This window comes from Nonomuraea sp. NPDC049646 (assembly GCF_044465525.1).
Lineage (GTDB): Bacteria > Actinomycetota > Actinomycetes > Streptosporangiales > Streptosporangiaceae > Nonomuraea.
Map to the genome: position 1 here is coordinate 280,305 of NZ_JBITLU010000006.1, position 111,202 is coordinate 391,506.

The 111,202-nt window shown below is 70.9% G+C and carries 107 protein-coding genes (2 of these 107 only partly in view); 48 read left to right on the top strand and 59 right to left on the bottom strand.

The genetic code is table 11. From position 1 onward, the window contains the following. Together mtrB and mtrA are read right to left on the bottom strand one after the other, a co-directional pair. On the bottom strand, nucleotides 1-1,263 hold the 5' portion of the coding sequence (gene mtrB, locus ACIBQ8_RS19805; protein ID WP_397170228.1) for an MtrAB system histidine kinase MtrB. 474 nt of this gene lie to the left of the window's left edge; only the first 1,263 of its 1,737 coding nucleotides appear in the window; its start codon is at nucleotides 1,261-1,263; its stop codon lies beyond the left edge, outside the window. An 18-nt stretch (nucleotides 1,264-1,281) separates the two neighbouring features. Further along, nucleotides 1,282-1,959, bottom strand: coding sequence for an MtrAB system response regulator MtrA (mtrA, locus tag ACIBQ8_RS19810; protein WP_043620615.1), 678 nt, complete (start codon nucleotides 1,957-1,959; stop codon nucleotides 1,282-1,284). Nucleotides 1,960-2,539: 580 nt separating this feature from the next. Between mtrA and ACIBQ8_RS19815 the strand changes: the two genes are divergently transcribed. The 5 genes from ACIBQ8_RS19815 to ACIBQ8_RS19835 are packed head-to-tail and all read left to right on the top strand — an operon-like array spanning nucleotide 2,540 to nucleotide 7,804. After that, complete coding sequence (locus ACIBQ8_RS19815; protein ID WP_397170230.1) at nucleotides 2,540-3,565, top strand: glycerophosphoryl diester phosphodiesterase membrane domain-containing protein; 1,026 nt, start codon at nucleotides 2,540-2,542, stop codon at nucleotides 3,563-3,565. Beyond that, nucleotides 3,562-4,188, top strand: a complete 627-nt coding sequence (locus tag ACIBQ8_RS19820) for a DUF4129 domain-containing protein (RefSeq protein WP_397170232.1) — start codon at nucleotides 3,562-3,564, stop codon at nucleotides 4,186-4,188. The genes ACIBQ8_RS19815 and ACIBQ8_RS19820 overlap by 4 nt, the downstream gene beginning before the upstream one ends. After that, nucleotides 4,185-5,405 carry a DUF4350 domain-containing protein gene (locus tag ACIBQ8_RS19825; protein ID WP_397192644.1) on the top strand — a complete coding sequence of 407 codons (1,221 nt, stop codon included), beginning with the start codon at nucleotides 4,185-4,187 and terminating at the stop codon, nucleotides 5,403-5,405. Before ACIBQ8_RS19820 ends, ACIBQ8_RS19825 begins: the two co-directional genes overlap by 4 nt. A gap of 13 nt (nucleotides 5,406-5,418) precedes the next feature. Next, nucleotides 5,419-6,375 carry an AAA family ATPase gene (locus ACIBQ8_RS19830; RefSeq protein ID WP_397170236.1) on the top strand — a complete coding sequence of 319 codons (957 nt, stop codon included), beginning with the start codon at nucleotides 5,419-5,421 and terminating at the stop codon, nucleotides 6,373-6,375. A gap of 55 nt (nucleotides 6,376-6,430) precedes the next feature. Further along, a complete protein-coding gene (locus tag ACIBQ8_RS19835) occupies nucleotides 6,431-7,804 on the top strand; it encodes a DUF58 domain-containing protein (protein ID WP_397192645.1) in 1,374 nt (457 codons plus the stop codon). Between the two features lie 11 nt (nucleotides 7,805-7,815). Here ACIBQ8_RS19835 and ACIBQ8_RS19840 read toward each other — a convergent pair whose 3' ends face one another. After that, nucleotides 7,816-8,808 carry a stage II sporulation protein M gene (locus tag ACIBQ8_RS19840; RefSeq protein ID WP_397170239.1) on the bottom strand — a complete coding sequence of 331 codons (993 nt, stop codon included), beginning with the start codon at nucleotides 8,806-8,808 and terminating at the stop codon, nucleotides 7,816-7,818. A gap of 51 nt (nucleotides 8,809-8,859) precedes the next feature. On the opposite strand from ACIBQ8_RS19840, the gene ACIBQ8_RS19845 reads away from it, so the two are divergent. Further along, nucleotides 8,860-9,882, top strand: coding sequence for an RDD family protein (locus ACIBQ8_RS19845; protein WP_397192646.1), 1,023 nt, complete (start codon nucleotides 8,860-8,862; stop codon nucleotides 9,880-9,882). A 27-nt stretch (nucleotides 9,883-9,909) separates the two neighbouring features. Here the strand turns inward: ACIBQ8_RS19845 and ACIBQ8_RS19850 are convergent, their stop codons facing one another. Further along, entirely contained in the window at nucleotides 9,910-11,316 is a 1,407-nt protein-coding gene (locus ACIBQ8_RS19850) for an LVIVD repeat-containing protein (protein WP_397170242.1), read from the bottom strand. A gap of 168 nt (nucleotides 11,317-11,484) precedes the next feature. Between ACIBQ8_RS19850 and ACIBQ8_RS19855 the strand changes: the two genes are divergently transcribed. Continuing rightward, entirely contained in the window at nucleotides 11,485-12,117 is a 633-nt protein-coding gene (locus tag ACIBQ8_RS19855; RefSeq protein ID WP_397192647.1) for a DUF305 domain-containing protein, read from the top strand. A gap of 4 nt (nucleotides 12,118-12,121) precedes the next feature. On the opposite strand, the gene ACIBQ8_RS19860 is transcribed toward ACIBQ8_RS19855, so the two are convergent. Both ACIBQ8_RS19860 and ahcY read right to left on the bottom strand, forming a co-directional pair. Next, nucleotides 12,122-13,357, bottom strand: coding sequence for an adenosylhomocysteinase (locus tag ACIBQ8_RS19860; protein ID WP_397192648.1), 1,236 nt, complete (start codon nucleotides 13,355-13,357; stop codon nucleotides 12,122-12,124). A gap of 65 nt (nucleotides 13,358-13,422) precedes the next feature. After that, complete coding sequence (ahcY, locus tag ACIBQ8_RS19865; RefSeq protein ID WP_397192649.1) at nucleotides 13,423-14,850, bottom strand: adenosylhomocysteinase; 1,428 nt, start codon at nucleotides 14,848-14,850, stop codon at nucleotides 13,423-13,425. A 102-nt stretch (nucleotides 14,851-14,952) separates the two neighbouring features. Between ahcY and ACIBQ8_RS19870 the strand changes: the two genes are divergently transcribed. After that, entirely contained in the window at nucleotides 14,953-15,288 is a 336-nt protein-coding gene (locus ACIBQ8_RS19870; RefSeq protein WP_352323391.1) for a MerR family DNA-binding transcriptional regulator, read from the top strand. Nucleotides 15,289-15,410: 122 nt separating this feature from the next. Here the strand turns inward: ACIBQ8_RS19870 and ACIBQ8_RS19875 are convergent, their stop codons facing one another. From ACIBQ8_RS19875 to ACIBQ8_RS19895, 5 genes are read right to left on the bottom strand one after another with little or no spacing between them, the layout of a single operon-like run. After that, a complete protein-coding gene (locus ACIBQ8_RS19875) occupies nucleotides 15,411-16,337 on the bottom strand; it encodes a cation diffusion facilitator family transporter (protein ID WP_397170250.1) in 927 nt (308 codons plus the stop codon). A gap of 51 nt (nucleotides 16,338-16,388) precedes the next feature. Continuing rightward, the gene (locus tag ACIBQ8_RS19880) at nucleotides 16,389-17,495 is read right to left on the bottom strand and encodes an SIS domain-containing protein (RefSeq protein ID WP_397192650.1); all 1,107 of its coding nucleotides are present in this window, start codon (nucleotides 17,493-17,495) and stop codon (nucleotides 16,389-16,391) included. After that, entirely contained in the window at nucleotides 17,492-17,659 is a 168-nt protein-coding gene (locus tag ACIBQ8_RS19885) for a Trm112 family protein (RefSeq protein ID WP_352323388.1), read from the bottom strand. Before ACIBQ8_RS19885 ends, ACIBQ8_RS19880 begins: the two co-directional genes overlap by 4 nt. Next, nucleotides 17,656-19,005, bottom strand: a complete 1,350-nt coding sequence (locus ACIBQ8_RS19890; RefSeq protein WP_397170253.1) for a phosphomannomutase/phosphoglucomutase — start codon at nucleotides 19,003-19,005, stop codon at nucleotides 17,656-17,658. Before ACIBQ8_RS19890 ends, ACIBQ8_RS19885 begins: the two co-directional genes overlap by 4 nt. 42 nt (nucleotides 19,006-19,047) lie before the next feature. Continuing rightward, complete coding sequence (locus ACIBQ8_RS19895) at nucleotides 19,048-19,416, bottom strand: DUF3499 domain-containing protein (protein WP_352323386.1); 369 nt, start codon at nucleotides 19,414-19,416, stop codon at nucleotides 19,048-19,050. Nucleotides 19,417-19,786: 370 nt separating this feature from the next. Between ACIBQ8_RS19895 and ACIBQ8_RS19900 the strand changes: the two genes are divergently transcribed. Further along, nucleotides 19,787-20,146: a metallopeptidase family protein gene (locus ACIBQ8_RS19900; RefSeq protein WP_221762053.1), complete on the top strand. Its 360-nt coding sequence runs from the start codon at nucleotides 19,787-19,789 to the stop codon at nucleotides 20,144-20,146. 44 nt (nucleotides 20,147-20,190) lie between these two features. Here the strand turns inward: ACIBQ8_RS19900 and ACIBQ8_RS19905 are convergent, their stop codons facing one another. From ACIBQ8_RS19905 to ACIBQ8_RS19920, 4 genes are all read right to left on the bottom strand, one after another. Then, the gene (locus tag ACIBQ8_RS19905) at nucleotides 20,191-21,498 is read right to left on the bottom strand and encodes a DUF5719 family protein (RefSeq protein ID WP_397170254.1); all 1,308 of its coding nucleotides are present in this window, start codon (nucleotides 21,496-21,498) and stop codon (nucleotides 20,191-20,193) included. Beyond that, a complete protein-coding gene (locus ACIBQ8_RS19910; protein ID WP_397192651.1) occupies nucleotides 21,495-24,305 on the bottom strand; it encodes a glycosyltransferase family 2 protein in 2,811 nt (936 codons plus the stop codon). The genes ACIBQ8_RS19905 and ACIBQ8_RS19910 overlap by 4 nt, the downstream gene beginning before the upstream one ends. Before the next feature lie 104 nt (nucleotides 24,306-24,409). Then, a complete protein-coding gene (locus ACIBQ8_RS19915; RefSeq protein WP_020546325.1) occupies nucleotides 24,410-24,670 on the bottom strand; it encodes a WhiB family transcriptional regulator in 261 nt (86 codons plus the stop codon). Nucleotides 24,671-24,991: 321 nt separating this feature from the next. Next, on the bottom strand, nucleotides 24,992-27,559 hold the full coding sequence (locus tag ACIBQ8_RS19920) for a hypothetical protein (protein WP_397192652.1): 2,568 nt from the start codon (nucleotides 27,557-27,559) through the stop codon (nucleotides 24,992-24,994). A gap of 182 nt (nucleotides 27,560-27,741) precedes the next feature. On the opposite strand from ACIBQ8_RS19920, the gene cofD reads away from it, so the two are divergent. The 4 genes from cofD (at nucleotide 27,742) to ACIBQ8_RS19940 (ending at nucleotide 31,222) form a co-directional block, all read left to right on the top strand. Then, nucleotides 27,742-28,680: a 2-phospho-L-lactate transferase gene (cofD, locus tag ACIBQ8_RS19925; protein WP_397170259.1), complete on the top strand. Its 939-nt coding sequence runs from the start codon at nucleotides 27,742-27,744 to the stop codon at nucleotides 28,678-28,680. Beyond that, complete coding sequence (locus ACIBQ8_RS19930; protein WP_397170261.1) at nucleotides 28,677-29,948, top strand: coenzyme F420-0:L-glutamate ligase; 1,272 nt, start codon at nucleotides 28,677-28,679, stop codon at nucleotides 29,946-29,948. The genes cofD and ACIBQ8_RS19930 overlap by 4 nt, the downstream gene beginning before the upstream one ends. Before the next feature lie 100 nt (nucleotides 29,949-30,048). After that, nucleotides 30,049-30,780 carry a lytic polysaccharide monooxygenase gene (locus tag ACIBQ8_RS19935; protein ID WP_397170263.1) on the top strand — a complete coding sequence of 244 codons (732 nt, stop codon included), beginning with the start codon at nucleotides 30,049-30,051 and terminating at the stop codon, nucleotides 30,778-30,780. 16 nt (nucleotides 30,781-30,796) lie between these two features. Further along, nucleotides 30,797-31,222: a DoxX family protein gene (locus ACIBQ8_RS19940; RefSeq protein ID WP_397170264.1), complete on the top strand. Its 426-nt coding sequence runs from the start codon at nucleotides 30,797-30,799 to the stop codon at nucleotides 31,220-31,222. 44 nt (nucleotides 31,223-31,266) lie between these two features. Here ACIBQ8_RS19940 and ACIBQ8_RS19945 read toward each other — a convergent pair whose 3' ends face one another. The 7 genes from ACIBQ8_RS19945 to ACIBQ8_RS19975 form a co-directional block, all read right to left on the bottom strand. After that, nucleotides 31,267-32,979 carry a substrate-binding and VWA domain-containing protein gene (locus ACIBQ8_RS19945; protein WP_397192653.1) on the bottom strand — a complete coding sequence of 571 codons (1,713 nt, stop codon included), beginning with the start codon at nucleotides 32,977-32,979 and terminating at the stop codon, nucleotides 31,267-31,269. Between the two features lie 116 nt (nucleotides 32,980-33,095). Then, complete coding sequence (locus tag ACIBQ8_RS19950; RefSeq protein WP_397170268.1) at nucleotides 33,096-35,648, bottom strand: bifunctional FO biosynthesis protein CofGH; 2,553 nt, start codon at nucleotides 35,646-35,648, stop codon at nucleotides 33,096-33,098. Between the two features lie 51 nt (nucleotides 35,649-35,699). After that, nucleotides 35,700-36,593, bottom strand: a complete 894-nt coding sequence (locus ACIBQ8_RS19955; protein ID WP_397170717.1) for a DNA-3-methyladenine glycosylase family protein — start codon at nucleotides 36,591-36,593, stop codon at nucleotides 35,700-35,702. Between the two features lie 60 nt (nucleotides 36,594-36,653). Then, a complete protein-coding gene (locus tag ACIBQ8_RS19960; RefSeq protein WP_397170270.1) occupies nucleotides 36,654-37,745 on the bottom strand; it encodes a sugar phosphate nucleotidyltransferase in 1,092 nt (363 codons plus the stop codon). Between the two features lie 20 nt (nucleotides 37,746-37,765). Continuing rightward, nucleotides 37,766-38,884: a glycosyltransferase family 4 protein gene (locus ACIBQ8_RS19965; RefSeq protein WP_397170272.1), complete on the bottom strand. Its 1,119-nt coding sequence runs from the start codon at nucleotides 38,882-38,884 to the stop codon at nucleotides 37,766-37,768. A 97-nt stretch (nucleotides 38,885-38,981) separates the two neighbouring features. Continuing rightward, nucleotides 38,982-39,890, bottom strand: a complete 909-nt coding sequence (locus ACIBQ8_RS19970; RefSeq protein ID WP_397170274.1) for a lysylphosphatidylglycerol synthase domain-containing protein — start codon at nucleotides 39,888-39,890, stop codon at nucleotides 38,982-38,984. Further along, the gene (locus tag ACIBQ8_RS19975; protein ID WP_352323373.1) at nucleotides 39,887-40,714 is read right to left on the bottom strand and encodes a class I SAM-dependent methyltransferase; all 828 of its coding nucleotides are present in this window, start codon (nucleotides 40,712-40,714) and stop codon (nucleotides 39,887-39,889) included. Before ACIBQ8_RS19975 ends, ACIBQ8_RS19970 begins: the two co-directional genes overlap by 4 nt. Before the next feature lie 91 nt (nucleotides 40,715-40,805). Between ACIBQ8_RS19975 and ACIBQ8_RS19980 the strand changes: the two genes are divergently transcribed. Further along, the gene (locus ACIBQ8_RS19980; RefSeq protein WP_397170276.1) at nucleotides 40,806-41,765 is read left to right on the top strand and encodes a YbhN family protein; all 960 of its coding nucleotides are present in this window, start codon (nucleotides 40,806-40,808) and stop codon (nucleotides 41,763-41,765) included. Here the strand turns inward: ACIBQ8_RS19980 and ACIBQ8_RS19985 are convergent. The 4 genes from ACIBQ8_RS19985 to ACIBQ8_RS20000 are packed head-to-tail and all read right to left on the bottom strand — an operon-like array spanning nucleotide 41,666 to nucleotide 46,607. Then, nucleotides 41,666-42,730, bottom strand: coding sequence for a glycosyltransferase family 4 protein (locus ACIBQ8_RS19985; RefSeq protein ID WP_397170278.1), 1,065 nt, complete (start codon nucleotides 42,728-42,730; stop codon nucleotides 41,666-41,668). The two genes, ACIBQ8_RS19980 and ACIBQ8_RS19985, sit on opposite strands and share 100 nt — an antisense overlap. A gap of 3 nt (nucleotides 42,731-42,733) precedes the next feature. Then, a complete protein-coding gene (locus ACIBQ8_RS19990) occupies nucleotides 42,734-43,663 on the bottom strand; it encodes a glycosyltransferase family 2 protein (protein ID WP_397192654.1) in 930 nt (309 codons plus the stop codon). 58 nt (nucleotides 43,664-43,721) lie between these two features. Next, the gene (locus ACIBQ8_RS19995) at nucleotides 43,722-44,549 is read right to left on the bottom strand and encodes a hypothetical protein (RefSeq protein WP_397192655.1); all 828 of its coding nucleotides are present in this window, start codon (nucleotides 44,547-44,549) and stop codon (nucleotides 43,722-43,724) included. Between the two features lie 33 nt (nucleotides 44,550-44,582). Beyond that, nucleotides 44,583-46,607 carry a glycosyltransferase family 39 protein gene (locus ACIBQ8_RS20000; RefSeq protein ID WP_397192656.1) on the bottom strand — a complete coding sequence of 675 codons (2,025 nt, stop codon included), beginning with the start codon at nucleotides 46,605-46,607 and terminating at the stop codon, nucleotides 44,583-44,585. 2 nt (nucleotides 46,608-46,609) lie between these two features. On the opposite strand from ACIBQ8_RS20000, the gene ACIBQ8_RS20005 reads away from it, so the two are divergent. The 5 genes from ACIBQ8_RS20005 (at nucleotide 46,610) to ACIBQ8_RS20025 (ending at nucleotide 53,104) form a co-directional block, all read left to right on the top strand. Beyond that, nucleotides 46,610-48,193, top strand: coding sequence for a hypothetical protein (locus tag ACIBQ8_RS20005; RefSeq protein ID WP_397192657.1), 1,584 nt, complete (start codon nucleotides 46,610-46,612; stop codon nucleotides 48,191-48,193). 143 nt (nucleotides 48,194-48,336) lie between these two features. Continuing rightward, nucleotides 48,337-49,968 (top strand): LCP family protein, encoded by a 1,632-nt coding sequence (locus ACIBQ8_RS20010; RefSeq protein ID WP_397170284.1) that lies wholly within the window; start codon nucleotides 48,337-48,339, stop codon nucleotides 49,966-49,968. Between the two features lie 171 nt (nucleotides 49,969-50,139). Next, nucleotides 50,140-51,339 carry an acyltransferase family protein gene (locus ACIBQ8_RS20015; protein WP_397170286.1) on the top strand — a complete coding sequence of 400 codons (1,200 nt, stop codon included), beginning with the start codon at nucleotides 50,140-50,142 and terminating at the stop codon, nucleotides 51,337-51,339. Nucleotides 51,340-51,395: 56 nt separating this feature from the next. After that, complete coding sequence (locus ACIBQ8_RS20020; RefSeq protein ID WP_397192658.1) at nucleotides 51,396-52,358, top strand: glycosyltransferase; 963 nt, start codon at nucleotides 51,396-51,398, stop codon at nucleotides 52,356-52,358. Nucleotides 52,359-52,396: 38 nt separating this feature from the next. Next, nucleotides 52,397-53,104 (top strand): acetoacetate decarboxylase family protein, encoded by a 708-nt coding sequence (locus tag ACIBQ8_RS20025; RefSeq protein WP_397192659.1) that lies wholly within the window; start codon nucleotides 52,397-52,399, stop codon nucleotides 53,102-53,104. Here ACIBQ8_RS20025 and ACIBQ8_RS20030 read toward each other — a convergent pair. The 6 genes from ACIBQ8_RS20030 to ACIBQ8_RS20055 form a co-directional block, all read right to left on the bottom strand. Then, on the bottom strand, nucleotides 53,101-53,985 hold the full coding sequence (locus ACIBQ8_RS20030) for a glycosyltransferase family 2 protein (protein ID WP_397170292.1): 885 nt from the start codon (nucleotides 53,983-53,985) through the stop codon (nucleotides 53,101-53,103). The genes ACIBQ8_RS20025 and ACIBQ8_RS20030 overlap by 4 nt on opposite strands. Before the next feature lie 186 nt (nucleotides 53,986-54,171). Beyond that, nucleotides 54,172-54,939 carry a CDP-alcohol phosphatidyltransferase family protein gene (locus tag ACIBQ8_RS20035; RefSeq protein WP_397170294.1) on the bottom strand — a complete coding sequence of 256 codons (768 nt, stop codon included), beginning with the start codon at nucleotides 54,937-54,939 and terminating at the stop codon, nucleotides 54,172-54,174. Beyond that, on the bottom strand, nucleotides 54,917-55,957 hold the full coding sequence (locus tag ACIBQ8_RS20040) for an iron-containing alcohol dehydrogenase family protein (RefSeq protein WP_397170719.1): 1,041 nt from the start codon (nucleotides 55,955-55,957) through the stop codon (nucleotides 54,917-54,919). Before ACIBQ8_RS20040 ends, ACIBQ8_RS20035 begins: the two co-directional genes overlap by 23 nt. A gap of 29 nt (nucleotides 55,958-55,986) precedes the next feature. Next, on the bottom strand, nucleotides 55,987-56,721 hold the full coding sequence (locus tag ACIBQ8_RS20045) for a phosphocholine cytidylyltransferase family protein (RefSeq protein WP_352321581.1): 735 nt from the start codon (nucleotides 56,719-56,721) through the stop codon (nucleotides 55,987-55,989). Nucleotides 56,722-56,798: 77 nt separating this feature from the next. Beyond that, nucleotides 56,799-57,422 (bottom strand): DUF5941 domain-containing protein, encoded by a 624-nt coding sequence (locus tag ACIBQ8_RS20050; protein ID WP_364325840.1) that lies wholly within the window; start codon nucleotides 57,420-57,422, stop codon nucleotides 56,799-56,801. Nucleotides 57,423-57,474: 52 nt separating this feature from the next. Continuing rightward, the gene (locus ACIBQ8_RS20055) at nucleotides 57,475-58,890 is read right to left on the bottom strand and encodes a CDP-alcohol phosphatidyltransferase family protein (RefSeq protein ID WP_397192660.1); all 1,416 of its coding nucleotides are present in this window, start codon (nucleotides 58,888-58,890) and stop codon (nucleotides 57,475-57,477) included. A gap of 91 nt (nucleotides 58,891-58,981) precedes the next feature. Between ACIBQ8_RS20055 and ACIBQ8_RS20060 the strand changes: the two genes are divergently transcribed. Then, nucleotides 58,982-59,716: a 2-C-methyl-D-erythritol 4-phosphate cytidylyltransferase gene (locus tag ACIBQ8_RS20060; protein ID WP_397192661.1), complete on the top strand. Its 735-nt coding sequence runs from the start codon at nucleotides 58,982-58,984 to the stop codon at nucleotides 59,714-59,716. A gap of 69 nt (nucleotides 59,717-59,785) precedes the next feature. After that, complete coding sequence (locus ACIBQ8_RS20065) at nucleotides 59,786-61,519, top strand: CDP-glycerol glycerophosphotransferase family protein (RefSeq protein WP_397192662.1); 1,734 nt, start codon at nucleotides 59,786-59,788, stop codon at nucleotides 61,517-61,519. Here ACIBQ8_RS20065 and ACIBQ8_RS20070 read toward each other — a convergent pair whose 3' ends face one another. Continuing rightward, the gene (locus tag ACIBQ8_RS20070) at nucleotides 61,520-62,536 is read right to left on the bottom strand and encodes a glycosyltransferase family 2 protein (RefSeq protein WP_397170302.1); all 1,017 of its coding nucleotides are present in this window, start codon (nucleotides 62,534-62,536) and stop codon (nucleotides 61,520-61,522) included. Nucleotides 62,537-62,618: 82 nt separating this feature from the next. Between ACIBQ8_RS20070 and ACIBQ8_RS20075 the strand changes: the two genes are divergently transcribed. The 5 genes from ACIBQ8_RS20075 (at nucleotide 62,619) to ACIBQ8_RS20095 (ending at nucleotide 66,672) form a co-directional block, all read left to right on the top strand. After that, complete coding sequence (locus ACIBQ8_RS20075; RefSeq protein WP_397170304.1) at nucleotides 62,619-64,064, top strand: LCP family protein; 1,446 nt, start codon at nucleotides 62,619-62,621, stop codon at nucleotides 64,062-64,064. Between the two features lie 34 nt (nucleotides 64,065-64,098). Continuing rightward, on the top strand, nucleotides 64,099-64,446 hold the full coding sequence (locus tag ACIBQ8_RS20080) for an STAS domain-containing protein (RefSeq protein WP_397170306.1): 348 nt from the start codon (nucleotides 64,099-64,101) through the stop codon (nucleotides 64,444-64,446). 109 nt (nucleotides 64,447-64,555) lie between these two features. After that, entirely contained in the window at nucleotides 64,556-65,002 is a 447-nt protein-coding gene (locus tag ACIBQ8_RS20085) for a hypothetical protein (protein ID WP_397192663.1), read from the top strand. After that, a complete protein-coding gene (locus ACIBQ8_RS20090) occupies nucleotides 64,999-65,838 on the top strand; it encodes an LLM class flavin-dependent oxidoreductase (protein ID WP_397170310.1) in 840 nt (279 codons plus the stop codon). The genes ACIBQ8_RS20085 and ACIBQ8_RS20090 overlap by 4 nt, the downstream gene beginning before the upstream one ends. Before the next feature lie 141 nt (nucleotides 65,839-65,979). Further along, complete coding sequence (locus tag ACIBQ8_RS20095; protein WP_397192664.1) at nucleotides 65,980-66,672, top strand: DUF4097 family beta strand repeat-containing protein; 693 nt, start codon at nucleotides 65,980-65,982, stop codon at nucleotides 66,670-66,672. A gap of 251 nt (nucleotides 66,673-66,923) precedes the next feature. Here the strand turns inward: ACIBQ8_RS20095 and ACIBQ8_RS20100 are convergent, their stop codons facing one another. Further along, nucleotides 66,924-67,586, bottom strand: coding sequence for a hypothetical protein (locus tag ACIBQ8_RS20100; RefSeq protein WP_397170314.1), 663 nt, complete (start codon nucleotides 67,584-67,586; stop codon nucleotides 66,924-66,926). A gap of 473 nt (nucleotides 67,587-68,059) precedes the next feature. Here ACIBQ8_RS20100 and ACIBQ8_RS20105 point away from each other — a divergent pair, with 473 nt between their 5' ends. Next, on the top strand, nucleotides 68,060-68,296 hold the full coding sequence (locus ACIBQ8_RS20105) for a hypothetical protein (RefSeq protein ID WP_397170316.1): 237 nt from the start codon (nucleotides 68,060-68,062) through the stop codon (nucleotides 68,294-68,296). Nucleotides 68,297-68,746: 450 nt separating this feature from the next. Here ACIBQ8_RS20105 and ACIBQ8_RS20110 read toward each other — a convergent pair whose 3' ends face one another. Both ACIBQ8_RS20110 and ACIBQ8_RS20115 read right to left on the bottom strand, forming a co-directional pair. Further along, nucleotides 68,747-69,778, bottom strand: a complete 1,032-nt coding sequence (locus ACIBQ8_RS20110; RefSeq protein WP_397192665.1) for a DUF4240 domain-containing protein — start codon at nucleotides 69,776-69,778, stop codon at nucleotides 68,747-68,749. 75 nt (nucleotides 69,779-69,853) lie between these two features. After that, on the bottom strand, nucleotides 69,854-70,510 hold the full coding sequence (locus tag ACIBQ8_RS20115; RefSeq protein ID WP_397192759.1) for a DNA alkylation repair protein: 657 nt from the start codon (nucleotides 70,508-70,510) through the stop codon (nucleotides 69,854-69,856). Nucleotides 70,511-70,615: 105 nt separating this feature from the next. Between ACIBQ8_RS20115 and ACIBQ8_RS20120 the strand changes: the two genes are divergently transcribed. From ACIBQ8_RS20120 to ACIBQ8_RS20130, 3 genes are all read left to right on the top strand, one after another. Further along, complete coding sequence (locus tag ACIBQ8_RS20120) at nucleotides 70,616-71,275, top strand: hypothetical protein (protein ID WP_397192666.1); 660 nt, start codon at nucleotides 70,616-70,618, stop codon at nucleotides 71,273-71,275. A gap of 1,072 nt (nucleotides 71,276-72,347) precedes the next feature. After that, on the top strand, nucleotides 72,348-73,877 hold the full coding sequence (locus ACIBQ8_RS20125) for a hypothetical protein (RefSeq protein WP_397192667.1): 1,530 nt from the start codon (nucleotides 72,348-72,350) through the stop codon (nucleotides 73,875-73,877). After that, on the top strand, nucleotides 73,874-74,764 hold the full coding sequence (locus tag ACIBQ8_RS20130; protein ID WP_397192668.1) for a DNA adenine methylase: 891 nt from the start codon (nucleotides 73,874-73,876) through the stop codon (nucleotides 74,762-74,764). The genes ACIBQ8_RS20125 and ACIBQ8_RS20130 overlap by 4 nt, the downstream gene beginning before the upstream one ends. A gap of 198 nt (nucleotides 74,765-74,962) precedes the next feature. Here the strand turns inward: ACIBQ8_RS20130 and ACIBQ8_RS20135 are convergent, their stop codons facing one another. After that, complete coding sequence (locus ACIBQ8_RS20135; RefSeq protein WP_397192669.1) at nucleotides 74,963-75,697, bottom strand: helix-turn-helix domain-containing protein; 735 nt, start codon at nucleotides 75,695-75,697, stop codon at nucleotides 74,963-74,965. A gap of 145 nt (nucleotides 75,698-75,842) precedes the next feature. Here ACIBQ8_RS20135 and ACIBQ8_RS20140 point away from each other — a divergent pair, with 145 nt between their 5' ends. The 3 genes from ACIBQ8_RS20140 to ACIBQ8_RS20150 all read left to right on the top strand — a co-directional run bounded on the left by ACIBQ8_RS20140 (nucleotide 75,843) and on the right by ACIBQ8_RS20150 (nucleotide 77,286). Further along, the gene (locus ACIBQ8_RS20140) at nucleotides 75,843-76,190 is read left to right on the top strand and encodes a hypothetical protein (protein WP_397192670.1); all 348 of its coding nucleotides are present in this window, start codon (nucleotides 75,843-75,845) and stop codon (nucleotides 76,188-76,190) included. After that, nucleotides 76,171-76,653, top strand: a complete 483-nt coding sequence (locus ACIBQ8_RS20145) for a GntR family transcriptional regulator (RefSeq protein WP_397192671.1) — start codon at nucleotides 76,171-76,173, stop codon at nucleotides 76,651-76,653. Before ACIBQ8_RS20140 ends, ACIBQ8_RS20145 begins: the two co-directional genes overlap by 20 nt. Before the next feature lie 66 nt (nucleotides 76,654-76,719). Further along, entirely contained in the window at nucleotides 76,720-77,286 is a 567-nt protein-coding gene (locus tag ACIBQ8_RS20150) for an HD domain-containing protein (protein ID WP_397192672.1), read from the top strand. Here the strand turns inward: ACIBQ8_RS20150 and ACIBQ8_RS20155 are convergent. Both ACIBQ8_RS20155 and ACIBQ8_RS20160 read right to left on the bottom strand, forming a co-directional pair. Continuing rightward, nucleotides 77,254-77,730: an NUDIX hydrolase gene (locus ACIBQ8_RS20155; protein ID WP_397192673.1), complete on the bottom strand. Its 477-nt coding sequence runs from the start codon at nucleotides 77,728-77,730 to the stop codon at nucleotides 77,254-77,256. The genes ACIBQ8_RS20150 and ACIBQ8_RS20155 overlap by 33 nt on opposite strands. Nucleotides 77,731-77,732: 2 nt before the next feature. After that, entirely contained in the window at nucleotides 77,733-78,473 is a 741-nt protein-coding gene (locus ACIBQ8_RS20160; RefSeq protein ID WP_397192674.1) for a helix-turn-helix domain-containing protein, read from the bottom strand. Between the two features lie 152 nt (nucleotides 78,474-78,625). Here ACIBQ8_RS20160 and ACIBQ8_RS20165 point away from each other — a divergent pair, with 152 nt between their 5' ends. Then, nucleotides 78,626-78,841 (top strand): hypothetical protein, encoded by a 216-nt coding sequence (locus ACIBQ8_RS20165; RefSeq protein ID WP_397192675.1) that lies wholly within the window; start codon nucleotides 78,626-78,628, stop codon nucleotides 78,839-78,841. Beyond that, nucleotides 78,838-79,029: a hypothetical protein gene (locus ACIBQ8_RS20170; protein ID WP_397192676.1), complete on the top strand. Its 192-nt coding sequence runs from the start codon at nucleotides 78,838-78,840 to the stop codon at nucleotides 79,027-79,029. Before ACIBQ8_RS20165 ends, ACIBQ8_RS20170 begins: the two co-directional genes overlap by 4 nt. Here the strand turns inward: ACIBQ8_RS20170 and ACIBQ8_RS20175 are convergent. Beyond that, the gene (locus tag ACIBQ8_RS20175) at nucleotides 78,989-79,354 is read right to left on the bottom strand and encodes a GntR family transcriptional regulator (protein ID WP_397192677.1); all 366 of its coding nucleotides are present in this window, start codon (nucleotides 79,352-79,354) and stop codon (nucleotides 78,989-78,991) included. The genes ACIBQ8_RS20170 and ACIBQ8_RS20175 overlap by 41 nt on opposite strands. Before the next feature lie 110 nt (nucleotides 79,355-79,464). Between ACIBQ8_RS20175 and ACIBQ8_RS20180 the strand changes: the two genes are divergently transcribed. The 8 genes from ACIBQ8_RS20180 to ACIBQ8_RS20215 all read left to right on the top strand — a co-directional run bounded on the left by ACIBQ8_RS20180 (nucleotide 79,465) and on the right by ACIBQ8_RS20215 (nucleotide 85,336). Further along, entirely contained in the window at nucleotides 79,465-79,794 is a 330-nt protein-coding gene (locus ACIBQ8_RS20180) for a hypothetical protein (RefSeq protein WP_189651149.1), read from the top strand. Continuing rightward, nucleotides 79,787-81,106, top strand: coding sequence for an FtsK/SpoIIIE domain-containing protein (locus ACIBQ8_RS20185; protein WP_397192678.1), 1,320 nt, complete (start codon nucleotides 79,787-79,789; stop codon nucleotides 81,104-81,106). The genes ACIBQ8_RS20180 and ACIBQ8_RS20185 overlap by 8 nt, the downstream gene beginning before the upstream one ends. 18 nt (nucleotides 81,107-81,124) lie before the next feature. Next, the gene (locus tag ACIBQ8_RS20190) at nucleotides 81,125-81,766 is read left to right on the top strand and encodes a DUF2637 domain-containing protein (protein WP_397192679.1); all 642 of its coding nucleotides are present in this window, start codon (nucleotides 81,125-81,127) and stop codon (nucleotides 81,764-81,766) included. A 15-nt stretch (nucleotides 81,767-81,781) separates the two neighbouring features. Then, complete coding sequence (locus tag ACIBQ8_RS20195) at nucleotides 81,782-82,123, top strand: hypothetical protein (RefSeq protein WP_397192680.1); 342 nt, start codon at nucleotides 81,782-81,784, stop codon at nucleotides 82,121-82,123. A 19-nt stretch (nucleotides 82,124-82,142) separates the two neighbouring features. After that, nucleotides 82,143-82,301, top strand: coding sequence for a hypothetical protein (locus tag ACIBQ8_RS20200; protein WP_357706255.1), 159 nt, complete (start codon nucleotides 82,143-82,145; stop codon nucleotides 82,299-82,301). Between the two features lie 252 nt (nucleotides 82,302-82,553). Further along, nucleotides 82,554-83,873, top strand: a complete 1,320-nt coding sequence (locus ACIBQ8_RS20205) for a replication initiator (RefSeq protein ID WP_397192760.1) — start codon at nucleotides 82,554-82,556, stop codon at nucleotides 83,871-83,873. A gap of 23 nt (nucleotides 83,874-83,896) precedes the next feature. Further along, nucleotides 83,897-84,046: a helix-turn-helix transcriptional regulator gene (locus tag ACIBQ8_RS20210; RefSeq protein ID WP_397192681.1), complete on the top strand. Its 150-nt coding sequence runs from the start codon at nucleotides 83,897-83,899 to the stop codon at nucleotides 84,044-84,046. 3 nt (nucleotides 84,047-84,049) lie between these two features. Beyond that, on the top strand, nucleotides 84,050-85,336 hold the full coding sequence (locus tag ACIBQ8_RS20215; protein WP_397192682.1) for a tyrosine-type recombinase/integrase: 1,287 nt from the start codon (nucleotides 84,050-84,052) through the stop codon (nucleotides 85,334-85,336). Nucleotides 85,337-85,422: 86 nt separating this feature from the next. Here the strand turns inward: ACIBQ8_RS20215 and ACIBQ8_RS20220 are convergent, their stop codons facing one another. Beyond that, a complete protein-coding gene (locus ACIBQ8_RS20220; protein WP_397192683.1) occupies nucleotides 85,423-86,484 on the bottom strand; it encodes a hypothetical protein in 1,062 nt (353 codons plus the stop codon). A gap of 203 nt (nucleotides 86,485-86,687) precedes the next feature. Continuing rightward, a complete protein-coding gene (locus ACIBQ8_RS20225) occupies nucleotides 86,688-87,851 on the bottom strand; it encodes an acyl-CoA dehydrogenase family protein (RefSeq protein WP_352321609.1) in 1,164 nt (387 codons plus the stop codon). A 123-nt stretch (nucleotides 87,852-87,974) separates the two neighbouring features. On the opposite strand from ACIBQ8_RS20225, the gene ACIBQ8_RS20230 reads away from it, so the two are divergent. Then, nucleotides 87,975-89,288 (top strand): UDP-glucose dehydrogenase family protein, encoded by a 1,314-nt coding sequence (locus tag ACIBQ8_RS20230; protein WP_397170324.1) that lies wholly within the window; start codon nucleotides 87,975-87,977, stop codon nucleotides 89,286-89,288. 101 nt (nucleotides 89,289-89,389) lie between these two features. On the opposite strand, the gene purE is transcribed toward ACIBQ8_RS20230, so the two are convergent. From purE to ACIBQ8_RS20245, 3 genes are read right to left on the bottom strand one after another with little or no spacing between them, the layout of a single operon-like run. Continuing rightward, nucleotides 89,390-89,866 (bottom strand): 5-(carboxyamino)imidazole ribonucleotide mutase, encoded by a 477-nt coding sequence (purE, locus tag ACIBQ8_RS20235; protein ID WP_357702729.1) that lies wholly within the window; start codon nucleotides 89,864-89,866, stop codon nucleotides 89,390-89,392. A gap of 20 nt (nucleotides 89,867-89,886) precedes the next feature. Then, nucleotides 89,887-91,035, bottom strand: a complete 1,149-nt coding sequence (locus ACIBQ8_RS20240) for a 5-(carboxyamino)imidazole ribonucleotide synthase (protein WP_397170326.1) — start codon at nucleotides 91,033-91,035, stop codon at nucleotides 89,887-89,889. A gap of 42 nt (nucleotides 91,036-91,077) precedes the next feature. Continuing rightward, a complete protein-coding gene (locus ACIBQ8_RS20245; protein WP_397192684.1) occupies nucleotides 91,078-91,851 on the bottom strand; it encodes a hypothetical protein in 774 nt (257 codons plus the stop codon). A 227-nt stretch (nucleotides 91,852-92,078) separates the two neighbouring features. On the opposite strand from ACIBQ8_RS20245, the gene ACIBQ8_RS20250 reads away from it, so the two are divergent. Then, on the top strand, nucleotides 92,079-92,555 hold the full coding sequence (locus ACIBQ8_RS20250) for a GtrA family protein (protein WP_397170330.1): 477 nt from the start codon (nucleotides 92,079-92,081) through the stop codon (nucleotides 92,553-92,555). Here ACIBQ8_RS20250 and ACIBQ8_RS20255 read toward each other — a convergent pair. The 10 genes from ACIBQ8_RS20255 to ACIBQ8_RS20300 all read right to left on the bottom strand — a co-directional run bounded on the left by ACIBQ8_RS20255 (nucleotide 92,539) and on the right by ACIBQ8_RS20300 (nucleotide 100,341). After that, on the bottom strand, nucleotides 92,539-93,816 hold the full coding sequence (locus ACIBQ8_RS20255; RefSeq protein WP_352361812.1) for an ATP-binding protein: 1,278 nt from the start codon (nucleotides 93,814-93,816) through the stop codon (nucleotides 92,539-92,541). The two genes, ACIBQ8_RS20250 and ACIBQ8_RS20255, sit on opposite strands and share 17 nt — an antisense overlap. A gap of 4 nt (nucleotides 93,817-93,820) precedes the next feature. Continuing rightward, nucleotides 93,821-94,489, bottom strand: coding sequence for a response regulator transcription factor (locus ACIBQ8_RS20260; RefSeq protein ID WP_043620820.1), 669 nt, complete (start codon nucleotides 94,487-94,489; stop codon nucleotides 93,821-93,823). A 267-nt stretch (nucleotides 94,490-94,756) separates the two neighbouring features. Further along, nucleotides 94,757-95,296 (bottom strand): hypothetical protein, encoded by a 540-nt coding sequence (locus tag ACIBQ8_RS20265; RefSeq protein WP_397170332.1) that lies wholly within the window; start codon nucleotides 95,294-95,296, stop codon nucleotides 94,757-94,759. Between the two features lie 127 nt (nucleotides 95,297-95,423). After that, nucleotides 95,424-95,909 carry a bacterioferritin gene (gene bfr, locus ACIBQ8_RS20270; RefSeq protein ID WP_357970057.1) on the bottom strand — a complete coding sequence of 162 codons (486 nt, stop codon included), beginning with the start codon at nucleotides 95,907-95,909 and terminating at the stop codon, nucleotides 95,424-95,426. 25 nt (nucleotides 95,910-95,934) lie between these two features. Further along, the gene (locus tag ACIBQ8_RS20275; RefSeq protein WP_125632481.1) at nucleotides 95,935-96,111 is read right to left on the bottom strand and encodes a bacterioferritin-associated ferredoxin; all 177 of its coding nucleotides are present in this window, start codon (nucleotides 96,109-96,111) and stop codon (nucleotides 95,935-95,937) included. Nucleotides 96,112-96,232: 121 nt separating this feature from the next. Beyond that, entirely contained in the window at nucleotides 96,233-96,853 is a 621-nt protein-coding gene (locus ACIBQ8_RS20280; RefSeq protein ID WP_397170334.1) for an MBL fold metallo-hydrolase, read from the bottom strand. After that, nucleotides 96,853-97,938: an S-(hydroxymethyl)mycothiol dehydrogenase gene (locus ACIBQ8_RS20285; protein WP_397192685.1), complete on the bottom strand. Its 1,086-nt coding sequence runs from the start codon at nucleotides 97,936-97,938 to the stop codon at nucleotides 96,853-96,855. Before ACIBQ8_RS20285 ends, ACIBQ8_RS20280 begins: the two co-directional genes overlap by 1 nt. A 15-nt stretch (nucleotides 97,939-97,953) precedes the next feature. Continuing rightward, the gene (locus tag ACIBQ8_RS20290) at nucleotides 97,954-98,934 is read right to left on the bottom strand and encodes an adenylate/guanylate cyclase domain-containing protein (protein WP_397192686.1); all 981 of its coding nucleotides are present in this window, start codon (nucleotides 98,932-98,934) and stop codon (nucleotides 97,954-97,956) included. Between the two features lie 21 nt (nucleotides 98,935-98,955). Continuing rightward, nucleotides 98,956-99,474, bottom strand: coding sequence for a PH domain-containing protein (locus ACIBQ8_RS20295; protein ID WP_397170340.1), 519 nt, complete (start codon nucleotides 99,472-99,474; stop codon nucleotides 98,956-98,958). A 45-nt stretch (nucleotides 99,475-99,519) separates the two neighbouring features. Next, nucleotides 99,520-100,341, bottom strand: coding sequence for a biotin--[acetyl-CoA-carboxylase] ligase (locus ACIBQ8_RS20300; RefSeq protein ID WP_397170341.1), 822 nt, complete (start codon nucleotides 100,339-100,341; stop codon nucleotides 99,520-99,522). A gap of 85 nt (nucleotides 100,342-100,426) precedes the next feature. Between ACIBQ8_RS20300 and ACIBQ8_RS20305 the strand changes: the two genes are divergently transcribed. Both ACIBQ8_RS20305 and fdhD read left to right on the top strand, forming a co-directional pair. Further along, complete coding sequence (locus ACIBQ8_RS20305; RefSeq protein ID WP_397170343.1) at nucleotides 100,427-102,631, top strand: FdhF/YdeP family oxidoreductase; 2,205 nt, start codon at nucleotides 100,427-100,429, stop codon at nucleotides 102,629-102,631. Beyond that, nucleotides 102,628-103,470: a formate dehydrogenase accessory sulfurtransferase FdhD gene (fdhD, locus tag ACIBQ8_RS20310; RefSeq protein WP_397192687.1), complete on the top strand. Its 843-nt coding sequence runs from the start codon at nucleotides 102,628-102,630 to the stop codon at nucleotides 103,468-103,470. The genes ACIBQ8_RS20305 and fdhD overlap by 4 nt, the downstream gene beginning before the upstream one ends. Before the next feature lie 103 nt (nucleotides 103,471-103,573). On the opposite strand, the gene ACIBQ8_RS20315 is transcribed toward fdhD, so the two are convergent. Further along, complete coding sequence (locus tag ACIBQ8_RS20315; protein ID WP_397170346.1) at nucleotides 103,574-105,373, bottom strand: hypothetical protein; 1,800 nt, start codon at nucleotides 105,371-105,373, stop codon at nucleotides 103,574-103,576. 159 nt (nucleotides 105,374-105,532) lie between these two features. Between ACIBQ8_RS20315 and ACIBQ8_RS20320 the strand changes: the two genes are divergently transcribed. Next, nucleotides 105,533-106,612 carry an epoxide hydrolase family protein gene (locus ACIBQ8_RS20320; protein ID WP_397170348.1) on the top strand — a complete coding sequence of 360 codons (1,080 nt, stop codon included), beginning with the start codon at nucleotides 105,533-105,535 and terminating at the stop codon, nucleotides 106,610-106,612. A 54-nt stretch (nucleotides 106,613-106,666) separates the two neighbouring features. On the opposite strand, the gene ACIBQ8_RS20325 is transcribed toward ACIBQ8_RS20320, so the two are convergent. From ACIBQ8_RS20325 to ACIBQ8_RS20335, 3 genes are all read right to left on the bottom strand, one after another. Then, nucleotides 106,667-109,288 carry a phosphoenolpyruvate carboxylase gene (locus ACIBQ8_RS20325; protein WP_397192688.1) on the bottom strand — a complete coding sequence of 874 codons (2,622 nt, stop codon included), beginning with the start codon at nucleotides 109,286-109,288 and terminating at the stop codon, nucleotides 106,667-106,669. 68 nt (nucleotides 109,289-109,356) lie between these two features. After that, complete coding sequence (locus tag ACIBQ8_RS20330; RefSeq protein WP_397192689.1) at nucleotides 109,357-111,009, bottom strand: hypothetical protein; 1,653 nt, start codon at nucleotides 111,007-111,009, stop codon at nucleotides 109,357-109,359. Then, a protein-coding gene (locus ACIBQ8_RS20335; RefSeq protein ID WP_397192690.1) for an ABC transporter ATP-binding protein crosses the window boundary here: on the bottom strand, nucleotides 111,006-111,202 show its end. It continues 697 nt past the right edge of the window; the window shows 197 of its 894 coding nt (coding positions 698-894); the start codon falls outside the window, past its right edge; the stop codon is at nucleotides 111,006-111,008. The genes ACIBQ8_RS20330 and ACIBQ8_RS20335 overlap by 4 nt, the downstream gene beginning before the upstream one ends.

Here is a 111,202-nt window from a genome sequence, read left to right on the forward strand (position 1 = left end):
CATGCACGGCTCGTGCGGCAGGCGGATGTCGAAGCGGGTGGAGTGGCGCTCGGCCAGCGCCTCGGAGTCGGCGATGGCCCGGTGGACGACGTCGCGCATGTCCACCGAGTCGACGTCGAGCGTGGCGGCGCCGGCGTCGTAGCGGCTGATCTCCAGCAGGTCGGCCAGCATCGACTCGAACCGTTCGAGCTGGGCCTGCATCAGCTCGGCCGAGCGGGCGGCCATGGGGTCGAAGTCCTCGCGGGCGTCGTACAGCAGGTCGGCGGCCATGCGGACGGTGGTCAGCGGCGTGCGCAGCTCGTGGGAGACGTCGGAGACGAACTGGCGCTGGACCTGCGACAGCTCCTCAAGCTGGTGGATCTTGAGCGCCAGGTTGGCGGCCATCTCGTTGAACGAGTTCGCCAGGCGGGCCAGGTCGTCCTCGCCGCGCACCTTGAGGCGTTCGTCCAGCTTGCCGGCGGCCAGGCGCTCGGCGGCCTGGCGGGCCAGCCGCACGGGCGTGACGACCTGCCGCGCGACCAGGTACGCGATGGCGGCCAGCAGCAGCACGAGCCCGAGCCCCACCACGACGATGGCCAGCCGCACGTTGGACAGCAGCTCCTCTTCCTCGCTGAACGGGAAGAAGTGGTAGACCTGGTAGTCCTCGCCGGTCTGGGGCTCGTGCACGACGCCGCCGACCACGTACGTCAACGTGGCCTGGCTCTGCCCGGAAAACCTGATCGACTCGATCTGGGCCTCGGTCTTGCCGTACTCGGCCCGGTTCATGTTCTTCTGCAGGCGCTGCCGGAGCGAGGGGGGCACGTCGGCCTGCACCACCCGGCCCGAGGCCCGCGACAAGCCTGGCTTGGCCTCGTTGAGTATGAGGACGTCGTAGCGCTTCTTGGAGCCGTCCTCGCCCGACCCGGTGACGGTGTCCATGACCTCGTCGAGCGGGTTGACCTTCTGGTCGGTGTCGGGGGCCTTGGCGCCGTCGTCGGAGGGCGGGATCAGCGCGTCGGCGATCTGCAGCCGGTCGGCGTACGCCTCGTTGAGCGACGACTGCTGGCTGCTCGCGACCACGGACCTGTTGATCTCGTCGGACAGGAACGTGCCGAGGACGACCACGACGGTCACGGAGATCACCAGCGTGCTGGTGACCACCTGGAGCTGGAGCGAGCGCCGCCACACGCTGCGCACCCGGCCCGCCGCACGGCGCACCCTCCGGCGGACGCCGCCGAGAATCTGGCGGATCGTCCGTCGGCGAGCTTTTCTGGTCGGGGGCATGGCGGGGCGGGGCGAAGGCTAGGCGGGGCCGGCTTTGTAGCCCACGCCGCGGACCGTCACGACGATCTCGGGGTGCTCGGGGTCCTTCTCGATCTTGGCGCGGAGTCGCTGCACGTGCACGTTCACCAGCCGGGTGTCGGCGGCGTGCCGGTAGCCCCAGACCTGCTCGAGCAGGACCTCGCGGGTGAAGACCTGGCGCGGCTTGCGGGCCAGGGCGACGAGCAGGTCGAACTCCAGCGGCGTGAGGTTGATCGTCTCCTCGCCGCGCTTGACCGAGTGGCCGGCCACGTCGATGGTGATGTCGCCGATCTGCAGGATCTCGGGCGTCGGCTCGTCGGTGCGGCGCAGCCGCGCCCGCACCCGCGCCACGAGCTCCTTGGGCTTGAACGGCTTGACGATGTAGTCGTCGGCGCCGGACTCCAGCCCGAGCACCACGTCGATCGTGTCGCTCTTGGCGGTGAGCATCACGATCGGCACCCCCGACTCCGCCCTGATCCTGCGCGCCACGTCGATGCCGTCGGCGCCCGGCAGCATCAGATCGAGCAGGACAAGGTCCGGGCGTGTATCCCGGAACGCGTCGAGGGCCTTGTCGCCGTCGGAGACGAAGGACGGCTCGAAGCCTTCTCCGCGCAACACGATGCCGAGCATCTCGGCGAGAGCGGCGTCGTCGTCGACGACCAGCACGCGACCTTTCATGGCCCCTCATTCGTTCTACGCATTGTGGGACATACCCGCACGATCGCTGAAGGTTACCCTTGGTCGGCCCATGTGTGGGACATGAGCCCTACGAAAGGCGAATTTCAGGTTCCCCCCGCAACCACAAACCCAGTCTGCGGTAACGGAGCGACTTTCGGCCATCCCCGGCTGCCTTCCTTGCCCCGTTTCGCCGATAAATGCGGGCAAGATGAGCCGGCGAATCACCTCGGTGACACCAGCCACCCGCCCAGCGTGCCAGGATTGGGATATGTCAGACGGTCACGGACGCACGCCCGAGACGCCCCCAGGCTGGTCTGCCGAACAGCCCCCGCCCTACAGCGCCCCGCAGGCTTCACCGTGGACCGCGCCGGGATCGCCCACGCAGACGCCGTACGGCCAACCGTACGAGCCGCAGGGCGAAGCCCCCCAGCCGCCGCCCTACGGCCCGCCGGGGCCTCAGCCACCCTACCCCCAGCCGGGCCACCCGCAGTCCGGTCCTCAGCAACCGGGCCACCCTCAGCCCGGATATCAGCACCCCGGACATCAGCAAGCCGGATATCAGCAGCCCGGCTACGGCTACATGCCGCCGCCCGCGCTGCGGCCCGGCATCATCCCGCTGCGGCCGCTGGGGCTCGGCGACATCCTCGACGGCACGATCAAGCTGATCAGGTCCAACCCCAAGGCCGTGCTCGGCCTGTCCGCCGTCGCCGCCCTGCTCGGCGCGGTGCCGCTGGCCGTGGGGCAGGCGGTCATGTTCGGCTCTATGGGCGACGTCTTCGCCGACCCGGAGGCCGCCTCCGCCGGTCTCGACAGCTTCTACGGCCTCGTCGCCCAGTACGGCGGCATGCTGGTCTCGTACGCGATCCAGTTCGTCGTGGTCACGGTGCTGACCGGCGTGCTGACGCGCATCCTCGGCCGGGCCGTCTTCGGCGGCAACATCACCGCCGCCGAGGCCTGGCACCTGAGCAAGGGCCGGCTCCCGGCGCTGTTCGGGGTCGTCGGGCTGATGGCCCTCATGATGATCGTGCCCCTGATCGTCCTCACGCTGGTCGTGGTGGCGCTGGCGATGAACGTCTCCTCCTCCGACGGCGTCGGGCTGATCCTCGGCGTGATGCTGCTGTTCGTCCTGCTGTTCATCCCGTACTACCTGTTCATCACCACGCGCTTCGCGTTCGCCGCGCCCGCCGTGGTGCTGGAGGGCAGGGGGCCGATCGACGCGATGCGGCGCTCGTGGCACCTGGTGACCGGTGACTTCTGGCGGGTGCTCGGCATCCTGCTGCTGACGTCGCTGCTGGTCGGGCTGGTGTCGGGGGTGCTGTCGGTGCCGTTCTCGTTCGGCGGGACGCTGATCGGCATGCTCGGCGCCGGATCGCCGGGCTCTGCCGTGGTCGCGGCGGTGTTCATCGCCATGGGCGCGACGCTGAGCGCGATGTTCTCCTACCCGTTCCAGGCCGGCGTCTCCGGCCTGCTCTACGCCGACCGGCGCATGCGCGGCGAGGCGTTCGACCTCGTGCTTCAGACGGCGGCGATCGAGCAGCAGCGCCAGGGATGGGTGCACGCCTCGGCCGACGACCTCTGGCACCCGTCCAACTCAGCCAGGTCGTGAGCCCGGTCGGCCGGGAGGAGGCGGCGCGCAAGGCGGCCGAGGAGCTCCTCAAGCCCGGATACGAGAAGGAATCCCTGTTCGACCAGCTCTACCGGCGTCTCGTCCAGTTCATCGGCGACCTGACCGACGCCGCGACGGGCGGCGGCCCGGCCGGCGGGATCATCGCGGCCGTCCTGATCACGCTCATCATCCTGGGCGTGATCCTGCTGGTCGCCTGGCGGCTGCGCAGGACCGCCCGCAGGAACGCCATGGCCGTCGGCGGGCTCTACGGCGAGCGCGTGCTCAACGCCGCCGAGCACCGCAGGGCCGCCGAACGCCTGGCCGCCGAGGGCGACTGGACGCAGGCCATCCGCGAACGCCTCCGCGCCATCGCCCGCGACCTGGAGGAACGCGCGCTGGTGGACGGCATGCCGGGCCGCACGGCCGACGAGCTGGCCGCCGAGGCGGGCAGGGCGCTGCCCGGCTTCGCCGCCGAGCTGGCCGCCGCCGCGCGCTCGTTCGACGACGTCAGCTACGGCGGCGTGCCCGGCACGCAAGCCGCGTACCAGGCGATGAGCGACCTGGACGAGCGGCTGCGCCAGGCGCGGCCCGTCCCGCTCGCCGTGGGAGGCGGGCCGTCGTGAGCGTCACCACCTCCGCGCCGGGGCCCGCCGGGTCCTCGGCCTCCGCCGCCGCGCCGGGGGCCGCCGGGCCCTCCGCCTCCACCTCTCCCACCGCCCGCTCCACCTGGCGGGCGAGCCGCATGATCGTCGTGCTGGGCCTGGTCGTCGTCCTGGTCGCGGTGGCCGCGGTGCTGCTCGGCCCTGAGCGGGGCCCCTCCCGTTTCCTCGACCCCGCCGACACCTCGCTCGACGGGTCGAAGGCGCTGGCGGAGCTGCTGCGGGCGCGGGGCGTCCAGGTGGACCGGGTCGACTCGGTCGAGGCGGCCGCCGCCAAGGCCGCGGGCGGCGGCCGGCTGCTGCTGGTCACCGACCTGACCTACCTCGACGAGCACCGGCTCGCCGAGATCCCCGGCGACCGGCTGATCGTCGGCGACCTGCGCGGCCTCGACGTGCTGGCCCCCGGCACGAGCACCGAGCGCGAGCCGTCACGGGTGCGCTCCCGCGAGCCCGGCTGCGCGCTGCCCGCCGCCACGCGGGCCGGCAGCGCGTACGTCGGCGGCCTGGTGCTGAACGGCCCGCCCGGCGCCGCCGCCTGCTACCCGGCGGGCGAGGGCCACTCCCTGGTCAGCTACCGCACCCCCGACGGCGCCGTCATCACGGTCGTCGGCGACGGCGCGTTCATGACCAACCTGCGCCTGCCCGAGGACGGCAACGCGGCCCTCGCGCTCAACCTCGTCGGCACCGGCAGGCCGGTCACCTGGCTGGTCCGCCCGGACAATCCGCCCCCGCTCGACCTGCCCGGCTCCGAAGGCAGGTCGATGTACGAGCTGATGCCCCCGAGCGTGCCGTGGGCGATCCTGATGACCTGCCTGACCGTGGCGCTCGTCGCGTTCTGGCGGGGACGCCGCCTCGGGCCGGTGGTGACCGAGAAGCTGCCCGTCGTCGTGCGGGCCGCCGAGACGGTCGAGGGCCGCGGCCGGCTCTACCGCGCCAGGAGGGCCAGGCAGCGGGCCGCCGACTCGCTGCGCGCCGGCACCGTCGACCGGCTCACGCCCCGCCTGGGCCTGGCCCCGGGCGCCGGGCCGCACGAGCTGGTCGCGGCCCTGGCGGCGCGGATCGCCGACGACCCGCAGGTGGTCGGCGCCGCACTGTACGGCCCGCCGCCGGCCGACGACGCCGGGCTCGTCGCGCTGGCCGGGTACTTGGACTCCATCGAAAGGCAGGTCAGTGAACTCTGAGGAGACTTTCCGCGTGGCCCCCTCGGGCGAGGCGGCCAGGGAGGCGCTCGGCGCGCTGCGGGCCGAGGTGTCCAAGGCCGTGGTCGGCCAGGACGCCGTGGTCACCGGGCTCGTCATCGCCCTGCTGTGCCGGGGGCACGTGCTGCTCGAAGGCGTGCCCGGCGTGGCCAAGACGTTGATGGTGCGCACTCTCTCAGCGGCCCTGTCGCTCGACTTCAAGCGCGTGCAGTTCACGCCCGACCTGATGCCGGGCGACGTGACCGGCTCGCTGATCTACGACGCGAAGACCAGCGAGTTCGAGTTCAGGGAGGGGCCGGTCTTCACGAACCTGCTGCTCGCCGACGAGATCAACCGCACCCCGCCCAAGACGCAGGCGGCGCTGCTGGAGGCCATGGAGGAGCGGCAGGTGAGCGTGGAGGGCGCGGCCCGTCCGCTGCCCGACCCGTTCGTGGTCTGCGCGACCCAGAACCCGGTCGAGTACGAGGGCACCTACCAGCTCCCCGAGGCCCAGCTCGACCGGTTCCTGCTCAAGCTGACCGTGCCGCTGCCGCCGCGCGACCACGAGATCTCGGTGCTCGAACGGCACGCGCGCGGCTTCGACCCGCGCGACCTGTCCGACGTCAAGGCCGTGGCCACGGCCGAGGACCTGGCGGCCGGCCGCGAGGCGGTCTCCCAGGTGCACGTGGCCCCCGAGGTGCTCGGCTACATCGTCGACGTGGCCCGCGCGACCAGGAGCTCGGCGTCGCTGCAGCTCGGCGTCTCGCCGCGCGGCGCGACCGCGCTGCTGGCCGCCTCCAGGGCGTGGGCGTGGCTGTCCGGGCGCCCCTACGTGACGCCCGACGACGTGAAGGCGCTGGCCAGGCCGGCGCTGCGGCACCGCGTCCAGCTCCGGCCCGAGGCCGAGCTGGAGGGCGCGACCGCCGACGGCCTGCTCGACGGCATCCTGGCCTCGGTCCCGGTCCCGCGCTGATGGCCCGCTCCGAGGCACGCGAGAGGTCCGCGGCGGGCTCGGCCGGGAGACGCCGATGGCTCTGACGGGACGCACCGGGCTGCTCGCCGCGGCCGGGATCGTGGTCGTGCTGCTCGCGCCGCAGCCCGGCGCCGCGCTGGCCGGGGTCTGCCTGCTGCTGGCCGCCGCGATCATCGTGGACCTGGTGTTCGCGGGCGCCGTGCGGCCCCTGCGGTTCCACCGTTCGGGCGACACGCTCGTCCGGCTGGGGCAGACGGCCACGGTCGAGCTGATCGTGGAGAACCCGGGCCGCCGGCGGGTGCGCGGGCGGATCAGGGACGCCTGGCCGCCCTCGGCCGGGGCCGTCCCCCGGGTGGCCGGGCTCGACGTGCCGGGCGGCGAGCGGCGCAGGATCGTGGTCACGCTCAACCCGACCAGGCGCGGCGACCGGTCGTCGGTGGCGGTGACCGTGCGCTCGGTCGGGCCGCTCGGCCTGGCCGCCCGCCAGGGGAGCCACCGTTCGCCCTGGTCGGTGCGGGTGCTGCCGCCGTTCCTGTCGCGCAAGCACCTGCCGTCCAGGCTGGCCCGGCTGCGCGAGCTCGACGGCCGGCACCCGGCGCTGGTGCGCGGGCAGGGCACCGAGTTCGACTCGCTGCGCGAGTACGTGGTGGGCGACGACGTGCGGTCCATCGACTGGCGGGCCACGGCGCGCCGCAACGACGTGGTCGTGCGCACGTGGCGGCCGGAGCGCGACCGGCGCGTGCTGATCGTGCTCGACACCGGCCGCACGTCGGCGGGCCGGGTGGGCGACGCGCCGCTGCCCCTGGCCGGGGCCGCCGCGCAGGGGCCTGGGCTGCTGGTACGTCCCGACCCGCGGCCCGCCCCCGGCTGGCCGCGGCTCGACTGGTCGATGGACGCGGCCCTGCTGCTGGCCGCGCTCGCCGCCAGGGCCGGCGACCAGGTCGACTTCCTGGCCTACGACCGGGCGGTGCGCGCGTGGGTGAGCGGCGCGTCCCGTACCGAGCTGCTGTCGTCGCTGGTCAACGTGATGGCGCCGATCGAGGCCGAGCTGGTCGAGGCCGACGGGCAGGGCATGGTGGCCGCCGTCCTGTCCCGGGCCAAGCGGCGCTGCCTGGTCGTGCTGCTCACCGATCTCAACGCGGCGGCGCTCGACGAGGGCCTGATGCCGGTGTTGCCGCAGCTGTCCTCGCGGCACCTGGTGCTGGTCGCGGGCGTGTCCGACCCGCGGGTGGCGGCCATGGCGGCCAGGCGCGGCAGCACCGAGGAGGTCTACGACGCGGCGGCGGCCGAGCAGGCCCAGCTCGCGCGCAGGCGCATCACGGCCAGGCTGCGCCGGCACGGCGTCGAGGTCGTGGACGCGCCGCCCGAGGACATCGCGCCCGCGCTGGCGGACGCCTACCTGGCGCTGAAGGCCGCGGGCCGGCTCTGAGTCGTGGGCTCCTAGGCCGTGGGGGCGACGTCGGGGGCGCGTTCGACGTCGCCGGTCTCGTTCTCGCGCAGGGCTCTGCGGCCGAAGACGATCACGTACGCCAGGAAGGCCGCCTCGGCGAGCACGCCGATGCCCACCCGCACGGCCGTGGGCAGCCCGGACGGCGTCACGAACGCCTCGATCAGGCCCGACACGAACAGCACCACGACCAGCCCGAGCGCCACGCTCATCACCGCCCGGCCCTGCTCGGCCAGCGCCTCCAGCCGCCTGCGCGGCCCGGGATCGATCACCGTCCAGCCCAGGCGCAGGCCGACGGCGGCGGCCAGGAAGACGCCGGTCAGCTCCAGCAGGCCGTGCGGCGTGATCAGGCCGAAGAAGATGTCCAGCTTGCCCCTGGAGGCCATCAGCCCGGCCGAGACGCCGACGTTCTCGGCGTTGCTGTAGAGGATGAACGGGATGGGGATGCCGAGCAGGATGGCGTAGATGATGACCTGGGCCGACACCCAGGCGTTGTTGACCCACACGTGGCTGGCGAAGGAGGCGGCGGGGTGCTCGGAGTAGTAGTCGGCGAAGTCGTGGTCGACGAGCTGGGCGATCTCGTCCGGCGAGGCGATCGACGCCTGCACGTCGGGGTTGGCGGCCACCCACGCCCCCAGCACCCACGCGACCGCGATGCTGGCCAGCGCCGCGGCCAGCCACCACCACCGCGCCCGGTAGGCCACCACGGGGAAGGTGACGGTGAAGAAGCGGGCCAGCTCCCGCCAGGCCGGCGTGTGCGCGCCGGTCACCGCCGACCTGGCCCTGGCGACCAGCGCCGACAGCCGTCCGGCCAGCACCGCGTCGCGGGAGGAGGAGCGCACGATGGACAGGTGCGTGGACACCCGCTGATAGAGGTCGACCAGTTCGTCCACTTCCGCGCCGGTCAGCGAGGAGCGGTTCTTGACCAGGTGGTCGAGCCGGTCCCAGACGGGGCGGTGTGCTGTGACGAACGCGTCGATGTCCACCCGACCATTGTGGCCGCTCGTTCAGTGCGGCATTGCCGTTAGGCTCCACATATGTCAGAGGTTGTGACCGGGGACGCCGTCGTCGTCGAGGTGCGGGTGGCCCAGATGCCCTCGCGCGCGCTGGCGTTCGTCATCGACATGACGGTGCAGCTCGTCGTGCTGATCGGCGCGTACATGCTTCTGGGCGCGTTCGCGGTCGTCACGGACGACGCCATGCTCGGCGCGGCCATGATCGTACTGCTGGTGCTGGTCATGATCGGCTACCCGGTGCTCTTCGAGACGCTCAGCAGGGGGCGCAGCCTCGGCAAGCTGGCCCTCGGCCTGCGGGTGGTCGCCGACGACGGCAGCCCGGAACGCTTCCGGCAGGCGCTGTTCCGCGGGCTGGCCGGGCTGGTGGAGTTCTGGATGTTCTCCGGCGCGCCCGCGCTGATCTCCTCGCTGGTCTCCCAGCGCGGCAAGCGGCTCGGCGACATCTTCGCCGGAACCATCGTGATCTCCGACCGGGGGCCGCGCGAGAGCGGGCAGGCCATCCTCATGCCGCCGCCACTGGCCGCGTGGGCCGCCACGCTGGAGCTCTCCCAGCTTCCCGAGGAGGTGGCGCAGGCCGCCCGCCAGTACCTGATGCGCTGGCACGACCTCACGCCGCAGGTCCAGCACGACATGGGGGTGCGCATCGCGACGCAGACCGCGGCCTTCGTGTCGCCGGCCGCGCCCGCGGGGGTGCCGCCGCACGCGTACCTGAGCGCGGTGCTGGCCGAGCGCCGGCGGCGGGAGGAGGCCCGCTTCGCCCGCCAGGCCGCCCTGGCAGCCGGCGGCGCGCCGCGGCCCACACCGTACGCGCCGTACCCGCAGCCGGGACCGTACGCGCAGTCTGGACCGTATGCGCAGCCTGGACCGTACGCGCCGCAGGGGCCGTACCAGCAGCCCGGGCCGTATGCGCCGCAGGGGCCGTACCAGCAGCAGGGGCCGCAACCGCAGATGCCCGCTCCGGGGCAGATGCCTCACCGGCCTCAGCCGGAGCCCGCGCCGGAGCCGCCGAAGGCGACTCCGGGCGGGTTCGCGCCGCCGCAGTGAGCCGGCGGCGCGGATCGTTCGGCGGGGTCAGTTGCCGCCGGGGACGCCGCGCCCGTGCTCGGGGTACGAGCCCTGGGTCTGCGCGTTCAGCAGGCCCATCTTGACGCTGTTGGCCTGGTTCGTCCGCGGGTCGTTGAGCTTGAGCACGTCCAGGCCCAGGTTGAAGTCCGAGCCGTAGATGTAGCCGTTGTAGTAGTACGCCGACCAGAAGCCGCCGTCGAGCGGCGGAGCGGTCTCGTCCGGCCCGCGCTCGAAGTAGGCGATCTCCTGCGGGTGGGCGGAGTCGGTGAAGTCCACCACCGAGATGCCGCCCTGGTACCACGCCTGGACCATGACGTCGCGGCCCTTGACCGGGATCAGCGAGCCGTTGTGCGCGACGCAGTTCTCGGTGTCGGCCTGGTGACGGGCGATCTTGAAGTAGCCCTTGAACACGAGCTGCCCGCCGACGATGTCGTAGTAGGCGTTGGCGCCCTTGTTCGGGCCGATGGCCGCGTTGCAGGTGGCCCGGCTGCCGCCGCCCAGCTCGTCGGTGAAGACGACCTTCGTGCCCTCGTTGTTGAACGTGGCCGAGTGCCAGAACGCGAAGTTCACGTCATCGCGCACCTTCGCGGTGACCTTGGGCTGCTCGGGGTCGGAGATGTCGAGCAGGATGCCCTCGCCCATGCAGGCGCCCGCCGCGATGCCCTTCTCGGGGTAGGCGGTGATGTCGTGGCAGCCGGTGGTGGCCGACTTGCCGTTCGGGTACGGCAGCGGCAGGCCGGGGTTGCCGCCGTCGGGGAACAGGTTCGGCGTCGCGACGACGGCCGCGGCGGCCGGGTTGTCCAGCGGGACCTTGATGATCGAGATCAGGTCGTGCGGGGGCTTGCAGTCCGGGTAGTTCGCGTTGGGGCCGTAGGAGGAGACGTAGATGTAGACGTTCTTGCCGTCGCGGCCGGGCACCAGCGTGTTGGTGTGCGAGCCGCAGTTGGTCTCGACCGACTTGACGTACTTGGGGTTGGACTTGTCGCTCACGTCGAAGATGCGCATGCCCTCCCACGACTCCTTGACGGAGGCGCTCTGGGAGGTGCTGCTGCACGAGTCGTCGTTGCGCGAGGAGTCGACGGACCCGAACAGCAGGTTGCCGTAGACGGACATGTCCATCTGGCCGCCGGGGCACACGACCGAGCTCACCAGCGACGTCTTCTTCGGCTGCTTGATGTCGTAGATCGAGAAGCCGTAGTAGTTGCCGACGAAGGCGTAGTCGCCCTGGAAGGCCATGTCGGTGTGGATGTCGGACAGCGCCTGTGGCTTGGGCACGTTCGTGACGTGCGTGATGTTCGAGCTCATGACGATCTCGCCGGGAGCCGGGATGTCCGCAGCCTGGGCGGGCAGTGTGGCGCCCGTTGCCGCCACGAGGGCGGCGACCAGGATGAGGGCCCTGCGGGGGGTGAACACTCCGTGGTCCTCCTATAAAGGGGGCATAAATCTCCGTCATCGTCGCTCACGCCGCCACGACCTGGCCAGTGTCCAATGTGTCAAATCTTGTTCCGTTTCAACCTCTTTCGCTTGAGCGATACATGGCCTAGAGTCCGCATTCTCGTCCCGAGCCAGTCAGGAGGCCGAGTGCGCGGCGCGCTCATCGTCATCGCGGGCACGCTGATTGCCCTGTCCGGCTGCTCCTCCGGCGCGTCCTCCGCGCCGCGGGCCGACTCCACCGCGCCGGTGCTCGCCCCCGGCCGGCCGGGCGAGCAGGCCCGCACGCTGGCCCCGGGCGAGGCGGCCACCGCCGTCCCCGGGCCCACGGCCAACGCCGCCGACATCACGTACGTGCAGGACATGATCGTCCATCACCGACAGGCCCTCGACATGGCGATCCTGGCTCCCACCAGGGCGGACTCCGTCAAGCTCAAGGGCCTGGCCGACCGGATCAAGACGGCCCAGGGCCCGGAGATCCAGTACATGACCACCTGGCTCAAGAAGCAGGACCAGAAGGTGCCCGACCACCACGCCGCGCACGGCGACATGCCCGGCATGGCCACGCCCGAGCAGATGGCGGCGCTGAAGGCGGCCACGGGCAAGGACTTCGACCGGCTGTTCCTGGAGCTGATGATCAAACACCATCTGGGCGCCCTGGAGATGTCCGAGCGGGTCCTGACCGCCGGTTCGCACATCAAGATCGAGGAGCTGGCCACGGACGTCAGCGTCACCCAGACGGCCGAGATCGGCCGCATGCAGGAGATGCAGGCGGCGCTCTAGCCTCCTAGGAGCCGACCCGCCAGGAGTGGAGGTAGTCCTCCTGCTCCGGGGTCAGCGTGTCGATCCCGATGCCGGCGGCGGCCAGCTTGAGCTTGGCCACCTCGTGGTCGATCTCCTCCGGCACGTCGTACACGCCGGGCGCCAGGCCCGCCCGCTGCCCCGCCAGCCAGGCCACGGCCAGCGCCTGCGCGGAGAACGACATGTCCATGACGGCCGCCGGATGGCCCTCGGCGGCGGTCAGGTTGACCAGGCGGCCCTCGGCCAGCAGCAGCAGGCGGTTGCCGTCGGGCATGACGTACTCGTCGGTGTTCGGGCGCACCCCGCGGTGCACCTCGCGGGCCATCTCGTCGAGGGCCCGCACGTCGATCTCGACGTCGAAGTGGCCGGCGTTGGCCAGGGTCGCGCCGTCCCTCATCACGGACAGGTGCTCGGCCCTGATGACGTCCCGGTTGCCCGTCACGGTGATGAACAGGTCGCCGACCATCGCCGCCTGGGCCATGGGACGCACCTCGTAGCCCTGAAGGGTGGCGTCGAGGGCCTTGACGGCATCGATCTCGGTGACGACGACCCGCGCGCCGAGCCCCTTGGCCCGCTCGGCCACGCCGCGCCCGCAGAACCCGAACCCGGCCACCACGACCGTGCGGCCCGCCAGCATGGTGTTGGTGGCGCGCATGATCCCGTCGAGGGTGGACTGGCCGGTGCCGTACCGGTTGTCGAACATGCGCTTCGTACGGGTGTCGTTGACCGCCACGACCGGGAAGCGCAACGCCTGCTCGGCCGCCATCTGCCGCAGCCGGATGATGCCGGTCGTGGTCTCCTCGCACCCTCCGCTCACGCCTTCGAGCAGGTCGGTGCGCTCGGTGTGCAGGATGTTCACCAGGTCGCAGCCGTCGTCGAGCACGAGGTCGGGGCCGAGGTCGAGGGCCTGGTGGATGTGCAGGTAGTAGGTGGCGCGATCGACCCCGGCGCGGGCGTGCACGGCGATCCCGTACGCGCGCAGGGCCTCGGCCACGTCGTCCTGGGTGGACAGCGGGTTGGAGGCGGCCAGCGCGATCTCGGCGCCGCCCGCCTTCAACGCGCCCATGAGCACGGCCGTCTCGGCGGTGACGTGCAGGCAGGCCGCGATCTTGAGCCCGTCGAGCGGGCGTTCGAGCGCGAACCGCTCGCCGATGGCGGTCAGCACCGGCATCGAGCGCGCGGCCCAGGAGATCTGCCGCTCGCCGCTTTCCCAGAGATCCATGCCCAGCCCCTCGCGAAAAAGGAACGGCTCCGGGAGGGACTTCCCTCCCGGAGCCGCCCGGCCGATCAGTAGCGGTAGTGGTCGGACTTGTACGGGCCCTCGACGTGCACGCCGATGTAGGACGCCTGCTCCTTGGTCAGCTCGGTGAGCTTGACGCCGAGCGCGTCGAGGTGGAGGCGGGCGACCTTCTCGTCGAGGTGCTTGGGCAGCGTGTAGACGCCGATCGGGTATTCGGCCGTCTTGGTGAACAGCTCGATCTGCGCGATCACCTGGTTGGTGAAGGAGTTGGACATGACGAAGCTGGGGTGGCCGGTGGCGCAGCCCAGGTTCATCAGGCGGCCCTCGGCCAGCACGATGATGGAGTGGCCGTCGGCGAAGACCCACTCGTCGACCTGCGGCTTGATGGTGATGCGCTCGATGCCGGGCAGCTTGGCCAGGCCGGCCATGTCGATCTCGTTGTCGAAGTGGCCGATGTTGGAGACGATCGCCTGGTGCTTCATCTTCGCCATGTGCTCGGCGGTGATGATGTTGAAGTTGCCGGTGGCGGTCACGAAGATGTCGGCGATGCCGACGACGTCCTCCAGCGTGGTGACCTGGAAGCCGTCCATGGCCGCCTGGAGGGCGCAGATCGGGTCGATCTCGGTGACGATGACCCGGGCGCCCTGGCCGCGCAGCGCGTCGGCGCAGCCCTTGCCGACGTCGCCGTATCCGCAGACCACGGCCACCTTGCCGCCGATGAGCACGTCGGTGGCGCGGTTGAGGCCGTCGATGACGGAGTGGCGGCAGCCGTACTTGTTGTCGAACTTGGACTTGGTGACCGAGTCGTTGACGTTGATCGCCGGGAAGAGGAGCTGGCCGTTCTTGTGCATCTCGTAGAGACGGTGCACGCCGGTGGTGGTCTCCTCGGTCACGCCCTTGATGCTCTCGGCGATGCGCGTCCAGCGCTTGTCCTCGCCGACCGTGCGGGTGAGCAGGTCGATGATGACGTGCCACTCCTCCGGGTCGTCGGCGCCGGCGGGGGGCACGGCCCCGGCCTTCTCGTACTCGGCGCCCTTGTGCACGAGGAGCGTGGCGTCGCCGCCGTCGTCGAGGATCATGTTGGGGGCGTCACCGCCGGGCCAGGTGAGTGCCTGCTCGGTGCACCACCAGTACTCCTCCAGCGTCTCGCCCTTCCAGGCGAACACGGGGACGCCCTTCGGGTCTTCGACGGTGCCCTCGGGGCCGACGACGACCGCGGCGGCGGCGTGGTCCTGGGTGGAGAAGATGTTGCAGCTGACCCAGCGGACCTCGGCGCCGAGCGCGACCAGCGTCTCGATGAGCACGGCCGTCTGGATCGTCATGTGCAGCGAGCCCATGATCTTCGCGCCGCGGAGGGGCTGGGAGGCCGCGTATTCCTTGCGGATCGCCATGAGGCCGGGCATCTCGTGCTCGGCGAGCCGGATCTCCTTACGGCCGAAGTCGGCAAGTGAAAGGTCGGCGACCTTGAAGTCCATCGGGATTCCCCTCGCGTCACGATTGCTGTCGCGGACGAGTTTAGGCGGCGCTCGGGCGGCCCCGCATCTCCGAGACAGCGAAACTGACGTAAGAATGTAAGGATGCGCATCACGGAAGCGGCCAAGCGGCTCGGCATGTCCCCACGAATGCTCCGATACCGGGAGGCGCTGGGCCTGCTGCCGCCGGTCCGGGAGCGGGGTGCGCACCGCAGGTTCGGGCCGGAGGAGCTGGCCGCCGTGGCGCAGGGCGTGGAGCTGGAGAAACGGTTCGACGTCTCGCCCGCCGAGCTGGCCTTCGCGTTGCGCGTGCTGAGCGAGCCGCAGGTCGCCGCGGCCGTGCGCGACCTGGGCGTGCGCATCGGCCGCATCCAGGTGCCGCGCCGCGCCCTGGACTTCGAGAAGGAGAAGGCCCTGAGGCTCCTACGCCCCCAGGGCTGAGCGTCAGCCGGCCGTCGTGCGCGGCCGGCTCCAGGATTGGGCGTGAGCCGGCCGTCGTGCGGGCCGGCTCCAGGATCGAGCGTCGGCCGGCCGTCGTGCGCGGCCGGCCTTCGGGACGGGCGTCAGCTCGTCGTCGTGCGCAGGCGGTCGAGGTCGGGTTCGAGGTAGATCACCCGCGCGATCGGCACGGCGTCGCGGATGCGCCGCTCGGCCTCGTCGATGCCGCGGGCCACCTCGCCGGCCGTGTCGTCGTGCTCGACCGCGATCTTGGCGGCCACCAGCAGCTCCTCGGGGCCGAGGTGCAGCGTGCGCATGTGGATGATCCTGGCCACCTCGGGCGAACCCTCCAGCGCGACCCGGATCTGCTCCTCGACCTCGGGCGAGGCGCCCTCACCGAGCAGCAGCGACTTGGTCTCGACGGCCAGCACGACCGCGATGACCGCCAGCAGCACGCCGATCATGAGGGTGCCGATGCCGTCCCAGACGCCGTCGCCGGTGATGACGGCCATCGTCACGCCGAACAGCGCGAAGATCAGGCCGAGCAGCGCGCCCAGGTCCTCCAGCAGGATGACGGGCAGCTCGGGCGACTTCGACCGGCGGATGAAGGCGAACCACGACTGCTTGCCGCGCAGCGGGTTGGACTCCTTGATCGCCGTACGGAAGGAGAAGCCCTCGGCGATGATCGCGAAGATCAGCACCGCGAACGCCCAGATGGGCGACTCGACCTTGGCCGGCTCGACGATCTTGTGCCAGCCCTCGTAGAGGGAGAAGACCGCGCCGATCGTGAACAGCACGACGGCGACCACGAACGCGTAGAAGTACCGCTCGCGCCCGTAGCCGAAGGGGTGTGTCTTGTCGCTGGCCCGCTGGGCCCGTTTCCCGCCGATCAGCAGCAGGAGCTGGTTGCCCGAGTCGGCGACCGAGTGGATGCCCTCGGCCAGCATCGAGGACGACCCGGTGAAGAACGCCGCCACGAACTTCGACACCGCGATCGCCAGGTTGGCGCTCAGCGCCGCAATGATTGCCTTCGTGCCACCACTCGCGCTCACCGGACGTCTCCGCTCATAAAGATCACCTAAAAAAGACCCTGACATGGGATCCTATTGCGAAATCCTGGCCCGAAGCTCAGTGATCGTGGCCACAGGCGTCGGATCGACCCCGTGGCCGATGGCCAGGTAGGTGGCGGCGTAGTCGGCCGGGCCGACGAGCGTGGCCAGCCGTTCGAGCGGATGCACGCCCTCCGCGGTCAGCTCGGTGACCGGCACGTCACGGTCGTGCGCGAGCCGCAGCGACGCCTCGCGCTGCCGCGTGACCTGCGGATGTTCCTCGACGTCGCGCAGCATGACGAGCCTGACCGTCGGCCCGGCCTCGTCGGCGAAGATGTCCCGCTCGGCCAGCGGCCCCTCCAGGGCCGCCACCTGGTTGTATCCGGCCTCCGGCAGCTGGCCGAAGACCGCGGGGTACTTGCCGGTCTCGTTGAGCTGGCAGGCCAGCCGGTACGCCGCCGCGCAGGCCACCGGCGAGGAACCCCAGATCATCGGGATGCCCTCGGCCAGGTCAGCGGCGAGGGACTTGCCCGGATTGACGAAGGACTCGCTGGAGGGACGGCAGCGGTTGGCGATGTCCTCCAGGATCGCGGCCACCCGCTCGAACACCTCGGGCTCGGCCGTGACCAGCCCGAGCGCGGACGCGGCCACGATCACCGGGACCGTCATCAGCCACAGCCCGGACCTCGGCTGCCCCTCGACCCGCACCGGGACGTGGATCGCCGACGCCTGCACGGCCACGGCCTCCAGCGGCGAGCCCGGCGGGCACACGGCCAGCAGCCCGCACCCCCGCCGGACGGCCTGGACGGCGACGGAGACCGTCTCGTCGTCGTCGCCGGTGGCGGAGACGGCGATGACCAGGTCGGTCGCGCCGACCCAGCCCGGAAGCTGGTAGGACCGCAACGTCACGATCGGCAGCGGCACGCCGTTGCCGCACACCGCCGCGAGGATGTCGCCGGTCAGGCCCGCCGTGCCCATGCCCGCGACCACGACGGCCCGCGGGCGGCCCTGGGCGGACAGCCGGTCGACGCCGGCCTCCACCGCGGCACGGTGACCCGTGCGCACCTGGGCGGCCGAGGCCGCGACCGCGAGCAGCATGCCGCCCGGATCGGCCGCGGTGAGGTGTTGCTGGTCATCGAGCCGCCCGGGCTCCCAGGTCACGGCTTCCTTGCCTCATCGACCAGCAGGACGGGGATGTCGTCGCGCACGGGGTAGATCAGACCGCAGTCCGTGCAGACCAGCTCCTCGGTCTCGGCCTCGGCGCGCAGGGGCGCCTTGCAGGCCGGGCAGGCCAGGATCTCCAGCAGCCAGTCGTCGATCTTCACAGTGACACCCTTCCCACGATGGCGAGGACCTCGTCCTTGATCGCCTTCATCTTGCTCTCGTCGGCCGCCTCGGCGTTCAGCCTGAGGAGCGGCTCGGTGTTGGACGCGCGCAGGTTGAACCACCAGTCGGGGCCGGTGATCGTCAGGCCGTCGAGCTCGTCGACCTCGCCGCGGCCCGCGAAGGCCGCGCGGACGAGCGCCAGCGCCTCATCCTGGTCGGCGACCGCGCTGTTGAGCTCGCCGGAGGCGTGGTAGCGCGAGTAGGCCGCCACCACCTGGGACAACGGGCGGTCCTGCTCGCCGAGCGCGGCCAGCACGTGCATCGCGGCGAGCAGGCCCGAGTCGGCGAACCAGAAGTCGCGGAAGTAGTAGTGGGCGGAGTGCTCGCCGCCGAAGATCGCGCCGGTGCGGGCCATCTCCGCCTTGATGAAGGAGTGGCCGACACGCGTGCGCACGGGCGTGCCGCCGTGCTCGCGGACGATCTCCGGCACGCCGAGCGAGGTGATCACGTTGTGGATGATCGTGCCGCCGGGGTCTTTGGCCAGCTCGCGGGTGGCGACCAGGGCGGTGACCGCCGACGGCGAGACGGACGCGCCCCGCTCGTCGACCACCCAGCAGCGGTCGGCGTCGCCGTCGAAGGCAAGGCCCAGGTCGGCGCCGTTCTCGACGACGGCCCGCTGCACGTCGAGGAGGTTCTGCGGCTCCAGCGGGTTGGCCTCGTGGTTGGGGAAGCTGCCGTCGAGCTCGAAGTAGAGCGGGACCAGCTCCAGCGGCAGGCCCTCGAACACGGCCGGGACGGTGTGGCCGGCCATGCCGTTGCCGGCGTCGGCGACGACCTTGAGCGGCCGGATCGCCGACAGGTCGACCAGCCCGCGCAGGTGGGCGGCATAGCCGGACAACAGGTCCTTCTCGATCAGCGACCCGGTCGGGGCGGCGGGGGCGCCCAGCAGCTCGGCCGCGCGGTCGCGGATCTCGGTCAGGCCGGTCTCGCCGCCGATCGGCACCGCGCCGCCGCGGCACATCTTCATCCCGTTGTAGCGGGCCGGGTTGTGGCTGGCGGTGAACATCACGCCGGGCAGGCCCAGGCTGCCGCTGGCGTAGTAGAGCAGGTCGGTGGAGCCGAGCCCGGCGAACACGACGTCGGCGCCGCGCGAGCGGGCGCCCGCGACGAACGCCTCGGCCAGCGGCACGGAGGACTCTCGCATGTCATGGGCGACCACGACGGACGCGGCTCCGGTCACCTCGACGAACGCCGCACCCACGGCCTCGGCGATCGGCTCGTCGAGCTCGTCGGGAACCACCCCGCGAACGTCGTACGCTTTGAAGATCTTGGCGAGGTCGCCCACTCTCCAGCTCCGCCCCTAGGTCGTCTGTCGTGTGAAACGAGCCTACCGGTCGCGGTGCTGCTGGGCCGACCGAAGAACGCGCAGGTGGCCCCTGCGCCCGACCTCGACCCCTTGGCCGACCGGCTCGCCGCTGCCGGACGGGGTGGGCCTGGCGGCTTCCCTGACCGCGTTGGCCAGCGCCTCCAGGTCGTCTGAGCTGGGGGAGTTGCCGTCGGTGGGGAGCCGGACGACCTCCCAGCCGCGGGGAGCGGTCAGCCGCTCGGCGTGTTCGGCGCACAGGTCGTAACAGTGTGGCTCGGCGTACGTCGCCAGAGGGCCGAGAACTGCGGTCGAGTCGGCGTATACGTACGTGAGCGTGAAGACGGCAGGCTGGCTGCAAGCGGTGCGGGAACAGCGGCGGACGGGGCTCACGGAGGGACCGTATCTGGTAAGAGTGCGAGGCGCCACTATCTGAGCGCTCTTAACGAGCGTGTCGCCACAATTCGGACACCTGTCGCAGGCTTTCCACCCACATGCGCCGTTGCGCGCGCCTGAGGGACAACCTTGCCCTCTCACCGTTGACGCCACACCGGCCGCGCCGTACTTTCCGAGCCGTTCGGCCTCACGCTGCCGGGCGCTACTTCCCGCTCTCGCTCCCTGACGGCGGCGACGCGGGCGGGGGTTCCGGGGGTTCGCCGGCACGTGCCCTTACACTTGGTCGGTGACTCCAAAGCGCGGTCCCAGACGGCGCGATCGCCACGGTCGTGGCCTGCGCGGCCCCCTCGCCCCCTCCCACGTCCCCATGGCCCGTTCCCGCAGCGAGCGCTTCGACGACCTCGTCCTCGACGCCGTCGACCGGCTGCGGCCGCGGTGGGACAAGCAGCTGTCCGCCGTGGAGTTCGCGGTCGAGGAGGTGCCGCCGCTCAACGAGCTGGGCGACGGCCCGAGCATGGGCACCGAGCCGATCCCGTTCGGCCGGGCCGACGCGGCCAGCGGCCAGTCACCGGCCGCGGTGGTGATCTACCGCCGTCCGCTGGAGGCGCGCGCCCGCGACCGCGACACGTTGGGCGCGATGGTGCACGACACGGTGGTCGAGCAGGTCGCCACGCTGCTCGGCCTCGCCCCCGAGACCGTCGACCCGGGCTACGACGACCGCCGCTGACCCCGCCGCCGACCCCGCCGCCGACCTAGCGGCTCAGCCGGGGCTCAGCCGGGCAGCACCACGCGGGCGCTGTCGGTCAGCGCGGGCAGCACGGTCCACACGCGCGCGGGCGCGAGCGGCTGGGCGGTGAGGAGCAGGCCGTCCTTCTCCCGCTCCTCGATGACCCGGCCGCCGTAGACCCGGCCCGAGACGGGTGTGACGACCACGGCGAACTCGCCCTTGCCGCGCAGCCGCACCTCCTTGGTCCGCCCGGCCGGCACCGCCACGTCGTACGGCCTGCCCGCCGCGCCCTTGGCCGGCACCTCCTGCACCCTGACCTCGCCGGGCCCGTCCGGCGCGGTGAACAGCAGCCGCGCGCCCGGCCCGTTGCCCGCGACCGCGCTGCCCAGGTCGAGCGGGGGCGTGCCCGCGGTGAACGCCACGTCCAGCCGCTGCCCGGTGCCGGTGGCGACCAGCCCGGCCACGATCGGCGCGGGCGCGGTGAGCACGAGCGCGGCCGGCTCGCCGCCGATCCCGGTGGTCACGTCCAGCGCGACCACGCTGCCGGCGGGCACGTCGACGCTCTCGCGGCCCCTCATCGCGTACGCGGCGTCCTCGCTGACCGCCTTGACCTGCACGGACACGTCGTTCTCGCCGGGGGCGGCGACCAGCAGCTCGCGCCGCCCGCCGCCGCCGGGGATGCCGGGCACCACCACGCGGGTGGCCGGGGGCGCGGCGAGCGGCAGCCAGTCCACGCCGCCGCCGCGCATCGACGCCCTGGCCGCGACCGCGAGCCGGCCGAAGACGGTGGTCACGCCGACCGCCATGACGTCGGCCGAGGGCGCGAGCGTCCTGAGGTCGATCTCCTTGTGCTCGCCGGGCGCGATCTCCAGGCCGCGGCCCGCGTCGCCGGAGACCAGGCCCTCGGCCGCGTACACCTCGACGTCGGCCTGGGCCGGGGCCTTGTCGGCGTTGGTCAGGTGCAGGATCACGTCGGCCGCCGCGGGGCCGGGGCCGGTCAGCCAGGCCGACTGCGCCGGCTCGGTGCAGCGCACCCCGGACAGCCCGCGGCCCGCGCCCGAGGTCACCCGGGTGGTGTATCCGGCTTCGAGGGCTCCCGGGCCGTTCGTCACGTACGGCTCGGCGTTCTTCATGACCTCGTGGGACAGGCGTCCGGGCAGGTAGACGTTCATGCGCGCGCCCCTGGCGCCGGGGCAGACGGCGGTCACCGACTCGACGGCGACCTTCCGCGCCCCCTCGGCCCTGGCCGGTACGGGCGCCGGACGGGTGACGAGGGCGACGCCGTACAGGGCGGACAGGGCCACCACGACCAGCGCCAGCAGGCCGAACCTGTTCTCCACGAACGCCTTCATCGCGCCCCCGCCGGCACGGGGGCGGCCGCCTCGACGCCCTCGACCGCGCCGCTTGCCCGGCGTCCCGGCGTGGCCAGGACCAGCACGACCAGGGCCAACGCGCCCTGGGTCCACAACCAGGGCGCGTGCAGGACGTCCGCCGGCTCGGCGGGCACGCGGGTGAACGGCTCGGTCAGCCGCCACAGGCCGCCCGCCTCCGACAGGCTCATGCGTTCCAGCGACGGCTGGGAGTCCAGCGACCTGGCGAGCTGCGGCGGCACCGGCGCGGCCACGGCCAGCATGGCGATCCCGTGCCGGGCCAGCGTCGCGGCGTCCGTCCCGCCACGCCCGCCGACCAGGCCGCGCGCCGCGTCCGCCACCTTCGCCCGTCCCTCGGACGCGACCGGCAGCTCGGCCTCGCCGATCAGCGGGGTACGGCCGTGCAGCACGGTGAAGGCGTCCCCCTTGACGACCAGCGTGCGCTCGCCGTGCCGGGTGCTCCAGGCGGCCAGCGCGGGCAGCACGTCGGGCGCGTGGCCGGTCAGCGGGCCGCGCACCCCGTACGCCACCCAGTGGACGGCGGCCAGGATCGGCGTGCTCACGGCCGCGGCCACCACCAGGGACGCGCCGATCCTGCGCAGCCCGCCGCCGGCCCGCAGCTCGGCCAGCCGGTGCGCGGTCAGGCCGACGAGCACCAGCAGCCCGGTCCCCGCGAACGCCAGCGGCACGCCGGGCCAGGCCCGCGCTCCTTCGACGCTGATCCGGCTGACCAGGACGGCCGCCAGCACGCCGTACAGCGTGACGCCCCAGCCGATCGCGACGATCAGCCGCTGGCGGCGCATGAGCAGCGCGGCCAGCGCGGTCACCATCAGCCCGGCCGTCACCCAGAACGGCGGCAGCCCCGGCCCTCCCGGGCTGAGCGCGAGCAGCGACTCCGGCGCGAGCCCCGCCGCCACCAGGGCCGGATCGTGCAGGCCCGCCTCCAGGAGGATCCGGCCCGGGTCGGCGACCAGCCCGGCCAGCCACGGGAGCAGCAGCGCGACGGGCACCGCGAGCGCGATCACCATGGAGGTCGCCACGCCGCGCCGCACGCCGCCGTACGCGACCGCGGCCAGCACGCCGAGCACCGCGAAGAGCGGGTACACCAGCGGGACGAACGCCGTCCCCACGGCCAGCAGCAGCCCGAGCGCCCAGGCCGCGCGCCGCGCGCGGCGGCGTTCGGCGGACAGCAGCGTGGTGCCGAGCGCGGCGTACATCGGGACCAGCACGAACACCACCGCCGTGCCGAGCCGTCCGGACGCGATCGCGCCGGTCGCGACGGGCAGCAGCGCGTACGTGCCCGCCGCCCACGCCCGCGCGGGCACCGCCGGGATGACGTGCCTGGTCGCCAGGTACGCCGACGCCCCGGCCAGCGGCACCGAGCCGAGCAGCAGCACGGACACCGCGAGCCACGTCTTGCCGAGCGCGAGCGTCGAGGCCAGCGCCAGCAGCGCCACGTACGGCGGCGCCCAGGCGGTGGTGCCGAGCCCGATGTCGTGGAAGCCCTCGGTGTAGAACCGCCACAGGTCCCCCGCGCCGCCCGTGACCGGCACCAGCGCGCCGCCGCCCAGCCGGTCGCCGCCGAGCAGCGACCGTTCGGCGGCCAGCGAGATCACTGCCAAGGCGATCATGAGGACGACGCCGGGCCGCCGGAGGAAGCCCTTGACCGCGCCGGTGTCGGCGGGCGCGGTGACCTCGTCGTCCTCCTCGGGGGTGGAGTGGTGGTGGCGGCCGGCGGATTCGACGGGGCCCGCGCCGGCGAGGAAGCTCTGCACCATGTCGGTCAGCCGCCGGTAGGCCGCCCCCGGCGGCGTCAACAACCGCTTTATACGGATAAATCCCTTTTTACGGCCTTCGCGGCGGGCCTTGCGGGCCTTCAGCAGCCGGGCCGGATGCGCCAGGATCGACCCCAGCGCCACCATCTCGTCCAGCGCGTTCGCCGGCTGCTTGCCCACCAGGAACAGCAGCGTGCGCAGGGCCGACCCGGCCAGGTTCCGCAGCAGCGCCCACACCATCACGCCGAACGGCAGGTTCGCCATGACGACGAACATCGCGTTGCGCCGGTCGAGCCTGCGCGGATGGTCGCCGCTGACCGTGATCCGCCGCCGCCTGCGCGCCGCCGCCTCGGCGTGCCAGGCCACCGCCGCGGTGACGGCCAGCACCCTGTGACCGGCGTTGCGCACCCGCCAGCACAGGTCGAGGTCGTCGCGGAAGAGCGGGAACAGCGGGTCGAGGCCGCCGAGCCGCTCCCAGACGTCGCGGCGGACCAGCATGCCCGCCGTGGAGACCGAGAGCACCTCCCGGGTGCCGTCGTGCTGCCCCTGGTCGAACTCGCGCGGCTCCAGCCCGGTGTCCCTGCGCCCGGTCAGGCCGACGGTCACGCCCAGTTCGAGCAGGCGCCTGCGGTCGAGCCAGTCGCGCAGCTTCGGGCCGAGCACCGCCGCCTTGGGATCCTGCTCGGCCGCCATGAGCAGGGCCTCCAGCGCCCGCCGGTCGGGGGCGCAGTCGTCGTGCAGCAGCCAGAGCCACTCGTCCTGGCCGCACGGCGGCAGCCGGTCCAGCACCTCCGCCACCGCGTCGCCGAAGGAGGCCGAGCGCGGGAGCGTGAGCACGTTGGACGCGCCGAGCGTCTGCGCGAGCAGGTCGGCCGAGCCGTCCCTGCTGCCGTTGTCGACCCCGGCGACGCGCTCCGGCCTGCGGCTCTGACCCGCCAGCGCGCGCAGGGTCTCCCCCAGCCAGCGACCGCCGTCATGGGCGACGACGATCGCGGTGACGAGGGGGCGTGACATGGGCGGGCGACTCCAGCATTGATCAGGCGCGCCCACCCTACAGGTGACATCACACGCGAAAAAGGGCCACGCGGGCTACCGCGTGACCCTTTCGCTCATATCCCCTAAACGGCCTGGCGCTTGATCCGTCTGCGCTCCCGCTCCGACAACCCACCCCAGATGCCGAAGCGCTCATCGTGTTCGAGCGCGTACTCCAAGCACTCGGCACGGACCTCGCACGATCGACAAACCTTCTTGGCTTCTCGGGTGGAGCCGCCTTTTTCCGGGAAGAACGCCTCCGGATCGGTCTGCGCGCACAACGCACGCTCCTGCCATCCGAGTTCTTCAGCGTCAAGCTGATCCTGTGCGATGACCGGATCGGTCACTGCACACCTCCCTGCCGCCCGCCCGCAATGGAGCCCCCCATGGACGCCTTCCTCCTACCCACCCACGGGAAGGCGTAACAACATGGTTGTAATTACACGCGCGTGCCGTACGTGACGTCAAGCGGCATGACGGTATCCGGGGAAAGACCGACTCTCGCCCCGGTGTGCTCGGCATGTGGTGTTCGCACCGGGCCGAGACCCCCTGCACAGCAAGGCTTCGACCCGGTTCGTTCAACGCTGTCAGCGGTCGGAACCGTACCAGGGCGGGGTAGACGCCCGCCCTTTGGGCCACCTTCTCTCTAGCCGTCGTTTGCCGGTCCGTTACCTGCGTGGCTCGTTGGGCGTGTATATGGCCGTTGGGTCGATTGGGTCGTCACCCGGGCGGTTCTGGGCGCCCAGGGCGTCCCCGAACTGCGAGGGGTCGAGCCGCATCGTCGACTCGCCCTGCGCCTCGCTCCACCCGGCCGCCGGGGCCTGGTGGGTGGGGCGGTAGGTCTGGGGCTGCTCGTACTGGCCCTGCTGGGGTTCGTACGCGTTCTGCTGCTGCTGGTACGGCTGGGCCTGCTGCGGGTGGCCGAACGGGTCGTCGTACGGCCTGGGCGGCTGGCCGGCGTAGTCGGGCACCCGCAGGTCGGGCTGGGTGCCGGAGGCGGCCGTCGAGCTCTGGTAGGTCTCGGCCTGCTGGTAGGCGTCCAGGAGCTGCTGGGAGCGCGGGTCCACGGGCGGGTCCGGCTCCTGGAAGGCGGGGGTGGCGTACTCGTGGCCGGAGTAGCCGGTGAACGGCTGGCCGCCCTGCTGGTCGAACGCGCTCTGCCGGTCCTGGTACGGCTGCTGCTGCTCCGTCTGCGGGTACGGGACGCTCGGGCTGGTCTCGCCGCTCGGGTACGCCTGCTCGGCGAAGGCGTTCGGGGAGCTGTTGCTCGGGGCGTACGGGTTCTCGGGGGTGGGGTAGCCGGACTGGCCGTACGCGCTGGGCTGGCTGTCGGCCGGGACGTACGGCGCGGGGGTGTACTCGCCGGCCGGCGGCTGGTAGCCGGAGTCGGGAAGCGTCTCGGACGGGGTGTAGGCGGGCGGGGCGTACCCCTGGTCCTGGCCGAAGCCCTGCGGCGGGAAGCCCGGGTCCGGCTGCGCGAACGGCTGACCGGCCGGTCCCTGGGGGTGACCGAAGGGCTGGTCGCCGGACGCGGCGGGAAGCGCGGCCCTGGCCGGCTGGTAGGGCTGCTGCTGGTACGGCTCCGACTGCTGCCCGTGCGAGGGCTGCCCGAAGGGAGCCTGGTCCGGCTGCTGACCGAACGGCGACTGGTCGGGCTGCTGGCCGTGCGAGGGCTGCCCGAAGGGGGCCTGATCGGGCTGCTGACCGAACGGCGACTGGTCAGGCTGCTGGCCGGGGGCGGGCTGGCCGAACGGGGGCTGCTCGGGCTGGCCGTAGGCGGGCTGCTGGCCGTGTCCCTGGCCCTGCCCCTGGCCGTAGGCGGGCTGGGCGTCGGGGGTCTGGGGGGCGTAGGGGGACTGCGTGTCGGCCGCGTGTGGGACGGGGGTCTCCTGCTGGTGGCCGTAGCCGGGGGCGTCGGACTGGCCGAAGCCGGGCGCGGAGGGCGCGGGCTGGCCGTAACCGGCGGGGTCGGGCTGGCCGAAGGCGGGGGCGGGCTGGCCGTAGCCGGGGGTGGACGGCTCGGGCTGGCCGTAACCGGAGGTGGAGGGGTCGGGGTGGCCGCCGTGGCTCGGGGGCTGCTGGCCGTAGCCTGGCTGCGCGCCGGGGCTCGGCGCCTGTCCGCCGCCGTAACCCGGCTGCTGCCCGAAGGCGGCCTGCTGGTCCTGCTGGCCATAAGGGGCCTGCTCGTCCTGCTGGCCGAAGGAAGCCTGGGAGTCCTGCTGGCCGTACGGAGCCTGCGGGTTCTGCTGGCCGAAGGCGACGGTGGCGTGCTGGCCGGACGGGGGCTGGGGGGCGTACCCGGCGGAGGCCGGCTGAGGCTCGTAGCCGGAGGACGGCGGCTGGGGCGCGTAGGCCGGGGCCTGCTGGCCCGACGGCGGCTGAGGGGTGTAGCCCGGCGACTGCTGGCCCGACGGGGGCTGGGGGGTGTAGCCCGAGGCTGGGGGGATCTGGCCCGACGGCGGTTGCGGGGCGTAGCCGGAGGAGGCGGGCCGGCCGTCGGAGGCCGGGGGCTGCGCGTCCTGACCAGGGGGGAGCTGGGCGAGCGCGGCCTGCTGGCCGTAGGGGGTCGGCGCCGCGTGCGGCTGCGCGTACGCGGGCTGGGGCGCGGCGTCGGGCCGGCCCTGGGAAGCGCCCTGGGACGGGCCCTGGGCAGGCTGGTCGGACTGGCCGTAGGCGGGCTGGTCCTGCTGGCCGAACTGCTGGGGGCGGCCGTACGGGGGCTGGTCCTGCTGGCCGAACTGCTGGGGCTGGCCGTAGTGGGTGGTCGGGCGGCCGTATCCGTCGAGGGTGGGGATGGGGGCCCGGCCGGGCATGACCTCGGGGAGCAGGTAGGCCAGCCCGACGGCGGTCAGCGCGAGCAAGGGCACGCCCGTGAGCACGTACTCCACCACGCCGCGGAAGCCGCCACCGGCGAACAGCCCGACGATCAGCGCCAGCGCGCCGAACACCGCGGCGAGCAGCAGGCCGGCGGCCGAGCCGTAGGCGATGAGCCGGGCCTTGGACGAGCGCTCACCCGTCCTGGTGACGAGCAGCACGGCGCCCACGAGCAGCGCGGTCACGACCGGGCTGGTCAGGCCGGTCAGGTTCGCGGCGGCCCGGGTGGCGAACCCGCCGCCGAGCGGGCTGCCCGAGCCGATCAGGATGTGGCCGATCGTCAGGACGACGTCCACCAGCCCGGTGACGAGCATGATCCAGGCAGCCGGCTCCCGTAGTCGGGCGGCATTGAGTTTGCTCATGAGTAACCCCCATCGGACCCTTTGGCCCGAAGGGAGTTTGCCACATTGCCGACTTTCGCGGCGGGTGTCCCAAGAACCTCTTCCATCCCATTTACCCCTATACCTGGAGCTTCATTGCTCTGAAGTGGGGCAGAACCACTCCCCCCACGGGGATGTCGGACGCCGATGGAAGACTGGGACGCATGCACATCGTGTCACTCGCCGGCGGCATCGGCGGCGCCCGTTTCCTGCGCGGCCTGCGCGCCACCGCACCCGACGCCTCGATCACCGTCATCGGCAACACGGGCGACGACATCACCCTGTTCGGCCTGCGTGTCTGCCCCGACCTCGACACCGTCATGTACACCCTGGGCGGCGGCATCGACGAGGAGCAGGGCTGGGGCCGGGCCAAGGAGTCCCACGTCGTCAAGGAGGAGCTGGCCGCCTACGGGGTCGAGCCGCAGTGGTTCGGGCTCGGCGACCGCGACTTCGCCACCCACATCGTCCGCTCGCAGATGCTGGAGGCCGGCTATCCGCTCTCGCAGATCACCGAGGCCCTGTGCGTGCGCTGGCAGCCGGGCGTGCGGCTGCTGCCGATGACCGACGACCGCTGCGAGACGCACGTCGTGATCTCCGACGAGCGCGGCAGGCGGGCCGTGCACTTCCAGGAGTGGTGGGTGCGCCTGCGCGCCTCGGTCCCGGCCGAGTCGTTCGCGCTGGTGGGGGTCGAGACCGCCAAGCCCGCGCCGGGCGTGCTGGAGGCGATCGAGCAGGCCGACGTGGTCATCCTGCCGCCGTCCAACCCGGTGGTGAGCATCGGCACGATCCTGCAGGTCCCCGGCATCCGCGAGGCGGTCGCGGCCAAGACCGTGGTCGGCGTCTCCCCCATCATCGGCGGCGCGCCCGTGCGCGGCATGGCCGACGCCTGCCTGACGGCCATCGGGGTGGAGACCACGGCACAGGCCGTGCTCGACCTCTACGGCGCCGGCCTGGTCGACGGCTGGCTGGTGGCCGAGGAGGACTCCGGGGTGGCGCTCGACGGCGTGCGCGTGGTGTCCCGTCCGATCCTCATGCACGACGCCGAGGCGGCCGCCGACATCGCCCGCACGGCGCTCGACCTGGCGCTGGAGCTGGCCCGATGAGCTCGCGACGGGTCGAGGTGATCGCCGTCACCGGCATCGGCGAGGTCCGGCCGGGCGACGACGTGGCCGCCCTGCTCAAGGACGCCGACCTGCGCGACGGCGACATCGTGGTGGTCACCTCCAAGATCGTCAGTAAGGCCGAGGGGCGCCTGCGCCGGGCGCCTGACCGTGCGAGCGCGATCGAGGAGGAGACCGAGCGGGTCGTCGCCAGGCGCGGCGACACGGTGATCGTCCAGACCCGCCACGGATTCGTCATGGCCGCGGCCGGGGTCGACGCCTCCAACACCGAGCCGGGCACCGTCCTGCTGCTGCCCGAGGACCCCGACGCCTCGGCGGCGCGGATCAGGGCCGGGCTGGGCGCGCGGGTGGGGGTGATCGTCTCCGACACGTTCGGGCGTCCGTGGCGCAACGGGCTGACCGACGTGGCGATCGGCGCCGCCGGGGTGCGCCCGCTCGACGACTTCCGCGGTTCCTCCGACCCCTACGGCAACGCGCTCGGCGCCACCGTCACCGCGCTGGCCGACGAGATCGCGAGCGCGGCCGAGCTGGTCAAGGGCAAGCTCGACGGCGTGCCCGCGGCGATCGTGCGCGGCCTGGCCCACCTGGTGACCGACGACGACGGGCCGGGGGTCAGGCCGCTCGTCCGGCCGGCCGACGAGGACATGTTCCGCTTCGGCGCCCGCGACGTCGTGTTCGCCCGCCGTACGATCAGGGAGTTCTCCGACCGGCCGGTCGACGGCGAGGCGGTGCGCAGGGCGGTGGCCGCGGGCATCGCGGCGCCGGCGCCGCACCACACGACCCCGTGGCGGTTCGTGCTGGTCGAGTCGGCGCAGGCGCGCACCGAGCTGCTCGACGCCATGCGCGCGGCGTGGATCGACGACCTGCGCGGCGACGGGTTCACCGAGGAGTCGATCGCCAAGCGGGTCAGACGCGGCGACGTCCTGCGCAACGCCCCCTACCTGGTCGTGCCGTGCCTGGTGATGGAGGGCTCGCACACCTACCGCGACGACCGGCGCAACGCCTCCGAGCGGGAGATGTTCGTCGTGGCGACGGGCGCCGGCGTGGAGAACTTCCTGATCCAGCTCGCGGTCGAGGGGCTTGGCTCGGCGTGGGTGTCCTCCACGATGTTCTGCCGGCCGGTGGTCCGGCGGGTGCTCGACCTGCCGGAGTCATGGGACCCGATGGGCTGCGTGGCGATCGGGCACGCCGCCGCGCCGCCGCGCGACCGCGCCCCCCGTGACCCGCGCGATTTCATCGTGACGCGCTGAGCCTCTGACGAGAGTCTGGAAATCTGGTAAGCCAACCGTTTACCGTTAGGAAACTTTCCTTTACATTTGGACTATCCCCCCATGTAAAGGAGCCACTTCAATGCGAAGGACTCTCACGTTAGTCGCCGTGGCGGTGATCACCATCGCCACGGCGGTGTTCAACACCTCTCCCGCGTTCGCCCACGGTTATGTGAACTCGCCGCCCAGCAGGCAGGCGTTCTGCGCCCAGGGCAAGGTGCCCGACTGCGGGCAGATCGTCTACGAGCCACAGAGCGTGGAGGGCCCGAAGGGCCTGCGGAGCTGCAACGCCGGTCTTGGACAGTTCGCCCAGCTCGCCGACGAGAGCAAGCCCTGGCCGGCCACCTCGGTGGGCAACTCGGTGACCTTCACCTGGACGTTCACCGCCAGGCACGCCACGCTCAACTACGAGTACTACATCGGCGGCACCCGGGTCGCGGTCTTCAACGGCAACGGCCAGCAGCCGCCGTCGACGATCTCCCACACCGTCAACCTCTCCGGTTACTCCGGCCGCCAGAAGGTCCTGGCGATCTGGAACATCTCCGACACCTCCAACGCCTTCTACTCCTGCATCGACCTGCAGATCGGCGGCGGCGGCCAGCCGACCCCCACCGCCACCCCCACTGTGACCCCGACCCAGACCGCGACCCCGACGCCGACCACGACGGCCTCGGGCACCTGGAAGGCCGGCACGGCCTACACCACGGGCAGCACGGTCACCTACAACGGCGTCTCCTACCGGTGCCTGCAGCCCCACACGGCCATCGCGGGCTGGGAGCCGCCGAACGTCCCGGCGCTCTGGCAGCGGATCTGACGGTCTGGACAGACCGATGACCAAGCTTCGTGACGCCGCGCTGTCGCTGTTCCGCATCGTGGTGGGCCTGCTGTTCGCCTGCCACGGGGCCGCCACTCTGTTCGGCGTACTCGGCGGCCCGTACGGCGGAACGACCCCGTCCGTAGGCCAATGGCCCGACTGGTGGGCGGGGGTGATCGAGCTCGGCGCGGGCGGCCTCGTCCTCATAGGGCTCGCCACCCGCGTCGCCGCACTGATCTGCTCGGGCACGATGGCCTACGCCTACTTCACCGTCCACCTGCCCAAGGGCCTGTTCCCGTTGCAGAACGGGGGCGAGGCCGCGGCCATGTTCTCGTGGTCGTTCCTGATGCTGGCGCTGCTCGGCAGCGGCGCGTGGTCGCTGGACAAGCTGGTGTCCCGCCTCCACCACCGCGGCGAGAACGCCACCGTGCACCAGATGTAGCAACCCGTCGCAGGGCGAGGGGGTGCCGGGCGACCGGCATCCCCTCAGGCGGCCGGCTTGCAGGTGGGATGGCAGAGCCGGCGGGCCAGCGCGCCGAGGAAGACGTCGATGATCTCCCCGGGCTCGTGCGCCTCGTGCAGCGAGCCGTTCGTGGCCGCCGCGATCTGCGACAGGCTGCCGCGGTCCACGTCCTTGCCGAACGCGATGATGACGATCTGGACGGGCTTGTCCGGGTCCCATTCCTTGTGCAGGGCGTCGAGAAGCCGCGGGAGCTTGACGCCCTTGCCGTCGTCCTTGCCGGCGGTGATCACCAGCAGCGTGTTGTTCATGTCGTCGCGGTAGTCGCCGCTCATCCTGCGGAACCCGGCCAGTATCGCGTCGTAGAGCGAGCTGTCCAGGTCGGGGTGGGGGGCGATCGTGCTGGTCAGCTCGTCGAGAACGCTGCGCCGCAGCACCTGGCCCGACTCCGGCTCGCTGATCGGGCCGAGGCTGACCCGCTGCCGGTAGCTGCGGATGTCACCCACCTTGTCGGCGAACTCCCACATGCCCATGTGCGTGGAGTTCGGGAAGAGCTGCAACCCGATCTTGGCCGCGGCCAGCGCGATGCGTACCTTGGTGCTGCCGTTCAGCGGCTCGGCCATGTGCTTGGAGGTGTCGGCCAGCACGAGGACGTTGGTCGGCGGCGCCAGCCTGCTCCAGGCGCGCAGCGCCTCGTCGATGTCCTGCTGCGACACCGACGGCCTGGTCTTCGGCGCCTGCGACGGGAGCTGCGGCCCCGGCGAGAGCGGCCCCAGCCGGCCGTCGCCCGACCTGAACCCGGCCCGCCGGACGATCTCCTGGGCCTGTCCGCCCTTCAGCCAGTCGGCGAAGGCGGTGGACGCCTCCGCGACGTCGGGATCGGCCGCCGTGACGACGTAGGGATAGTCGAGGTCGATCGTGCCCTCGCGCGGGTGCAGCGCGACGACCGGGTCGGGCGAGGGCACCCGGTTGTGGTTCCACACCGACTGCTCGGGGACGATGACCACCGGCCGCTGCCAGAACCCGCGGTCGTCCACGGCGTCGAGCATGCTGCGGTAGTCGGGCGCCGACCCGGCCTGCGCCCAGCGGACGAACGCGGTCAGCGCCTTGTCGGCGGCCGGCCCGGTGCCCACGACGTCCCTGGCCGCGGCGACGGTCGCGATCCCCGCGCCCACCAGCGACGGGTCGGGCACCCGTACGACGTCGGGCTCGCCCGAACTGGGCGTCAGCCGCCCGCGCACGGTCGGCGGGAAGACCATCCGCCAGTTCATCTCGGTCCCGCCGACCGAGAAGCGCCGGGCCAGCGACGAGCGCGTGGCGAACACCAGCGGCGAGGTGGCCACCACGGTCTCCCCCGCGGGCAGCGAGCTCGCGCCCTGGCTGCGGGCCAGCCTGATCCAGGCCGAGGAGTCGGCGATCCAGCCGTCGGGACGTTCGCGCAGCACGCCGGCCCGGTCGCCGATCAGCGTGCGCAGCACGGTGGCCGACGGCTGCTCGGTCACCTGGACCAGCACGCACCGCCCGCCGACCGACGCCTTGGTCTCGTTGAAGCGCCCGGCGGCCTCCATGACCGCCGGCGCCACGTCCACGGCGGCGGCCACGCTGACCAGAACAGGATCTCGTGACACGCACAGGGCGGGACCGCCGCCGAGCACCACGTACAGGCTGCCGGCGGCGACGGCCACGGCGGCGAGGCCGGCCAGCATGCCCCGTTGGAGCGCCTTCCTGCGTCGCTGCACGGGAGGCAGCGCGGCACGGTGTCGACCCAACCGCACGATGAACCTCTCTCCAGTGGAGTGATGATTCTTCCAGTGCCTCCCATACCGGGCGCAACCCTTGTTAGAACTTGTTACAACTATGCCATCGGCAAGATTCTTCTCACGCTCTGGCACACCCCGTCGCTCGCCTGCGCGGCGGCCAGCCGTTCGGCCGTGGGGCTGCCGTACTCGGTGGTGCGCTGGCGTACCGGCCGGCCGGTGACCTCGACCATCTCGCGCAGCTCGCTGATCGTCTTGTACGAGCCGTTCTCCGAGCCCGCCATCCGGCTGATCGTCTCCTCCATGAGGGTGCCGCCGAGGTCGTTCACGCCGCCCCGGAGCACCTGGCGGCACAGGTCGTCCTGGAGCTTGACCCACGAGCACTGGATGTTGGGGATCGCGCCGTGCAGCAGGATCCTGGCCAGGGCGTGCACCGCGCGGTTCTCCTGGGCCGTGGGGCCGGGACGGGCGATGCCGGCCAGGTAGATCGGGGCGCTGGTGTGCACGAACGGCAGCAGCACGAACTCCGAGAACCCGCCGGTCTGCTCCTGCAGCCGCCTGATCAGCTTGATGTGCCTGACCCAGTGCAGGTGGTGGTCCACGTGGCCGTACATCATCGTGGACGTCGTCGGGATGCCGACCTCGTGGGCGGTGGTGATGACCTCGATCCACTCCTTGGCCGGCAGCTTGCCCTTGGTCAGCACCCAGCGCACGTCGTCGTCGAGGATCTCGGCCGCCGTGCCGGGCAGCGAGTCCACCCCGGCCTCCTTGGCGGCCTCCAGCCAGTCGCGTATCGACAGGTTCGTCCGGGAGGCTCCGTTGATGACCTCCATCGGGGAGAACGCGTGCACGTGCATGCCGGGCGTCCTGGCCTTGACCGCCCTGGCGATGTCGAAGTACGCGGTTCCCGGCAGGTCGGGATGGATGCCGCCCTGCATGCACACCTCGGTCGCGCCCGCCGCCCATGCCTCCTCGGCCCGGTCGGCCACCTGGTCCAGGCTCAGCGTGTACGCGTCGGCGTCGGTCCTGCGCTGGGCGAAGGCGCAGAAGCGGCAGCCGGTGTAGCAGACGTTGGTGAAGTTGATGTTCCGGTTGACGACGTAGGTGACCTCGTCGCCGACGGCCTGCGCGCGCAGCGCGTCGGCGATGGCCGCCAGCTCCTCCAGCGCCTCGCCCTCCGCGCCCAGCAGCGCGACGGCCTCGGCGTCGGTCAGCCCGGCGGGGTCGGCCTCGGCCCGCCGCAGCGCCTGCCGCACGTCGCTCGGCGTCGAGGCGGCGATCGGGCCGAGGCGTTCGCGCAGCGCCGTCCAGTCGCCGTAGACGTGGTCGAAGTCGTCGCGCCGGTCGCTCGCCCGGCCGGTGGTGTCCACCTCGACGTGCAGGTCCACCCGGCCGGCCGCGGTGAACCCGCCGTCGGGCTCCTGCCAGGGACGGCCCTGCGGCACGGCGTCCGCGCGGGCGAGCCCGGTGCCGGGGTCGGCCAGGGCCTCGACGTGCGCGAACAGCCGCGGGTCCAGCCAGGGCTCGCCGGCCCGCACGTACTCGGGGTAGATGGTCAGGCGTTCGCGCAGGTCGAAGCCGGATTCGGCGGTACGCGCCGCCAGGTCGTCGATCTGCGGCCAGGGGCGTTCGGGGTTCACGTGGTCGGGGGTCAGGGGCGAGACGCCGCCCCAGTCGTCGATGCCGGCGCGGATCATGAGCGCGTACTCGGAGTCGACCAGGTTGGGCGGGGCCTGGAGGCGGACGCGGGGGCCGAGGACCAGTCGCGCGACGGCGATCGTGGCGGCGAGCTCGTGCAGGTCGGCGTCCGGCAGGCCGCGCATGGCCGTGTCCGGCTTGGCGCGGAAGTTCTGGACGATGACCTCCTGGATGCCGCCGTACTCGCGGGCGACCTTCCGGACGGCGAAGATCGACTCGGCCCGGTCCTCGACGGTCTCGCCGATGCCGATGAGGATCCCGGTCGTGAACGGCACGTTGCTGCGGCCGGCGTCCTCCAGCACGCGCAGCCGTACCGCCGGGTCCTTGTCGGGCGAGCCGTAGTGCGGCTGCCCCTTCTCCTCGAACAGCCGCCGCGAGGTGGTCTCCAGCATCATGCCCATCGACGGCGCGACCGGCTTGAGCCGCTGGAGGTCACGCCAGCTCAGCACACCGGGGTTGAGGTGCGGCAGCAGCCCGGTCTCCTCCAGCACCAGGATGGCCATGGCCCGCACGTAGGACAACGTGTCGTCATAGCCGTGCGCGTCCAGCCACTCGCGGGCCTGATGCCAGCGGTCCTCCGGCCGGTCCCCCAGCGTGAACAGCGCCTCCTTGCAGCCCATCGCCGCGCCCTGCCGGGCGATCTCCAGCACCTCGTCCGGGCTCAGGAAGGCCGACTCCAGCTTGTGCGGCGCGGTCGCGAACGTGCAGTAGCCGCAACGGTCCCGGCACAACCTGGTCAGCGGGATGAACACCTTCCTGCTGTAGGTGATCACCCCTTCCCGGCCGGCGGCCTTCAACCCGGCGTCGCGCACGCGGGAGGCGTGGTCGAGCAGCGCGTCGAGCTGCTCGCCGCGCGCGTGCAGCAGCACGACGGCCTCGGTGAGGTCGAGCGCCTTGCCGTCACGGGCACGGGCGAGGGCACGGCGAAGCGCGGAATCACTGACAAGACTCATAGAGGCACAGTACGCACCCCTGAGTTCGTGACGCGCACTCAGGGCGGGATGTCAGAAGGACCGGTAGTCGCGCGCGGCCATCCGCGGCCCCCGCGCGGGCGGACGCAGACCGCTGAGCCAGACGAGCACCGTCGCCCGGTGCCGATGCCCCCGATACGGCTCCAGCAGCCGCATCATCCCCTCATCGTCGGTCTTCTCCCCGGTCAGCGCGTAGCCGACCAGCTTGGCCAGGTGGAAGTCGCCCACGCTGACCGCGTCGGCGTCGCCGAAGACCCGCTGGCGCACCTCGGCCGACGTCCACACGCCGATGCCGGGCAGGGCCCGCAGCAGCCGGTCGAGCTCCTCCGTGGTGGCCGCGGCCTCCAGCTTGGCGGCGTGCCAGGCGGCGTTGGCGATCGTCCGGGCCCGGACGGCCTCCGCGCCCGCCCGGTGCCAGTGCCAGCTCGGGATCTGCCGCCACACGACCGGCTCGGGCGGCACCCGCATGCCGTCGGGGGCGGGGCCGGGGGCGGGCTCGCCGTAGTGGCGCAGCAGGTGGCGCCAGGCCCGCCACGCCTCCCGGCCGACGACCTTCTGCTCCAGCACCGCGGGCACCAGCGCCTCCATGACCCGCCCGGTACGCCCGATGCGCAGCCCCGCGTGCTTGCGCGCCACGTCCGCCAGCACGTCGTGCCGGACGCGGAAGCCGGAGACGTCGTCGAGCGCGCCGAGCAGGGCGGGCAGGGTCTCCAGCGACCACTCGGCGCCGGGCCCCCACGCCTGGGCCCGCACAGCCGTGGCCGTCACGGTCACCCGCAGCGTGCTCGGGCCGTCGGGGGTGCGGCAGGCGCGCCAGATCGAGCCGTCGGGGGTGCGCCGCCAGGCGGGATCGCCGGTGCCGCGCCGGTGGGGGCCGAGGGCCAGCTCCACGTCGAGCGGCCCGTCGGGCTCCCACCTGCGTTCCATCACCTGTCCAGTCTGCCGCGCGGCGGCGGGTGGTCGCTCACCCGCGCGGCCCCGGCGGGGTCACACGTCGCTGGAGTAGCGGACCGCGCGCTCGGGCAGCTCGACGCCCGGCCAGACGCGGACCCCGCCCTGCAGCTCGTTGCCCGGCCCGACCACCGCGCCGTCACCGATCACCGCGTCGCGCACGACCGTGCCGGCGCAGATCCGGGCGCCCTTGCCCACGACCGAGTCGCTCACCGTGGCGCCTGCCTCGATGACGCTGTCGTCGCACAACACCGAGCCCACCACGGACGCGCCCGCCTCGACGACGGCCCGCGCGCCGACGGCCGTGCCGCCCTGGACCTTGGCCTCGGCCGAGATCTTCGCCCCTTCGAGGGCGAGGTGCTCGCCCTGCGGGCCGGGCAGCGCCGGCGAGTCGAGCCGGCCGAGCACCAGGTCGCGCGAGCCCTTCACGAACGCGGCCGGCGTGCCCACGTCGAGCCAGTACGTGCGGTCGGCGTAGCCCAGCACCAGCTCGCCGGAGTCGATCAGCCCGGGGAACGTCTCGCGCTCCACGGAGACGACCTCGCCGCGCGGGATCGAGTCGATCACCGAGCGGGTGAAGACGTAGCAGCCGGCGTTGATGCGGTTGGTGACCGGGTTGGGGGTCTTCTCCAGGAACGCGGTCACCCGTCCGGACTCGTCGGTCGGCACGCAGCCGAACCGCGTCGGGTCGTCGACCTCCGTCAGGTGCAGCGTCACGGCGGCCTCGCGCTCGCAGTGGGTGCGCACCTGGTCGCCGATGTCGTGGCCGGACAGGATGTCGCCGTTGAGAATGAGCACCGGGTCGGAGGGCCCGCAGGTGAGCGCCTCGGCGGCGTTGCGGATGGCCCCGCCGGTGCCGAGCGGCGTCTCCTCGGTGATGTATTCGAGCGAGAGCCCGAGCGCCGACCCGTCACCGAAGGCCGGCTCGAACATCGCCGCCTTGTACGAGGTCGCGAACACGATCCGGCGTACGCCGAAGGACCGGGCACGGGCGAGTTGGTGGGCCAGGAACGGCACTCCGGCGGTCGGCAGCAGCGGCTTGGGCGTGCCCAGTGTCAGCGGACGCAGGCGTGTGCCCTGCCCCCCGACCAGGAGGATCGCCTCGAGGTCTGGCAAAGAGCTCTCCATCACTCCGTGAGAGTAGCGAACTATTCGATTGCGCGTTGATAAGAGTTGAGATGCGCCTCCGCCGAGGCCTCCCAGGTGAATTCGCGGGCCCGCGCCCGCCCGGCCTCCTGCAACTGCCTCCGCCGGTCGGCGGAGGCGAGCAGCTCGCCCAGGGCGTCGGCGATGCTGTCGGCGTCCGGCTCAGTGTAGGCGACGGCGTCGCCGCCCACCTCGGGCAGCGAGGTGCGATGGCTGGTGAGGACGGCCGCGCCGCAGGCCATGGCCTCCAGCACCGGCATGCCGAAGCCCTCGCCCCGGGAGGGGAACGCCACGACGAGCGCCCCGCCCAGGAACCCCGGCAGGTCGGGCGCGCGCAGGTATCCCGGCCTGATCACCCGGACGGTGGCCTCGACCTCGCGGCAGGCGGCGTCGACGTCGTCCTCGTGCACGCCGCCGCCGAGCACCAGCGCGGGCGGCGTCTCCAGCCGCTTGACGGCGGCGGCGAAGCCGCGGATGAGGTTGGGCACGTTCTTGCGGGGGTCGAGGTTGCCGAGGAAGGCCACGTACGGCTGGCCGTGCAGCCCGCACCTGATGGCCGCCCGGCGGATCTCGTCCTCGCTCGGCGGGTGGAACTGGGCGAGGTCGACGCCGTGGTAGGCGACGTCGATGCGGGTGGGGTCGGCCGACAGCACGCGGACCAGCTCGTCCCTGGTCGCCTTGGACGGCACGATGACGCGCCGGGCGTGCCGGACGGCGGTGCGCGTGGCCGAGCGGAAGAAGGCGGCCCTGGCCGGGCTGTGCTGCTCGGGCTCGGTGAACCAGGTCACGTCGTGCACCGTCACGACGGTCGGCAGGCCGGAGCGCAGCGGCATGGAGTAGTAGGGGGCGTGGATGACCTCGGCCCCCGTCTGGCGGGCGAGCAGCGGCACGCCGGTCTGCTCCCAGGCGAGCCGGGCGGCCCGGTTGGTGATGGCGACGGGGCCGGGGACGACACGGGCCGAAGGCGCCAGCCGCTGGTACCTTTCCGCATCCGCACGCTGGCAGACCACGACCAGATCGGTCCCTGCCTGGTGGAGCGCGGCCACGAGCCCGTCCACGTACCGGATCAACGCACCACGGTCGGCGGGGACCGCGGCGGCATCGACGAGCACTCGAGGCATTACGTGGATCTTCTCCCCTCAAGATCGACGTGGGACCTGGCAAGTCCCCCCTCTGTGATTCAGCTTATGACCACCCTCCCCCAAATCGTGGGCCAAATCACACCGAGTCGCGCCGCGCCGCAAGCCCCGCCAAACCCGCGCAGATCAGGTCACCGACAATGATGACGATGCGGGAGCAAAGGGCCACCGCGATGGCCGCGCCGCTGTCGAGAACGGGGGCGAGCACCGCCACCATCGCCAGCTCGCGCACCCCGGCCCCGGCCGGCACGACGAAGGTCACGATGCCCAGGCACCACGACAGCGCGAACGCCCCGACGGCGAACAGCAGGCCGCCCTGCGGCGCGACGAAGTAGAAGTGCACGCCGTAGGCCGTCCAGCCGGCCAGCGCCCAGCCGAGCGCGGTGAGCATGCCGCGACGGGTGAGCGGGCGTTCCAGGGGCTCGCGCTTCAGCTTGCGCAGGCCGAAGCCGATCACGCCGTTGACGACCCTGGGCTCCAGCAGCACCAGCAGCAGCGGGATGAACAGCAGCACCCAGCCGAACCGGTGCCAGCCGAGAGTGACCAGCGTGACGAGCAGGCCGCTGGCGATCTGGACCGGCATCATCAGGAAGAACGCCGCGGCGCTGCGCGGACGCGGCACGCCGAGGTCGCGGCCCATCTCCATCTGGGCCAGCACCGGCCAGACCGCGCCGGGGATGTACTTGCCGAGCTGGCCGACGAAGAACACCTTGGCGGCCGGCCGCAGCGGCAGCGGCGAGCCCAGGTCGGCCAGCAGCGTGCGCCAGGTGAGCATGGCCCCGAGCAGCGCGGCCACCACGGCGACGAGCGACCCGGCCAGCGCCGGCCACGACAGCCGGGCGAACCCGGCCACCACGGCGTCCCACTGCCTGGCCACCGCCCACGCGCCGAAGGCGAGCGCGACGGCGAGGAAGCCGAAGCGCAGCAGCCGGCGCGGCAGCGACCGCTTGGGGATCGCGCTCGCGCCGGTCTCGTCCACGAGGCTCACAGCGGCCGGACCCGCTCGGGCGGCTGCGGCAGCGCGGGCCCGGCGGGCCTGCGCGGGGTCTTGGTCGCCACCCACAGGTACGTCGGCACGACGGGCAGCAGCAGCCGCAGCACCTCGCGCGGCGCGCGGGCCAGCACCGCCTTGACCAGCCGGCCCGGCAGGCCGGGGAACAGCTCCGACCCGGCGAACCTGGTCGGCGTGGCCAGCACCGGGAACGTGTAGTCCCACACGTGGAAGGCGCGCAGCATCCGGCGCAGCCCCCGCCGGGTCCTGAACCGCTCGTAGTAGTGGTCGGCCCGGCCGAACGCGCGCACGTAACGGTCGGCCAGCGCGGGCGGCAGGTACGACAGGAACGGCAGCTTGTAGTGGGGCTCGACGACCCCGAGCCGGTTGCCGAGCCCGAGGTAGAGCACCCCGGTGTCGGACAGCACGCGGTGCATCTCGGCCACCACGGCGTCGGGGTCGACCACGTGCTCGTAGATGTGGTTGAAGACCAGCACGTCGATCGACCCGTCGGGGAAGGGCAGCGCCGTGCCGTCGCCGCAGACGAACGCCACCCGCTCGCCGAACCGGTCGGCGGCCTTGCGCAGCCCCGGCACGTCGATGTCGATGCCCAGCGTGTGCTTGGCCCCGGCCTGGGCCAGCTCGTCGGCGATGAACCCGGCCGAGCAGCCGACGTCGCCCACGGTCAGCCCGCCGAGCGGCCCCTGGAAGTGCTCCAGCACGGCGATGATCTTCGCGGCCTTGCGGCGGCGTTTGTCCTCGTCGAGCATGGCCGACTGGAATTCGGAGTACTCGAGCTGCGCGACCCGTTGCTTGCCCACGTCGCCCAACAGTACCCGCGCCGCGGGCCTCGGCAGGCTGACCTGCCCCACATGCTGGCTCTCCGCCCGGGCTCCCGCGTAGCCTGGGCTGATGTTGCGCCGCCTGCTGCGCGTCCTGCTCGCGCTGGTCGCCCTCGCCTTCCTCGGTTACGGCCTGGCGCGGAACTGGCACGACACCACGCAGGCCCTGGCCAGGCTGTCGCCGTGGGCGGTGCTCGGGGCGTTCGGCGCGGTGCTGGCCGGGCAGGTCTGCATGCTGGCGGCCTGGCGGCAGATCATGGCGGGGCTCGGCACGCGGCTGCCGCTGCGGGTGGCCGGACGGATCATGTTCGTGGGCCAGCTCGGCAAGTACATCCCGGGCGCGGTGTGGGCGTACGCGGCCATGATCGACCTCGGGCGCGACCACGGGAGCCCGCCGCGGCGCACGTTCGCCACGATCTCGCTCGGGCTGGTGGTCAACCTGGGCGTCGGCATCTCGATCGCCGCCGCCACGCTGAGCTCGCACGAGGCCGTCCGCCGGGCCTGGTACGTGGTGCTGCTGGTGCCGGTGATCATCGTGTGCCTGCATCCCAGGGTGCTCACCTGGGGGCTCAACCTGGCGCTGCGCATCGCCCGCAAGGAGCCGCTGGAGAGCGTGCTGCCCGGCCGCACGGTCGTCGTCGCGGTGGCCTGGACGGCGCTCGGCTGGTTCGTCTACGGCCTGCACACCTGGCTGCTGTCCGGCCGTCCGGATCTCTACCTGGTGGCGACCGGCGCGTACGCGTTCGCCTGGTGCACCGGCATCCTGACCTTCGTGGTGCCGGCCGGGGTGGGCGTGCGGGAGGGCGCGCTCGTGCTGGTGCTCGGGCCGGTCATCGGCACCGCTCCGGCCATCGCGGTGGCGATCGTGTCGCGGCTGGCGTTCACGCTGGCCGACGCGGTCGCCGCGGGGGCGGCGTTCCTGCTGGGCCGTCAGAGGCCGAGCAGCGCGCCCGCGTACGCGGCCCAGAACGGCTCGGGATCGACCGCCTTGACCCCCGACCGCAACCTCTCCGGCTCGCCCGAGGCGTAGAAGCGCTCGATCGCCGCGCGCAGCGCCCCGGCGTCGCCCGGCTCGACCAGCAGGCCGTCGACGCCGTCGGTCACGTGGTCGGCCAGCGCGCCCACCCGGGTGGCGATCACCGGCACGCCGTGCTCGTGGCCGAGCCAGACGTTCTGGCTGGCGGTGGCGCTGCGGTACGGCAGCACCAGCGCGTCGGCCGCGGCGAACAGCTTCGGCACGTCGGCGGCGGGGACGTACCCGGGCCGCAGCTCCACCCGGCCGGCCAGGCCCAGCTCGTCGATCAGCGCCTTGGTCTCGTCGAGGCCGCCCCAGAACTCGCCCGCCACGGTCAGCGAGATGCCCTCGGGCAACGCCCGCAGCAGCAGGTCGAGCCCCTTGTACGGGCGCACCATCCCGAAGAACAGCAACCGCCGGCGCACCCCGCCGGACTGCTCGGCCGACGTGGACGGCAGGTGCGGCGGCAGCCCCGCCACCCCGACCGGCTTGCCCGGCGCGAGCCCCCTGGCCAGCTCGGCCTGCTGCTCGGAGTGGGCCAGCACGCCGTCGACCCGCCGCAGCAGCGCCCTCATCAGCGGCTGGTCGTACGGCTTGCGCTCGTGCGGCAGCACGTTGTGGCAGAGCGCGACCGTCCGGGCCTTACCCCCGATCCCGGACAGGATCCCCAGGTACGGAGGAACCTGGACGGAGCTCAGCACCGCCAGCACCACCAGGTCGGCCGTGCGCAGCCGGCGTCCCGCCGCGTACCAGCCGTCGGGCCGCCGCCAGTCGAGCCGCCGCGCGGTCCGCGGGTACGGCGTGCCCTCGGGCTCGGAGATCGTCTGCTGCCCGGGGTAGAGGAACGACGGGTACTGGGCCCGCCACGACTCGATCACCACGTCGTGGCCCTGGGCCGCCAGCCGGTGCGCCAGCTCGGTGGTGTGCTGCGCCCCGCCCCCCTTGTACGGATGGGTCGGGCCGACGATCGCGATCCGCACGCGCTATTCCCCCCGCGACCGCACGATCAGGTCGGCCAGCAGCGCCACCGAGCCGATCAGCAGGCCCGACAGGAAGATCATGACGGTGTTGGCCGGGAAGTAGAACGGCTGCCGGATCATGTCCCAGACGCCCTTGCCGAACCCGATCGCCACCAGCCAGAGCGCGGGCGGCATGAGCACCTTGAGCGGATTGAAGTACATGATCATCCGCAGCACCTGCAGGATGTAGCGGTAGGCGTCGGAGACGAAGCTGAACTTCGACTTGCCGGCCCGCTTGGCGTACTCGATGGGCAGGTAGTAGACGTCGTGCTGGTTGGACAGGAACGACAGCGTGATCGTCGTGACGCAGGAGAACCCGGGCGGCAGCAGCCGCAGGTAGGGGCGGGCCACCGACTTGCGGAAGGCGCGCAGCCCCGAGTTGAGGTCGGGGATCTTCTGCCCGGCGAGCTTCTCGGCCACCTTGCGGATCACCCACTTGGCCGGCACCCGCAGGATCTTGTGCGACCCCTCCTCCGTGGTGCGCGCGCCGACGACCTGGTCGATCGTCTGGTCCTTCTCCAGGATCTGGACCAGCTCGGGGATGCGCTCGTTGGGGTAGGTCATGTCGGCGTCGGTCCAGACGACGATCTCGCCCCTGGCCTCCTGCGTGCCGATGCGGCGCACGGTGCCCGAGCCGCCGTTGCGGTGGAAGGCGCGGATGCGCAGGTGGGGGTAGTCGGGCGCGGCCTCTTCGAGCCGGGCCAGGGTCTGGTCGGTCGAGCAGTCGTCGACGGCGACCAGCTCGTAGGTGTAGCCGCTGGAGTCCATCGCCCGCGTGATGCGCTCGACCTCGTCGATGACGTGGTCCTGCTCGTTGTAGCAGGGCAGGACGATCGTGACGTACGGCGCTTCTTCCACGGCAGGTCCACTCTTGGGGGTCTCAAGCGTGCTCACGGGGGTCGAGGGTACTCTGCCCCGCTGGAAGCCGAGTCCACATCGACGGGCTTTACGCTCACTTGATCAGCTGTGACCATCCTACGCCTGGCATCCTGAGCATCTCCTGACCCACCGCCCTGACCCTTGCGGGGTCGTCGAAGCGCACGTACAGCACCTCCGAGACGGCGTCGATCGTGAGCGGCGGCACGTCGCCCTGGTAGAGCCGGGAAAGCCGCAGCCCGAATGGCTTGTCCTGGAGGAACACCTCGGTGACGCCGTCCAGCTCGCGCAGCCGGGCCACGACGGCGTCGCGCTGCGCCTCGGTCGCCGGGATCCGGCAGGTGCCGGCATTCCCCCACTGCGCGCACATCGCGACGCTCAGGTCCGCCTTGCCCCGCCAGAAGTCCGGAATCCGGGGCAGGAGCAGGACGCCCTTCTCCTCGGCCAGCCCCCGCCGGACGGCGTCGTAATCGGCCGGGCCGCGCACCCCGCCCTCGATCTGGGGGACCCAGCTCCCGGCGCGGAGCCCCGTCAGCCCCTCGGTGATAATCACCTGCTGGGCCCAGCGCCGCTCGACCTCGTCGGCGGGCACCAGCGTGGGCGCGACCGCCTCGGGGATCCGCCGGACCAGCGCCAGCACCCGCTCGGCGGTGCCCTCCGGGCAGCCCTGGGTGCCCTCGGTGCACAGCGTGACGGTGAAGCCGTCCACGACGGGCAGCGCGCCGACGGGCGGCGGCGCGGGCCGGAGCGAGCGCAGGTGCAGGTACCAGCCGCCCCCGCCGAGCGCGGCCACCAGCAGGACGACCGCCACGACTATCGCGGCCATCCGCTGGTGGGCTCTGATCCAGGGCCCTAACCAGGGCTCCCGGTCGTCGCCGAACGACAGCTCGTCGGTGTCAGACATGTCCAGAACTATCGCGATACGTCTGGAGTGGGGTCAACCCACCGCCATCCACACGTTCACCCGCAACGTCCAGGTGCCGTTGGGCGGGTCGACGAGTGAGCGCTCGTCCTGGCGCGTGACCAGGCCCATGATCTGGCGCGGCGTCCCGTAGGGGGCCACCTGGGCGGGGTCGGCGGCCAGCACGACCGGCACCCGGCCGGCCGCCCTGACCCTCTCGACGGCGGCCCGGACCTGCGGCTCCGCCGCCAGGTCGGAATCCGGGGGCCGCTTCACCTGCGCCGCCGGACGTCCGCACATCCCGCGGACGAGCTGGGTGAAACGGTCGCCGGTCACCCGCTCGACGAACAGCACCGACGCCTCGGCCGGGAGCGCCGCGCACATCGACCGGACCGCCGCCGCCTCCCCCCGCTCGACCGGCGTGAACGCGGTGCCGATCGAGGTGACCACCGGTGGCGCGAGCACCAGCAGCACCCCCGCGACCGTCGCCCACCGCCGGACCTGCTCGCGCGGCCACGACCGCTCGCGCAGCCAGCCGAGGCCCCACACCGCCAGCACGATCAGCCCCGGGATCACGACCGGGACCAGCCGCCGGGAGGCCCACGGCTGGTCGGGGGTGATCTCGGGGCGCAGCAGCGTGGTGACCGTCGTCCAGCCGATCATCGCCAGCGGCAGCAGCCAGACGAACGGCCTGCCGTCGCGCAGCAGCCTGCGCAGCAGCACGGCCGCCGCGACCGTGGCCAGCACGACGGCCGGGATGCCGATGTACCAGGTCACCCAGTGGAGCGAGAGCTCGAAGTAGAGCCGGTCCGCCTGCACGGGCAGGCCGTTGGCCTGCTGGATCTGGGCGATGAACTCGGCCGTGCGGGCGTCCTCGACGTTCGTGGCCTTCCTGGTCACGGTCTGGAACCAGGGGCGGGCGTACAGACCGGCCATCACCAGCACGACCAGCGCCGCCCCCGCCGTCGGCAACCACCGCGGCGGCCGGAACCCGGCCAGCGCGGGCGCGGCGGCCACGCCGACCGGCGTGAGCACGAGCACGACCGCGCAGATGAGCAGCAACGGCCGCACGGACCCGGACAGATACTCCAGATACGGCCGGGCCAGCACGTACGCCGCCAGCAGCCCGAGCCCCGCCCCCGCCACCAGCCCCGCCAGCAGCGGCGCCCCCACCGCGCCCTGCGGCCGGCCGGAGCGCCGCATCGCGATCAGCAGCCCCGCGTAGGCCAGCACCGGCAGCACGTCGCGCAGCCCGTCGACCCTGACCAGCACCGCCAGCCCCAGGACCAGCCCGGCGGGCAGCCCCTGCCGCCAGCCGGGCCGCTCGGCCTCGATCGCGTCCTGGGCCAGCGCCAGCCCGCCGAACAGCAGGATCAGCGAGGGGATCTCGCTGAACGTCGTGCGCGAGGTGTACAGGATCGGCAGGCTCACCGCGAACGCCGCCGCCGCGAGCACCGCCCACCGCCCACCAGCCAGCCGCGCCGCCACCCCCGCCACCGTCAGCACGGCCAGCGCCCCCAGCACGGCCGGCACCGCGAACGGCGCCCCCAGCCAGTCGCCGATCGCGAACACCAAGGGCGGCCCCGGCATGAACTGCGGCACCACCCCGCCGTCCACCGGGTACGTGCCGACGCTGTCGAAGTACAGGGAGGGATGGTGGCCGCCGAACGCCGCCGCCTGGTCCGGGATCGGCAGCGAGCCGTGCCCGGCGATCCAGGCGGCGTACTGGGCGTAGGTGGCCGGGTCGCGCCGGACCAGGAGCTGCTCGGCATGCATGACGACGTTGAACACGCCCGACCCGGCGGCCACCGCCACGACCCCGGCCACCTGCCAGGGCGTGGCCTGGACGCCCTGGCCCGCGCCCCGCCTGCCGCGCAGGACGCCGCGCGTGCCCGCCCAGCACAGCAGCGCCGCCGCGGGCACCCCGAGCAGCAGCGCGGGCAGCGGCGCGAACCGGCCGGCCAGCAGCAGCGGCAGGCCCGCTAGCAGCCAGCCCGCCAGGGCCAGCGCGGGCGACACCGACAACGCGGCCAGTACGCGGCCCGATCGATCACGTTCCATCGGTGAGCGAGCGTATCCAACGCCGCGGTCACGGCGTCCCCGGAAACGCGGGTAGCGTACGCGAGGTGCAGGAGGAGCGGGATGACCAGCGGGTGAAGCCTGAGCCGCGCGCGGGGAGCCCCGCCCGCGTCCAGGAGCCCGGCCGGTGGCGGCGTGGCCGGTTCGCCCGCCTCCGGGAGCCCGGGTGGTGGCGGCGGCACGGCTGGTTCGCCGGGGTCCTGGCGGTCGGCGCGGCCCTGCGCGCGCTCGCCATGCTCGGCTACCGCCCGGCCCTGTGGTTCCCCGACTCCTACACCTACATCGTCACCGTCTTCCGGCCGCGCCCCGACCTGGTGCGCCCGGCGGGCTACTCGATGTTCATCAAGCTCCTGGAGCCCTTCCACGGCTTCTGGGCGGTCACCGCCGCGCAGCACCTGCTCGGCCTGGCCACCGGCGTCCTCGTCTACGTGGCCGCGCGCCGGGCCCCGCGCTGGGCGCGCACGCTGGCGGCCGTGCCCGTGCTGCTCGACGCGTACCAGGTCGAGCTGGAGCACCTGCTGGTCTCCGACACGCTGTTCCTGTTCCTGGTCGTAGCCGCCGTGGCGCTGAGCCTTACCGAGAGGCGCGCCACCGTCGTCGCCGTCGGCCTGCTGCTGGCCGCCGCCACCCTCACCAGGACGGTCGGGCAGCCGCTCATCGTCGTCCTGGCCGCGTGGTTCGTGCTGCGCAGGCGCGCGGGCCTGGCCGGGGTGCTGGTGGCCGCCGCGCTGGTCCCGGTCGTCGCCTACGGCGGCTGGTTCTACGCCACCTACCACCGCGTCGGCCTGGTGGGCGCGAACGGCGTCTTCCTCTACGCCCGCACGATGTCCTTCGCCGACTGCGCCGAGATGGACCCGCCGGCCGACCTGCGGGTGTTGTGCGACCCCCGTCCGCCGGAGCAGCGCCCGCCGTCGCAGGAGTACATCTGGAGCAAGGACTCCCCGCTGGTGAAGCTGCCGGGGATCACGTTCTCCAAGGAGAACGACGACCTGGCCTCCAGGTTCGCGACGCTCGCCGTCACCAGCCAGCCGCTCGACTACGCGGGCTCGGTGCTGACCGAGCTGGCCCGCACGTTCGCGTGGGGACGGCCGGTCTACCCCGACGCGGAGGTCTACGCCTACTACGAGTTCCCGGTGACCCCGCCCGGACCGCCTGGCCGCTATCCCGCGCAGGTCGGCGCCGACTATGCCAAGCTCTATGAGCAGGGTGCGATCGGTACGGAGATCGTCGAGCCCTACGCAGGATGGCTGCGGGGCTACCAGAGCGTGGTGCGCCTGCCCGGCCCGGTGCTGCTGGCGCTCCTGCTCGCGCCGCCCGTCGCGGCCGCCGTGCGCCGGGCGCGCGGCCTGCGGCACGCCGGTCCGCCGGCGTGGGCGGTGCCCTGGGCGGCAGCCGTTGTGCTGCTCGTCACACCGCCCGCCGTGGCCGAGTTCGACTACCGGTACGTGCTCCCGGCCGTGCCTCTGGCCTGCCTCGCGGCGGCCCTGAGCGTCCGGCCTGACCTGCGGGGACGGTCAGAAAGCGGGAAAGACTTTGGCAATGATATTCCACGAAATGTCCGGCTCTGAGTATGCTGTGCCGCGGAAACATCACGCCCGGGTCACGGTCGTTTCCGGCGGTCATGGCACCGGGCACGCCGTACGTGACCTAATCTCGTGGCGCGGAGCGACCAAGCCGGCGCGTTGGCGCAGGGAACGAGGCTAGGGGGCGTATGAGTGACTACAGGAGCGCGTCCGTCCAGGACGCCAGGGTCGCCCCCAGCGCTCCGGGCAGCCGGATGGCGCGAAGGGCCGCCGGCTCCCCGCCTCCCCCGCCCGACGACCGGCCCACGCGCGGCCACCGCGGCGGCGACGGCGGCGGCGGTCAGGGCAAGATGCGGGTGCTGGCCTGGGTCAGCATCGCCGCCACCACGGTCATGGTCGCCGGCGCGCTGACCGGTTACACCGTCTACCGGGACGCCTTCGGCAACATCACCCAGAAGAGCGTCAAAGAGGACATCATCAACCCGCGTCCGCGCGACACGGGCGCGCTCAACGTGCTGCTCGTCGGCTCCGACACCCGCGCGGGCAAGGGCAACGCCAAATACGGCCAGCAGCTCGCCAGGACGGCCGACGCCGGCGGCAAGCGCACCGACACGATCATCGTCATGCACATCTCCCCCAACCGGGACAAGGCGCGCCTGATCAGCTTCCCGCGCGACTCGATGGTGCAGATCCCCAAGTGCAAGAACGAGACCACCAAGGCCGAGATGCCGCCCCGCCGGGACATGATCAACTCGGCGTACAACTCCGGCGGCATCGCCTGCACGATCTCCACGATCGAGACGCTCACCCAGATCCGCATCAACCACTTCGTCGAGGTCGACTTCAGCGGCTTCAAGAACATCGTCGACGCCCTCGGCGGCATCGAGATCTGCCTCAAGTCCGGCGTCAACGACAAGGCGTCCCATCTCGTCCTGCCGCCGGGCAAGAGCCTGCTCAACGGCGAGAAGGCGCTCGGTTACGTACGTCTGCGCCACTACGGCGACGGCAGCGACATCCAGCGCATCAAGCGCCAGCAGATCTTCCTGAGCAAGGTCATCGCCAAGGCCACGAGCAGCGAGCTGCTCACCGACATCGGCAAGCTGACCGGCTTCATCAAGGCGGCGGCGGGCTCGGTCACCATGGACCCCGAGCTGGCCAACGACACCCAGCAGCTCATCGACATCGCCACCAGCGCCAAGGAGCTGACCGCGGGCGGCGTGCAGCTCACCACGATCCCGTGGCTGCCCGACCCGCAGGACCCCAACCGGGTGATCTGGAAGGAGCCCGACGCCTCAGCGCTGTGGGCCTCGATCATCAGCGACACCGAGCTCCCCGACCCCGCCCCGAGCGCCAGCGCGAGCACCAAGCCCAAGGTCACGCCGAAGCCCGAGCAGGTGAAGGTCCAGGTGCTCAACGGCACCACCACGCCGGGCAAGGCCCGCCTGGTGGCCGACGAGCTGGCCAAGCAGGGCTTCAACGTCGTCGGCGTGGGCAACTACCAGGCCGCCGACGGCGCGAGCCTGCCCTCCAGCGAGATCCACTACGCCAAGGGCGCCGCCACCGGCGCCGACTACGCGGCCGTGCTGTCCGGCGCGGTGCTGCCCAAGCCGGCTCCCTCGGCGGGCAAGGTCGCCGCGACCAACCCGCAGCCCTACACCTCCGGCACCACCGGCACGGCCGCCGGGGCCGGCGGCAAGGGCGCCCCGGTGATCCAGCTCGTGGTCGGCTCCGACTTCAAGTCGGTCAAGGTGACCAAGCTTCCTGACAGCGTGAACAACAGCACCATCACGGCCTCCGACCAGAAGAACGTGTGCACCTGAGGCTCCAAGTTCCCTGTGGAACCGGACTTCTCGTGAGACAGGGAGCACTAGATCGGGATAATGTTTGCGGGTCGGCGACGCAGCGCGGCACGACCGCTGTAAGGCGGTTGTAAGTGTGAAATGTCAGAGTTGCGTCGTGCACCCCGGCCCCTAGCGAAGCTGAGCTCCCCAGTGTCTGACACAAAGTTCTCCCCACCGGTCACGCCCCCGCGGAGCCCTGGCGGCCCCGTCGAGGAAGGCGGGCCGGCGAACACTGGAGCTCGCTGGCCCCTGCCTCAGGAGTCCGTCTGGGGCAACCAGACCGACCCCCACGGCCTCCCCACGGCCGAGCGCCCCGAGGAGCGGCAGGAGCCCGCCGAGGAGCCCGAGCCGCCCAAGCGCAGGCGCGATCCCTACCTCGACAACGTCAAGTTCATCCTGATCGCGCTCGTGCCGCTGGGCCACTCGCTGGTGCCCACGCTCTCGGCCCATTCCTCCAGGGCCCTTTACATCTATATCTACATGTTCCACATGCCGCTGTTCGTGCTGATCAGTGGCTACCTGTCCAGGAACTTCTGGAACTCCAACGCGAAGACGAACAAGCTCGTCGACACGTTCGTCGTGCCGTACGTGATCGTGGAGATCGGCTACGCCGCCGTCCGCTACGGGCTCGGCCAGAAGTGGAGCCTCACGATCATCGATCCGGCGTGGCTCAACTGGTACCTGCTGGCGCTGCTGTTCTGGCGGTTGTCCACACCGGTGTGGAAGCGGATGAAGCACCCGGTCCCGGTGGCCATCGTGATCTACATGTTCGCCGGCTTCTCGCAGATCACCGGCGACTTCAGCATGGACCGCTTCTTCGGCCTGCTGCCGTTCTTCGTGATCGGCCTGGTGATGCAGCCCGAGCACTTCGAGATGCTCAACAAGCTGTGGGTCAAGATCGCCTCAGGGGTCACGCTGCTCTGCGCGGCGGCCGTGGCCATCGTCATCGCGCCCAAGGCGCCGCTCGACCCGTTCTACTTCAAGCACAGCTTCCAGGACATGGACCTGTCCTGGTGGATGGGCCTGCTGCTCAAGGCCGGGCTGCTGGTCTGCGCCCTGGCGATGTCCTTCGCGGTGCTGGCGCTGGTGCCGCGCGGCGAGACCTGGTACTCCGACCTCGGCACCCGCACGCTCTACTGCTACCTGCTCCACGGCATCCCCGTCCTGATCGCCAAAGACCAGGGCTGGCTGGCGCTGCCGTGGCTGCACGGGCCGCTCGGCGTGCTCGCCATCGCGTGCAGCTCGTTCGCGCTGGCGATCGTGCTGTGCCTGCCGGAGACGCGCACGGTCTTCAAGTGGGTGCTCGAACCACGCCTGACCTGGCTCTATCGCCGCCCCTCTGGAAGTTAAGCGGCCCTTCCACCTGAGTTAACGCCTTTGACCTGGTAGGCGCGGAGCATCGACACATGCGCGCATGTGTCGCCACCACCGTCCATCATCCCGAGGACGCCCGGATCATGCACCGGCAGATCAGGGCGCTGCTCGACGCGGGCCACGAGGTGACCTACGTCGCGCCGTTCACCTATTACAACGTCACCCCGGCCGTCGGGCTCACCGCCGTCGACGTCGCCCGGCAGGCGCCGTACGGGAAGGCCCGCGCGGCGCTCAGGCGCGGCGTGCGGGACGCCGACCTGTTGATCGTGCACGACCAACGGCTGCTGCGCGCGCTGCCCCACCGGCGCCCTCCGGTCGTCTGGGACGTCCGCGAGGAGGTCTCGCCCAGGCGGCGGGACCGCGCGGAGAGACGGCACCACGTGATCACCTCCGCGGTGGTGCCCGAAGCGACCCTGGTGTCGTCCAGCCCGCCCCCTCCCGGCGACACCAGGGTCGTGCACATCGGCCGCCTGTCGGCCGAGCGCGGCGTGGCCGAGCTGATCGCGCTGGCCGAGCGCCTGGCGCCGCACGGCATCCGGATGGACCTCATCGGCGCCGCCGACCGCGACGTGCGCCCGCTGCTGCGCGACGCCCAGCGCGTCGGCCTGCTCGACTGGTTCGGGTACGTGCCCAACCGGCACGCCCTGCGCATGTCCGAGGGCGCGCTGGCCGGGCTGTCCCTGGCCCCCGACACCGTGACCGAGCCGCCCACGAAGATCCTCGACTACATGGGCCGCGGCCTGCCGGTGATCGCCACCCCGCAGGCCGCCCCGCTGGTACGGGCCGTCGGCTGCGGCCTGGTGGTGCCCCGGGACGTGGACGCGCTGCTGGACGCCGTCCTGGACCTCAAGGAGGACCCCGTGCGGCGGGCCGACCTGGGAGCGGTCGGGCACGCCGAGGCCCGGCTGCGCCACCACTGGCCCGATCAGGCGGCGGACTTCGTCAAGCTGGCCGAGTCGTGGGCGGCCCTGCCGGAACACGCGCTGGCGGTGTAGGAATGGCCAGCGGGCTCCCGGGTTGATGTACTGGACCCATGGCATCGCATCTGATCCAGGGCCGGACGGTGGGCATGCCTGTGCGAGTGGAGGACGCGGAGATCAGCAGCGCCTTCTACGCGGTGCGGGCCGACGCGGCGCGGGCGGTGATCGCCTATTCCGGCCTCGACGTGGCCGAGGTGTTCCCCGGCAAGGCCGTGTGCGTGCTGCTGTTCGTCGACTACCGCGACGGCGACCTCGACACCTACCACGAGTTCGGGATGGCCTTCCTGATCAGGCGGCCGGGGGCGGCGAGCTCGGTCGGGCTCGGCGACCTGCGCGGCGCGGGCGTCTTCGTCCACTGGCTGCCGGTCGACCAGCGGTTCACGCTGGAGGCGGGGCGGACGATCTGGGGCTTCCCCAAGGAGCTGGCCGACATCGAGCTGCGGCTCGGGTCGCCGTACAAGCGGTGTGTGCTGCGCAAGGACGGCAGGCTCGTGCTCGACCTGCTGATCAGGCCCGGCGTGCCGGCCCCGGCCGCCATGGCGCCGCTGGACGCCTTCACCCATCTGGAGGGCGTCACGCGGCGCATCCCCTGGTCCGTACGGGCCAGGGGCACGCGCGTGCGGCCGGGCGGCGCGCTGATCCGCCTGGGCAACCACCCCATCGCCAAGGAGCTCAGCGAGCTGGGGCTGCCCAAGCGGGCGCTGTTCGCCTCGACCGTCTCCCATGCCTCGATGACCTTCGGCGAGGCGGAGGCGGTCTAGACGATCGGCGGACGGCCGAGCTTGACCATGCGCCAGGCGGTGCGCCAGGCCATGGGACGACGCTCGCCCGCCGGCGTGCGCAGCCCCTCGAAGAAGCCGGCGAACCACGCCTTGATCGCGACCCCGGAACGGCGCTCGCGGATCAGGGTGAGCACCACCCAGTTGGTCAGGTAGAGGAACGCCAGCGGCCACGGCAGGTTGCGCCGCGCCAGCCAGACCCGGTTACGGGCGTTGAGCTGGTAGAACTGCGCGTGCCGGGTCGGCGGGACCTGCGGGTGGTACATGACGGTCTCGGCGTCGTACTCGATCCGGTAGCCCTCGCCCAGCAGGCGCCAGGCCAGGTCGGTCTCCTCGTGCGCGTAGAAGAACTTCTCCGGCAGGCCGCCGACCTGGAGGAAGGCCGAACGCCGCACCGCCGAGGCGCCGCCGAGGAACGTGGTGACCGGCGAGGAGCGCTGCGGGTCGCCCGCGCGCAGCCGGGGCACGTGCCGCCGCTGGCCGACGCCGCCCTCGGGGTCCATCACCCGGAAGGAGATCACCGCGAGGTCGGGCTCGGTGGCGAACCGGTCGCGCACGTGGGCGACGACCTTCTGGTTGGCGTACCAGCCGTCGTCGTCGAGGAACAGCACGACGTCGCCGGAGCACTCCTCGACGCCGCGGTTACGGCCGGCGGGAATGCCGGTGTTGTGGTCGAGCCGGATCGTCTTCACGACCGCGGCCGAGCCCTCGGGTGGCGTGGCCGACACCTGGGGCACGTCGGCGCCGTTGCCCACGATCACCACTTCGACGTCGCCGTCGACCTGGTTGAGCGCGGACTCGACGGCCCGGTTCAGCTCCGCGACCCGGTTGCCCATGGTGAGGATGACGCACGAGATCTTCAACGGGTCATCGTCCTGACGCGTTGAGGACACGAGCGGAGCATTCTTTCATGATCACCGAGTCTGCTGGTCTGCATCTTGTTGACAATGGTGGAGCTAAGCGTATCGGAACCGATGGTGAACCCCCACCGAACGGCGGACGTCCGATCAATACGACGGACGGGAAGCTCCTCCGGTTCCGACATGAGATCACCCAAGCCGCCTCGACGCCATAATGCTGATCAGATGGAGCACGGTCTGCAGCGCGGCGGCGATCGCGCAGGCCACGATGAGCACGCGGGAGGCCCCGAGCGTGCCGGTCGCCAGGTCGATCACCGCGGCCGCCACCGCGAGCAGCGACAGCTCGATCGGCTGCATGATCCGATGGAACTTGGTCGCCGCCAGCACCCTCCTGCCCAGACCGAGCAGCCCCGAACGGAACTGCACCGCCGACGCCTCGGAGGACGCGCCCAGCCCGCCCTTGGCCCGCGCCACCTCCACCAGGTCGGTCTCGGCCTTGATGAGGATGGCGCCGAGCGCGGCGGCGAAGCCGAGCACGGTGTACCAGTCGGGCAGGACGGCCGAGGCCCGCCAGCCGAGCCCGGCCAGCACGGCGGCCTCGGTGAAGTAGGCCCCGACGCGGTCGAGGTAGACCCCGGCCAGCGACGTCTTGCCCGTCCAGCGGGCCAGCTCGCCGTCGGAGCAGTCGAGCAGCAGGTAGACCTGGACGAGCAGGGCGGCCAGCACGGCCGCCCACAGCCCCGGCAGGGCCAGCGCGAAGCCCGCCGCGACCCCGGCGACCGTCATCACCCAGGTGAGCTGGTTGGGCGTGATCGACGTCTTGCTCGTCAGCCACGTGACGTAGATGGACAGCCGGCGCATGTAGAGCACGCCCGCCCAGTGCTCGCCGTTCCTGCGGTCGAGATGGCCCTCGGGCTGGGCGACCCGCCGCAGCTCAGCTACCGAAGGCCCGGACATAGTCCCCCACCCGATCGCGGATCTCGGAGTCCTGCATGCGCAGGTGCTCCAGGATCGTGTAACGGCCGGGACGGGTCGACGGCGCCAGCGCGACCACGTCGGCGAACTGCTCGCCGGTCAGCCCGATGTCGGCGGGCACGACCGGCAGCTCGTGCCGGCGCAGGCAGTCGACGACCTGCGCCACCCTGGCGGCGTCGTCCCGCAGGAAGAAGCAGAAGGCGGCGCCTATGCCGGCGAGCTCGCCGTGGTTGGAGGTGCCGGGGAAGAGCTGATCCACGGCATGAAGGATCTCATGATCTCCACCGCTCGCGGGCCGCGACGACCCGGCAACGACCATCGACATGCCGGACAGGATGAGCGACTCGGCCAGGACGGTCAGGAACGCGTCGGACTCGATGCCGTCGCTCCGGCCGACCAGCGCCTCGGCCGCGGTGCGGGACATCGAGCAGGCCAGGCCGTCGATGGGCTCGCCGCGCTCGACGCTGCCGAGCTGCCAGTCCTCGATCGCCGACAGGTTGCTGACGACGTCGCCGATGCCGGCCCGCACCAGCGACTTCGGCGCGTTGTGCACGAAGTCGAGGTCGACCAGGATCGCCAGCGGCATCGGCACGCCGAAGGTGCCCTTGCCGCCCTCGTAGGTGAGGGAGGCGGTGGGCGAGCAGATGCCGTCGTGGGAGAGGTTGGTGGCCACGGCCACCATGGGGATGCCGGCGAGGGAGGCGGCGTACTTCGTGGCGTCGATCGTCTTGCCGCCGCCGACCCCGACGACGACCTCGTAGGCGCCCTTGCGCAGGTCGGCGCCGAGTGAGACGGCCGCCTCGACCGACCCGTCGCTCACCCTGAACACCTCGGCCTGGTCGAGGGTGGGGGCGATCAGGCGCTCGATGTGGTCGCCCTGGCCGGGCCCGACGGCCACGGCCACGCGGCCGGAGGTGGCCACGCGGCTGTCGGCCAGCAGGGCGCCGAGCTCGGCGACGGCGCCGCGCCTGACCTCCATGGTCAGGGGCGCCGGCAGCATCCTCGCTAGAAGCGGCATGCGCGCTCCCTCTAGTAGCGAACGGCTATGGTGCGAGCCTTGGCCAGGTCGTCGTGGTTGTCCACCTCGACCCAGTCGACCTCGCCGATGGGCGCGACGTGGATCGCCTCGCCGCGCTCGACCATCTCCTGGTAACCGTCCTCGTAGTAGAGCTGGGGGTCGCGCTCGAACGTCGCCTTGAGCGCGTCGGCCAGCCGCTCGGCCGCGCCGGGCCTGATGAGCGTGGCGCCGATGTACTCGCCGTACGCCTCGGCCGGGTCCATCAGCTTGGTGATGCGGCGCAGCGAGCCCTCCGGGGAGAGGGTCACCTTCATCTCCTCGTCGGCCAGCTTCTTGACGTCGTCGACCGCGAGCAGGACGTCGCTCGTCTCGGGGGCGGCCAGCAGCGTCTTCTCGACCGAGACGGGGTGGACGGTGTCGCCGTTGACCAGCAGCACGCCCTGGGCGAAGTAGTCGCGGGCGCACCACAGGGAGTAGGCGTTGTTCCACTCCTCGGCCTTGTCGTTGTGCACGAGGGTGAGCTTGACGCCGTGGCGCCTCTCCAGCTCCTCCTTGCGGTCGTGCACGGCCTGCGCCGCGTAACCGACGACGACCACGACCTCCCGCAGGTCCACCTCGGCGAGGTTGCGCAGCGAGATGTCCATGATCGTGGTTTCGCCGTCAACCGGCACGAGCGCCTTGGGCAGCGTGTCGGTGTACGGCCGCAGGCGTCGTCCGGCCCCGGCGGCCAGAACCATTCCCAGCAACGTGCACTCCTCGGTCGAGCATGACTACGTGTGCCCAAAGGTTAGTTGCCTTTGGCCCCTTCGCGGGTAATCCGGCGTTAGTCTTGCGTTCCCATCTCGCTCGCCTCGACGCCCGATCGGGGCGCGGCCAGCCAGCACGTGACACTCTCCCAGCCGAACAGCGCCCACAGGTACAGGGTCAGCAGCACGTAGCCCGCGGTCATCCAACCGGCCAGGGCGGCCAGCGAGACCGCCATCATCCGGCCGTCCCAGCCGAGGCCGAGCGTCGAGAGCCAGGCCGGCGGGTAGACGCGCTGGCGCAGCCGGTAGACCAGGTCGTAGTGGTGGAAGGCGAGCGCGCCGAGCAGCAGGAAGGTCAGCACCGGCGGCAGGCCGTGGGCGAAGCCGCAGGCGGCGACGAAGCTGTACTCGATGAGCCGCAGGATCGGCGGCACCAGCCAGTCGAAGCGGCCGTCGTGCGGGTGGGTGCTGCCCGGCCCGGCCAGCAGCAGCGTCACGGCGGGCGCGAACACCGCGAGCCCGTCGGAGCCGGCCACGCCGATCAGCAGCAGCACGCCGGTGACGAACGTGCCGGCGATCACCGGCGGCAGCGGCGGGAGCTGCCCGGCCACGAGCAGGCCCATCGCGCGCGAGAGCGGCCCGTCGTCGCGGTAGGCGACGACCTTGCTCTCTGGCACGGGGGTCATGTGCACGGAGATCACGCTGCCCACCTCCCGATCCGGCGAACCGCCGCCGCGCCCGCCCCGGCGGCCCTCACCGGGCCGACCTGGCCAGGCGCCCGGCGAGCTGGTAGAGGGCGGCGACCCCGCCCCAGCACAGCAGGGACACGAACGTCACCCTGGCGTCCCACACGGCGGCCGTGACGGCGATCAGCACCGTCCGCTCGCCGATGGGCAGCACGACGATCTTCCTGAGCCAGCGGGCGAGCGAGTCGCGCTCCAGCCGCTGGGCGAGCCCGAGCATCCCGTGGGCGTGCCGGGCGTCGGCCGGCTCCAGCAGCGACCGGGCGGGCCTGGCCCACAGCGCGCCGACGCGGCCGGCGTCGGCCACCGCCCCGGCGTAGGAGTAGTCGACGGAGTGGCGGACGACCTGCGTGATCATCGCGGCGGCGGCCAGGTACCAGATCGTGATCCCGCCATGGCCGAAGGCGAGCCCGGCGTAGACCAGGTACTCCTTCAGCCGGTCGGCCATGCCGTCGGCCCAGGCGCCGAGCGGGGAGAACGTGCGGGTGTAGCGGGCGAGCTGCCCGTCGAGGCAGTCGAGCGCGAACGACATCAGGAACAGCGCGCCCCCGGCCGCCCGCCCCGCCTGGGTGCCGGCCGAGAACCAGACGGCGGCCAGCGCGGCCAGGCCGATCGAGACGCCGGTGACGGCGTTGGGCGTGAGCTTGAGCCGGACGGCCGGCCTGATCAGGTGGCGCGACCAGGTCGAGACGAAGAACGTGGCGAAGAAGCCGTCGTCCACCTTGACCGAGGTGTCGAGCCGGACCCTGGCCTCGTCGACCTCGGCGAGCCTGGTCAGGGCGCTGTCGGCGGCGTGCTGGCCGGTCACGCGGTCGGCGTGCAGCGGGCCGATCGAGGCGGCGCGCACCCGTACGCCGGCCCTGACCAGGCCCACCAGCAGCAGGTCGACCGCCTCGACGGGGGTGACGGGGCCGAGCTTGCCCAGGTCGGCCAGCTCGGCCAGCTCCTCGGCGATGTCGGCCAGGGACGCCAGGTCGGCCTCGCCGGTCTGGAGCACGCCCCTGAAGGTGGCGTTGGCCTCCGGGACGGTGTGGAACGAGCTGCCGGCGGCCACCACCCGGCCGGACTCGACGCGTACGGGCGGCCGCATCGGCGCGGCGGCGGCGTCGTGCGAGACCAGCGCCCCGGTGTCGCGCGCGGGATGTTCGAGCAGCAGCGCCAGCGCCTCGGTGTGGGCGACGAGGTCGGCGGGCAGCACCACGACCGTGCCCGAGGAGACCCGGGCGATCTTGGCCACCCCGCGCAGGTCGGCCCCGAGCCCGCCGCCGGGGGTCACCACCTGGACGTCACGGACGGGAAGCGCGGCGAACTGGTCGCTCAGCCGGTCGAGGAGCGTGCCGTCGGCGCAGGAGAGCCGGCACGCCGGGGTCGTGGCGAGCAGCACCACCGAGGTGGTCGTGCCCTCGCGGGTGAGTGAGTCGGGCAAAGCGCAGGTCTCCTCCCGGTAGGGAGTGCGTGGACACAGCGTAGCGACAGGGGCGCGCAATATCACGGAACAGGACCGTTACGCTGCCGACATGGATGCAGCGCTGCGGTCGGTCGGAGTGCTCCTCGCGGGAGGCGTGGGGCAGCGGGTCGGACATGAGATACCCAAACAGCTCATCGAAGTAGCCGGGCGGACGATTCTGGAGCACTCGCTCACGGTGTTCGAGCAGGCGGCGGAGATCGACGAGATCGTGGTGCTGATGACGCCCGGCTTCACCGACCGGGTGAAGGAGATCGTGGCGAACGGCGGCCACCGCAAGGTCACCCGGATCGTGGAGGGCGGCCGGAGCCGTACGGAGAGCACGTGGCGGGCGTTGCGGGCGCTGGGCACGCAGGAGTGCGACGTGCTGCTGCACGACGCCGTACGGCCCCTTCTGGAGCCGCGGATCATCACCGAGTGCGTGGCGGCGCTGCGTGCCCACCGGGCCGTCAACGTGGCGATCCCGAGCTCCGACACGGTCCTGGTGGCCGTGCCCGGCCCGGACGGCGAGGTGATCGGCGAGGTACTCGACCGCTCGCGGCTGCGCCGGAGCCAGACGCCGCAGTGCTTCCGGCTCTCGGTGATCCGCGAGGCGTACGAGCGGGCCATGGCCGACCCGGGCTTCGCCGAGCGCCCGGCCACCGACGACTGCGGCGTGGTGCTGCGCTACCTGCCCGAGGTGCCCATCCACCTGGTCCCCGGCAGCGAGCGCAACATCAAGGTCACCCACCCCGACGACCTGCGGATCGCCGAGCAGCTCTTCGCGCTCAGGGGGTCCATCTCCTGACGTGTCCGGGCATGTCGTAGACGTTCGCGTGGAAGGCCCTTGACCTGCGGGTTGTTACCGTGCGGTCGCATGAGAAGACTGCTGGCGATCGGCGCGCTGCTCGGCTGCTACCCCGTCCTGCTGGCGTCGGCGCTGTGGCCGGCGCCGCTGCTGTTCGGGCTGGTCGCCGTGGTCTCCTACGCCGTCGAGTTCGCCGCGGGACGCCTGGCCGGCGGGCTGACCGAGCTGCTCGGCCGGATGCACCTCGGCACCACCCTGCGGTTCGCGGCCAGGGAGACGGCCGCGCTGCTGCTGGTGGCGCGGGTGTCGGGGGCCGGCTCGGCGTGGTTCGTGGCGCTGGCCGCCGGGCTGTTCGCGCTGCACGGCACCCGGGCCGCGCACTCGGGGCTGGCCATCCGCCTGCGGCAGACGCTCAGCAGCATGCCGGTGACCACCCGCAACCTCGACGTGTCCGCGCTGCGCATCCCCAAGATGCCGCCCCCGTTCCTGGGCGGCCACCGCGGCGTGCGCTTCCTCGGGCTCGACGCCCTGCCGGTGCTCGGCGCGACGTTCGGCGCGGCGGCCGGGGCGGCCGGCGCGGGCGTGGCGCTGCTGCTCGGCCTGGCCGGCGTGCTGGCGCTGCTGCCGTACGTGCGCCGCACCCGGCCGCTCGGCGACCGGGCGAGGGTGCTGGAGGTCGTGGGCGAGCAGGTCAGGGCCTACGACCCGGAGGTCATCCTGTACTTCTCCGGCGCGACGGCCGCCGCCTACCAGGCCAGGATGTGGCTGCCCACCCTCGAACGCATCAACCGGCGCGCCATCGTCGTGCTGCGCGAGCGCGGCATGGCCAGGCACCTGGAGTCGACCACGCTGCCGATGGTCTGCATCCCGTCCTCGGCCGACCTGATGAGCTTCCGCGCCCTGTTCAGCGCCAAGCTCTGCCTGTACGTCTCCAACGTCGGCCGCAACGTCCACATGCTGCGCATCCCGACGCTGCGCAGCGTGTTCCTCAACCACGGCGACAGCGACAAGGAGGCGTCGTTCAACCCGTTCTCGCGGGTGTACGACGAGGTGTGGGTGGCCGGGCCGGCCGGCCGCGACCGCTACCGGCGCGCCCGCGTGGGCGTCCGGGACGAGAGCATCCACGAGGTCGGCCGGCCGCAGCTCGAAGGCATCTCGACCGAGGGCCCCGGGCTGCCGTACCGGACCGTCCTGTACGCCCCCACCTGGGAGGGCTGGAACGACGACCTGTTCCACACGTCGCTGATCACCATGGGCCCGCGCATCGTGCGCGCCCTGCTGGACCACGACCCGCAGCTGCGGATCATCTACAAGCCGCACCCGCTGACCGGCCACCGCGACAAGAGCGCCGCGCGGGCGCACCGCAGGATCGTGTCGATGATCGAGGCGGCCGAGCTGGCCAAATCGAAGGCCAGGCATCCGTCGGGCCCCGGCGGGGCGCCGGAGATCAGGCACCTGATCGTCACCGGCGACAGCCCGCACCTGTACGACTGCTTCAACGCGTGCGACCTGCTGATCAGCGACATCTCCAGCGTCGTGGCCGACTTCCTGGCCAGCGAGAAGCCGTACGCCGTGACGAACGTCGCGGGGCTGCCCGAGCGCGCCTTCCACGAGCGCTACCCGAGCACCGAGGCGGGGGTGCTCCTCGGCGAGGACCTGGCGGCCCTCGCCGGTTTCCTGGACGGTGAGGACACCCTGGCCCGAGCCAGGATCAAGCTCAGGAGCTACCTGCTCGGACCGGAGTACCCGGATGCGCTGACCCGCTTCGACGCGGCCGTCGAGCGGGTCTTCTCGGGGTCGTGATCAGCGTGGCGGCCTGGACAACCTCCGCGGGCTGGTGAGGAAGCCCCATCCCCACGAGACGTGCATGGCTGCGTAGACGAGGGGCAGGCGCAGCTTGGCCGCGCCCGGCAGCCCGCTGCCGGTGACCGCCGAGCCGGCCACGATGGCCAGCGCGTAGCCCCCGGGGACGACGAGCGCGAGCGGGAAGAACGGCGACAGCACCAGCCCCAGCGCCATGGCCAGCACCGCGGCGGGCGGCGCCAGGTAACGCAGGTTGATCGTGCCCTCGTGGGTGCGCGCGACCACGCGCCGCCAGCGGCCGTAGTGGAAGTACTGCTTGGCCAGCGCCCTGACGTTGGGCCGCGGACGGTAGGAGACCCGCATGCGCGGCTGGAACCAGACCAGCCCGCCGGTCTGGCGGATGCGGTGGTTCATCTCCCAGTCCTGGGCCCGCTGGAAGTGCTCGTCGTAGCCGCCGACCCGGTCGAGCGCCGAGCGGCGGAACACGCCGAGGTAGACGGTGTCGGCCGGGCCCGCGGTGCCGCCCACGTGGAAGGCCGCGGCGCCGACGCCGATCTTGGAGGTCATGGCGCAGGCCACGGCCTGCTCGAACGGTGTGACGCCCTCGGCCGCCATGACGCCGCCCACGTTGTCGGCGCCGGTCTCGGCCAGCGTCTCGACGGCGACGCGCAGGTAGTCGGAGGGCAGCATGGCGTGCCCGTCGACCCTGGCGATGATGCCGTTGCGTGAGGCGGCGATGGCGGCGTTGAGCGCGTTGGGCGTGCGACCGGTCGGGTTGGGCACCACGGTCACCCGGCGGTCGGCCGCCGCGATGGCGTCGGCGACCTCCTGGGTGCGGTCTTGGGACGGACCCACGGCGAGGACGACCTCGATCTCACCGGGGTAGCTCTGGGCGAGGACCTGGTCGACGGCCTCGCGAAGGTGCCGCTCCTCGTTGAGGACCGGCATGACGACGGAGATGGGGGGCCAGCCGCGCGTCTCCGCGGGCGCGTGCGGCGAGTCGGGGAACTGCTTCATGGCGGGGCTCACGCTACTGTACGACCAGGGGAGAAGGGCAATCGAAAGCCCCGGTGTCCCCGGCGGATCCGAGGAGGAGGGCATGCGCGAAGCGGGCGAGGAGGACGGCGGCGTGCTGGTGGGCGGCGACGCCTACGGCGGCGTCAGGCTCACTCCTGCCAGCCGTCCACGCAGGCCCGTGCGGAGCGCCAAGGCCCGCCGCCGCAACGTGATCGTCGCCGGCCTGCTGTCCACGGGCATCCTGGTCACCACCGGCGTGGTGTGGGCGACCCCGCGCCAGATCGGCACGGTCGACGCGGGCGTGACCGCCCCCAAGTCCCAGGGGGCCGAGAACATCCTGCTGGTCGGCGTCGACAAGCGCGACGACCTGACCCGGCAGCAGCAGAACCAGCTCAAGCTGGGCCGCGAGTCCGGCCAGCGCACCGACACGATGATGGTCATCCACCTGTCGGAGGACCACCAGCGCGTCACCGTGGTGAGCCTGCCCCGCGACACCTGGACGACGATCCCCGGCAAGGGCGACCACAAGATCAACTCGGCCTACCAGTTCGGCGGGCCGAAGCTCACCATGCAGACCGTCAAGGCCGCCACCGGGCTGGAGATCAACCGCTACATCGAGGTGAACATCCTCGGGTTCATCGACGTGGTCGACTCGCTCGGCGGCGTCACCGTCTGCACGCCGATCCCGATCAACGACCCCAAGACGGGCCTCAACCTGCTCGCCGGCACCCACCAGCTCCAGGGCGCCCAGGCGCTCGGCTACGCCCGCACCCGCGCCACCGCCCGTTCCGACCTCGACCGCATCGACCGGCAGCAGCAGGTCATCTCCGCGCTGCTCAACCGGGCGCTGAGCGCCGACACGCTGGCCAACCCGGCCAAGCTCGCCGCGTTCGTCAACTCCACGCTGAGCACGGTGAAGGTCGACCCCGACGACGGGCTGATCGGGCTGGCCACCCAGTTGCGCGACGTGTCGCTGGAGGACGTCCGCTTCGCCGACGTGCCGCTCGCGAACGTCGACTTCAAGGCCCCGACCGGCGAGTCGGCGGTGCTGTGGGACCGTCCGGCGGCCCGCGACATGTTCCGCCGCATCGACGCCGACCAGGACCTCGCCAAGCCCGTCCCCACCAAGACGGCCACGCCGTCGCCGGTCAAGACCGTGGTCCCGCCGGAGAGCGTCACGGTCAAGGTCATGAACGGCACGCTCATCACGGGGCTGGGGGCGCGTACCAAGTCGGCGCTGGTGGCCTCCGGGTTCAAGGTGCCCGGCGAGCCGGGCAACACCGGCAAGAAGGACCACAAGCAGACCCTCGTGCGTTACGCCGCGGGCCAGGAGGCGGCCGCGCGCCTGGTGGCGTCCGTCATCCCGGGCGCGGAGCTGAAGCAGGCCGCCGACGTCGAGGGCGTCGAGGTGATCGCCGGCAGCGACCAGCCGAAGATCAAGAAGCTCAAGCAGCCGGACACCCCGGCGAGCAAGCCGAGCTCAACGCCGACGACCAAGACCGCCATGGAGAACATATGCAAGAAATAGGCATAACCAGGTAAAGCCAGGGCACGTGATTGCCATGGTGGTCAATTCATGGCAGGAGGACCCCTGTACCGTCCTGCACGTCGTGGGGGATCTCGACGTGGCGGGCGCGCCTCGGCTTCGCGCCGAGCTCGATCAGGCGCTGGCGGCGGCCGATCCGCTCAACCTGGTGATGGACCTGACCGAGGTGCCCTTCTGCGACTCGGTGGGCCTCGGCGTCCTGGTGGCGACGCTCAGCCACGTCCAGGACATGAGAGGACGCATGATCCTCGTCCTCGGGCCCGGCATGATCCGTCACCTGCTGACGATCACCAACCTCGACCGGCACTTCGAGACCAGCGCCTCGCTCGGCGAGGCCCGTGCCGCCCTCGATCCGGCCGCCTGACCGCCTCCGGCCGGGATCATGGACGTGATGTCATCGAGGGCACATCTCCCCGGAGCCGCCGGCTCGTAGGCTCGCGGGAAGATCCCTCTCACGTCCGGAGGCCCGTGCGTTGTTCGATGAGTTCCCCGAGCCTGCCCGCTCCCAGCTCGCCGCGGCCTTCGCCGAGGGCAGCACCCGGCCGGAGTGGTGTCTCGCGGAAGGACGCGCGCGCCTGGCGTTCCGGGCCCCCTTCGCGGGCGCCGACCTGCCGCCGGATCCGGGCCGGCTGACGTACCGGCCGGCCCGCGACCTGCGCCCCGACGAGGTGCTCGCCCTGCCCATGCGCGTCTCCGAAGGCTCGCTCGACCACGACACGCAGGTCGAGCCGGCCACCGCGGGCGCCGCGCAGGAGGCCCGCTGGATGTACGACGACCTGCTCAACCGCAAGGCCAAGCCCGGCGTCCGGCGCATCGTCGCCGGGACCGACGTGGGCGACACGCCTACCGCGAACGCCTTCCTGCATGCCGGATACTCGGAGGTCGGCCGGCTGTGCCGCTACTACTGGAGGGCTTCGTGAGACTTGGCGTGATGTTCGACCGGGATCTGCCGCCCGAGGAGCTGATCCCGTTCGCCCGGGCGCTCGACGAGACCGCCGCCGACGACCTGTGGGTGGTGGAGGACCTGGGCTGGACCGGCGGCGTCTCCGCGGCGGCCACCGCGCTGGCCGTCACGTCCCGGCTGCGCGTCGGGATCGGCATCACCCCCGCGCCGCTGCGCAACCCGATGCTGCTGGCGATGGAGATCGGCAACCTGGCCCGGATGCATCCCGGCCGGCTGGCCGCGGGCATCGGGCACGGCGTGCAGGAATGGATGCGCCAGGCGGGCGCCGCCGTGCCGTCGCCGCTCGCGCTGCTGGAGGAGACGATCACGGCCGTACGCGCCCTGCTGCGCGGCGAGACCGTCACCCTGCACGGCAAGGCGGTGCACCTCGACGGCGTGTCGCTGGTGCATCCGCCGGCCGTGCCGCCGCCCGTCCTGGCGGGTGTGAAGGGGCCGCGCTCGCTGGCGCTGTCAGGACGCCTCGCGCAGGGCACGATCGTGCCGGAGGGCGTCGGCCCGGCGCAGCTTCCCGGCGTCGTCGAGCGGATCGCCGGGGGCGACGACCACGAGCTGGCCGTGTTCACCTTCCTGCACATCGGCGAGGAGGCGGACCGGCTCGCCCATCCGGTGGTCCGGGACCAGGCGGCCTACCTGGGCGTGCCGCCGCACGAGGTCGTCATGGCGGCCGGGACCCCCGAGCAGGCGGCGGAGCAGGTCAGAAGCATGTGGGCGGCGGGTGCGCGGACGGTGGTCGTCCGGCCGCTGGGGCGCGACCCACTGCCGCACGTGCACGCCCTGCTGTCGGCGCTGTAGCCCCACCGTCTCTTCCCCGGCGCCCTGGCGTCGGGGCTGTGGTTCCTATGGCCGAATGGCGGAGGGCCATCGGTCGAACGGCCGATGGGCCTCCGCCGCCGGTTCGCCACGATCGTTTTCATGAGGCTTTTGCTGGTAATCGTGGCAATTGTGGCGGTCACCGGGTGCAGCGTGCGCTTCGACAGCGACGAGGTTCCCGCCGTCCGGACGTTCCCGTTCACGGGGGCCGAACTGAAGATCTCGTCGTCGCTGGGCGGGGTGCGGGTGCTGCCCGCCACCAGCCCGGCCGTCGAGGTGCGGCGCTGGACCCGCGGCAAGGCGTCCACCAGCCCCTCCTGGTCGCTGCGCGACGGCGTGCTGCGGCTCAGCGCCGACTGCACGCTCATCGTCGGCGACTGCGGCGCGCGCTACCACGTGAAGGTCCCGGCCGGGGTGCGGCTGACGATCGACTCCCCCGACGGCGTCATCCTGAACGGCCTCACCCAGGACGTCGACGTCTCCAGCGGTGACCGCATCGAGGTCAAGGACACCTCGGGCAAGCTGCGTCTGCTGACCGACTCCGGCACCATCGAGGGGGACGGGCTGCGGTCGTCCAGCGTGCGCGGACGCACCCTGGACGGCTCGATCTCCCTGGCCTTCGCCGCGCCGCCCGCCGACCTGGACCTGAAGTCGCGGGAGGGCGGCGTGACCGTCCGCGTGCCGAAGGACTCCTACCAGGTGAAGGTCGAGAGCCAGGACGGCTCCGAGCACTCCGACATCAAGAGCACGAAGTCCAGCTCCAGGAGCATCCTCGCCCGCAGCACGTACGGCAACGTACGCGTCCTGACCCGCTGACCCCGTCCGGCCACGCCGGTGTTTCGGAGGCGCGCCGGTGTTTCGGAGGCGTGCCTCCAACCTGTAGGGGCGCGCCGGTGTTTCGGAGGCGTGCCTCCAACCTGTAGGGGCGCGCCGGTGTTTCGGAGGCGTACCTCCAACCTGTAGGGGCGCGCCGGTGTTTCGGAGGCGTACCTCCAACCTGTAGGGGCGCGCCGGTGTTTCGGAGGCGTGCCTCCAACCTGTAGGGGCGCGCCGGTGTTTCGGAGGCGTCAGCCGACCTCCGCCTCCTGCCGCGCCTCCACCGTCCGCACGGACGTCTCCGCCTGCCGCACGGCCTTCCAGAAGTACGTCGAGCTGGGCTTGCCCGCCTCGGCGTACTTCTCGGCCAGCGCCCTGGCCATCACCACCAGCCGGCGGCCGCGGAGCTGGAAGCCCGCCGCCTCCGGCACCGCGCCGAGCGCCCGGTGGTTCCAGTACGTGGCCAGCCGCCGCCAATGCTCGGCCTCCTTCCCACCCGCGCCACAGGCCTCGCACGCCAGCAGGACGGCCAGCTCGTGGGCGGCCCTGGCGTCACCTCTCTCCGCCGACCGCAGCCGGAACATGCCCAGACGTCCCCAATGCAGCGGAACCCGCAGATCCGTGGGCGAAGGCCGCCAGGACGACTGCTCGCCGGGCGCGGGCTCCAGGACGTCCCCGCCGGTCAGGGCGGCGGCCGGCGATCCGTTGCGGCGTCGCGCGGCCTCCCCCGCCTCGGCCTTGGCGGCCTGCCACAGGGCGCTGAACTCGGCGGTCAGCTCCTCCACGGACTCGATGGGCATGCCGGACTTCACCGCGATCACCTGGCACACCTCGACGATGGTCCGCATCAGCATGAAATCCGGCACTTTCTGCGACCTGCCGTTCAGCAGGTCGGAGACGGTCGACTTCGGCAACGGCCGGCGCCATCTGTTTCGTTCGGGGTCTTCGGCCAAAAGGGCGAGCGCGACTTTTTCGATCCGTTTCAGCGAGGGGTTTCCGCATTCGATTTCACGCAATCTGTTCAGACGTGTCACGAGCAGAGCAAGGTGATCTTCGCCTTGATCGACATCCTTCATGAGCCGCCCCGGTTCGGACACCGTTGTCCGGTTTAAGAGTGGAAGTGGCATTTCGAGAAGGCGGGCAGGCGCCACCCTCTCGTTGCGTTGAGATAAGCAGCCATAGTGCCATAAGTCGGTCTTGTGGGGGTGCCATGCTCATCACACACATCCGCCCCTCTAGACCTTCTCGGCCGAATCCATCCGATGTCGTCCGAATACGTCCGAGGCAAGCGCGATCATGGCCGGAATGATCAATTGCGCGGACGCGCCCCCGAGTCCCGCTGGTACTCCTACGTCAACGAACAAGCCCGTACGGCAAGGGGACACGAATGAGCAAGGCAACCCTCATCTGGTCGGCGGTCAGCGGCGCCCTGCTCGCGCTGCTCGTGGGTGTCGTCGCCGGCCTGCTCGCCACCGGGAACGGCAGCACGGTCGCGGGCGCCATCATGGCGGGCGCGACGGCCTCCGGCGGCTTCGCGGCACTCTGGATCACCGGCACCTCGGCCGTCCACACCTGGCTGAACTCCCAGAAGCCCGAAACCCCGTCACAAGACACCAGCAACTGACCGCCCCCGCCCCCCGGCACGTCCAGCACCCGCACACCCCCGCACCCGCACGGACGGCGAACGCACCGAGGACCGGTCGGAGACCCCGCACCGGTCCCACACCTCCGCCTGACCGCACCTCCCCTGACCGCACCTTCCCGGACGGGCCCCGCCTGACCGCGCCTTTCCCGGACCGCACCTCCCCCGAGCCCGTCCCACACCTGCCGTTCCGCTCCTGCCCGCGGACGGCGGCGGGCTACGCTGGCGACCGTCCGCACGCACTTGTCGCGAAGGCAGCACCCGGAGGCGCCCATGGCGATGCCCAGGAAGGGCTCGCGGCTCATCACGGTCGACGGCACCGCCTTCCGCTGGCGGGTCAGCCACAGACCCTCCTTCGACGACGGCGGATCCGCGGCCCCGCTCACCTTCGTCGTCGAACGCGACGAGGCCCCCGGCCGCGTCCTGCTCGTGTCACTCCCCTGCGCCCGGCCGGACAACTGGCGAGGAGCCCGGACGATCGCGGTCCGCCCGCCGCTCGTCGCCGCATGCGTCCGCCGCGCACTCGAACACGGCTGGACCCCCGCCCGACCAGGCCCCCGCTTCACCCTCGCCGTCACCGAGGACGAACTGACCGAACTCCTGGGCGGCCCGCCCGCCTACCTGGTCCCCTTCCTCTGGGGCATGATCCCGGAAGGCGGCACCATCAGGGACCTCCCCCGCGCCAGGCAGATCTGGAGCCGCGAAAGCATCGACACCGACCACACGCCGTAACACGCCCCACCGTCGACGGGCAAGGTCGAACCACGCATCACGATTCGCGGGCCTCCAACTCCCGGACCCGCGCGAATTCCGAGCGATGGCGAAATCCTTCCCGTCCTTCACACCGCCGATGACGCACAATTCGCGGCAACCTCCGCCGAAATTCCCGCGGGTCTTCGAAATCCCATTGCTCACCATCCGGGACGCCCCGAGCGCCGGAATCAAAGGGAAACCGCTGAAAACCCCGCGCCCATGAACGGCCTCGTACAACGCCGCGGACTCCGAACCGGTGACCCTCTCAAAGGCTTCGTGCGCGACGTAGGCCAGCAGCTCGAAATCCGGCCCCTCCTCCTCAAGGCGACGCACCATGTCCCGCGAGCGGGCCTTCTTCGAGGCGGAATATGCCCTCTTGAGATCCAGGTAACGTAACACCTGAGGCAGTTCGATGAGCAGGTCCGGGCAGTCGGCGACCCCCTCGAACGATTCTCGCCCGAGGCTGATGAGCCAGCTCACGAAGTATTCGAACCCGTCCAGCGAACCACTGCTGAACACGAACCAATGGGCGGCGTACAAATCCATGGTGCAACCGCGCGCCTGAACACCCGTCCACAGGCATTGATAGTCGATCAGCTCTTCCGGAGAACGGCCGGAAAGCTCCTCCAGCATCCACGCGAGCCGCGCGTCCTTGGTCTCAGCCGCACGGCCGGACCGCTCGATCAGTTCCCAGAAGCCGTCGATGTCCATGGCCGGACATGCTGACATCGCGAACGAAGCAGCGTAAAGAAACCCCTGAGCCCCTGAAACCATCAGGGCCGCCACCTAGGAAGCCGCCGCCCCGCCCTGCTCCCGGCGTACCATCTCCGTGATCCACACCGGCGCGAACGGCGAGGTGCACCCCGGGGACGTCGGATAGTCCTTGAGCACCTCCAGGCGCTCACCGATGCCGATCGCACGGGCGCGGTGCTCGGCGTGCTCGATCCCGATGTGAGCCAGGCAGTTGTTCATCTCCCACTGCAGGCGGTCGGGGGCGTCCTTCATCTCCGCCTCGATGACGTCGAGCAACCCCACCAGGTCGAGCCCCTCGGGCTTCTTCGCCACGCGCTCGACGGTCAACGCCCACCCGGCGCTCGCGACCAGCGGATCGGGATCGGCCGACCAGGCCACGCGCAGCTCCTCGGAGTGCGGGCTCTTCTTCACCACGTAGTTCACGAGCCAGTCGCGCACCTTCGGCGTACGCGCCTGGCGCACCATGGTGTCCAGTTCGTCCCGCTCGAACGCCTTCGGACGGCAGACCAGCGTCGCCAGCAACCTCGCCGCGGTGTCCCCCGTCGCCCAGAGCTCGCGTGCGAGTTCCTGCTGCGTCTTCAGCCGCTTGGCGAGGGCGCGCAGCTTGCCGAGGTTCACGCCGTGATCGTCGCCGTGCCTCTCGTTCACCTCGCGCGCCTTGGGATCCTCCAGCTCGGCCAGCTCGGCCATCACCTCGGTCAACGTCACCCCGGCCACCTCCTCAGAAGCAGCTCCAGCCTAAACGCGTCGTAACGTACTTTGGTGTGTCTCCGTGACCGACCGGACAGGGACTGCATGGAACAGGGCAAGGCTTCGAGGTGGGACGGCGTCACTCTGCGGTCCAGCTACAGGGACCACCTGATCGAAGGACGCGACAAACTGGCCGACGCCGCACGTGACGGCGCCTGGCCCACAGTCTTCGAGCTGCTCGAAGAGCATCCCGAATGGGTCAACGGCGGCAGAGTCGGCGGCACCAGCGGATACGCCCCGCTCCACCAGGCCGCCTGGCACGGCGCCGACGTCAGCGTCGTGCACCGGCTGGCCGCCCGCGGCGCTTGGCGCACGCTCCGTACGGCTCAAGGAGAGCGGCCGATCGACATCGCCACGCGCCGCGGACACCACCACCTCCTGGCACCGCTCGCCCCGGTCATCCACCACCACCTGCCGGCCGCAACCCTGAGCTCGATCCAGCGCCACTTCCACGCACTGATCCACGAACGCGCCGACGACCTGGTCACCGAGCACCAGCTACGCCTCCCCGAACTGGAACCTCTGACCGAGCAACGGCACCCGGCCTGCTGGTTCGCCGTCCCCGGCATGTACGGCGGCTTCAGCTACCGGCTGGAGCGAACCCAGCTGACCGTGGAAAGCTGGTGCCGCGTCGTCGGCGGTTCGGGCCAACGCCACCTCATCGACGAACACGGCACCCGCCTGACCGCCGAAGGCTTCGTCTGACCGCCGCACCGGCACCGCCCCAAGCCGCGAACGCTGCTTCTCCGGTACGTTGCCCCATCAAGCTCCGGACAGAAACCGCCGAACAGGCCACGAAGAACCATGGCGGGAAAGATCCTCACGCCATGAGCGCCCCCCCTGCAGCACAGGTTCGAGAACGGCCTCAGCACGCAAGCCATCCGAACGGCCCGACTGATCCGCGAACCCCGAGGCCGCACCCCGCGGTCTCGGGTTCCGCACGTCAGGGGCTACTTGAGGAGCTGCCTGGCCATCACCATGCGCTGGATCTGGTTGGTGCCCTCGTAGATCTGGGTGATCTCCGGTCTCCTCCGTGTACACCTGCCAAAACCTGTCGATCAGGAGCCTGGCCAGGAATTATTGTTGCGACTGGCTCTCGTCGTTTCTCGCTGTTCTCGGCCCTTCCACGGAACAGTGACGGAACAAGGGTAGGAGGTTGCTCATGGCGATCCAGAAGAGAGGTACGCAGGCCATCACCGTCAACGGCATCGTGTACCGCTGGCGCGTCCGTCGTAAGTCCGCGTACTGCTAGGGAAACGATCGGGGCCACATGACGTTCGCGGCGGAACGGGCCGGCGCACCAGGCCGCGTCCTTCCGGTGTCGCTCCCCTGCTCACGCCCAGACGTCCGGTGGCGAGTCCCGACGAAGGAGGGACTCGGCGTCGATCGCCCCGACCACGACAGACCCGTACCGAAGTGTGCGATCGTCACGGCCTCGGGCAATCGATCCCGGGGTAGGAGAACGCGGAGACAGGGTGAGCTCGTCTGGTATACCGGAGCATCCAGGTATGTTCCGCAACGTCTGGAGACAAGGTCTACACGTGATCCAATGGCAGGCCCCCGGTGCGCGGGGCTGCTAGCCGGGCCCGACCGCTGGAGCCAGACATCGATGCCACAATCACACCAAACCGTCTGACGGGGCATAAAACGGGACAGGCGGGCGTAGGGCAATCTATATGCCCTGCCTATAGCAGGCGAAACGCCATCTCGAACTCATGGTCCACAGGTACTAGCATTCTCTAAAGGCTGAATCGTAGGGTGACGAGGTGGAGACTCAGTGCTGAACACAGCCCAATGGCCGCAGCTCGAGTTGCCGGTGCTCACGGGCGTCCGCCTCGACCCCAAAAATGTGCGCCTGGAGACTACGGACGCCCAGGTCGAAGCAGACATCCTCGAAGATCTGTTCGCCAACGAGGATGCGTTGGGGCTGGTGGACGGGATCTCAAAGGTTGGATATCTGACGCACGAGACGCCCATCGTCGTCAAGCGCCGTAGTCAGTACGTGGTGGTGGAGGGCAACCGACGGGTTGCTGCACTTAAGGCCATCCAGAATCCGATGCTTGTCCCTAAATACCAAGCACGCGTAGTTGCATTATCGGCGAATATTCAAGACATCAGCATGCTCGCTAACATCCGCGTGATGGTTGCCCCCAATCAGAGCCTCGCAGATCAACTTATTGCCGCCATTCATACAGGTAACATCCGACGTCCCTGGTCTCCGGCACGTCAAGCCGCCTTCTTTCAGGCACAAATCGATGCTGGGCGAAAGCTCGCGGATCTTCAGCGGCGGTATCCCACAATCGACGTCCGATACTTCGTATTTCGCAGCCATATCGTCAATCTGTTCAAGAATATGGATTACGACGATCCCGGCCTAAAAGACTTCGTAGCCACCAAGGAGTGGCGGCGAGGCCTGTCGACACTGTCTCGCATCTATGAGTCCAAGGGCTTTCTTGATCTAACAGGGCTCGTGATGGACGATAAGGGCGTCGTGGGTAAGGCGATTTCTGATGAAGGCCTAAAAGCTGTGGCGACAATCATAGTCGAGGGCATCAAAGACGGCGATCTAAACACTCGCAGCCTTAATACCGTCGGAAGTCCTCGTTTTACCCGGCTCATCAAGGAGCTACAGGAGGCTGCCGAAAATGCGCCTCAAACATCAGTAGTGACGCCTGGCGGTAACCCCGGTCGTGCAGGGGGTGCTGGTTCGGGGGCTACGGGTAGCCCGGGTTCCAACCCGCGTCCCACGACTGGATCTGGGGCGGGGCCTACGCAGCCCACTTCCCCTCCAGCAGCAGGGCAGCAGCAGCCGAATCCTCAGGGACCAAAGCCGAAACAGCCTGTTTCCAAGAAGGGCAAAACGCGCTACCTGGCTCTAGGGCATCTTGTTGTTCCGTCGCAATACCCAGTCGCCGTTCGGCTTCACATTGAGGAGCTATCGGCCCTCAACATCCAAAAGTTTCCAAATACCGCCTTCTTGGCATTTCGGGCACTACTCGAGAAAAGCATAAAGGCATATGCTGACGCCAAAGGGGTTAGCATTCAGGCGAGCGGCAACAATTCTCACGGTTATGTCCAACTGCATCACGCCTTGAAGTGGCTTAGTGAGTACGTGGCCCAGAACGGTCCAAGGGGTCTGAACCAACCGATCTCGCAGCTTCGAACCGGTAAAGTCATCAATTATACTGCGACAAACGATGCCCTCAACGCAGTAAATCATAATCATCATTTCAATGTTGACCCCGACGAAGCGATCAACTGCTGGAACTCTATCGAGCCAATCATGCGGGAGCTGATGAGACCGTGACTGCTGCCGTAACCATAGGCGTCCGCCCAAGAATCTCGCCCCTGCGCTATCCTGGGGGTAAATCGGCCCTGTATATGCGCCTGAGGCATATGATTCGTAACAACGGCCTCACAGAATGCACCTATGTCGAGCCTTATGCGGGAGGAGCCGGAGCCGGGCTAGGACTGCTGGTCACCGGACAGGTTAAGCGTGTCGTTATAAACGACCTCGACCCGGCAATTTTTGCCTTCTGGACCCTGCTTGTGAATGATCCGGACTATCTACGAAGGCGGATCATGGAGGCCAGGCTTGATGCAGTCGAATGGGCAAAGCAGCGCGAGATCTACCTAAATAGGGATAATTATGATATTGATGCACTCGGATATGCAACTTTCTATCTGAATAGAACAAGCAGGTCGGGAGTGCTTAATGCAGGACCCATCGGTGGCCACGATCAAACGGGCCCCTACAAGATTGATGCTCGTTTTAATCGAGACAATCTAGCTGAGCGAATACGCATCCTGGCGCTATACGCAGACCGAATCGTCGTAACCTCTATTGACGGCAAGGATGTAATTAAGAAGTACGCCCGCAGATCCAATGTTCTTATATATGCCGACCCGCCCTACTTCGACAAGGCTCGGGGTCTGTATATGAATGCGTTCGCGCCGGCTGATCACGAATCATTGGCTGCAGTTCTGAATGCCCGCGCCATGCGAAACTGGGTGCTGACTTACGATAATGTCCCACAAGTTGCTGATCTATACCGGGATAGAAGGCGCCACGAATTCGAGCTTAGCTACTCGGCACACCGGGCCCGCAAGGCCAAGGAGATTGTAGTGCTGTCTGATTCGCTGCTTGACGTCGGGGCCGGATGGCCTCTCACGGACCCTCCTGCCATGACCTGATGCGTTAGAACCAGCTCGATGGCGCTTCGAATTGTAAGCGCCTGTGTTCTGTGTCGTTGATGCGTGGGCGGTGCTGGCCGCGACCGGCCGGAGAGCCGCAGCGCGGCCAGCGACCGCCCGACACGCGGCAGGCCGCCGCAGGCGGGCTGCCCTTGATGACGTGTAGAGAAGTTGCTTTCAGGGCTGCCCTGTGTCTGGTTATATCTCGTCGTGATGCGGCGCGGCGGCGGTCCAGATGCGTACGAAGCTGGTGAGGTAGACCGCGGCTGCGCCTTGTTCCTCCTTGTGGTGGAGGTGCATGACGGGGGCGTCGGCGGCTGGGGTGGCGTAGGCGTGGAGGTTGACCAGAAGTTCGTTGTCTGCGCGGAAGATGGAGTTGTAGAGGACGGTTCGGTGGAGGCGGATCTCTACGTTGGGGACGTCGTGTAGTCGGCGGTAAAGGGTTAGGGCGTTCTTGATGCGCGCGGCCATGACTTCGGGGCCGATGCCTTCGTCGGTGCCGCGTCTGGCGACCTGGAGGCTGTCGGGGTCGCCGAGGAGGATTCGAAGTTTTACGCCTGCGCGGGCTCTGGCGGTGAGGGTGTCGAGAATTTTGCCGTCTTCCGGGAGGAACAGGCCGCTGTAGGTGAGAATGTCGATCTCCTCGGTGGCTCCCTGGAAGAGGGCGTGCCAGACGCTCTGCGGGACTGCCCAACGGTGGGGGTAGATGGCGCGTACGTCGCCGGCGAGGACGAGGTGTTGTCGCGTGATCTGCGGCCAAAGGTCGGCTTCGTGGACCTGGAGGAGGTCGGCGATCGCCCAGCGGTGGCGTGGGTAGGGGATGCGGCCTTGAAGCCAGCGGTGGACGGTCTTGGGGTCCACGGTGAGGGCTGCCGCGACGTCTGTCGGGGTGATGCGGGCTGCGAGCATCGCGCTGCGCAAGTGGTCGTTCATGGGGCCGCCGCTCCTGTGAGGGAACCGTCGTTGCCTGCGACGTTAACATGAGACGTCCCTAGACGTCCCCTAGTCGCGGTGTAGAGGTTCCTGGTGCCTGGCCGATGCTCGTGAGGCCGGAAGAGCCACCGAAGGGACGGAACACATGCAAAGCGGCCGAGCACAGAGCCTCGCCTATCAGCAGCGTCTGCTGACGGAGCTGGGGAACGGGCTACGACCTCGGGGTATCGCGGCCGTCTTGATGGCGGCTGAGGATGGGCGTCCTGAGTTGAGCGTCCAGGATCGTCGCTCTCGGATCCGCAAGGTCTACGTCAACGTCCCGTTCTACTGGTTCTATTGGGGTGATCAGCCCGACGAGCGGACCAGTTGCCTCAATCTGGAGGCTGCCATCGACAGGGTTGAGCAGGTCGCCCGGAACGGCTGGCGCGCGGGTGAGCAGGCCGAGCTGCGCATCGATCTGGGTCTGATCTCTGATGCGTATCGGCGTGCCTGACGGCATGGCTGTGGACGAATCTCCGTGGCTGACGGGCGGTGCTGTCTACATCCAGATCGCAGAGCGGCTGCGGGCGCGGGTCGTTGCCGGTCGGTATCCGGCGGGCGGTTCGCTGCCGTCCGAGGCTGAGTTGTGCGCGGAGTTCCGTGTGGCCAGGAACACGCTCAGGCGTGGCCTGGCCATCCTGGAGCAGGAGGGGGTCATCGTCACGGTTCCCTCGAAAGGCCGCGTGGTGCCGGGGCCGCGGGCGGACACCGCGTACCGCTATGAGGTGATCGCCTCTGAGCTCCGCGCTCAGATCGAGAGCGGCGCCCTCGCGGCGGGGGCTGTGTTGCCGAGCGAGAAGGAGCTGCGGCAGCGGTACGAGGCTTCGCGGGATACGGTGCGGCGGGCGCTCGACCTTCTGGAGCGTGAAGGGTTGGTCGTGGTCGAGCATGGGCGGGGCCGATTCGTTCGAGGATGAGACGTCCTGGGACGTCCGCATCTGCCCCTAGATCAGCCCATATGCGGTCTGTCTAAGGTGAACAACGTGGAGCATGTCGATTGGGCCTATGGCCTGGCAAAAGAGCTGCTGGAGACGACCTTGCCTCGCCGCTGGGCGCATACCCGGGGAGTCGCTGAGCGCGCTGCATCTCTGACGCAACTCCTCGGGGAAGAGGCCGACACCCTAATCGCTGCTGCACTGCTGCATGACATCGGTTACGCCCCAGACCTGGTCGACACGGGCATGCATCAGCTCGACGGCGCTCGCTACCTGCGCGACGTCGCCGGTGCGGATCGGCGGCTGTGCCGCCTGGTGGCCTACCACTCGTGTGCGGACAACGAGGCCCGGCAGCGGGACCTGTTCGACGTGTTGGCCAAGGAGTTCGACCAGGAAGCACCGGACTTGGCCAGGGCGCTTACCTACTGCGACATGACGACCAGCCCGGACGGCCGGCATGTGGACGTTACCGACCGGCTGGCCGAGATCCATTCGCGGTACGGCCCTGAGCATGTGGTCAGCCGGTCGATCACGGACGCCACCCCGTGCATCGTGTCCTCGGTGCGGTCGGTGGAGGCTGCGCTATCCGATGTGCGGCAGGCCGACGCCGGCTAGGTAGTGCTCGATCCGCATGCGCATCGACCGGTCCATCGGCAGTGACGTGATCTCGTTCCGGGGCACCCAGCGGACCTCTCGGGACTCCTCGCTCGGAGTCGGCTCGCCCTCGACCGCGCGGCCGGTCAGGACGATGGAGAACTCCTGTCGGGCCTCGCCGTTGGAGGTGTAGAGGATCACGTGCCGGGGGTCGCTGTAGGTGCCGACCAGGCCGGTGATCTCGCAGGTGATGCCGGTCTCCTCGTGCGTCTCGCGGACGGCTGCCGCGGGGATGGACTCGCCGAGGTCGATCGCGCCGCCGGGCACGGCCCAGTTGTCGTTGTCACTGCGCCGGATCATCAGGACGTCCCCGGCCGTGTTGGTGACGATGACGTTGACGGACGGAACGAGGCTGTTCGGCTCGGGCGCGTCGGGGTCGTCGTAGAAGTCGATCCGCTTGGCCATGGTCAGGACTCCACCGGGGTCGCTTGTGCCCATACCTTCTCGAAGCTGTTGGCGTAGGTGGTGACCATCTCGCCGCCGGCCACCCTGCGCAGGTGGAGTACGGGTGCGTTCCCGGCGCGGGTGCCGTACACGTGCATGTTGACCAGGTAGTCGCCGTCAGCCTGATAGATCGAGTTGTACAGGATCGTCTGATGGAGGCGGAGCTCGAAGTTCTCCAGGGGCAGGAGCGGCCGGTAGAAGATCAGCGCGCTACGGATCTGCGCGGCCATGCTGTCGCCGACGCCCTCGTCCTCTCCCCGCTGAGCGACTTCGGCACAGCCGGGGTCGCCGAGCAGGACACGGACCCGCACGCCCGCCTGCGCCTTCTCCCCCAGCAGACGCACCATCGCGGCGTCGTCGGCGAGGAACAACCCGCTGTAGACCAGGACGCCGATGTCCTGGGACGCGGCGGTGAACAGACGTCCCCACGCGTCCCGAGGTACGGCCCAGCGATGCGGATAGATCGCCAGGACCTCGCTCTCGGACGCGGCGACCACCTGTTCCCGCGAGAGGGCCTGCGGCCACAGGTACGTCTCGTCCACACCCAGGTACGAAGCTGTAGCAAACCGGTGCTTACGGTACGGCTCGCGCCCCTTGGTGATCCACCGCTCCACGGTCTTGGGATCGACCTCGATCGCCTCAGCCAGGTCCGCGACGCTCACGCCCTTCTGCAACAGCGCAGCGCGTAGCCGTTCGTTCGCCATCTCACCTGCTCCCAAGGACGTCCGGGGACCTGGACATCGTAGGCCGGACGTCTTGAACATGTCCCGTCGTGTAGTGATCTCGTCCTAACACTGCGTCGCATCCTCGGTTGCACAACGCCACAACGGCAGCGACCGAAGGAGGAGATGCACCCATGAACAATGAGATCACCATCCCCGCCGAGACGCCCTCGTGCGACTGCGGCAACGCCCTGACCGAGGGCCAGACCCAGTGCTCCAAGTGCCTGGCGCGGAGCCGGTGGGCGCGTAAGGAGCGGGCCCGGAACCGGCGCAACCGGCGACGGACGGAGACCAGGCGTCCCCCGCGCGGCCCCCGCGGCGCGATTGCGATGGGGGTGAGCTGGACGTGAGCTGGCTTCCGCTGATCATCGCCGCTCTGCTGAGCACGACCCTGCTCGTCGGCTACGTCATGGTCCTGGCCGGCATCCGCCGCCAGGACAAGGCCCTGAGCCTGCGCCGGCACCCCGGAGGGGCCTCGGCCTCGCTGGCTCGGAAGGTCACTGGCTGCTACGTCCGGGACGGCGTGACGTGGACGTAGCCAACTGCTCCTCGACCTTGGCGAGGCGTACCGACAAGTCCCGCACGGCGGCGCGCAGCTCGGCCACGTCGGCCTGCTCGTCGCCGACGGGGCGCTCCTCCGCATCCCGGACGAACACGCCCTTGCCTTGCTGGCCGATCACCAGGCCCTCGTTGCGCAGGATGCCGACGGCCATCTTCACCACCGACAGCGAGGCGTCGTACTGCTCGGCGAGTTGCGCGGTGGACGGCAGCGGGGCACCGGGCGCGAGAGAGCCGCCGTTGATCTGCGCGCGGAGATCGTCGGCGATCTGGAGGTAGCCGGGGCGCCCGGTGTTCTTGACCATCGCCGTCCATCACACCACGAAACATCGACCAAGCCAACCGAGAGGACGTTGACAACCAAGCCAACTAGGTTAACTATGTTGAATGAACGAGAAAGAGGAGGTCACAGCCCATGCGTTCCATCCCGATTCCTGTGGATGTCGGCAAGCTCGCCATCACCTGCGTCAAGGCACCGCGACCGCGGGTGCTCAACAGGGACACCGGCGAGATCAAGACCGACAAGAACGGCAACACCGTCTACGAGGTCACCGTCTCCGTCGAGGACGAGTTCGGCCGGATCGAACTCGTCAAGATCGGCATCACCGGCGAACCCCCCATCAGCGTCGGCGACCAGGTCAACGCCGTCGGCCTGCTCGGCTACGTCTGGGAGATCGCCGGCCGATGGGGCATCGCCTACCGCGCCTCGGCGCTGCTCCCTGCCAGGGAGGCCGTCGATGCCTGACGCGCCGTACCTGCTCGCAGTCCTGGCCGCCGTCGCGGCCGGGCTGTGGGCCTGGCGCCGCTTCCACTACCCGTCTTTCTGGCTCGTCCTCGGCTTCCCGCTTGTCGGTCTGTCGGTACGGGCCTCGTGGCGGCGGGTCGCCCTCGGCTGTGGGCTGACCAAGAAGCGGCAGCGCTTCTGGTTCACCACCGTCCCCGGCCTGGTCGCCTCGACGGGCATCGTCCGCGTCCGGCGAAGGTGGCAACGCATCGCCGTGGACACCAAACCGTTCATGTGGCTCCCGCTGCCGACCCGGCACGGCTGGCGTGTCACCCTGCACACCCTGGAGGGCCAGACGCCCGGCGATTTCGCCGACGTCGCCGAACGCCTGGCCCACTCCTGGGGCGTCCACGCCATCCGCGTCTCCTCACCCGGTCCCGGCCGCGTCGTCCTCATGGCCACCATGCGCGACCCGCTGGTCAAGGTCGACGAGCTTCCGCCCTCGCCGGAACTGCTCAAGGTCACGGTGGGACGTCTGGAGACGGGCAAGCCCTGGACCATCGACTTCCGTACCGTGCCGCACTGGCTGAACGCGGGGGCGACGCAGTCCGGGAAGTCGAACCTCGCCAACGCCCTGATTGTCGGGCTGGCTCCGCAACCCGTGGCCCTGGTCGGCTTCGACCTCAAGGGCGGGGTGGAGTTCACGCCCTACAGGCCACGTCTGTCCGCGCTGGCCACGTCGCGCGCCGAGTCAGGTGGGCTGCTGGATGACCTGGTCGGTCTGATGGTCGATCGCATGGGGCTGTGCCGCCAGGCCGGCGCCCGCAACATCTGGCAGCTTCCACCCGGTGTGCGGCCGGTCCCGGTCGTGGCCCTGGTCGACGAGCTGGCTGAGCTGTACCTGATGGCCGACAAGTCGGAGAAGGACGAGATCGCCAAGACCTCGACGGCACTGCTGCGGGTCGCCCAGCTCGGGCGGGCGTTCGGCATCTACCTGTTCTGCTGCGGCCAGCGCATCGGCTCCGACCTCGGCCCCGGCGTCACCGCTCTGCGCGCCCAGTGCTCCGGACGGATCTGCCACCGCGTCAACGATCCCGAGACCGCCACCATGACGCTCGGCGACCTCGATCCGGCGGCCCTTGCCTCAGCTCGTGCCATCCCCGCCGAAACGCCGGGCGTCGCCATCGTCGCCGGTCAGGACGGCCAATGGTACCGCGCCCGATCCTTTTACGTCACCGAGCAGGCCGCCGAACACGCTGCCCGTACTCACGCCCACCTCGCCCCAGCCTGGGATGAGGTCACCGCCCACCTGCCCCAACCCATCAACGCCTGAACCACGAAGGGAGGAACGATGCGACGCTTCGCCTGCTGGCTGCTCGACACCGGCCCGGTCCTCGTCCTGGCCGCCATCGCGGGTGCCGGATCGTTCACCCACATTCGCGACACCGCCACCGAGCACGGCCAGACCGGCTGGATGTCCTGGGCGGTCGCCGTCTGCATCGACCTGACCTGCGTCATGGCCGCCCGCGAACGCCAGCGCGACAAGAGGAACGGCAACCGCCGGCGGGGTCGGCTCTCGTGGCCCGTCCTTGTCCTGACCGGCGGGATCGTCCTGTCCCTGGCCGCCAACCTAGCCCAAGCCGACCCGACCGCCTGGGGCTGGATCACCGCCGCGACCCCGGCCGCCGCCTTCCTGATCGCCGTCTCGATGCTGGAACGCCGCGCCACCCGCCCGGAACCATCCACTGCTGTGGTGTCCTCGCCCGTCCTGGCTTCGTCCTCGGCTCCGGAACTCGTCCCGTCCAACGCCCAGGACGAGGACGACGAGCGGGACAGCGACCTCGCGCCCGCCCTGATCGACTACGCCCGCCGTGTAGCCGACGAACACCACAGCCGGCACGGCAAGCCCATCACCCGAGATGCCCTACGCGCCCACCTGGGCGTGTCCAACCAACTCGCCGCCGATCTGCTGCGCACTCTGCGCACCGCCTGAAGGGAGAACCGACCCATGACAAACGACCGCCGCATCGCCCTCATCAACGGCCTGCTCGACCTGGCCGCCTTCTTGGAAGCCCATCCCGACGTACCCGTCTCCTCCAGCGTCACCGTCCACCACTTCACCGACCAGGCCAGCGACGCCGACCAACGCGCCGAAATCGACCAGATCGCCGCCCTCGTCGGCTCGCAGATCGACTACGAGGACTCCCCGTACGGCCACTACGCCACCTCGCGCCTGTTCGGCCCGGTGGAGTACCGCGCCGTCGCCATCCTGGCCGCCGCCCGCGCCCGCCACGCCGCCGAAGCCAGCTACCGCGGCTGCATCCAATCCGACCCCACGCCTGCCACCTGACCGGAGAAGGGACCCGAGCATGCGCATCCGCATCGACGGCACCCGAGCCGAGATCGTCGACGCCCTGTTCCGCCTACGCCTGCACTTCACCGTCATTGGCGTCTCACGCGTCTACCCCGACCGCACCCGCCCGCATCACTGGCGCATCTACCTCACCACCGCCCGTGACAGGAAGTGACCTGATGGACGAGGTGATCCACTACCGCTGCTGCACCTGCAATGGCACCGGAATCGACTCCGACGACGCCCGCTGCCTCGACTGCGACGGCACCGGCATCGACAACCACGGCGCATAACGCGCAGCGCCCCCGGCCTGGCCGCACATCCGCCAAGACGACTGCCAGGTCGAGGGCCATCCCTTCACCCGAACGAGCGAAAGGAGGTCTCCATCTTGCCCACAACCCACGCCACCGCGCACGCCAAAGCGGGCATGATCGCGCGACTCAACCACCCTCATTACGACCGCTGGGCCAATCAGATCCGCGCCACGGGCGGCTGCCGTCAGCCCATCCACCTCCGCGGCAAGGTCGACCACTACGACCGCGCCACCGGCCAACTCCTGCACCGCTACACCACGCGCACCGAGCCCGACGAGATCCTGCGCGTCCCGTGCAAGACCCGCCGCGCCTCCCGCTGCCCGTCCTGCGCCGACACCTACCGCGCCGACACCTACCACCTCATCCGCGCCGGCCTTGTTGGCGGCAAGGGCGTCCCCGAGACCGTCACCACCCACCCAACCCTGTTCATCACCCTGACCGCCCCGTCCTTCGGCTTGGTCCACGCCCGCCGCGAACACCACGGCAAGGCCCAGCCCTGCCACGCCCGACGCAACGCCACCACTTGCCCACACGGCCAAGTCATGTCCTGCACCCAACGCCACAGCAAGGACGACCCACGCCTGGGCGAACCGCTCTGCCCCGACTGCTACGACTACACCGGCTCCGTCCTGTTCAACGCCCTGGCCCCGCTGCTGTGGAAGCGCTTCGCCGACTCCGTACGCCGCCACCTGGCCAAACTCGGCGGCCTACTTCTCAAGGACCTCCGCCACCACCTCACCCTCTCCTTCGCCAAAGTCGCCGAATACCAGCGCCGCGGCGTCGTCCACTTCCACGCCGTCATCCGCCTCGACGGCCCCGGCGGTCCCGCCACGCCGCCACCTACCTGGGCCACCGCCGACGTCCTGACCCAAGCCATCCAGCACGCCGCCAAGGCCGTCACCGCCAAGGCTCCCGCCTACGCCGACCAGCCCGAACGAGTCCTACGCTGGGGCACCCAACTCGACATCCGCCCCATCACCCTGAACGGCGACCTCACCGACCAAGCCGTCGCCGGCTACATCGCCAAGTACGCCACCAAAGCCGCCGAATGCGTTGGCACCCTGGACCGCCGCATCAACCCTCTCGACGACCTGACCCTGTACAACCTCCGCGATCACGCCCGCCGCCTCATCACCACCTGCATGGAACTCGGCACGGAACCAGACCTCGCCGAACTCCGCCTCGCCGACTGGGCTCACATGCTCGGCTTCCGCGGCCACTTCTCCACCCGCTCCCGCCGCTACTCCACCACCCTTGGCGACATCCGAGCCGACCGCGAACACCACGCCCGAGAAAGCGAGATCACGACTGGCCGCCTCCCCCTCTTCGACGAGGACGCCGTCCTCGTGATCAGCGAATGGGAGTACGCGGGCAAGGGCCACTCTCTAGGCGATCAACTTCTCGCCGCCGCCATCACCGGAGGGTGCCTATGAGCACTCTCAGCAAGCTCTGGACTGTGCAGGACGTAGCCACGTTCCTCGGTGTTCCGATCGCCACGCTCTACCAATGGCGACACCACCGCACCGGCCCCAGAGGCCACAGGATCGGCCGCCATCTGCGCTACGTGCCCGAGGACGTCATGTCCTGGGTCCAGGACCAGGAGTAAGCCATGGCCTTCGTCAAGGACCTGTGGACCAAGACGGTGCGCGACCAGGACGGCAAACCCCGAAAGGTCAGGACCACCCGGTACGGCAAGGGCAAGCGCTGGCTCGCCGTCTGGGTGGACCCCGAAGGCAAGGAGTGCTCGACCGCCTATGACCGCAAGGCCGACGCCGAGCGCAAGATCGCGACCATGGGCGCCGACATCGCCCGCGGCGACTACATCGACCCGAACGCCGGCAAGGTGCTCTTCGGCGACCTCGCCGAACGCTGGCTCGCCTCCCGCATCGTGGACCCCTCGACCAAGATCCGATACGAGTACATCCACCGCCTCCACGTCGCACCGACCTACGCCAAACGCCAGGTGAAGAGCATCAAGCCATCCCAGATCCAGTCGTGGATCAGTAACCTGAGCAGCCGCTTCGAGACCTCGACCGTACAGACGGCCTTTTTGGTTCTCCAGGGCATCCTTGACCTTGCCGTCGCGGACGAGGCCATCAAACGAAGTCCCGCCAAGTCCCCCATCGTCCAAGTGCCGAAGCGCGTGTCCGAAGAGATAACGGCCTGGTCGGACGAACGGGTCCACGCTCTGATCGACGCTCACCCTGCCCTCTTCCGCCTACTGCCGATGCTCGGCGCCGCATGCGGACTGCGGCAGGGCGAGCTGTTCGGCCTGGCCCTCGAAGACGTCGACTTCGAGGACCGTCTTCTCCGCGTACGACGACAGATCAAGAAGCTAGGAACGGACCACGTCTTCGCCCTGCCCAAGAACGACCGCGAGAGGGTCGTACCGCTGCCTGAGTGGGCCGCTGAAGCCATCAAGCGGCACGTCTCGACTCATCCCCCGCTGACCTGCTCCCTGCCCTGGGAGAAGACAGACGGCAAGCTTCATACACACAACCTGTTGTTCCGCTGGACGGACGACCGCTTCATCAAGGCCAGAAGCTACAGCGAAACGATCTGGAAGCCCGCCCTGGTCCGAGCAGGCGTGATCCCTGCACCGGACAGGGACGGACGCCAGCGGAGCCGCTACGCAACCTCTCGCAAGGAGGGGCTGCACCAACTTCGGCACTACTACGCGAGCGTCATGCTGGCCGGCGGCGTCTCGGTCAAGGAGCTCGCCGAATACCTCGGCCACGCCGACCCCGGCTTCACTCTCCGCGTGTACGCCCACATGATGCCCGGCTCCTACGGCCGCGCACGAAAGGCCATCGATGATCGGTTTTTCCACGTCCGCGTTGTCTCCGGCAATCAGGAAACCGAAGGAAACCCGAAGGACATCACCAGTTGCCTTTAACGCTTATGCCGCGAGGTACGGCTTGGGGGCATTGAGGCTTTCCAGCCCGACCATGCCCCCCTCAGAACATAGCCGAGGAAGGCCGATCATTCAGCTGGCTTAACAAGAATCGTCGTCGCAGGATCCACATCATCGGCCCAGGCCAATGTGGGCAGATCGGCGCCGGACAGTCCCGCGAGTTGGAGTGCCGCTTGGGCCGATAGGTGGGAAGAGTTGATGGATTGCCCGTTCGCGACGGCGGCATAGAACTGGGCGGCGTATGTAATGGCGTCGCCGTCATCAACCTCGTCCGCCATCCCGATCGCAAAGGGGGTGACTTCCTCTACGAGGCGATCGATCTGGGCAGCAGAGTTGCACGAGTTCAAGAGCACCAGCAGCGGAGGATCGTCCGTAGCCTTTACCGCGGCAGCGAAAGCGCGTGCGCTGACTACGACTCCATCATGGCGCTCATCGCGTTCATCCTCGAACTCGATGAGGTCATCGTCACTGTGACCAGAGAAGTGGACAACATGGGGGCGGAAGCCGGTGATTCCGTCGAGAAGATCAGCGGTCGTCGCGGCCGGCCGCACATCAAGCTCGATGAGGTCCCGGTGCAGTGCAGAGTTGACAGCACTACGGATGCGCTTCTGCTCCCGGCCGACGCGCAGGTCCCCCCGAGACGCGGCCCCCAAGATCAAAACTCGAAGCTTCTCAGGCTTGGGCGCCCGTAGTTCTCGGATGGCTCTTTGCATGATCGACTCCGTGTGGCTGATCCGATGTTGGAGGGATGCGCTCTCAGCTGCACGCTGACGCTGCGCTTGCTGCTGCTCGCGCTGACGCTTGCGCTCAGCCGCGTCTCGCTCGGCTTGCTCAGCCGTGGCGAGCTTGCTTTGCAAGCTGGCCTCCTCTTTGGCGTAACCAACCGCCTTGCCCCCCCAACGGCCCGCCTCCTTACCAGCTGTGGCCGCGTCCTTGTCGAAGCGTTCAGCCTCGCGGAGCTTACTGGTCATCATGCTGCTACTCCCGGCCTTGGCTGCTGCCGTACGTGCCTTGGCCGCCGCCGTGCGTTTCGCGGTCTCCTTACTTCGGTACTCCCCAGCCTTCTTCTCTGCCTCGATGCGCTGTTTGCGTTTGCGCTCCAGTTGGCTTCGGTACTGGTTCGCGCTCATTGCCGACCCCCTCGTCAGCTCGCGGTCACAGCCATGTCGCAGCAGAGACTACAGAGACCTACCGACACTTCACTCATAGTCGGATCTCTTGCACGCGAGCTCCACGGAACAGCCACGGAACCTGGCCCTCTAAGGAATGTCGAGCCTCACATAAGGAACCCTGCTTCCCAGAGGATGGGAGCAGGGTTCTCGCAGGTCAACGCCTACTTGAGGAGCTGGCGGGCCATCACCATGCGCTGGATCTGGTTGGTGCCCTCGTAGATCTGGGTGATCTTGGCGTCGCGCATCATGCGTTCCACCGGGAAGTCCTTCGTGTACCCGTACCCGCCCAAAAGCTGCACCGCATCTGTGGTGATCTCCATGGCGGCGTCCGAGGCGGCGCACTTGGCGGCGCTCGACAGGAACGTCAGGTCCTTCTGCGGCTGTCCGTGCATCGCCAGCTCGCTCTTGGCGGCGGCGCGGTACGTCAGCTGCCTGGCCGCCTCCAGCTTCATCGCCATGTCGGCGATCATGAACTGCAGGCCCTGGAAGTCGCCGATCGGACGGCCGAACTGCTTGCGCTCCTTGACGTAGCCGATCGCGTAGTCGAGGGCGCCCTGGGCGATGCCCAGCGCCTGGGCGGCGATGGTGACGCGGGTGTGGTCGAGGGTGGCGAGGGCCGTCTTGAAGCCGGTGCCTGGCTCGCCGATCATGCGGGACGCCGGGATGCGCACGTTCTCCAGGATCACCTGGCGGGTGGGCGAAGCCTTGATGCCGAGCTTCTTCTCCTTCGGCCCGAAGGAGACGCCTTCGTCGGACTTCTCCACCACGAAGGCGGAGATGCCCCGGGCGCCGGCGGACGGGTCGGTCACGGCCATCAGCGTGTAGTACTCGGAGACGCCGGCGTTGGTGATCCACATCTTGGTGCCGTTGAGCACGTAGTGGTCGCCGTCGAGGACGGCGCGGGTCTTCATGGCGGCGGCGTCGGAGCCCGCCTCCGGCTCGGACAGCGCGTACGAGAACATGGCCTCGCCCCTCGCCACCGGCGCGAGGTAACGCTGCTTGAGCTCCTCGGACGCCGAGAGCAGGAGCGGCACGGTGCCCAGCTTGTTCACGGCCGGGATGAGCGAGGACGACGCGCAGGCCCGCGCGACCTCCTCGATGACGATCACCGCGGCCAGCGCGTCCGCCCCGGCGCCCCCGTACTCCTCGGGAACGTGGACGGCGTGCAGGTCGGCGGCGACGAGGGCCTTGTAGACGTCCCAGGGGAACTCTTCGGACTCGTCGGCCGCCGCGGCCTGCGGCGCGATCTTCTCGTCGGCCAGGGCGCGGACCGTCTCCCTGAGCATGTCGTGCTCTTCGGCGGGCGCATAGAGAGGGAAGCTCATGCATAGATACTAGGACGTCCGAGCACTTTGTTACCAGCTAGTACGGTTTGCGAACAGACGCAGGTGGCACGAAGGAGGTAGCGAAGGCCGGTAGCATGCCTGGCGATCGAAAGGAGCTCGCTCGTGCCATATCGCCTCACGGTGATCGGGACCGGATACCTGGGCATCACGCATGCGGCCTGCATGGCGGATCTCGGATTCGAAGTCCTTGGCCTCGACATTGACGCGGACAAGATCCGCCGGCTGAACGACGGTGAGCTCCCCATCCACGAGCCCGGGCTGGAACCCGTGCTCCGCCGTGGGCTCGACTCCGGGCGTCTTCGCTTCACCAGCTCCTACGAAGAGGTCGCCGCCTTCGGCGACGTGCACTTCGTCTGCGTCGGCACGCCGCAGAAGAAGGGCGAGTACGCCGCGGACGTGTCGTACATGGACAGCGCCATCGAGTCGCTCGCGCCGCTTCTCGACCGCGAGTGCCTGGTCGTCGGCAAGTCCACCGTGCCGGTCGGCACCGCCGAGCGCATGGCCGACAAGCTCGCCCGCCTGTCGCCGGCGGGCGTGGGCGTCGAGCTGGCCTGGAACCCCGAGTTCCTGCGCGAGGGCTTCGCGGTGGAGGACACCCTGCACCCCGACCGCATCGTGCTCGGCGTGCGCTCGGAGCGGGCCGAGAAGGTGCTGCGCGACGTGTACGCGCCGCTCGGGGACGTCCCGTTCGTGGTGACCGACTTCGCGACGTCGGAGCTGGTCAAGACGGCGGCCAACGCCTTCCTGGCCACCAAGATCTCCTTCATCAACGCCATGGCCGAGGTCTGCGAGGCCGCGCACGCCGACGTCAAGCAGCTGTCCGAGGCGCTGTCGTACGACGACCGCATCGGCGGGCGCTTCCTCAACGCCGGGCTCGGCTTCGGCGGCGGCTGCCTGCCCAAGGACATCAGGGCCTTCATGGCACGGGCCGGCGAGCTGGGCGCCGACCAGGCGCTGACGTTCCTGCGCGAGGTCGACGCGATCAACATGCGCCGCCGCGCCCGCATGGTCGACCTGGCCCGGGAGCTGGCGGGCGGCTCGTTCCACGGGTGCACGGTCGGCGTGCTGGGCGCGGCCTTCAAGCCGAACTCGGACGACATTCGCGACTCCCCCGCCCTGGACGTCGCCGTGACGATCGGCCACCAGGGCGGACAGGTCACCGTCTACGACCCGATCGCGCTCGACAACGCTCGCAAGGCTCACCCGGAGCTGAACTACGGCGAGTCGGCCGTCGAGGCGGTCCGCGGGGCGCACGTGGTGCTGCTGCTGACGGAGTGGAAAGAGTTCCTGGAGCTCGATCCGGAGGAGCTGGGCGCGGTGGTCGCGACCCGGCGCATCGTCGACGGCCGCAACGCGCTCAACTCCGAGGTGTGGCGCTCGGCCGGCTGGCACTACCGGGCGCTCGGCCGCCCGTGACCTCCGCGCGGCGCCTTCCCGAACGCCCGGGACCCCTCAGCACGGGGAACCGGGCGCCCGGGTAAGTCCGTTCTGCCCCTGGACGGCCCTGAGTTGCCTGCTCAGAGCTCCGCGGCCTCCGCGCGCAGCTTCTCACCCTTGGCGTACGCCTGCTCCTTGAGACGCCCCTGGAACTCCTCCATGCGCTCGCGCAGCCCGGCGTCTGAGGCCCCGAGGATGCGGACGGCCAGCAGCCCCGCGTTGCGCGCGCCCCCGACCGCCACCGTGGCCACCGGCACCCCGGCCGGCATCTGGACGATCGACAGCAGGGAGTCCATCCCGTCGAGGTACTTCAGCGGCACCGGCACCCCGATCACCGGCAGCGGCGTCACCGAGGCCAGCATGCCGGGCAGGTGCGCCGCCCCGCCGGCCCCCGCGATGATCACCCGGATGCCGCGGGAGGCCGCCTGCCGGCCGTACTCGATCATCTCGACCGGCATGCGGTGGGCCGAGACGACGTCGGCCTCGAACGGCACCCCGAACTCCGCCACGGCCTCGGCCGCGGCCTTCATCACGGGCCAGTCGGAATCCGACCCCATGACGATCCCGATTCGAGCTGTCACGTGTACTCCCCGGTCATGAGGTAGACGGCGGCGTGGCGGGCGCGGGCGCGGACCTTGTCGAGATCGGCGCCCAGGGCCGTGACGTGCCCGATCTTGCGGCCCGGACGCACTTCCTTGCCGTAGAAGTGCAGCTTGATGCCGGGGTCGTGGGCCAGCACGTGCTCGTAGCGCTTGAACAGGTCGGGGTCGTCGCCGCCCAGCAGGTTGGCCATGACGACGACCGGGGCGGTCATCGCGGGCGAGCCGAGCGGCAGGTCGAGCACGGCCCGCAGGTGCTGCTCGAACTGGGACGTGGTGGAGCCTTCGATCGTCCAGTGGCCGCTGTTGTGGGGGCGCATGGCCAGCTCGTTCACCACGAGCCCGCCGGCGGTCTGGAACAGCTCCACCGCCAGCAGCCCGGTCACGCCCAGCTCGTGGGCGATCTTCAGGCCGATGCGCTGGGCGACGGCGGCGTCCTCGGGGTCCATGCCGGGGGCGGGGGCGAGCACCTCGACGCAGATGCCGTCCTGCTGCACGGTCTCCACGACCGGGTAGCTGACGCCCTGCCCGTGGGGCGAGCGGGCCACCAGCACCGCGAGCTCCCGCTCGAACGGCACGAAAGCCTCAGCCATCAGCTCGACGCCGGTGGCGAACGCCTCGGCCACGTCGTCGGGGGTGCGGCAGACCCACACGCCGCGCCCGTCGTAGCCGCCGCGCACCGACTTCAGCACGACCGGCCAGCCGTGCTCGTCGGCGAACGCCGCGGCGTCCGCCGCCGAGGCGACCCTGGCCCAGGCCGGGCAGGGCACGCCGATCGCGGTCAGCCGTTCGCGCATGACGGCTTTGTCCTGTGCGTGCACGAGCGCGTCGGCGCCCGGGTGGACGGCGTGGCCGTCGGCGATCAGGGCCCTGATGTGCTCGGTCGGCACGTGCTCGTGGTCGAACGTGATCGCGTCGCAGCCCTGGGCGAAGGCCCGCAGGTCGGCCAGGTCGCGGTAGTCTCCGACCTGGGTGTCGACGATCACTCGTGCGGCGCTCTCCCCGGGGGCGGCGGCCAGCACCCGCAGCTCGACCCCGAGCGCGATGGCCGGCGGCTGCGTCATCCGGGCGAGCTGACCGGCGCCGACGATGCCGACGACCGGCCCGATGGGACTGTAGGAACTCACGTGAGGTGAGCTTACCGGGACGGAACGACTACCTCGCCGTTGTCAACTCGCCCGCCCCCGGCGCAGCCCGAGCGTCCTGATCCGGTTGCCCGTGCCGACGAGGCCGGCCATCACCACCAGATCCGTGCGCCCGCCCTCGTACGTGAGCCGCACCGCGTCGAACACCAGGACGGACCCGGCGGCCACCGGGATCGCGAGGGTACGCGTGCCGAACAGCTCGACGTCGGCCCGGTTCGCGGTGACGTCCTTGAGCAGCCCGCGCAGCGGGTCCCCCGGCGGGAAGCGCACGCCCGCCACCCCGGCCGGGTCGGTGAGGTACGTCAGGTGCCGCTGCGGCACCAGCCGGGCCTGCCTGACCAGCGACGACGGCGCCTCGGCGGCCTCCCGCGCCGGCTCGCCGGGCACCGGGACCGGCCCCGCGCCCAGCCGCCAGCGGCCGTCCTCCAGGAAGAACAGGTAGTACGCGGGCGAGGGCTCGCGGGCCAGCGCGGCGAACCAGTCGCCCGCGTCCGGCAGCAGGTAGACGGGGTCGGCTGGACGGGCTGGACGGCCGTTCCGGGTCGCCTCGCAGGCACGGCCGTCCAGCGTCCGCTCCGCCCACGTGGTCAGCTCCCGTACGGCGGCGCAGTCCCGCCGCTGCCAGGCCTCGTCGAGCTGCCTGAGCAGCGAGAACGCCTGCTCGGCGGTCGCCGGGTCGACCCGTGGCGCGGCTGCCGGGGCAGGCGTGCGGTCCTCCTGGAGCACCGGGGCGCCGCCGGTCGCGCCACAGCCCGCGGTGAGCAGGGCCAGGACCAACGCGAGCAGTCGAAGCGGCACAGGTGGCTCCCGGGAGGGCGGCCGTCTGGAGCGGCAGGTCCGACATCGCGGGCGGGCCCGCGATCTGAACGGCAGCGTAATGCCGATCTTTCAGAAATGCCGCCCATAAGGCGATATTTCTAGAAGTGGTCTTTGCGGGGCATGTTCGGCCCCCTGACACCGGCCGTACGACATCGCCGGTACGCTGAGGTGGTCAGTCTCGCCGAGGGGAAGGACCGAGCGCGGACGTGGAGTTTGCCAAGCGCCTCTACCAGCGGTTCGAGTCCCTGGTTCACGAACTGGCGAAATTCGGGAGCATCGGGGCCGTCGCCTTTCTGCTCGACACGGGTGTCTACAACCTCTTCCTGCTCGGCTTCGAGTGGGGCCCCCTCACCTCCAAGGTGCTCGCCACCACGATCTCGGCGACCTTCGCGTACCTGGGCAACCGCTTCTGGACCTTCCGCCACCGCGAGCAGAGCGGCCTCGGCCGCGAATACTTCCTGTTCTTCCTGCTCAACGGCGTCGCCCTGCTCTTCGGCCTGCTGGTGATCGGCTTCACCAAGTACACCCTCCACCTGCACGACGGCCTGAGCCTGAACATCGCCAACTTCGCCGGCGTCGGCCTCGGCACGCTGTTCCGCTACTGGTCGTACAAGAAGTGGGTGTTCCTGGAGGCCACCGAGCCGATCCCGGTGGAGCTGCCGGAGCTCAGGCAGGACCGCTGACCACGCGGTTCCTGCTGTCCTCCTCGGCCGGGCGCAGGAAGATGGCGAACGTCGCCGGCCGGCGGCGCACCAGTTCCAGCCGTCCGCCGTCGGCGGCGGCCAGCGCGCGGGCGAGGGTGAGCCCGAGGCCGGTGCCTCCGCCGCCGCTGACGTTGCGTTCGAAGATCTTGGGTGCGATCTCGTCGGCGATGCCGGGGCCCTCGTCGGCGACCTCGATCACGATGTAGTTGTCGCCGCAGGTGCTGGTGACGGTGACCGTGCCGCCGCCGTGGCGCAGGGAGTTCTCCAGCAGCGAGGCGATGACCTGGCCGAAGCCGCCGGTGGTGGCCATCGCCTTCAGGCCGCGGGTGCCGTCGAGGTGCAGCGTGCGGCCCGCCTCGCGGAAGACCGGCTCCCACTCGGTGATCTGCTGGATCAGCACCTCGTCGATGGCGACGGGCTCGGCCTGGGCGTGGCGCTGGCGACGGGCCGCCGCGAGCAGCTCGTCGATCACCGCGGTCAGGCGCTCGGCCTGCACGATGGCCGCCTCGCCCTCCTCGCGGACGACCTCCGGCTCGTTCGAGGCGGCGACGATCTCCTCCAGGCGCATGGTCAGGCCGGTCAGGGGCGTGCGGAGCTGATGGGAGGCGTCGGTGGCGAACTCGCGTTCGCGGGTGAGCAGGTCGGAGATGCGGGTGGCGCTGCGGTCGAGCACCTGGGCCACGCGGTCCAGCTCGGGGATGCCGTAGCGGTGCTTGCTCGGCCGCGCGTCGCCCGACCCCAGCCGCTCGGCGATCTTCGCCAGGTCCTGCAGGGGCAGCGTCAGTCTGCGTGACTGTACGACGGCCAGGCTCACGGCCACCGCGAGCGCCGCGACGGCCAGCGCCACGATCAGCAGCAGCCTGGCCCGGACGTCGCGCTCGACCTGATCCCGGTCACGACTTATCCGGACGTAGACACCGGTGTTGGTCTGGGCGTCCTCGGTCATCAGGTGACCCGACGCCGGCGCCGTGCCGACGACGGTCACCCGCAGAGGGGTTCCGCGTTCCCAGATCTGGATGTACCTGCCCGGGTACTTCTGTTCCAGTTGTTGCGGGTCGAGCGGGGTCTCCTGGACCCGGGCGTACTCGACCTCGCCCACGAGACGCTTGGCTTCCGCCCCGAGCTCCTGAGCCGCCTCGTCGACGATCAGACGGCTGACCACGACGCCCAGGGGGACCCCCAGCAACAGGACCGCGATGACCGCGACGACCAGTGTGGAGGAGAGCAGTCGACGGCGCATGCGCCTACTCGCGTTCGAACCGGAAGCCGACTCCCCGGACCGTCGTGATGTATCGGGGCTTGGCGGCATCGTCGCCGAGTTTGCGGCGCAGCCAGGAGATGTGCATGTCGAGGGTCTTGGTCGAACCCCACCAGTTGGTGTCCCACACCTCGCGCATGATCTGCTCCCGGGTGACGACCTTGCCGGCGTCGCGGACCAGGACCCGCAGCAGGTCGAACTCCTTGGTCGTCAGGTGCAGCTCCTTCTCCCCCATCCAGGCGCGGCGGGAGTCGGCGTCGATGCGGACCCCCTGCACGACCGGGGTCTCGGAGGTGCCGCGCCGCAGCAGCGCGCGCACCCGGGCCAGCAGCTCGGCCAGCCGGAACGGCTTGGTCACGTAGTCGTCGGCGCCGGCGTCGAGGCCGACGACGGTGTCCACCTCGTCCACGCGGGCCGTGAGTATCAGAACCGGGGTGCCGTGCCCCTCGGCACGGATCCGGCGCGCGACCTCAAGACCGTCCATCTCTGGCAGCCCGAGGTCGAGAACGATGAGGTCGATGCCGCCCGACAGGGCCCTCTCCAGGGCCTGCGGGCCGTCGGGGCTCACCTCTACCTGATAGCCCTCGCGGCGTAGCGCACGCGCGAGTGGCTCGGAGATCGAGGTGTCATCCTCGGCGAGAAGTACGCAGGTCATGAAGCGATCGTAGGACCTTAGGCGATCGTTTCCCGGGCACAGCGCGCGGTTTGACTTGTCGTTGACCTATCCATTGACCTGGGCAAACGAAGCTAAATAAGGGTTAGTCGTGATTAAATTACCGCGATTATCGAGGGGAAAACACAAAGCGCTCCAGGCTTTCCCATCACACCACGTACGCCCGCATCCGCGGGACGCGTCGCGCCCGGCGCGGCGCCCGGAGCGTGATACCCCGATCCGGGCGCCGGAATGCCTGGAACGTGCCGTTCAGAGCCAGCTCGACCGGACGGACGCCGCCGGACCGCCGGCCGGGGCGGTGCCGAGCTCGCCGGCGCGCACCCGGTCGAGCAGGCGGCGGACCGTGTCGACGATCTCGGGGGCGGTCTCCCGCAGGCTCGCCGCGTCGCCCGCGCCGACCTCGGCGGGATCGACTCCCGACTGCCGCAGCACGCCGTCGAGGTCGGCCAGCCGCTCCCCCAGCCACTTCAGCGGCTCGGCCGACAGCTCCTCGTCGAACACCCGCCGGTCGGGCTCCCAGCCGCTGGAGCCCGGGTGGTGGTGCGTACGGTCGAAGCTGCCCGGCGTGCCGTCGACCGACTCCAGCAGGTCGACCCGCCAGATGAGCTGATCGACGACGATCGGACGGGCCGAGTAGATCGACCCCTTGAGCTCGCCCGGCGCGAGCCTGCGGATCTCCAGGCGCACGCCGTGCTCGGCGCCCTCCTGGTGCTCACCCGGGTCGGGGTCGACGAAGTACAGGTCGCCGACGGCCACGCCGATGCGCTCGAAGCCGAAGAGATAGAGCATGGAGACCACTCCCTCACAGGTGTCCTGGGCTCGCCTCCCCCAGTATCCGTCAGTGGGCGGCGAGCGGCCCGAAGACGACGGCCCCGCCGCCCGGGCGGGCGGCGGGGCCGGAGAGATCAGGGGGGCTCTAGTCGTCGACGGAGTGGGGCTCGGCGTAGCGGGCGAGGTAGAGCTGCTCGCCCAGGCTGCGCATCAGGCCCAGCTCGGTCTCCAGGTAGTCGATGTGCTCCTCCTCGTCCTCAAGGATGTCCTCGAAGATGCGGGCGGAGGTGATGTCGCCCTTCTCCCTCATGAGCTGGATCGCCGGGCGCAGCCGTTCGACCACTGCCAGCTCGACCTCAAGGTCGGCCTTGAGCTGCTCCTCGACGGTCTGGCCGATGTGCAGCGTGCCCAGGCGCTGGTAGTTGGGCAGCCCTTCGAGGAACAGGATGCGGTCGGTCAGCCGTTCGGCGTGGCGCATCTCCTCGAAGGACTCGTCGCGCGTGTGCTTGGCCAGCTTGGTGTATCCCCAGTTCTCCTGCATCTTCGCGTGCAGGAAGTACTGGTTGATCGCCGTGAGCTCGGCGGTCAGCTGTTCGTTGAGGAGTTCGATGATCTGCTTGTCGCCCTGCATGAACGGGCCCCTCGTCACGGTGCGGCTATGCGGTCGTCAGTTCTTCAGACTGCTTCAGGATCGCACAGATCTTCCGTACACAACGGGCACAGTCCCCACCGGCCCCAGTGGTGTCGCGAATCTGCTTCGCGCTCTTCGCCCCGGAGGCGATGCAGTCGTGGACCTCGTTCTCGGTCACAGCACGACAAATGCATACATACATCCGGGGACAGGCCTCTCAAGCGAGCAGGAAGGGGACGCCTTTAGGTTAGGCACACCTAAGATAGCTCACTTCGGTAAGGCTTGCCTATGTTAGAGGCGTCACATTCACCTGACCCCGCAGGTCAGTGGCCTCTCGCCCGCCACTCCTCCAGGTGCGGCGCCTCCGCCCCGATGGACGTGGAGTCGCCGTGACCCGTGTGCACGACCGTCTCCGGCGGCAGGGACAGCAGCCGCCCGGCGATCGACTCGATGATCGTGTCGAACGACGAGTACGACCGCCCGGTCGCCCCCGGGCCGCCCTTGAAGAGCGTGTCGCCGCTGAACAGCACGCCCGCGTCGGGCGCGTGCAGGCAGACCGCGCCCGGCGAGTGGCCCGGCGTGTGCAGCACCTCCAGGGCCACCCCGCCCACCGAGATCTTCTCGCCGTCGGCCAGCGGCGTGTACGCCACCTCCGGCCCGTACACCTGCTCCCAGAGCACCTGGTCGGCCGGGTGCAGCAGGATCGGCGCGCCGGTCAGCTCGGCCAGCCGGGCGGCGGCGTTGACGTGGTCGTTGTGGGCGTGGGTGCACACGATGGCCTTGACCCGGCGGCCGCCGGCCCGCGCGGCGATGGCGTCGGCGTCGTGCGCGGCGTCGATGATCACGACCTCGCGCGCGTCGCCGACCAGCCAGACGTTGTTGTCGACCTCCCAGGTGCCGCCGTCGAGCGAGAACGTGCCGGAGGTGATGACGCGGTCGATCATCAGAGCACCACCACCGAGCGCAGCACCTCGCCGCGGTGCATCTTCGCGAACGCCTCCTCGACCTGGTCGAGCCCGATCGTCTCGGTGACGAACCGGTCGAGCGGCAGCCGGTTCTGCAGGAACAGGTCGATCAGCATCGGGAAGTCCCGCGAGGGCAGGCAGTCGCCGTACCAGGACGACTTCAGCGCGCCGCCGCGGCCGAACACGTCGAGCAGCGGCAGCTCCAGCCGCATCTCCGGCGTCGGCACGCCCACCAGGACGACCGTGCCGGCCAGGTCGCGGGCGTGGAACGCCTGCTCGTACGTCTCAGGCCGGCCGACCGCATCGATCACCACGTCCGCGCCGAACCCGCCGGTCAGGTCGCGGATCGCCTCGACCGGGTCGCTCTCCCGCGAGTTGACCGTGTGCGTCGCGCCGAACCCGCGGGCCCACTCCAGCTTGCGGTCGTCGACGTCGACGGCGATGATCCGGGACGCCCCGGCCAGCGACGCCCCGAGGACAGCCGCGTCGCCGACGCCGCCGCAGCCGATCACGGCCACGCTGTCGCCGCGCGTCACGCCGCCGGTGTTGATCGCCGCGCCGATGCCGGCCATCACGCCGCAGCCCAGCAGGCCCGCGACCTGGGCCGGCGCCTCGGCCGACACCTTGGTGCACTGGCCGGCGGCCACCAGCGTCTTCTCCAGGAACGCGCCGATGCCGAGCGCGGGCGACAGCTCGGTGCCGTCCTTGAGCGTCATCTTCTGGGTGGCGTTGTGGGTGGCGAAGCAGTACCACGGCCGGCCGCGCAGGCAGGCGCGGCACTGGCCGCACACCGCGCGCCAGTTGAGGATCACGAAGTCGCCGGGCGCCAGCCCGGTGACGCCCTCGCCGACGGCCTCGACCGTGCCCGCGGCCTCGTGGCCCAGCAGGAAGGGGAAGTCGTCGTTGATCCCGCCCTCGCGATAGTGCAGGTCGGTGTGGCAGACCCCGCAGGCCTGCACGTTCACCACCGCCTCGCCCGGCCCGGGGTCGGGGACGACCACCGTCTCCAGCGAAACTTCCTGGCCCTTACCGCGGGCGATCACGCCCTGCACTTCGTACGGCATGGCAGCCATCTTGTGTCAGGAGGATGATCTCCGCAAGACATAGGGCTGGACCACGCCGAGGCCTCTTGCCGGCCGTCTCCTGATCTTGTGGACCTCGATCCCGTCCGGCGCCGCGGCCAGGCCCTCGGCCAGCTCGGAGTCGACCAGGATCGTGCCCGGCCGGGCGATGGCCGTGAGCCGGGCGGCCAGGTTGACGGTGGTGCCGAACACGTCGCCCATCATGGGCACGACCGGCCCGTACGCCATGCCGATGCGCAACTCCAGGCTGTCGGCGAGGTCGAGGGCGATCGCGGCGGCCTGGGCCGGCGCGGGCGCGGTGAACAGCACCTCGTCGCCGAGCGTCTTGACCAGCCGCGCGCCGTGCGCGGCCACCACGTCGGCGGCGCGCGACTCGAAGCCCTCGACCAGCGAGGCCAGCGCCCGCTCGTCCAGCTCGCGCGAGCGGCGGGTGAAGGAGACCAGGTCGGCGAAGCCCACGGCGATCGACACGCGGGCCGGCCCCCGCTCGTCCTGGTCGTCGGCGACGGCCAGCAGGCGGGTGCCGGCGGCGGCGAGCTGGGCCCGCCAGACGTGCACCAGCAGGTGCTCGAAGTCGGGCAGCAGCGCCTTGGCGGTGTCGAGGACGCCGTTGAGGTCGGCGTCGGTGCGCGCGTCCTGGATCACCGTGCCGATCACGATCTCGGCCTGCCACTGCGCCAGCCTGGCGGTGGTCTGGCCGAGCGCGCGGGCCATGCGGATGACGGCCTGCTCGTCGAGCAGGCCGCCGTCGAGCAGGCTGCGCACCCGGCGCAGCGCGTCCACGTCGGCGTCGCTGAACGCCACGGCGTCGTCGGGGAACTGGGCGAAGCCGAGCGCCCGCCAGATGCGCTGGGCGAGCTCCTGCGACACCCCGGCCCCGGCCGCGACCTGCGCGCGGGTGTGGCGGGCCGGCATGCCGACGAGCGTGCGCTCGATCTGCTCGGCGGTCGGCCTGCCGGGCGGTTGGGTGGCGTTCACGATCAGCAGGCTACGCCAACCTCAGCGGCCGTCGATCTCTCCGTCGGACGCGTCCTCGACCAGCTTGAACAGGTCCATGCGGACGTCCTGGATGCGCGGGATGTCGCGCAGGACGATCTGGCCGCGCTCGCCCGCGGACTCGACGGTCAGCGTGCCGCAGCCGAGCATGCGCTCCATGAACGTCTGGTCGGAGCTGACGGTGTTGACCTTGGCCATCGGGATCTCGTCGGTGGACTTGTTGAGCACGCCCACGCTGATCGTGAACCGGTGGGTCGTCAGGACGTACCCGGTGTTCTTCCACTGCAGGTAGGGCACGAACGAGAAGATCGTCAGCAGGATCACGGCGATGACGACGACGGCGATCCTGCCGTAGGAGGTGACGCTCTCCCCCCACGTGGTGGGGAAGAAGTAGAGGGCCGCACCCGCTGCCGCGGCGATGAGGATCAGCGCGAAGAACGGGCCGACGAGGCGCTTCCAGTGGGGATGGAAGGATCGGACGCGCTGCTCACCCTGCGTCAGATGGTGGTCGGGAAGGGTCATGCCGCACATGCTGCCACCAACCCGGCCGAGCGGCTACGCCCCGGCTCAACGGGCGGCCCGCACGTGCACGACGTCTCCGGCGCCCAGCGTGTAGCGCTCGCCGCCGGACTCGACCTGGAGGTGGCCGGAGCCGTCGATGCCGGTCGCCCGCCCGGTCAGCACCTGCTCGCCCGGCAGCTCCACCCGGACGTCGCGGCCGACCGTGGCGCTGGCGGCGAGGTAGGCGGCGCGCAGCCCGGCGGCCTCGGCGTCGCCGCCGGCCGCCTCCCACTCGCGGTAGTGGCCCTCGACCTCGCGCAGCACGGCCCGCAGCAGCGGGTCGCGGTCGACGCAGGCCGCCTCCTCGATGGCCAGGGACGTGGCCGTCTCGACCGGGGCCTCCTCCGCGCGCAGGGAGACGTTGAGCCCCATGCCGATGACGACGGCGTCGTCGACCCGCTCGGCCAGCACTCCGGCCAGCTTGCGCTCGCCCACCAGCAGGTCGTTGGGCCACTTCAGGCGCACGTCGACCTCGGCCAGCCGGCGCACGGCCGAGGCGGCGGCCACGCCGTACAGCAGCGGCAGCCACCCCTGGGCCGGCACCGGCGCCGTGGGCCTGAGCAGGACGGAGAACGTCAGCCCGGACCGCGGCGGCGCCGACCAGGCGCGGTCGAGCCGGCCCCGGCCGGCGACCTGCGACTCGGCCACCAGCACCCGGCCCTGCTCGGCCCCGGCCTGGGCGGCCAGGGCGAGGTCGGCGTTGGTCGAGCCGGTGGTCTCGACGACGGTGACGCCCGTCCACAGGGCGCCGGGACGCACGAGCGCGCGGTTGAGCGCGGCCTCCGAGAGCGGCGGACGGTCGAGGTCGGAGTAGCGCGAGGAGGCCATCCCCCTATCTTGGCCGAACTCGCGCCGAGGTCGTCGCACCGCACCGGCTGGTCTCGAAGTCCGCATGAGGGGTAAAGATGGGGGGATGAGCAGACGTCCTGACCCTCGCAACTGGGCTTCGTGGCGGCCCTTCGGCCTCGGGTTGCGCAAGCCGAACAACTACCTGGAGCTGTGGAAGGCGTTCAGGTCGGTCAAGGGGAACAGGCGTTACGCCTGGCGCATACTCAACCAGGGCACCTGCGACGGCTGCGCGCTCGGCACGCACGGCATGCGCGACTGGACGATGGACGAGATCCACCTGTGCAACATCAGGTTGCGCCTGCTGCCGCTCAACACCATGCCCGCGCTCGACGTGTCGCTGCTGCGCGACGTCTCCGGGCTGGCCGGGCGGAAGAGCGCGGAGCTGCGGGAGCTGGGGCGGCTGCCGTACCCGATGCTGCGGCGGGCCGGCGAGCCCGGCTTCACCCGCCTCACGTGGGACGAGGCGCTGCGGGTGGCGGCCGAGCGGCTGCGCGGCGCGCGCTTCGGCACGTACCTGACCAGCCGCGGGGTGCCCAACGAGAACTACTACGCGGCGCAGAAGGCGGTGCGGGCGCTCGGCACGAACAACGTCGACAACGCCGCCCGCATCTGCCACTCGCCCTCGACGGTCGCGCTCAAGCAGACCATCGGCGCGGCGGCCACGACCTGCTCCTACACCGACTGGATCGGCTCGGACCTGATCGTCTTCATCGGCTCGAACCCGTCGAACAACCAGCCGGTCGCGATGAAGTACCTCTACCACGCCAAGAAGGCCGGCACCCGGATCGCCATGGTCAACGCCTACCGCGAGCCGGGCATGGACAAGTACTGGGTGCCCTCCAACGCCGAGTCCGCGCTGTTCGGCACGAAGATCACCGACGAGTTCTTCGGCGTGAACGTCGGCGGCGACATCGGCTTCCTCAACGGCGTGCTCAAGCACCTCATCGAGAACGACTGGGTGGACAAGGCGTTCGTGACCGGGCGCACGTCCGGGTTCGAGGAGGCGCGCAAGGCCGTCGAGGGCCAGTCGTGGGCCGAGCTCGAAGCGCTCTCGGGGGCGACCAAGGAGCAGATGTTCCGGCTGGCCGAGCTGCTCGGCCGGGCGCGGTCGGCGGTGCTGGTCTGGTCGATGGGCATCACCCAGCACGCCTACGGGGAGGACAACGTCCGGGCGATCGTCAACCTGGCGCTCGCGCGCGGCTTCCTCGGGCGCGACAAGTGCGGGCTGATGCCGATCCGGGGGCACAGCGGGGTGCAGGGCGGGGCCGAGATGGGCGCGTACGCGACCGGCTTCCCCGGCGGCCTGCCGATCACCTCCGCCAACGCCGCCAAGTTCACCGACCTGTGGGGCTTCCAGGTGCCCGACACGGCCGGGCTGACCGCGACCGACATGATCGACGCGGCCCACCGGGGCGAGCTCGACGCGCTCGTCTCCTCCGGCGGCAACTTCCTGGAGGTGCTGCCCGACCCGGCCTACTGCCGCGAGGCGCTGTCCAGGCTGGGGCTGCGGGTGCACATCGACATCGTGCTGTCCTCGCAGATGCTCGTCCCGGGCGAGGGCGACGTGCTGCTGCTGCCCGCCCAGACGCGCTACGAGATGGTCGGCGGCGTGACCGAGACCTCCACCGAGCGGCGGATCATCTTCTCGCCCGAGGTCGAGGGGCCGCGCGTGGGCGAGGCGTGGCCGGAGTGGAAGATCTTCTCCGAGCTGGCCGCCCGTACCCGTCCGGAGATCGCCGACCATGTGCGGTTCACCGGCACTCCGCAGATCCGTGCGGAGATCGAGCAGGTCGTGCCGTTCTACCAGGGCATCTCCGGGTTGCGGAAGTTCGGGGACAACGTCCAGTACGGCGGCCGCCACCTCTTCGCCGACGGCCGCTTCCAGACGCCCGACGGGCTGGCCGTCTTCTCCGTGGTCGAGCCGCCCGCCCTTGAGCGTCCCGACGGCACGTTCAAGGTCGCGACCAGGCGCGGCAAGCAGTTCAACAGCATGGTCCACGAGCGGCTCGACGGCTTCAACGGCGCGGCGCGCGAGGCCGTGCTGATGAGCCCGTACGACGCCGACCGGCTCGGGCTGGCCGACGGCGCCCCGGTCGAGCTGCGCGCGGGCGAGCGCTCCTACCAGGGCAAGGTGCTGCGCGCCCCGCTGATGCCGGGCAACCTGCAGATCCACTGGCCGGAGGGGAACGTCCTGCTCGACGAGGCCCGGCGCTCGCCGCAGGCGCGCATCCCCGACTACAACGCGGTCGTCACCGTGCGGCCGCTGTGAAGGCGCGCCCCGGGCCCACCACCCGCATCCGCATCCGGGAGCTGGCCGGGTCCGGCGCCCGAGACCGGCGCGACGACCTGGCCACGGAGGAGCCGCTGGAGATCCGCCTCATCGGCGGCGACGGCGCCCGCAGGACGGTCGCCATCACCATGCGCACCCCCGGGCACGACTTCGAGCTGGCCGCCGGGTTCCTGAGCGGCGAGGGCCTGGCCGGGCCGGACGACATCGCGGCCATCGCGTACTGCACCGACGACGACCTGCCGCCCGAGGCCCGCTACAACACCGTCACCGTCCGCCTGCACGGGCCGGTGCCCGACCTGCCCGCGCTCGACCGGCACTTCCTCACTTCCAGCGCGTGCGGCGTCTGCGGCTCGGCCGGCCTCGACGCGCTGCACGGCCGGTGCAAGCCGATCCCCAGGGGCTCGCTCGAACTCACCCCCGAGGTCCTCTACGGCCTTCCCGGCGCGCTGCGCGCGGCCCAGGGCGTGTTCGGCAAGACCGGCGGGCTGCACGCGGCGGGCCTGTTCTCGGCGACGGGCACGCTGCTGGCCTTGCGCGAGGACGTCGGCCGGCACAACGCCGTGGACAAGCTGGTCGGCTGGGCGGCGCTGGCGGACCGGCTGCCGCTGGCCGAGCACGTGCTCATGGTCAGCGGCAGGGCCAGCTACGAGATCATGCAGAAGGCGCTGGCGGCCGGCGTCCCGGCGGTCTGCGCGGTGTCGGCGCCCTCGTCCCTGGCCGTCGATCTGGCCAGGGAGTTCGGGCTGACGCTGGTGGGGTTCCTGCGCGGCGAGCGCTGCAACGTCTACGCCGGGCAGGAGCGGGTCGTCACGTCCTAGTCGGCGGCAGGGCTGTCCATCTCATCCTGGGGTTCCTACGCGATGACGGAACCCCAGGATGATCACGGCGGCTCGTGTCCCGGTTGGATGTGCCTTGTGAGGGCTATTCGCAGGTGACGGGGTACACGCCTTCGGCGGATGGCTTGTTGTGGTTCAGCACCTCAAGCCGGACCACGCCGGAGGTCTTCGTGTCCCGGTGCCAGTGGGAGGCCTGCACCTGAAGGTAGCCGCCGCTGTTGGTCTTGTACGTGGCCGGCTCCATCGGCTTGCCGTCGACGACCCAGCGCCAGGTGATCTCGGTGTCCGGCGCGGCGCGGAAGGCGCCGTGAGCGGTCACGTACGGGGCCTCGGCGCAGTCGCCGAAGTAGTGGACCGGCTGGAACTCGCTGATCCGCACCGTCCCCGGCGACGAGTCCACCGGCACGCAGGTCACCGTGTACGGCTTCTCCTTGACCGGCTTGTTGTGGTTCAGCACCTCAAGACGGATGACGCCGGTGCCGGAGGCCTTGGGGTTGATGTAGAAGAAGTCGCCGATCGACTGGGCCCTGCCGGGCTTGGCGTCCTGCGTCCTGACCGGGCCGGGCTTGCCGTCCACGACGACGCGGTACCGGACGTCGGCGTCGCGGTCGGTGGTGATCCGGGCGTCCACCCGCAGGCCGATGGAGCCGGTGCAGTCGCCCCGGTAGACGGGCGTCAGGACGTAGGGGATGGCCAGCTTGGCCGGGTCGGGGTCGGCCGTGCAGGACAGGGCGAACGTGCGCTCGGCGGCCTGGGCCGCGCCGGGCTGGGTGGTCAGGGCCAGCTTGTGGGAGCCGGTCTTCGACTGGTCGAGGCTCCAGGCGGCGGTGACGTCCTGCGACCTGGGCTGGGTGCCGGCCGGGAAGCTGACGGTCTGGTGCTGCCACTCGGCGCCGTCGAGGGTCCACCAGTAGCCGACGCTGGCGGCCGGGCCCGCCGGGAGGGTGATGCGGCCGGTGGCCTGGTAGGCGATCGGCTCGTCGCAGTAACCTGCGTAGTCGCCGGGCGTCAGGGCGCTGATCGCCGCCTGCGGCTGCTGCGCCGGGGGCTGCGTGGTCGTGGTCGGCGTGGGCGTCGAGGAGATCGTCGGCGTCGGGGTGGGCGTGTTGGTCGGGGTGGTGGTCGGCTTGGGGTCCGGCGTGACGCGGCAGGTCACCTCGTACGACGCCCGCGCGGAGTCGTGGCCGCCGGCGTTGAGGATGCGTACCGACCGCCAGCCCGAGGTGGAGGTGCCCACGGACAGCGGCAGCGTGACCTGCCTGCTGCGCGGGGCGCCGGCGGCGAAGTACAGCGACTCCACCCTGCCCTCGCCCGTGGCGCTGTCGATCCACTGGTAGCCGACCTTGGCGGGGGTGCGCGAGACCTGGATGGTCGCGGTGAAGGTCACGGTGGCCGGGCAGCGGCCGTCCTGGCGGGCCGGGCTCGCCTGCACGCTCGCGGCGGCCTCCAGCGGCCTGTCCGGCTGCGCGGGCAGCGGGTTGACCACGTCGTACCGCTGCGGGGCTCCGGCGCAGGCGACGCGGAAGCGGGCCTTGGCCGACAGTCCGCGCCGGCCGAGCACCTCGACGGCCTGCCAGCCGGTCGTGTCGCGGTCGAAGGTCTGGCGGTCCCTCACGACGACCTTGCGCGCGCCGTCGACGCGGAAGCTCCTGATGGCGCTCTTGCTGCGGTCACCGCGTACCCAGCGGTACCGCACGATGCCCTTGCCCTTGGCGGCCACCGTGGCGGAGAAGGCCACGGTCGTGGGGCACTCGCCCGCCTGACCGGCGGGGACGGCCCTGACCCTGGTCACCGAGGTCGCCGGGGCGGTGGCAGCCAGGGCCGGAGGAGCGGCCAGCAGGCTGCCGAGCATCACCGTGCCCAGCAGCAAGGCTGTCCTTTTCATGAGGGGGTCCCTTTCTGCGCTGTCAAAGCCCCCATGCTGCTCAGTGATCCTTGGAAGTCACTTGGAGCCCTCTTGTGACGCTCGTGGAATGAAGCGTTCCGTTCTGCTATAGTTGGAACAGAACAAGCCGTTCCGCTTCTTCGGTCGAGAGGACCCCTCATGAGCATCCGCCCGTTCCGCATCGAGATCTCCCAGGCCGACCTCGACGACCTGCGCGCCCGGCTCGCGCTGACCCGCTTCGCCGACGAGATCCCCGGCGCCGACCAGGGCGTGGGCGTCGAGCGGGTCAAGCGCCTGGTGGCCCACTGGCAGACCGGCTTCGACTGGCGCGCCCAGGAGGCCAGGCTCAACGCCCACCCGCAGTTCACCACGGAGATCGACGGGCAGAACATCCACTTCATCCACGTACGCTCCGACAACCCCGACGCCCTGCCGCTGATCCTCACCCACGGCTGGCCCGGCACCGTCGCCGAGTACCTCGCCGCGATCGAGCCGCTGTCGCGCCGCTTCCACGTGGTCGTCCCGTCGCTGCCCGGCTTCGGCTTCTCCGGCCCGACCAAGGAGCTCGGCTGGAACAACCGGCGCATCGCCGGGGCCTGGGCCGAGCTGATGGCCCGCCTCGGCTACGAGCGCTACGGCGCCGTCGGCAACGACGGCGGCTCGATGATCTCCCCCGAGCTGGGCCGGATCGACGCCGAGCACGTCGTCGGCGTGCACGTCACCCAGCTGTTCTCCTTCCCCTCCGGCGACCCGGCCGAGTTCGCCGGGCTGAGCGAGGAGGACCAGGCGGGGCTGGCCGTGCTCGACTGGTTCTGGAAGGAGAAGGGCGCGTTCAACGTCCTGCAGTCGCAGCAGCCGCAGACGCTCGCGCACGCCCTCGCCGACTCCCCCGCCGGGCTCGTCGGCTGGCTCGCCCAGCTCTTCGACGAGGACCTGGACGACGACTTCGTGCTGACCAACGCCTCGATCCACTGGTTCACCGGCACCGCCGGCTCGGCGCTGCGGCTCTACTGGGAGAACGCCCGCATGGAGCAGCCGCAGGAGCCGACGACCACCCCGACCGCGCTGGCCATGGCCGAGGGCGACTTCGCGTCGATCCGCCGCTTCGCCGAGCGCGACCACCACGGCATCGTCTCGTGGAAGACCCTGCCCGCCCCCGCCCACGGCCACTACACAGCCCACACCGCCACGGAGGCGCTCACCTCCGACATCACGGCCTTCTTCGACAGCCTGCGCTGATTCCCCGCGCTTTCGGACGGCCCGGCCCCCCCGCCGGGCCGTCCGCGCGTGTGCTCAGCCGGTGTTCTGCAGGCCGGCGGCCACGCCGTTGACCGACAGCAGCAGCAGCGTGGACAGCCGCTCGCGCTCCTGCTCCGACAGGTCCTCGGTGCGCATCGCGCGCAGCGCCCGCAGCTGCAGGTGCGACAGCGCGTCGACGTACGGGTCGCGCAGCTGCACGGCCCGCGAGAGCACCTTGCGGTTCTCCAGCAGCCGCGTGTGGCCGGTCACCCGGAGCACCAGCTCGCGGGTGCGGTCGTACTCCTCCAGCACCTGGCGGGCGAAGTCGTCCCGGCCGCCGAGTGCGAGGTAGCGCTTGGCGATCGACCGGTCGGTCTTGGCCAGCGACATCTCGGCGTTGTCCAGCATCGCGTTGAACAGCGGCCACTCGGCGTAGGCCGCGCGCAGCTCGTCGAGGGAGCCGACGGCGGCCAGGCCGGTGCCCAGGCCGTACCAGCCGGGCAGGTTGACGCGGGTCTGGGCCCAGGCGAACACCCACGGGATGGCCCGCAGGTCGTCCAGCGAGCGCGGCGCGCCCAGGCCGCGGCGGGCCGGACGTGAGCCGAGCCGCAGCGAGCCGATCTCCTCCAGCGGGCTGACCAGCGCGAACCACTCGGGGAACCCGGGGGCCTCGGTGAGCGCCCGGTAGGCCTCCTCCGAGGCCGTGGCCACCTGCCGGGCCAGGCCGCGGAACCGCTCGGCGGCGGCCGCCGTACGGGCGCCGACCGTGGGCGAGGAGGCCAGCAGCACGGCGTTGGTGACCTGCTCCAGATGGCGGCGGGCGATGGCGATGTGCCCGTAACGAGCGAAGATGACCTCGCCCTGCTCGGTGACCTTGAAGCGGCCCGCGACCGAGCCGGGCGCCTGCGCCAGCACCGCCCGGTTGGCCGGGCCGCCGCCGCGGCCGAGCGCGCCGCCGCGGCCGTGGAACATGCGCAGCTTGACGTCGTGCTCGTGGGCCCACACGGTCAGCTCCTCCTGCGCCTCGTACAGGCGGAGGGTGGCGGCCGCCGGGCCCAGCTCCTTGGCCGAGTCGGAGTAGCCGAGCATGATCTCCATGCGGCGGCCGGTCGCGGCCAGGCGGTCCTGGATCTGCGGGATCTCCAGCATGCCGCTCAGCACGGCCGGCGAGTTCGCCAGGTCCTGGCCGGACTCGAACAGCGGCACCACGTCGAGCACCGGCGCCCGGTCGCCCAGGGCGTGCCCGGCCAGCTCGTAGACGGCCGCGATGTCGTCGGCCGAACGGGTGAAGGAGACCACGTAGCGGGAGCAGGCCGTGACGCCGAACCGCTCCTGGATCCAGGCGATCACCCGGATCGTGGCCAGCACCTCCTCGGTGCGCTCCGACAGCTCGCCGCCGGCCCTGATCTCCTCCAGGGCGGCCGCGTGCACCTGCGAGTGCTGGCGCACCTCCAGCTCGGCCAGGTGGAAGCCGAACGTCTCGACCTGCCAGAGGAGGTGCTGCAGCTCCCCGTACGCCTGCCGCGGCGCGCTGCGCGCCAGCGACTCCTGCACCAGGCGCAGGTCGGCCAGCAGCTCGGCGGGCGCGCGGTAGGCGAGGTCGAGGTCGCGGCGGCGGGTGGCGGCGATGCGGGCGGCCACGTACAGCAGCCACTGGCGGTGCGGCTCGCGCGGCGAGCGGGTGGCCAGCTCGGAGACCAGCTCGGGATGCGCGTCGATGGCCGCGGCCAGCGCGCCCTTCAGCTCGGCCGAGCTGGGCGAGAACTGGGCGGAGGCGGTCAGCGTGCGGGCGATGCGCGTGCAGGCCGTCTCCAGGGCGGTCAGCACGTGCTCGGACTGGATCTGGATCGTGTCGCGGGTGACCTTGGCGGTGACGTTGGGGTTGCCGTCGCGGTCGCCGCCGATCCAGCTCCCGTAGCGGATGAAGGGCCTGGCCAGCGGCGGACGGGTGCCGGTGCCCGCGTCGAGCGCCGCGTCGAGCGAGCGGTAGACCTGGGGCACCATGCGGAACAGCGTCTCGTCGAAGGCGGCCATGGCGGTGCGCACCTCGTCGAGCGGGTCGAGCTTGGTGGAGCGCAGCTGGGCCGTCCGCCACAGCAGGTCGATCTCCTCCAGCAGGCGGCGCCTGCTCTCGGCGCGCTCCGACGCGCCGCGGCCGGGCGCGTTGTACTCGGTGAGCTGGCCGCTGATGCGCTGGATGGCGGTGACGACCGCGCGCCTGCGCGCCTCGGTGGGGTGCGCGGTCAGCACCGGGTGCAGCTCCAGCCCCTGCAACAGCTCGCTCACGCGCTCCTCGCCGAGCTCGTGGACGGCCTGCGCCAGCGACTCCCGCTGCACCCTCCCCTCGGCGTCGCGCTCGCGCAGCGTGCGGATCCGGTAGTGCTCCTCGGCCAGGTTCGCCAGGTGGAAGTAGCAGGTGAACGCGCGGGCGACCGCGACCGCCCGCTCGATCTCCCATCCGGCGACCATTTCGGTGATCTCGTCGGCGGAAATCTCGCCTCTGCGCGCCGCGATGACGGCTTTGCGCAACCGTTCGACGTCGGCCAGCAGGTCTTCGCCACCTTGTTCGGCGATCACCTGGCCGAGCAGCTTGCCGAGCATGCGCACGTCGTGGCGCAGCTCGTCCGGCATCTCGGTCACGGCGGCACTACGACGCTCGAGCCCCTGGTCAATCATGCTTCGAAGGGTATCGACTCGCTTTCTGCGACCGCATGGCGGTCTCGCCCATTGGACTAGACCACTCCCTAGCTGGGCTTGGACACCGCCGCCAGCAACTCCGGAAGACGGGGGAAGCCGATCTTGCCGGCCAGGCGTCTGCCGAGGATCTCGATCAGCAGGCCGTAGAAGGGCGCGAGCACCGACACCCACGTCAGCCCGAACGCCAGCGGCAGCACGATCGGCAGCGACATCAGCGCGATCCCCAGCATCGCCCCGATCGACGAGGCGAACGCCTGGCCGCCCTGGCCGGGCGCGGCGCCGCTGAAGGCGTTCATCCGCTCGGGCAGCGTGTACGGGATCGTCACGCTGGTCACCGAGCCGACCCCGAGCCCGACGCCGAGCGCCCCCAGCCCGGTCAGGAACGCCGGCACGACGGCCCCCTGGCTGCCGGTGAGAAACGCCGTCGCGACCGCCACGAGCACCAGCAGCGGCGCGGCGACCAGGCAGTTGGCCAGGTGGCGGCCCGCCAGGTCGCGGCGCAGGTCCTCCTCCGAGCCGAAGGCCACGGCGTTCATCCACAGGGAACGCCCGTCGATGCCGAACGCGTTGCCCGACTGCAACGAGATCATCAGCGCGCCCATGCCGGTGATCAGCACCGGCAGCACCGGCCCCGCCTGCCCTTCGGTGCTGTTGTTCAGCGAGAACGCCAGGACGACGGTCACCACGACCGAGGAGAACCAGCCCACGCGGAACCTCGGCTCGCGCCTGATGTACTTCAGCTCCTTGGTCACCACGGCCGCCAGCGGCCCGTCGGGCAGCAGCCGGTCGGCCAGACCGCGCTCCCGGCGAACGGAGGCCGCCTGCGTCGAGGCGTCCGGCGAGACCAGGGCACGGCCGAGCGCCTTGATCCACAGCCAGGCGACCACCACGACCAGCACCGCGACGACGGCCAGCTCCGCCACGCCGACCAGGCCGCCGTCGGCCATGGCGTGCGCGGCCATGCCCGGCGGCGTCCAGCGCAGGACGCCGGCCAGCCGGTGGAGGATCGCGGCGGGGTCGCCGAGCCCGCGGTTCATCAGCAGGTTGGGCAGCTGCGCCAGCAGCACCACGAACAGGGCGGCCACGGCCAGCACGTCCCGCCCGCGCCGGCTGCGCAGCGCCCCGGACAGCGAGGTGGTGATCAGCCGCGAGGTGACCACGCAGAGCGCGAACTGCAGCAGCACCGCGGGCACGCCGAGCAGCACGCCCCCGATGCCCGTGGGCAGCCCGACCAGCGCGCCGGCCGTGATGATCAGCATCGCCAGCGGCCAGGCGCCCGTCGCGGACGCGGTGAACAGCCCGACGGCCAGCTCGCGCGTACGCAGCGGGAACAGCGACAGCCGCGCCGGGTCGAGCGTGTCGTCGAGCCCGAACGCCAGCAGCGGCACGATCATCCAGCTCACCAGGAAGAACGCGAACGCGACGATCACCAGCTCGGCGGCGGCGTCGGAGGGCGCCAGCCTGAGCAGGCTCATCAGCAGGAACCCGAGCACGGCCAGGCCGGCCGCGGCGAGCAGGGTGAAGACGAATCCGAGCTTGCGCTGCACGTCGCCGCGCAGGTTGCCGGCCATCAGGCGCAGCTTGAGCCGCGCGAACAGCGCGGCCGTCGCCATGGGCGACCCCGTGACGGCGGACGCCCCGGCGGCTCTTTCCGAAGCGGCCCCGGCGACGCTCCCCGGCGCCTTCCCGGCCGTGCTCACGGCGTGTCCTGGGGCGCGGCAGCGGCCGGAGGCGCGGCAGACGTTGCGGTCGGGGGCGCGGTCGGGGGCGCGGTCGGGGACATGGCAGGGGGCGTGGCGGGGGGTGCGGTCGGGGGCTGGTCGCCGTGGCGGGCGCCGAGCCAGCTCAGCCCGGCCTGGCCGTGGGCGCGGGAGCCGCCGCCGACCAGCCGCA

Excerpts from the sequence above, each read along its gene's own strand:
- ACIBQ8_RS20260 (WP_043620820.1), bottom strand. The coding sequence starts at position 94,489 with ATGACCTGCGTACTTCTCGCCGAGGATGACACCTCGATCTCCGAGCCA.
- ACIBQ8_RS19930 (WP_397170261.1), top strand. The coding sequence starts at position 28,677 with ATGAGCTCGCGACGGGTCGAGGTGATCGCCGTCACCGGCATCGGCGAG.
- ACIBQ8_RS19980 (WP_397170276.1), top strand. The coding sequence starts at position 40,806 with ATGTTGCGCCGCCTGCTGCGCGTCCTGCTCGCGCTGGTCGCCCTCGCC.
- ACIBQ8_RS19995 (WP_397192655.1), bottom strand. The coding sequence starts at position 44,549 with ATGTCTGACACCGACGAGCTGTCGTTCGGCGACGACCGGGAGCCCTGG.
- ahcY (WP_397192649.1), bottom strand. The coding sequence starts at position 14,850 with ATGGACTTCAAGGTCGCCGACCTTTCACTTGCCGACTTCGGCCGTAAG.
- ACIBQ8_RS19940 (WP_397170264.1), top strand. The coding sequence starts at position 30,797 with ATGACCAAGCTTCGTGACGCCGCGCTGTCGCTGTTCCGCATCGTGGTG.
- ACIBQ8_RS20215 (WP_397192682.1), top strand. The coding sequence starts at position 84,050 with ATGGCCTTCGTCAAGGACCTGTGGACCAAGACGGTGCGCGACCAGGAC.
- ACIBQ8_RS19960 (WP_397170270.1), bottom strand. The coding sequence starts at position 37,745 with ATGGAGAGCTCTTTGCCAGACCTCGAGGCGATCCTCCTGGTCGGGGGG.
- ACIBQ8_RS20065 (WP_397192662.1), top strand. The coding sequence starts at position 59,786 with ATGAGAAGACTGCTGGCGATCGGCGCGCTGCTCGGCTGCTACCCCGTC.
- ACIBQ8_RS20200 (WP_357706255.1), top strand. The coding sequence starts at position 82,143 with ATGCGCATCCGCATCGACGGCACCCGAGCCGAGATCGTCGACGCCCTG.
- ACIBQ8_RS19955 (WP_397170717.1), bottom strand. The coding sequence starts at position 36,593 with ATGGAACGCAGGTGGGAGCCCGACGGGCCGCTCGACGTGGAGCTGGCC.
- ACIBQ8_RS20225 (WP_352321609.1), bottom strand. The coding sequence starts at position 87,851 with ATGAGCTTCCCTCTCTATGCGCCCGCCGAAGAGCACGACATGCTCAGG.
- ACIBQ8_RS20185 (WP_397192678.1), top strand. The coding sequence starts at position 79,787 with ATGCCTGACGCGCCGTACCTGCTCGCAGTCCTGGCCGCCGTCGCGGCC.
- ACIBQ8_RS20020 (WP_397192658.1), top strand. The coding sequence starts at position 51,396 with ATGCGCGCATGTGTCGCCACCACCGTCCATCATCCCGAGGACGCCCGG.
- ACIBQ8_RS20190 (WP_397192679.1), top strand. The coding sequence starts at position 81,125 with ATGCGACGCTTCGCCTGCTGGCTGCTCGACACCGGCCCGGTCCTCGTC.
- ACIBQ8_RS20145 (WP_397192671.1), top strand. The coding sequence starts at position 76,171 with ATGCGTATCGGCGTGCCTGACGGCATGGCTGTGGACGAATCTCCGTGG.
- ACIBQ8_RS20110 (WP_397192665.1), bottom strand. The coding sequence starts at position 69,778 with ATGGACATCGACGGCTTCTGGGAACTGATCGAGCGGTCCGGCCGTGCG.
- ACIBQ8_RS20040 (WP_397170719.1), bottom strand. The coding sequence starts at position 55,957 with ATGCTGCCGGCGCCCCTGACCATGGAGGTCAGGCGCGGCGCCGTCGCC.
- mtrA (WP_043620615.1), bottom strand. The coding sequence starts at position 1,959 with ATGAAAGGTCGCGTGCTGGTCGTCGACGACGACGCCGCTCTCGCCGAG.
- ACIBQ8_RS19950 (WP_397170268.1), bottom strand. The coding sequence starts at position 35,648 with ATGAGTCTTGTCAGTGATTCCGCGCTTCGCCGTGCCCTCGCCCGTGCC.
- ACIBQ8_RS20000 (WP_397192656.1), bottom strand. The coding sequence starts at position 46,607 with ATGGAACGTGATCGATCGGGCCGCGTACTGGCCGCGTTGTCGGTGTCG.
- ACIBQ8_RS20120 (WP_397192666.1), top strand. The coding sequence starts at position 70,616 with ATGGAACAGGGCAAGGCTTCGAGGTGGGACGGCGTCACTCTGCGGTCC.
- ACIBQ8_RS20315 (WP_397170346.1), bottom strand. The coding sequence starts at position 105,373 with ATGAAAAGGACAGCCTTGCTGCTGGGCACGGTGATGCTCGGCAGCCTG.
- ACIBQ8_RS20025 (WP_397192659.1), top strand. The coding sequence starts at position 52,397 with ATGGCATCGCATCTGATCCAGGGCCGGACGGTGGGCATGCCTGTGCGA.
- ACIBQ8_RS20265 (WP_397170332.1), bottom strand. The coding sequence starts at position 95,296 with ATGCTCTATCTCTTCGGCTTCGAGCGCATCGGCGTGGCCGTCGGCGAC.
- ACIBQ8_RS20180 (WP_189651149.1), top strand. The coding sequence starts at position 79,465 with ATGCGTTCCATCCCGATTCCTGTGGATGTCGGCAAGCTCGCCATCACC.
- ACIBQ8_RS20195 (WP_397192680.1), top strand. The coding sequence starts at position 81,782 with ATGACAAACGACCGCCGCATCGCCCTCATCAACGGCCTGCTCGACCTG.
- ACIBQ8_RS19920 (WP_397192652.1), bottom strand. The coding sequence starts at position 27,559 with ATGAGCAAACTCAATGCCGCCCGACTACGGGAGCCGGCTGCCTGGATC.
- ACIBQ8_RS19870 (WP_352323391.1), top strand. The coding sequence starts at position 14,953 with ATGCGCATCACGGAAGCGGCCAAGCGGCTCGGCATGTCCCCACGAATG.
- ACIBQ8_RS20320 (WP_397170348.1), top strand. The coding sequence starts at position 105,533 with ATGAGCATCCGCCCGTTCCGCATCGAGATCTCCCAGGCCGACCTCGAC.
- ACIBQ8_RS20295 (WP_397170340.1), bottom strand. The coding sequence starts at position 99,474 with ATGACCCTTCCCGACCACCATCTGACGCAGGGTGAGCAGCGCGTCCGA.
- ACIBQ8_RS20160 (WP_397192674.1), bottom strand. The coding sequence starts at position 78,473 with ATGGCGAACGAACGGCTACGCGCTGCGCTGTTGCAGAAGGGCGTGAGC.
- ACIBQ8_RS20010 (WP_397170284.1), top strand. The coding sequence starts at position 48,337 with ATGAGTGACTACAGGAGCGCGTCCGTCCAGGACGCCAGGGTCGCCCCC.
- ACIBQ8_RS20275 (WP_125632481.1), bottom strand. The coding sequence starts at position 96,111 with ATGTATGTATGCATTTGTCGTGCTGTGACCGAGAACGAGGTCCACGAC.
- ACIBQ8_RS20220 (WP_397192683.1), bottom strand. The coding sequence starts at position 86,484 with ATGAGCGCGAACCAGTACCGAAGCCAACTGGAGCGCAAACGCAAACAG.
- ACIBQ8_RS20135 (WP_397192669.1), bottom strand. The coding sequence starts at position 75,697 with ATGAACGACCACTTGCGCAGCGCGATGCTCGCAGCCCGCATCACCCCG.
- bfr (WP_357970057.1), bottom strand. The coding sequence starts at position 95,909 with ATGCAGGGCGACAAGCAGATCATCGAACTCCTCAACGAACAGCTGACC.
- ACIBQ8_RS20280 (WP_397170334.1), bottom strand. The coding sequence starts at position 96,853 with ATGATCGACCGCGTCATCACCTCCGGCACGTTCTCGCTCGACGGCGGC.
- ACIBQ8_RS20205 (WP_397192760.1), top strand. The coding sequence starts at position 82,554 with ATGATCGCGCGACTCAACCACCCTCATTACGACCGCTGGGCCAATCAG.
- ACIBQ8_RS20140 (WP_397192670.1), top strand. The coding sequence starts at position 75,843 with ATGCAAAGCGGCCGAGCACAGAGCCTCGCCTATCAGCAGCGTCTGCTG.
- ACIBQ8_RS20070 (WP_397170302.1), bottom strand. The coding sequence starts at position 62,536 with ATGAAGCAGTTCCCCGACTCGCCGCACGCGCCCGCGGAGACGCGCGGC.
- ACIBQ8_RS19900 (WP_221762053.1), top strand. The coding sequence starts at position 19,787 with ATGGCCCGTTCCCGCAGCGAGCGCTTCGACGACCTCGTCCTCGACGCC.
- ACIBQ8_RS20305 (WP_397170343.1), top strand. The coding sequence starts at position 100,427 with ATGAGCAGACGTCCTGACCCTCGCAACTGGGCTTCGTGGCGGCCCTTC.
- ACIBQ8_RS20060 (WP_397192661.1), top strand. The coding sequence starts at position 58,982 with ATGGATGCAGCGCTGCGGTCGGTCGGAGTGCTCCTCGCGGGAGGCGTG.
- ACIBQ8_RS20155 (WP_397192673.1), bottom strand. The coding sequence starts at position 77,730 with ATGGCCAAGCGGATCGACTTCTACGACGACCCCGACGCGCCCGAGCCG.
- ACIBQ8_RS19815 (WP_397170230.1), top strand. The coding sequence starts at position 2,540 with ATGCCGCCGCCCGCGCTGCGGCCCGGCATCATCCCGCTGCGGCCGCTG.
- ACIBQ8_RS19965 (WP_397170272.1), bottom strand. The coding sequence starts at position 38,884 with ATGCCTCGAGTGCTCGTCGATGCCGCCGCGGTCCCCGCCGACCGTGGT.
- ACIBQ8_RS20105 (WP_397170316.1), top strand. The coding sequence starts at position 68,060 with ATGAGCAAGGCAACCCTCATCTGGTCGGCGGTCAGCGGCGCCCTGCTC.
- cofD (WP_397170259.1), top strand. The coding sequence starts at position 27,742 with ATGCACATCGTGTCACTCGCCGGCGGCATCGGCGGCGCCCGTTTCCTG.
- ACIBQ8_RS19860 (WP_397192648.1), bottom strand. The coding sequence starts at position 13,357 with ATGGATCTCTGGGAAAGCGGCGAGCGGCAGATCTCCTGGGCCGCGCGC.
- ACIBQ8_RS19910 (WP_397192651.1), bottom strand. The coding sequence starts at position 24,305 with ATGTCACGCCCCCTCGTCACCGCGATCGTCGTCGCCCATGACGGCGGT.
- ACIBQ8_RS20035 (WP_397170294.1), bottom strand. The coding sequence starts at position 54,939 with ATGTCCGGGCCTTCGGTAGCTGAGCTGCGGCGGGTCGCCCAGCCCGAG.
- ACIBQ8_RS20080 (WP_397170306.1), top strand. The coding sequence starts at position 64,099 with ATGGTGGTCAATTCATGGCAGGAGGACCCCTGTACCGTCCTGCACGTC.
- ACIBQ8_RS19845 (WP_397192646.1), top strand. The coding sequence starts at position 8,860 with ATGTCAGAGGTTGTGACCGGGGACGCCGTCGTCGTCGAGGTGCGGGTG.
- ACIBQ8_RS19905 (WP_397170254.1), bottom strand. The coding sequence starts at position 21,498 with ATGAAGGCGTTCGTGGAGAACAGGTTCGGCCTGCTGGCGCTGGTCGTG.
- ACIBQ8_RS20255 (WP_352361812.1), bottom strand. The coding sequence starts at position 93,816 with ATGCGCCGTCGACTGCTCTCCTCCACACTGGTCGTCGCGGTCATCGCG.
- ACIBQ8_RS20175 (WP_397192677.1), bottom strand. The coding sequence starts at position 79,354 with ATGGTCAAGAACACCGGGCGCCCCGGCTACCTCCAGATCGCCGACGAT.
- ACIBQ8_RS20075 (WP_397170304.1), top strand. The coding sequence starts at position 62,619 with ATGCGCGAAGCGGGCGAGGAGGACGGCGGCGTGCTGGTGGGCGGCGAC.
- ACIBQ8_RS20115 (WP_397192759.1), bottom strand. The coding sequence starts at position 70,510 with ATGGCCGAGCTGGCCGAGCTGGAGGATCCCAAGGCGCGCGAGGTGAAC.
- ACIBQ8_RS20165 (WP_397192675.1), top strand. The coding sequence starts at position 78,626 with ATGAACAATGAGATCACCATCCCCGCCGAGACGCCCTCGTGCGACTGC.
- ACIBQ8_RS19835 (WP_397192645.1), top strand. The coding sequence starts at position 6,431 with ATGGCTCTGACGGGACGCACCGGGCTGCTCGCCGCGGCCGGGATCGTG.
- purE (WP_357702729.1), bottom strand. The coding sequence starts at position 89,866 with ATGGGGTCGGATTCCGACTGGCCCGTGATGAAGGCCGCGGCCGAGGCC.
- ACIBQ8_RS20285 (WP_397192685.1), bottom strand. The coding sequence starts at position 97,938 with ATGCCGTACGAAGTGCAGGGCGTGATCGCCCGCGGTAAGGGCCAGGAA.
- ACIBQ8_RS20325 (WP_397192688.1), bottom strand. The coding sequence starts at position 109,288 with ATGATTGACCAGGGGCTCGAGCGTCGTAGTGCCGCCGTGACCGAGATG.
- ACIBQ8_RS19935 (WP_397170263.1), top strand. The coding sequence starts at position 30,049 with ATGCGAAGGACTCTCACGTTAGTCGCCGTGGCGGTGATCACCATCGCC.
- ACIBQ8_RS20300 (WP_397170341.1), bottom strand. The coding sequence starts at position 100,341 with ATGGCCTCCTCGCGCTACTCCGACCTCGACCGTCCGCCGCTCTCGGAG.